The organism is Bradyrhizobium canariense, assembly GCF_900105125.1.
Taxonomy (GTDB): Bacteria; Pseudomonadota; Alphaproteobacteria; order Rhizobiales; family Xanthobacteraceae; genus Bradyrhizobium; species Bradyrhizobium canariense_A.
This window is the reverse complement of record NZ_LT629750.1, coordinates 5,901,258-6,015,566: the sequence shown is the minus strand read 5'-3', so window position 1 is coordinate 6,015,566 and position 114,309 is coordinate 5,901,258. Positions and strand designations below refer to the sequence as shown.

Sequence of the window (114,309 nt, the reverse complement as noted above, 5' to 3'; positions counted from 1 at the left end):
TTCGGCGGTGTCGATCATCGGCATGTAGACTTCGCCCTTGATCTTCAACAGTGCCGGATCCTGGGTGTGAAACTTGTTGGCGTGATCGTTCTGCACCAGGCTGATCGACTCGCCGCCGCCGCCGACCGCGATTTCGACGCCATCAAAGATCACCGAGCGCGCCGCGAGCGCAATCGCCTGCAGGCCCGAGGCGCATTGCCGGTCGATCGTGGTGCCGCCGACGGTCACGGGGAGGCCCGCGCGCAGCAGCGCCTTGCGGGCGATGTTGCCGCCGGTCGAGCCCTGTTGCAGCGCTGCGCCCATCACCACGTCTTCTATTTCCGCAGGATCGACCTTGGCGCGGGCGACGGCTTCGCCGATGGCGTGGCCGAGCAGGGTCGCGCCTTCGGTGGCGTTAAGCGCGCCGCGATAGGCCTTGCCGATCGGGGTGCGGGCGGTGGAAACGATTACGGCGTCGGTCATCAACGACCTCCTGTTGCGAGTTGTTGTTTGGGCTGTGCGGTTTGGTCTGAAGATTTCTGCTGGTTGCGCAGCTCGTGGCGCGACAGCTTGCCGACCGGCGTGCGCGGCAGCTCTTCGACGAAATCGAGCGCCGCGGGAAGCTCGTGCTTGCCGAGCTTGCCGGTGAGGAAAGCGCGCAGCTCTTCCAGCGTGAAAGCCTTGGCGCCAGCGCGCAATTTGACAAAAGCCTTGGCCGCCTCGCCGCGATATTCGTCTGATATGCCGATCACGATCACTTCCTGCACCGAAGGGTGGGTGTAGATCGCCTGCTCGATCATCTGCGGATAGACGTTAAAGCCGCCGGAGATGATCATGTCCTTCTTGCGGTCGACCAGATAGAAATAGCCGTCATTATCCATGTAGCCGATATCGCCGGTCAGGAAGCGATCGCCGACAAAGGCTTCCGCGGTCTCCACCGGCCGGTTCCAGTAACCCTTGGTGACGTTCGGACCGCGGATGCGGATTTCACCGACCTCGCCGACCGGCATGACCTGCTTCGGATCATCCAGCGAGACCACGTCCATCTCGATGCCCGGCAGCATCAGCCCGATCGAGCCCGGCTTGTCCGGGCCTTCCTGCGGGTGGCCGGTGCCGGGCGAGCAGGTCTCGGTCATGCCCCAGCCACTCTTGAGCTTCATGTTCACCTTGCGCTCGAAGATCCTCGCGACCTCGACCGGCAGCGGCGCGCCGCCCGATCCGCAGCTCACCAGCGACGACAGATCGCGGCTTTCGAGATCGGGCAGGCTTGCGATCGCAATCCACATCGTCGGCACGCCGGGGAATGCGGTCGCGCGCTTCACCTCGATGTCGCGCATCACGGCTTCGACATCGAAGCGCTGATGCAGCGAGATCAGATTGCCGCGCTGGATGCAGGACAGCAGGACCACCGTCAGCGCATAAATATGAAACAGCGGCAGCACGCAGATCACGCGCTCGACCGCGTTGCGCTCGGCGCGCGCCTTCTTGCCCCAGACATCGTAGATCGATACCGCGGAGGTCAGATTGCCGTGGCTGAGCATCGCGCCCTTCGGCAGGCCAGTGGTGCCGCCGGTATATTGCAGCAGCGCGACGTCGTCGGCGCTGATCTCGGGCCATCGCGCAGGTTTTGTCGCGCCATCGATGAATTGTTGGAAGGTGACGATCGCCGGATTGTCGGGAAGCTGTGTCTGCGGCGTGCCGACCTTGCCCCAGCGGTCGTCCTCGCACACGATCAGGCGATCGAGCAAACCCTTGTCGAGAAATTTCAACGCGGTCGGCAACAGCGCCGAGAGATTGCTGGTGACGAGCACCCGTGCGCCGGAATCCGAGAGCTTGTGCGACAGCGCGATCTCTCCATCGAGCGGGCTGAGGTGCACCACCCGCGCGCCGGCCTTCAGCGCGCCGAAGAAATTGGTGGGATGATCCGGCGTATTGCCGAGAAAAAGCGCGACCGAGCTGTTCTTGCTGTAGCCCGCACGCAGGAAGGCGGCCGCAGCCGTCTCGACCATCGCTTCCAACTCGGTGAAGCTGATCGGGCGATCGCGGAATTCGATCACCGGCCGCGCTGCATATTCAGCCGCCGCCTGCGATAACAGGTCGGGCAATGTTCCGCGCGCAATCGGATCGTTCCAGTGCACGCCTTCGGGATAGAACTGTTCGCCGGGATGGGTCATGCTTGGCCGTCATTCCGGGGCGCGAGCCCTTTGCGAGCGAACCCGGAATCTCGAGGTTCCGGGTCTGCGCCAAGTGGCGCATCCCGGAACGACACGTGGTAACTGCGGTGCCGCATCAGCCCGCTTTCGCCGTCTGCGCCAGCGATGCAAACGTCTTGCCTTCGGCCGCCAGCCGCTTGAGCAGCGGCGCGGGCTCGAGCGAAGGATCGTTGGTCTCCTTGGCGTAATACGACAACCGGTCGGCGATGTGCTTGAGGCCGACCTGGTCGGCATAGAACATCGGGCCGCCGCGATAGATCGGCCAGCCATAACCATAGAGCCAGATCACGTCGATGTCGCTCGGACGCGCCGCGATCTTCTCTTCGAGAATGCGGGCGCCCTCGTTGATCATCGGATACATCATGCGCTCGAGGATCTCGTCGTCGCTGACGACGCGGCGCTTGCGCCCCAGCCGCTGCAAGGTCTCGTCGATCAGCTTCTCGACTTCGGGATCGGGCAGCGGTGCGCGCGAACCCGCCTCGTATTTGTAGTAGCCCTTGCCGGTCTTCTGGCCGAAGCGCCCCGCTTCGCACAGCGCATCAGCGATTTCCGACTTGATGCCGCGATCCTTGCGCGAGCGCCAGCCGATATCGAGGCCGGCGAGATCGCCCATCGCGAACGGTCCCATCGGCATGCCGAATTTCGTCACGACGGCATCGACCTGCTGCGGCAATGCGCCTTCGAACAGCAGCTTCTCCGCCTGCTTGCCGCGCTGCGCCAGCATCCGGTTGCCGACAAAACCGTCGCAGACGCCGACCACCGCCGGCACTTTTGCAATTTTGCGCGCCACGGCGACCGCCGTGGTCAACGCGTCCGGCGCGGTCTTCTCCGCGCGCACGATCTCGCACAGCTTCATCACGTTGGCCGGGCTGAAGAAGTGCATGCCGAGCACGTCCTGCGGACGTTTTGTCACCTTCGCAATTTCATCGATGTTGAGGTAGGAGGTGTTGCTGGCAAGCACCGCGCCCGGCTTGGCGTATTTATCAAGCGCGGTGAACACTTCCTTCTTGATCGCCATGGTCTCGAACACGGCTTCAATGATCAGGTCAGCGTCTTTGACGTTCTCGAGCCCGACCACACCCGTGATCAGACCCATGCGCTTGGCCGGCGCATCCGCCGGAATACCGCCGCGGGCCGCGGTGGCCTCATAATTCTTCTGCATCACGCCCATGCCGCGCTTGAGCTGCTCTTCGCCGGTTTCGATCAGCGTCACCGGAATACCGGCATTGGCGAACGACATTGCGATACCGCCGCCCATGGTGCCGGCGCCGATGATGGCGACGCGCTCGACATTGCGCGGCTTGGTGCCCTCAGGTACGCCCGCGACCTTGGCCGCCTCGCGCTCGGAGAAGAAGGCGTAACGCTGCGCCTTCGACTGATCGCTCGCGACCAGCTTGAGGAAGCCTTCGCGTTCCTTCTTCAGCCCTTCGTCGAACGGCAGATCGATGGCGGCGCCCACTGCGTCGGCGGCAGCAAACGGCGCTTCGAGCCCGCGCGCCCTCTTGGTCATGGCGGCGACCGCGTTGGTGAAGATCGAGCGGTCGGCCTTCGCGGCCACGAGCTTGCTGTCGTCATCGCGCAATTTGCGCAACGGACGCTTCTCGGCCAGCACCTTGCGGGCAAAAGCCTCGCCGCCTGTGGCCGGTCCCTCGACGATTTCCTCGATCAAGCCGTTCTTGAGGGCTTCGGCGGCGGCAATCGGATCGCCGCCGACGATCATCTTGACCGCCAGTTCGGGCCCGACCGCGCGCGGCAAACGCTGCGTTCCGCCCGCACCCGGCAGCAGGCCGAGCTTCACTTCGGGCAAGCCCAGCTTTGCATCCTTGGTGGCGACGCGGAAATGGCAGGCGAGCGCGACCTCGAGACCACCGCCGAGCGCGGTGCCGTGGATAGCGGCCACGATCGGCTTCGAGCTGTTCTCCATTACGGTCAGCACTTCGTGCAGACCCGGAGGTTTTGGCGGTTTGCCGAATTCGGTGATGTCGGCGCCAGCGATGAAAGTACGGCCGGCGCAGGTCAGAACGATCGCCTTCACTTCCGGATCGGCGATCGCGCTCTTCATGCATTCCAGGATACCGCCGCGGACCGCGGCGCTCAGTGCATTGACCGGAGGGCTGTTGACGGTGACGATGGCAACAACGTCATGACGCTCGAGTTTGACCACTTCGCTCACGGCACTCTCCTTGGATACCCGTTTTTATCAATTTCGCACTGCGGAATTTAATTCCACATCTTGACAGCGAGGGTTATTTTGAAGCACGTCCGTTGTCAACGAGGTCCGCGCAGCTGAAGTCGATGAAACGTCCAGGCAAGAAAGTGGCGACCGATCGCAGCTTCGTTGTCGCGCTTTCCCGCGGTCTCGATGTATTGCGCGCATTCCAACCCAATGACGGGCTTCTTGGCAATCAAGAGATTGCGGCCCGTACGAAATTACCCAAGCCCACCGTTTCCCGGCTGACCTATACGCTGACCAAACTGGGATACCTTACACCTGTTCCGCGGTTCGAGAAATATCAGCTTGCGCCGTCGGCGATGGCGCTCGGCTATGCCGCGCTTGCCAATCTCGGCGTTCGTCATTTGTCTGAGCCGTTCCGCGAGGAAGTCATGCGCGAGACCGGCGGCGCCGTCGCCGTCGGCGGGCGCGACCGTCACAGCATGATTTACTTCGGGCAAAGCCGCAACGGGCTCACGCTGGGCGTTCAACTGGACGTCGGCTCGCGAATCCCGATCGCAACCACCGCGATGGGGCGGGCGTATATTTGGGCACTGCCTGATGACGAGCGTGCCTCTTTATTGCGCGACCTCCGCGACCATTATGGCAGCCGCTGGGCGCGAATGCGCGACGGCATCGAGCGCTCCGGCGAAACGGTGGCGCGATACGGCTTCACGATCTCGGCCGGCGAGTGGCAGGACGACGTTCATGCGGTCGGCGTAGCACTAAAGCTTAATGACGGAACGGGTCCTTATGCGTTTAACTGCGGCGCGCCTGCATTCCGTTTCACGGAAGATCGATTGCGCAGTGATATTGGACCTCGTCTCGTGGCGATGGTAAGGAACATAGAAGCGGCGTTAGGTGGTGTAACGATGCCGCAATCAAAAAAAGAAGAAGGCAAAAGGGTGAGACCAGGAGGGAAAGTTGCACGTGTGGTTGAGGGGATCAGATAGTCCGCGTCAATTTGACATGCGAACAGACTCGCGTGGTCAATCCCGTCTGATACAGGCGGGCGCAACGAAATGACGCAGGCACAGGTCGCGCGGGGACAATATCCCCTGCTCGCGGTTCGCGACGTCAGCGTCGTGTTCGGCGGCATTATCGCATTGAACGGCGTGTCCTTTGACATGCATCAAGGTCAGATCCTCGGCCTGATCGGGCCGAACGGAGCGGGCAAAACCACGCTGTTCAACTGCCTCAGCCGGCTCTACCAGCCGAGCGCCGGCGACATCCTGATGGAAGGCCAGAGCATCCTGTCGCGGCCACCGCACCGGATCGCCGAGATCGGCATCGGCCGCACCTTCCAGAACGTCGCATTGTTCGCCAACCTTTCGGTGCTCGACAACGTCCGCGTCGGCACCCATGCCCGTACCTCCAGCGACATCGTCAGCGACTCGTTGCGGTTGCCCTGGGTCCGCAACGGCGAAGCCAGGCTCAATAAGCGCGTTCATGAGATCCTCGGTTATCTCGACCTCGAAGACGTCGCCCATGTCACGGTTTCCGGTCTGCCGTTCGGTACCCAGAAGCGTGTGGAACTGGCGCGCGCCTTGGCCGCGGATCCGAAAATCCTGCTGCTCGACGAGCCGGCCGGCGGCCTTAACCATGAAGAAGTTTACGTGCTTGGCGATTTGATCCGCCGCATTCGCGACGAGCGCAAGATGACCGTGCTGCTTGTCGAACACCACATGGGCCTCGTGATGTCGATCGCCGACCACGTGGTGGCGCTCAATTTCGGCCGCAAGCTCGCCGAGGGAACGCCGGCCACGGTGCAATCCGATCCCGACGTCATCAAGGCCTATCTGGGGAGCAAGGACCAATGACGGCGATGCTCAACGTAAGGGACCTGCGCGCCTATTACGGCCAGGTGCAGGCGCTTCACGGCCTGGAATTCGGCCTTAACGAAGGAAGCCTGACCACCCTGCTCGGCGCCAACGGCGCCGGCAAGACCACGACCTTGCGCGCGATCTGCAACATGGTGCGCTCGACCGGATCGATCGAATTCGACGGCGCGCCTCTCACCGGCCGTTCGACCGAAAACATCGTTCGCCTGGGCATCGCCCATGTGCCGCAAGGCCGCGGCACGTTCACGACCATGACGGTGGAGGAGAATCTCCAGCTCGGCGCCATCACCCGCAAGGACAAGGCCGGTGTCGTGTCCGACATCGAGCGCATGTACGATCATTTTCCGGTTTTGAAGCAGCGGCATACCCAGCAGGCCGGCACGCTTTCGGGCGGTGAACAGCAGATGCTAGCGGTTGCTCGCGCACTGATGCTGCGCCCGAGGCTGATGTTGCTGGACGAGCCGTCATTCGGGCTCGCGCCGCTGATCGTACGCGACCTGTTCAAGATCCTCGGCAAGATCAATCGCGAGGACAAGGTCACCATTCTGGTGGTGGAGCAGAATGCGCAGCTGGCGCTGGAACTCGCCGACCAGGCCTATGTGATCGAGACCGGCCGCATCGTCATGTCCGGAAAAGCCACCGAGATCGCGAATAACGAAGACGTTCGTAAATCCTATCTTGGATATTGAGGAGCGCCGCCATGGAGCTTTTTACAAACCAGATCCTGGCTGGCATCGCCACCGGCGCGATCTATGCCTGCATGGCGCTCGCCGTCGTCATGATCTACCAGGCAATCGATCATCTCAATTTCGCCCAGGGCGAGATGGCGATGTTTTCGACATTCATCGCCTGGCAGCTGATGCAATGGGGGGTGCCGTACTGGGGAGCATTCCTGATCACGTTGGTATTCTCCTTCATCGGCGGCATCGCCATCGAGCGGTTGCTGTTCAAGCCGTTGGCGAAGGCGCCGATCCTGACCAACGTCGCCGGCTTTATCGCGCTGTTCTCGATCATCAACAGCTCGGCCGGCCTGATCTGGGACTTCACGATCAAGCAGTTTCCGACGCCGTTCGGCTCGTCGCCGTTTCTCGGCAGCCAGCTGGTCTCGACCCATCAGGCCGGCATGATCGGCGTGACGCTGCTGTTGCTGGTGCTGCTGTTCTTCTTTTTCCGCTTCACGCGGATCGGCCTTGCGATGCGCGCCGCCGCGTCGCTGCCGGAATCGGCCAGGCTCGTCGGCATCAACACCAGCTGGATGATTGCGCTCGGCTGGGGCATGGCGGCCGCGATCGGCTCCATCGCCGGCATGCTGATCGCGCCGGTGGTGTTTCTGGAGCCGAACATGATGGGTGGCGTGCTGATCTACGGATTCGCCGCCGCCGTTCTTGGCGGGCTCACAAGTCCGTTCGGTGCGGTCATTGGCGGCTTTCTTGTCGGCATCTTCGAAAATCTCGCCGGGACCTATATCCCCGGCGTCGGCAATGAATTGAAACTGCCGATCGCGCTGGCGCTTATCATCGTCGTATTGGTCGTCAAACCGGCGGGCCTGTTCGGCCGGGCCATCGTGAAGCGAGTTTGATCATGAGCGCAATCCAGGAAGTCGTCACCGAAGCGCCCGCCGTCGAGGCCGTTCCCAAGAGGGCCATGACGCTCGGCTACGGAACCTCATTGGCCGTGCTTGCATTGCTGATCATCATTCCGCTGTTCGTGAAGAACTTCATCATCTTCCAGCTGACGATGTTGCTGATCTATGCGCTCGCGGTGCTGGCGCTGAACATCCTGACCGGCGGCAGCGGGCAGTTTTCGCTGGGCCAGAGCGCATTCTACGCCGTCGGCGCCTATACCTCGGCGATCCTGATGGAAACCTTCAACGTCAACTACGCGCTGACGCTGCCGGTCGCCGGGGTGGTGTGCTTTGCGTTCGGTTTCCTGTTCGGCCAGCCGGCGCTCCGTCTGAGCGGCGTTTACCTCGCGCTCGCGACCTTCGCATTGGCAACCGCGATGCCGCAGCTATTGAAGCTCAACGTGTTCGAGCCCTGGACCGGCGGCGTGCAAGGCCTCGTTGTGACCAAGCCTGACGCGCCGTTCGGGCTGCCGATGTCCCAGGACATGTGGCTGTATTACTTCACGCTGGCGGTCACGATCGCGATCTATATTTTCTCCGTCAATCTGTTGAGGTCGCGCTCCGGCCGCGCCTTCATGGCGATCCGCGACAACGAGATCGCGGCCTCCGCCATGGGCATCGACGTTGCGCTCTACAAGACGCTGGCGTTCGGCGTCAGCGCTGGGATCACCGGTGTCGCCGGCGCGCTCGGCGCGATCGCCGTGCAGTTCGTCGCGCCCGACAGCTACACCATCACGCTGGCGATCGCGCTGTTTCTCGGCATGGTCGTCGGTGGCGTGGGATGGCTGCCCGGATCGATCGTGGGTTCGGCCTTCATCATCTTCGTGCCGAACATCGCGGAAGGAATCTCGAAAGGCCTTTCTGGCGCCGTGTTCGGCGTCCTCCTGTTCGTTGTCATCTTCCTGATGCCGCATGGCGCCAGACAGGTGGCAATGATGGCCCAGCAAGCGATCGGTAAATTCAAGAAAAACTGAGGAGAAACACCCATAATGCTTTCTAGACAGCAATTACGAACCGCCGCGTTCACCACGGCGGTCATCGCCTTTGCGGCCACCGGCAGCAGCGCATTCGCCCAGAAGAAATACGACACCGGCGCGACCGATACTGAAATCAAGATCGGCAATATCATGCCCTATAGCGGCCCGGCTTCGGCCTATGGCGTGATCGGCAAGATCGAAGAAGCCTACTTCAAGATGATCAATGAACAGGGCGGCATCAACGGCCGCAAGATCAATTTCATCAGCTATGACGACAGCTACAGCCCGCCAAAGGCGGTCGAGCAGGCGCGCAAGCTGGTGGAGAGCGACGAGGTTCTTCTGCTGTTCAGTCCGCTGGGAACACCGTCGAACTCGGCGATTCAGAAATATCTGAACTCCAAGAAAGTGCCGCAGCTTTTCGTCGCGACCGGCGCCACCAAATTCGGCGAGTACAAGGATTTTCCCTGGACCATGGGCTGGCAGCCGCCCTATCAGAGCGAGGGCCGGATCTATGCGAAATATCTCCTGAAGGAGAAGCCCGATGCCAAGGTCGCGGTCATATTTCAGAACGACGATTTCGGCAAGGACCTGCTGAAAGGCCTCAAGGACGGTCTCGGCGACAAGGCGTCGTCAATGATCGTGGCTGAAGAGAGCTATGAAGTTTCCGAGCCGACCATCGACTCCCATATCGTCAAGCTCAAATCGAGCGGCGCCGACGTCTACTTCAGCATGACCACGCCGAAGTTCTCCGCCCAGAGCATCAAGAAAGTCGCCGAGATCGGCTGGAAGCCGATGTACTTCCAGAGCAATGTCGGCGCTTCCGTCGGCTCCGTGCTGCAACCCGCAGGTTTTGAAAATGCCCAGGGCATTCTCTCCGCGGCTTATGCCAAGGACGGCGCGGATTCGCAGTGGGACAATGATGAGGGCATGAAGAAATTTTATGCCTTCCTCGCCAAATACGCCCCCGAGGCCAACAAGGCTGATGGATCGGTCGTGTTCGGCTACGGTCAGGCGCAGACCATGGTCCAGGTGTTGAAGCAGGCCGGCGACAATCTGACCCGCGAGAACATCATGAAGCAGGCCGCCAGCCTGAAGGACTTTGCGCCCGACACGCTGCTTCCCGGCGTGAAGATCAATACCAGCGCAACCGACTTCTATCCGATCGAGCAGCTTCAGATGATGCAGTTCAAAGGCCAGAAGTGGGACCTGTTCGGCCCCGTCATCAGCGGCGAGGTCGGCGGCTAGGTTTTGCCAGCCGAGAGAACCGATTAGGTCAGTCGATTTGACCCAAGTCTGTTCGACTAAATAACGCCCCTTGCGACCTCGTCGCAGGGGGTTTTTTGTTGCTGCCCAACGCCGGCAGGTATTCGATACGCGGAGGGGCCGCAAAGTGCTCTCAATAAAAAAATGACACATTCAACCGCGATCCAGGGAGATCAAGATGCCCGCTATCCATTGGCGATCGGGAGCCTTCACGGCTGCCCTCGCGATTCTTGTTGCGACCAGCAGCGCAGCGCTCGCGCAGAAGAAATACGATGTCGGCGCCACCGACACTGAAATCAAGATCGGCAACATCATGCCTTACAGCGGCCCGGCGTCCGCCTATGGCGTGATCGGCCGGACCGAAGCGGCCTATTTCAAGAAGATCAACGATGCCGGCGGCATCAACGGCCGCAAGATCAATTTCATCAGCTATGACGACGCCTATAGCCCGCCGAAGACCGTGGAGCAGGCGCGCAAGCTGGTGGAAAGCGACGAGGTGCTGCTGATCTTCAACTCGCTCGGCACGCCGCCGAATTCCGCCATCCAAAAATACATGAACTCGAAGAAAGTGCCGCAGCTCTTCGTCGCCACCGGCGCCACCAAATGGAATGATCCCAAGAACTTCCCATGGACCATGGGATGGCAGCCGAGCTACCAGAGCGAAACGCAGATCTACGCGAAGTACATCCTGAAGGAAAAGCCGAACGCCAAGATCGCGGTGCTCTATCAGAACGACGACTACGGCAAGGACTATCTGAAAGGGCTCAAAGACGGACTCGGTGCCAAGGCCGCCTCGATGATCGTCGCCGAGGAGAGCTATGAGACCACCGAACCTTCGGTCGATGGCCATATCGTCAAGCTGAAGTCGAGCGGCGCCGATATCTTCGTCAACATCACGACGCCGAAATTCGCGGCGCAGGCCATCAAGAAAATGGCCGAAATCGAGTGGAAGCCGCTGCATTTCCTCAACAACGTCTCGGCATCGGTCGCCACCGTCATCAAGCCGGCCGGTTTTGAAAATGCCCAGGACATCATTTCCGCGGCTTACCTGAAGGACGCCTCCGATCCGCAGTGGGACAATGATGCCGGCATGAAGCAGTTCTACGAGTTCATGGCGAAGGATTTCCCGGAAGGCAACAAGCAAGACCAGGGGACCGTGGTCGGCTTCGCCGTTTCGCAAACGCTGGTCCAGGTGCTGAAGCAGTGCGGCGATGACCTCACCCGCGAAAACATCATGAAGCAGGCGGCAAGCCTCAAGGATTTCCGGACCGGAGTGCTGCTGCCCGGCATCAAGATCAACACCAGCCCGACCGACTTCGCCCCGATTTCCTCGCTTCAACTGATGAGATTCAAGGGCGAGCGATGGAACCTGTTCGGCGACGTGATCGACGCGGATGTTGCCGGCTGACGCGGTTGTTCAGCCCGGCAGGCCCTGAAGGAGACGCGCGGCGGTGCCGCGTTCAGCCTTGCGGCTGACAGGGCCTCATCCTGAGGAGGCGCGAAAGCGCCGTCTCAAGCGATGAAGCCACTGCACTGGAAAAGCGCAGAGTCTGATTCAGATCCCTGAATCAGACTCTGCGGCCTTTTATCTGACCTTCGAAGCGGTTTTCCACCCTGCGGGATCGAGCACGAACAGGGGTTTTCTTTTGTGCCGATTGGATGGATAACCGGCATTCTCGTCACTCCATTTCAAATCCCGTGAAGCGATGACTGATAGACGCCCTCTCCTGCGCGCACTCTTCGATGCCGCCGTTGCCGCCGCCCACCCCGACGTCGTGCTCTCGGCGCATCTGCGCCCGGTGCCCAAGGGGCGGGTAATCTGCCTTGCCGCCGGCAAGGGCGCCGCCGCCATGGCCGTCGCCGCGGAACGTCATTATCTCGACGAACTCAAGCTCGAGCCCTCTCGCCTAGTGGGCATCGCGACCACCCGTCACGGTCACGGCCTACCGACACGGCGGATCAAGGTGGTCGAGGCCGGTCATCCCGTGCCTGACGAGGCCGGACTAAAGGGCGCGGAAGATACGTTGCGGCTAGCGCAGAGCGCCGAGGCCGATGACCTCTTGCTGGTGCTGCTGACGGGCGGCGGCTCCGCCAACTGGATCGCGCCGGTGGAGGGCATTACGTTCGCGCAGAAACAACAGGTGACGCGCGCGCTGCTGCGCTCGGGCGCGCCGATCGGCGAGGTCAACACCGTTCGCAAGCATTTGTCGCGCATCAAGGGCGGCCGGCTCGCGCGCGCCGGCCAGCGCGCCGAGATCGTGACGCTGGCGATATCCGACGTTCCCCGCGACGATCCATCCGCAATCGCATCGGGACCGACAGTGCCGGATCCGACCACGCTGGCGGATGCCCGCGCCCTCGTCGCGAAATACAACCTTGAAGTCGACGATGCTATCCGCCGCGCGCTCGACGACGCCAACAACGAAAGCTGCAAGCCCGGCGATCCCGCCTTTGCCCGCGCGCATTTCGAGCTGATCGCGCGGCCGAGGGCCTCGCTCGATGCCGCGATCAAGCTCGCAAAGGACGCCGGATACGACATCATCGATCTCGGCGCCGATCTCGAAGGCGAAGCGAGGGATGTTGCGGCCGATCATGCAAAGCTCGCGTTGCAGGCGCGCGCCGAGGGCAGGCGCGTCGCGATCCTGTCGGGCGGCGAGCTCACCGTGACCGTGCGCGGCAACGGGCGCGGCGGCCCCAACCAGGAATATGCGCTGGCGCTGGCCGGCCTTCTCAATCAGACACCAGGCATATCGGCGCTGGCGGCCGATACCGATGGCGCCGACGGCGGCGCGGGCAGCGCGACCGATCCAGCCGGCGCGATGATCGATCAGACCACTTTTACGAAAATGAAATCGCTGGGCCTCGATCCCAAGGCTTACCTCGACAACAACGACGCCACGGCGTTCTTTGCCGCAACCGGCGATCTCTTGTTGACCGGCCCGACGCTCACCAACGTCAATGACGTCAGGGTGATCCTGGTGGATTAGGCTTAGGTTCACTGTCATTCCGGGGCGCGCTTCAGCGCGAACTACGATGTGCGATTGCACATCGGAGAATCTCACGCCGCAACTTCTGGATTCCGGGTTCGATGCTTTGCATCGCCCCGGAATGACGAGAGGCTCTAAAACTCCCGAGCAATCGTGGCCAGCATCGCCAGCAGTGCGGCACGGTTGGCGGGGCCCAGCAATTCGTTGAGACGCGCTTCATGCTTGGTGGCGACGAGCTTCTTGGCGCGTGCCAGTACCGCGCGGCCCTTGTCGGTCAGCACAAGGATATGAGAGCGCCGATCATTGGTCGAGCGCATTCGCGCGCAGAGGTCGCGGCTCTCGAGGCCATCGAGCATCGCGACGAAATTCGGCCTGAGAATGCCGAGCGTATTGGCGATTTCGGTCTGATTGCGCCCGGGATTCTTGTCGAGCAGCAGCAGAACCGAGAACTGCGCCGGCGTCAGTTGCAGCGGCTCAACGCAGTGCAGGAAGTCCTCGAACACCTTCAACTGCGCGCGCTTGAGCGAATAGCCGAGCAGTTCGGACAATTCGCCCATCTGCAGCGCGGCGCCCTCAGTCGCGCCCTCGGCCTGTTCCTTGCGGGCGGCACGCGAGCCTTTGGGATCGACGGCGGTTTTGGAAACAGTCATCGCTCGGGGCTCGCAATCCCTGTAGATTGATATGGCCCCTCTGCAACGGATGCGGGCCTTGAGATTATAATCGATAATTGTTATCCATCATATCAAATACCGGCAGCATGTTTCAACTGCTGTTATCGGACCGTCGGGCAGCCACGCCGGCGCGCGATCGGCCCGGCGTCTGAGGGGGAGCGTCCGGTCTTGAACACGACGATCATGCTGTTCCTGGTGCAGGACGGCATTACCAACGGCGCGATCTATGCGTTGCTCGGCCTCGCGCTGGTGCTGGTGTTCGCCGTCACGCGCGTGATCCTGATTCCGCAAGGCGAGTTCGTCACCTATGGCGCGCTCACCTATGCCTCGCTGTCAGCGGGCCAGTTTCCGGGCACCGCGCGGCTGGCAGTGGCGATGGGCATCGTGGCGTTCTGCCTCGACATCTATGTCGGCCGCCGATCGTTGCACCGGCGGCTGGTCGGGCGCGCGCTCGTGGTCAACATCGTGCTGCCCTCGGTGATCTTTGCGCTGACGTACTGGTCGGCCGGGCACCAGAGCGGGATCGCGATCAACATCGCGCTGTCGCTGCTGATCGTCGCGGCGATCGGGCTGTTTCTCTATCGCATCGCGTTTCAGCCGATCGCACAAACGTCCGTGCTGGTGCTCCTGATCGCCTCGGTCGGCTGCCATCTCGCGATGCAGGGTTTTGGCCTGGTGTTTTTCGGCGCCGAAGGCCAGCGCGGGCCGCCGATTTCGACCGCGGCTTTCACCGTTGGCCCGCTGCGCTTCACCGGACAGAGCATCGCCGTCTATGTCATCACCGTTGCGTTCATGATCGGGCTTTGGCTGTTTTTCGGCCACACGCTGACCGGCAAGGCGTTGCGCGCCACCGCCGTCAATCGCCTGGGCGCGCGCCTGGTGGGGATCAGGACGACATTGGCGGGACAGATCGCATTCCTGATGGCTGCGCTGATTGGCGCGATTTCGGGGATCCTGATCGTGCCGATCACGACGCTGTATTACGACACCGGATTCCTGATCGGACTGAAAGGCTTCGTCGCCGGAATCATCGGCGGCCTCGTCAGCTATCCGCTGACCGCGATCGCAGCACTGCTGGTCGGCGTGGTCGAAGCCTTCTCCTCGTTCTTCGCCAGCAACTTCAAGGAAGTCATCGTCTTCACGCTGATCATTCCGGTTCTCGTGCTGCGATCGCTGGCGGCGCCAGCGGTCGAGGAAGAGAAGGATTGATCGCGATGCCGCAGCGGCTGCCAATCATGCTGTTTGCGCTGGTGATGGCGGTGATCCCGTTCATCCCGGGCATGCCGCCATTCTGGATCGTGCTGCTGGACAATATCGGGCTCTCCGCGCTGGTGGCGATGGGGCTCGTGCTGTTGACCGGCGTCGGCGGCCTCACCTCATTCGGCCAGGCGGCGTTTTGCGGCTTCGGCGCCTACACCACGGCGGTGCTCACCACCGCCTACGGCCTGTCGCCATGGCTGGCGCTGCCGCTTTCTCTTATTGTCAGCGGCCTCGCCGCAGTCGTACTCGGCCTCATCACGGTACGGCTATCCGGCCATTATCTGCCGCTCGGCACCATCGCCTGGGGCATCGGCCTGTTCTATCTGTTCAGCAAGCTCGAATTCCTCGGCCGCAATGACGGGATTTCCGGCGTTCCGCCTTTGTCGATCGGCTCGCTCAAAATGATCGATCCCGGAACGATCTACTTCGCGATCTGGATCGCGGTTCTGGTCAGCGCGCTGCTCACCATGAACCTTTTGGACTCGCGCACCGGCCGCGCCATTCGCGCGCTGCGCCGCGGCCACATCGCCGCCGAAGCCTTTGGCGTGCAGACGCCGCGCGCCAAGCTTCTGGTCTTCATCTATGCGGCGGTGCTGGCCGGTCTCTCCGGCTGGCTCTACGCGCATTTCGAGCGCGCCGTTAATCCGACGCCGTTCGGCGCGCAGGCTGGCATCGAATATCTGTTCGTCGCCGTCGTCGGCGGCGCCGGCTATGTCTGGGGCGGCGTGCTTGGCGCCGCCATCGTCGTCATCCTGAAAGAGATTCTGCAGAGCTACCTGCCCTATGTATTTCACGGCGAAGGTCAGCTCGAAACCATCGTGTTCGGCATCCTGCTGGTGACGCTGCTGCAGATCGCGCCGACCGGCGTGTGGCCCTGGCTGATGGCGCGCATCCCGTTAAAGCCGAACCGCAGGCGGCCGGATACGTCCCTGACCTTGCCGGCACGACCGCGAGCGGCGGAAACGCCTGGCGTGCTCCTGCAGATCGATCACGCGCGCAAGCAGTTCGGCGGTGTGGTCGCGGTCAACGATGTTTCCTTTGACGTGCAGACGCGCGAGATCGTCGCGCTGATCGGCCCCAACGGCGCCGGCAAAAGTACGACCTTCAATTTGGTCACCGGCGTGCTGACCTCATCGGGCGGCAGGATCTCGGTGCTCGGCAAGAACATCAATAACGCGCCGCCGCAGGAGGTGGTGAAGCTGGGCGTCGCCCGCACCTTCCAGCATGTCAAGCTGGTGCCTGATATGAGCGTGCTGGAGAATGTCGCGATCGGCGCCCATCTGCGCGGTCACGCCGGCGCCGTCGCCAGCATGTTGCGGCTTGATCGCGCCGATGAAGCGAAATTGCTGGCGGAGGCGGCGCGGCAGATCGAGCGCGTCGGGTTGAGCGAGCAGATCAACCAATTGGCGGGCAGCCTGTCGCTCGGCCAGCAGCGCATTGTCGAGATCGCCCGCGCGTTGTGCGTCGATCCGATGCTGCTGCTGCTCGACGAACCGGCCGCGGGATTGCGGCATATGGAGAAGCAGCAGCTCGCGGCGCTGCTGCGCCAGTTGCGCGATGGCGGCATGTCGGTGCTGCTGGTCGAGCATGACATGGGATTTGTGATGGATCTCGCCGACCGCATTGTCGTGCTCGATTTCGGTACCAAGATCGCCGAGGGCACGCCGGCCGCGATCAAGACCAATCCCGATGTGATCAAGGCCTACCTCGGAGCGGTGGCATGAGTACGTTGCTGAAGGTCACCGACGTTCACGTGGCCTATGGCAAGGTCGAGGCCGTGCGCGCGGTGTCGCTCGATGTCGCCGACAACGAGATCGTCACCATCATCGGCGCCAATGGCGCCGGCAAGACCACGCTGTTGAACGCCATCATGGGGATCCTGCCGCTCAAGGGCGCCGCCCACTTCGCAGGCCAGGACATGGCCCGGCTCGATATCGAGGATCGCGTCATGGCAGGCCTGAGCCTGGTGCCGGAGCATCGCGAATTGTTCTCGACCATGAACGTCGAGGACAATCTTCAGCTCGGCGCGTTCCGGCTGCCGAAGGCCGCCACGGCAAATGCCTTCGAGCGGGTCTACACGCTGTTCCCGCGGCTGAAGGAACGGCGCAAGCAATTGGCCGGCACATTATCCGGCGGCGAGCAGCAGATGCTGGCGATGGGCCGCGCCTTGATGGGCACGCCACGGCTGTTGATGCTGGACGAGCCGAGCCTCGGGCTGGCGCCGATCATCGTCGCGGATATTTTCCGCACCATCGGCGAATTGCGCGCCAGCGGCGTCTCGGTGCTGCTGGTCGAGCAGAACGCAAAGGCCGCCCTGCAGATCGCCGACCGCGCCTATGTGATGGAGCTCGGCGAATTCATCCTGAACGGATCGGCCAAGGAGATCGCGGCCAACCAACGCGTCGCCGCCAGCTATCTCGGCTTTCAGCACGAAGGCGCGAGTGCGGTTTGAAAACGTAGGGTGGGCAAAGGCGCTCTTCGCGCCGTGCCCACCGTTCTGGAAAAGATATAATTCAAGTGGTGGGCACGCTTCGCTTTGCCCACCCTACTATTTGCTACGCATCGCCCAACGCAGCCGACCCTCCCCCTTCAGGGGAGGGTAAGAAAAAGCCGGCCCCTCGATAAGAGGCCGGCTTCAATCACTGTCGCTCCGTCTGAGCGGTTATGTCCTTACTTCGCCGGAACGTATTTACCGTCCTTCACCGTGAGCAGGATGCGCGAGCGGTCGTCGAGACCGTAGCGATCCTTTTCGGTGAAATTATAGACGCCTTGGGTCGCCGCGATTTCATGCTCGCTCAGGAACGCCTCGCGAATGGCTTCGCGAAATTCCGGCGTGCCCGGCTTGGCCTTCTTCAACGCCACCGGGATCACGCGCTCGAGCACCTTGAAGGCGTCGTAGGAATGTCCGGCGAACTGGCTGCGGCTGTTGGGGCCGTATTTGGCCTCATAGGCGGTATCGAGCGCGAGGCCCGGCTTCTTGGTCAGCGCGCTGTCGGGCTGGTCTTCCGGATCCATCACCGGACCGGACGCCATGATGACGCCTTCGGCCGACTTACCGGCGATGCGGATGAAGTCCATGCTGGCGGCCCCGTGGGTCTGGTAGATCAGGCCCTTGTAACCGCGGTCGCGAAGCTCCTGCTGCGGCAATCCCGCCGCGGTGCCGGACGCACCGATCAGGATCGCGTCGGGATTGGCTGCGACCAGTTTCAGCACCTGTCCCGCAACGGACGTGTCGGGCCGCGCGAAGCGCTCCTCGTCGACGATGGTCATGCCCATCGGAACACCCTGGTTCTTGAGGTCGTTGAACCAGAGGTCACCATAGGAATCGGAATAGCCGATATAGCCCACGGTCTTGATGTTGTGCGCCTTCATGTGCTCGTACAGCACCTTGCCCATGATCGGCACCGGCTGCGGCATATCGACCGACCACTTGGCCCGCTCCGGCGTAATCGGAAACGGCGCCAGGCCGATATGGGGAATTCCCGCCTCGTTGGCGACGTTGGAGACGGCGATGCTCGGCGGAGTCGTCGATGAGCCCATGATGACGTCGGCCTTGGATTCCGTGACGAAACGGCGGGCATTGGTGGTGGCGTTGGTCGGATCGCCGCCGTCGTCCAGCACGATGACCTTGAGCGGCACGCCGCCGATCTCCTTGGCCACGAATTCCAGCGCGTTGCGCTCGGGAATGCCGAGCGCCGCAGCCGGGCCGGTGGTCGAGATCGAGATACCGATGGTGATTTCATTGCTCTGCGCGCGCGCGGGCAGGCCCGACAATGCGAGGGCCGCCGCGACCGCCGCGGCAGACAGGTAAACTTGCTTCATTCATTCCTCCCTTGGATCTTATTTTCTAAAAGCAAAATTCGGCTGGCAATTCAGCCCCCCTCTTTAGGCGATGTAGGTGGCTGAGTCAGCCCGGGAAAACGGCTCCCGCCTTGCGCTAACGCGGCCCCGCCGGTTCCGGATCATGCGTTAACCCTGCATGAACCTGGCAATGATTTCCGCCGGCACAGGCGCCGATTTCAGCCGCGCCGGATCATCCGGATGACGCCCGACCAGCACCCTTGTTTCGAACGCCTCGATCGCCAGCGCCTCGGCCTTGAACACCCTGTGGGTGACCTCGAAGCTTGAACGCTTGAAACTCTCGACCCGGCTTTCAATCGTAATCCAGTCGCCATGCGTGGAGGCGATATGAAATTTGGCCCGGGTATCCACCATGGGGATACCGACCAGGCCATATTTCCTGACGATGTCCTGCTTGGGGAAGCCGGCGGCCTCGAACATGATCGACGTCGAATCGTCGAACATCTCGAAATAACGCGGGTAATAGACGATGTTGGCGGGGTCGCAGTCACCCCACTGGATCTGCACATCGCGCCGGTGGACGAACATGCCTCTCCCCCTCTTCCCTTGCTAGCGCGGGTGGCTCCCTCTCCCACCCAACTCGGGTCTACCCGAGTTGGGCATTTTATATTGCCGAAGTCGGATATATCCGACTTAGATGGGAGAGGGAGTACGGTCTATCGATAGAGCGTAACCCCTCAACCGGCGCTTCGCGCCGACCTCTCCCCATGGGAGAGGTGGGAAGATCACGGCGCGCGCTAACTTCATATCGATCATCACGCTCAGCGCGGCGCCATGCGGAGTGACGCATCAAGCCGCACCACCTCGCCGTTCAGATAGGGATTGTCGATCATGTGCAGCGCCAGCGAGGCGAACTCGTCGGCATGGCCGAGCCGGCGCGGAAACGGAATCGCCGCGGCGAGGCTGTCCTGTGCTTCCTGCGGCAAATTGGCCAACAGCGGCGTCAGGAACAGGCCGGGCGCGATCGTCAGCACGCGAATGCCGAACTGCGCCAGCTCGCGCGCGATCGGCAACGTCATCCCGACAATGCCGCCCTTCGATGCCGAATAGGCCGATTGTCCGATCTGGCCATCATAGGCCGCGACCGACGCGGTACAGATGACGACGCCACGCTCGCCCGTCGACAGCGGCTCAAGTTTCGTCATCTCGGCGGTCGCCAGCCGGAGCATGTTGAAGGTGCCAATCAGATTGATCTCGATCACCTTTTCAAAATCAGCCAGCGGCATCGGACCGTCGCGACCGATCACCCGCTTGGCAACGCCAATGCCGGCGCAATTCACCAGCACGCGTGCCGGACCATGGGATTTCGAAGCCTGAGCCACGGCGGCTTCGGCTGACGCGGAATCGGCGACATCACAGACAACTGCAACGCCGCCGATTTCGGCGGCGACGGTTTCGGCGAGCTTGGCGTTGAGGTCGCACACGGCGACCTTGGCACCCTGCGCCGCAAGCCTGCGCGCGGTTGCGGCACCCAATCCCGAAGCGCCGCCGGTGACGATGGCGGCCTGATCCTTTAACTGCATGGCTCTCTCCTTCGATATACTTCTTCGATTAGCTAAAGCGTGATCACGTTGGCCGCCGGCGTCGGCGCGTATAAATCCTCGATCAGCCGGCCGCGATGTTCGAGCACGGCGCGCTGATTGATCGAGCCCTTGTCGGTGACTTCGCCGCGATCGATCGACAATGGCGTATCGATCAGGATCGCACGCGTAATCCGGTTCGAGGAACCGGTCGCTGTCGCCAGAAATTGGGTCAGCCGCTGCCGAAGCGCTTCGCGGATCTTTGCATCGGACGCCGCTGCCGCGATGTCGTCGGCGGCAAGCGCCGGATTGATGAGACGGCAACCGTCGAGATCGAGCACCACCAGCGCCGAGACCTCGTCGCGGTTGATGCCGGCGATCACCACATCACGCACCATCGGCGCGCAGGCCGCGACGAGGCGTGCCCGGAGCGGGCCGACACTGACCCAGGTGCCGCTGGCCAGCTTGAAATCCTCGGCAATGCGGCCATCGAAATCGAAGCCGGCGCTGAAATCATCCGCCACGGCGGGCTTGAGCGCGTCGCCGAACTTGTAGAAGCCTTCGTCGTCGAACGCGGCCGCGGTCAGTTCCGGCTGACGCCAATAACCCGGCGTGACGTTCGGCCCCTTGGCGCGAACCTCCCACTTGCCGTTGTTCGGAACAAGCTTGGCGTCGTTGCCCAGCACCGGAAGCCCGACGTGGCCGGAACGGCTGGTATCCGGCCGCACCGACATGAAGAATGGCGCGGTCTCGGTGGCGCCGAGGCCGGTGAGAACAGGCACGCGGTAGCCTTTTTCCTGCACCGCAAGCGCATCAAGGCTGTTCCAGACATGGGGCGACAACGCAGCTCCGCTGAAAAACATCGCATGCAGCCGATGGAAGAATTTTTCGCGCAACGCCTGATCGTCGCGCAGATAAGGCAGCAGCGATTCATAGCCTTTCGGCACATTGAAATAGACCGTCGGCGAAATCTCCCTCAGATTGCGCACGGTCTCCTCGATGCCGCCGGGCATCGGCTTGCCTTCGTCGAGATACATCGAGCCGCCATTGAACAGCGTCAGCCCGATATTGTGGTTGCCGCCAAAGGTATGGTTCCACGGCAGCCAGTCGACGATGACGGGCGGTTCGTCCTTCAGGAACGCCAGTGTCTCGCGCAGCATCACCTGATTGGCGCAGATCATCCGCTGGGTGTTGATCACAGCCTTCGGATTGCCGGTCGAGCCCGAGGTCAGCAGGAATTTTGCAATCGTGTCGGGACCGATCGCGTCATGCGCTGCATCAAGGCCGGGATGTTCCGGCGTCGCCAGGAGATCAGCCAGCATCGTCACGCGTCGGCCGGGCACCGCGCCGTGTGATGCCGCGATTTCGGTTTCATCGGGAACGTTGGCGGACAGCGCATCGGAGAATTTGCCGGCGTCGTCGGCAAATACCAGGCCCGGCGTCAGCAGCTTCATCAGGAAAGCGAGCTTGCCGTAATCCTTCGAAATCAAGGAATAGGCCGCCGAAACCGGACAGAATGGAATCCCCGCATAGAGCGCGCCGAACGCCACCAGCGCGTGGTCGATCGAATTACCGGAGAGAATGACAATCGGCCGCTCCGCCGACAGCCCGCGCGCCAGCAGTGCGGAGGCAATGTGCCGGGTCGAGGCCAGCAATTGCGCGTAGGTGATCTGGCGCCAGCCGCCGGCGCTGCGCTCGGCCATGAAGATGCGGTTTGGTCCGGCTTTGGCCCAATGATGCAGGCGATCGGTCAGCCGAACCGGATAGTCGCCGAGCGCGGCTTTAGGCCTGAGATAGATGGTGCCGTCGGCGCGCCGGTCGATTGACACGGCGGGATCGCCGAACGAGATCGCGCGCAGCGGATGAACCTTCGAAGCGCCCGCCAGCGCATCGCCCTTGCCGGCCGTGGCCGATATGTCGGGTTTTGCGCTCATGTCAGGTGGGCTTCACCTTGGCGGTCTTGCGGTCGAGGAACGCGCGTATCCTGAGCTTGGCTTCCTTGTCGCTCTGCGCGACGGTTGCCATCAACGATTCCATCAGCAATCCCGTCTGCGGGTTGGCTTCGGCGATCATCGGCAACGCCTGCAGCACGGCGAAATTCGTCAGCGGCGCGTTGCTCGCGACCTTGGCGGCAAGCTCCATCGCCTTGGGCAATGCGCCCCCTTCTTCGGTGAGGTATTGCGCGAAACCATAGGATGCACCTTCGGTCGCGGAATAGACCCGGCCAGTCAGCATCATGTCCGTCATCCTGGCGACGCCGATCAGCCGCGGCAGCCGCACCGATCCGCCGCCGCCGACGAATATACCACGCTGGCCTTCGGGCAGCGCGAAATAGGCCGACGGCTCGGCGACGCGGATATGCGCGGCGCAAGCCAGCTCCAGTCCTCCGCCGATCACCGCGCCCTTGAGCGCCGCGATGACGGGAACACGGCTATATTGAATCCGGTCGAACACCCGATGCCACATCTGCGAATGCCGCAGGCCTTCGGTCGCGTCCTGCTCGGTCAGTTCCGAAAGATCGAGGCCGGAGGAGAAATGATCGCCGATGCCATGAATGACGACAGCGCCGATGCCATCAGGAAGATTCGAGAAACAATCCTGGATCGCGAGGATGATGCCGTCGTTCAGCGCGTTGCGCTTGGCCGGACGGTTGAGGCCCACGGTCAGGACCGAGCCTGACGTCTCGATCTCGAGCAGCGCGGCCCGATCGGCGGTAGCGGCGTTTCCCATGGGCTTCATTATGTCCCGTTCAGAATAGTTATGTTTTATAACTATTGGAGCGGGAGTCAATGCTTCGTGTCGTCCCGGCGTGCGCCGGGACGACACGGGGTAGAGTTCGCCGCTCCTCTTACAGCACCTGATGCACGTCGATGACGACGCGGTCGGCATGGCGCGCGGCGGAGCCGACAAACAGGTTTTCCATCAGCCAGCGGTATTTTTCACTGCCGGTTTCGAACTTCGGCACGGTGCGGAAATAGATCAGTTTGGGATCGACAGGCTCGCCGCGTTTCAACTTCTGCAGCAGTTCGATCGGTCCAAAACGGATGCCCTTGTTTTCGACATAGACCACCGCGCCGTCATCGGTCTCGAACGCGTATTTCGCTTCGAGCTCGATCAGCTCGTTGGGACGAATGATCTGAAAGTCAGCGCCGAACGCACAGACCTTGCCGTTGATATCATCGCCTCTGACTTCGCCGCCGGTGATCGGAATGATGCGGCGGACACCGTGACCGATCTCGCCGGCCGACGTCACGGCGCCGATATGGGCGGTGATGGTGAAGACATATCTGGTCTGGAGAACAGGGGTCATTGAATTTGCCTCACCCGCTTTGGTTTGCTCCCCCTATCCCTGAAAGGGAGAGGTCGGAACGCGCGCTATCGGGTGGAAGTTTGCTCCCTGGAGAGAGACCCCCACCCCAACCCCCCCCTTTCAGGGGGAGGGGGCTGAAAAGCTATCCGATCATCCGTTGTGGCAACCAGGTCGCCAGCAACGGAAACAGTATCAAGATCACCAGCCGGATCAGGTCGGTCACCACGAACGGCAGCACGCCGACAAAGATTGTCGACATGTTGACGTCCTTGATGACGCTCTTGATCACGAACACGTTCATACCGACAGGCGGATGAATCAATCCAAGCTCGACGGTCATAACGATGACGATGCCGAACCAGATCGGATCGAAGCCGAGCGCCGTCACGACCGGAAATACGATCGGCACGGTCAGGATCACCATCGCCATCGCGTCCATCAGGCAGCCCAGCACCAGATACATCAACAGGATCAGGGCCAGCACGCCGTAAGGACCGATGCCAAGGCCGGTCAGAAATTCAGTCACGTTCTGCGGTGTCTGGGTGATGGTGAGGAAATAGCCGAAGCACAACGCGCCGATCAGCACGGTGAACACGGCCGCCGCCGTACGCGTCGCCTGCAGCAGCGATTGCAGGATGCCCTCCCTGGTCAGCTTGCCCCTGAGGATACCGATGATGAAGGCGCCGACGGCGCCAACCGCGCCAGCCTCGGTTGGAATGAAAAAGCCGCCATAGAGGCCGCCGATCACGAACACGAACAGCAGCAGCGGCGACCACACATCGCGCAGCGCCAGCAACCTTTCCTTCCATGATGCGGGAGGGCCGGCTGGCAAGAATCCCGGCCGTACGACACCGATGATGCCGATGGTGATCATGTGCATCACGATCGCCAGCAATCCCGGCACGATGCCGGCGATGAACAGCTTGCCGATATCCTGCTGGGTGATGATGCCGTAGACCGCAAGCACCGTCGACGGCGGCAACATTGCGCCAAGCGTGCCGCCCACCGCGATCACGCCGGTGGCAAAGGATTGCGGATAGCCGAAGCGCCGCATTTCCGGATAGGCCACCGCTGAGAACGTTGCCGCGGTCGCGACCGACGAGCCCGAGATCGCCGCAAAGCCGCCGCAGGCGGCGATGGTGGCGATGCCCAAGCCGCCTTTCCAGTGGCCGACAAAGGTGTTGGCGGCCCGAAACAGTTCGCGGCTGATGCCGGAGACCGACACGAACGCGCCCATCAGCAGGAACATCGGGATCACGCCGAAGGAATAATCCGTCACCGTGCGCATGGTGGTCTGACCGACCAGCTTCAGCGCCGGCGCAAAGCCGGTGAGATAACCAAAGCCGGTGATGCCGACGAGCCCCATCGCCATGCCGACGGGCACGCGCAGCAGCATCAGCGTGAACAGGCTGACAAAGCCGATCAAGGCAACGGCCTCGTTGCTCATCGCGGCCTACTCCGCCGTCTTGATTTTGGCGTCATGAATATCTTCGGGATGAAAGATCAGCCGCCAGGTCCGGATCGCGATCAGCAGCACCGCCGAGACGTCGCCGATCCATGACACCAGGAAGAACGGCCAGATCGGCACTTGCAGATCCATGGTGACGATATGCTCGGCGCGGGTGCTCACCACCTTGTCGAACAGCGTATAGGTCTGCACCGTCACCACGAACAACAGCACCAGGGTTGCGAACACGTCGATCCAGCGCTGGTATTTCGGCGTCGCATTGGCCCAGACCAGATCGACGGTGATGTGGGTGCCGCGATAGCTGGTGGCGGCGATGCCCCAGAAGATGAGAATGCCGAGCAGGAACTGGCCGAAATTATAGTAATCGGGAATCGTCACCGCGAAGAATTTTCGCATGAACACTGCGGTAAAGGTATTGAGCGCGACAATGCCGACAAAGAACGCCGCGATCCATTCGATGGAATCGATGAAGCGGTCCATGAAATTCTTGCGCACTGGCTCGGGCGGACCGGTGATGACGCCTTCTTGTGTGATTTCGGGATTGGCGGTCATGATGCTGACTAGTCGCTTCCAGAAAGCGTCATTCCGGGGCGCTCGCCCCGCGAGCGAACCCGGAATCCAGAGATGATTGGTGCGAGATTCCGGGTTCGCGCTGACGCGCGCCCCGGAATGACGGTGTTGCTAAATCCCCGCCTCGTATTTCTTCAGCGTCGCCTGTAGATCGGCATCGATCGCCACCGGATCGCCGCCGGCCTTCTTCACCGCTTCGGCCCAACTGTCGTGCAACGGCTTGACCGCCTTCTTCCACTCGGCGAGCTGGTCGGGCGTCAGCGGATAGACCTCGTGACCGGGCAAGGCCTTCATCTTGACGCGGCCATTGGCTTCGAACTCGGTCCAGGGATCGGTGACTTTCGAAGCCCATTCCGGCGTGCAGTGATCGTCAATCACCTTCTTCTGCGCGTCCGACATCGAATTATATTTGGCGAGGTTCATATTGTAGGTGAACACGGTGGTGTAGAGCGGCACGTCCATGTGATACTTGACGACCTTGTCGATGCCGAACAGGAAGATCGAGCCCCAGGGGAAGGTGATCTCGTCGGCGACGCCGCGCTCGATCGCGTCGCGCGATTCCGGCGCCGAGGCCTGCACATTGGTGCCGCCGAACATTTTCACCATTTCGCCGATCGTGCTCTGGGCGGGGCGCACCTTCACGCCCTTGAGATCCTCGGGCACCAGGATCTTCTTCTTGCCGTGCAACGCGCCGGGATCGTGAATGAAGGCGAAGCAGAGCTTGGTGTCCTTCATCTCGGTCGGCGCGTATTTGTGGTACCATTCGTTCAGCGCCAGCGTGCCCTTCTTGCCGTCGGAGAATACGAACGGAAGCTGACCCGCGGCCGCGATCGGGAAGCGGCCGGGCTGATAACCGGGATTGACGTAAGTGACGTCGGCGATGCCGTCGCGCGCCATGTCGTAATGATCGAACGCCTTGCCGAGCTGCTCGGAGGGGAACACGGACACCTTGATGGTGCCGCCCGACGCTTTCTCGATATCGGCGGCCCAGGCCTGCGTGGCCGGCACCAGGGGATGGGCCGGCGGTACCCACAGCGACACTTTCAAATTGACGGTCTTGTCCTGCGCGAACGCGGGTGTCACGCTGGCGGCCAACAGCAACGCCAAAAACGCTTTTCTCATCGGCATCGTCTCCCTCCCGAGATCGCCATTGAAAGGCTCTTTGCGCGCATTGTTATATGATATAATTATCATTGCAAGACTGCGCGGCAACGCGCGATGGCGGCCAAACCTACGATAGTCTGGGGAGCAAGTATTGCGGACGAAAGTAGCAATCATAGGCGCGGGACCAGCGGGACTGCTGCTCGGGCAGCTGCTTCACACCTATGGGGTCGACAACGTCGTTCTGGAGCGGCAGACGCCGGAATACGTGCTCGGCCGCATTCGCGCCGGACTGCTCGAGGAAGGCACCGTGGCGCTGCTCGATGAAGCAGGCGCGGGCAGCCGGGCGCATCACGAGGGACTGGTGCATCACGGCGTCGAATTGGCCTTTGGCGGCGCGCGCCATCGCATCGACATGCATGCCGCCACCGGCAAGACGATGATGATCTACGGCCAAACCGAAGTGACGCTCGACTTGATGAATGCGCGCAAGGCGGCCGGTCTCACCACGATCTATGAAGCTGCCGACGTCAAGCCGCACGATTTCGACACCGACCTTCCTCGTGTCACCTACGTCAAGGACGGCATCACCCACGAAATCGCCTGCGACTTCATTGCGGGCTGCGACGGATACCACGGCGTCAGCCGCGCCAGCGTATCCGCGTCGGCGATCCAGACCTTCGAGCGGGTTTATCCGTTCGGCTGGCTGGGGATTCTGTCGGAAACGCCGCCGGTCTCGCACGAATTGATCTACAACAACCATGCACGTGGCTTTGCGCTTTGCACGATGCGTTCGACGCACCGCAGCCGCTATTACGTGCAATGTCCGCTCGACGATCATATCGACCAGTGGCCGGACGATCGGTTCTGGGACGAGTTGAAGCGCCGGCTGGACCAGAAAGCGGTCGACGAACTCGTCACCGGGCCCTCGATCGAAAAGAGCATCGCGCCTTTGCGAAGTTTCGTCGCCGAGCCAATGCGGTTCGGGCGGATGTTCCTGGCCGGCGACGCCTCGCACATCGTGCCGCCAACCGGCGCCAAGGGGCTCAACCTCGCCGCCAGCGACGTGCACTATCTCTCGCACGCGTTCCGCGAATATTACGACGAGAAATCCTCCGCCGGGATCGATGCCTATTCCAGCACGGCGCTGACGCGGGTCTGGAAGGCGGTGCGCTTCTCGTGGTGGATGACCTCGATGCTGCACAAGTTCCCCGATCAGGGCGAATTCGGCGCGCGCATCCAGCTCGCCGAACTCGATTACCTCGTCAGCTCGAAAGCCGCATCGACATCGCTTTCGGAAAACTATGTCGGTTTGCCGCTTTGAACGTCATTTCGGGGAGCAAAGCGAACCCGGAATGACGTTGGAGACTGGATTGCTCCGTCGCGGAGCCTGTCATCGGGCGGCGCTGTGCGCCGACCCGGTGGCCCTCGCAAATGACGGGGCAGGCCCGATCTGCGGCGTTTCAAACAACCACCGAAATTCCGTTTAAAACTTTGTAGGCGATGCATTTCGCCTTCACTTCGCGTTAATGACGCCATGTATCGCCATCACCCGAGCCGCGCATGACCGTCACCGATATTCCTGAAGGCTTTGAGCGTCACTTTCGGCAGAGCCCGCTCACCGATCCCTGGGAACCGCTCTATTCGAAGCGGACAGACAAAGCCGTGATCATCGGCTTGAGACTGGCAAAACCCCACACCAATGGCCGCGGCTTGATTCATGGCGGGCTGATTGCCGCGCTCGCCGACAACGCGATGGGCCATAGCTGCGCGCAGCAATTGGGTGGAACGTCATCGCTGGTGACGATCAGCCTCGCAGTCGACTTCATCGGCACCGCGAAGGTCGGACAATGGCTTGCGGTCGAAAGCGACGTGATCCGGACCGGCAGCACGATCTGCTTCGCGCAAAGCCTGATCAAGGCCAACGATGTTACGATCGCGCGCGCCAATGGGACGTTTCGCGTGGTGCCGAAGATACCGCAGCTACAGCCTTAACCGAAATGCCAATCGCTGATCTCGATCACGAGATCGATGAACGTACGCACCTTGGCTGACAGCAGCCGCGACGTCGGGTAGACGATATGGATCGGCAATGCCGGCTGCTCGAATTTCGCCAGCACGATTTTGAGCCGCCCGCCCTTGATCGCGTCGGCCGCCTGATAGGCCATCACCCGCGTCAGGCCGCCGTCCTGCTCGGCATACTGGATCGCGGCGTCGGCGCTGTTGGTGACGAAACGCGGCGTGACGTTGACGCGAACCTCGCGCCCGTCCCTGACGAAGCGCCAGTCCGGCGGGATCGCCATGGCGCCAAACTGAATCGTCTGGTGCGAATTGATCGCCTCGGGCGTTTTCGGCTCGCCGTGTTCCTGGAGGTAGCCATTCGAGGCGACCACGATCCGACGCATCTCGCCGACCTGACGCGCGACCAGGCTGGAATCGGGAAGATGGCCGATCCTGACGGCGAGATCGACGCCGTCTTCGACAAGGTTGATCATGCGATCGGACAGCCGCAGTTCACCGGTCACCTCGGGATAGCGTTTCAGGTACGCCGACATCACCGGACTGACGTGAAGGCGCCCAAAACCCAGCGGCGCCGAGACCACCAGCCGTCCGCCCGGCCGGGTGCGTTCGCCCTCGGCCGAACCTTCGGCCTCCTCGACATCGGCAAGGATGCGCCTGACACGCTCCAGATAGCGCGTGCCGACGTCGGTCAGCGCGACCTTCCGCGTGGTCCGCTGCAACAGCCGGGCGCCGAGGCGATCTTCCAGCGCGGCGATCAGCCGCGTCACGCCTGAGGGCGACAGGCCGAGCTTGCGGGCCGCCGGCGCAAAACCCTTGACATCGGCCACCGCGACAAAAGCCTGCATGGCATCGATACGATCCATGGCATTATTTCATATATCGCAACAATGAAGTGTCAATCCGATCGATTGTGAAAATCTCAAAAAGATCCATTTTTGTGGGCGGGGGACACGGGCTCAGCGCCCCCGGGTGAATCAAGGATCCTCCGATGTCAGACGCTCACATCTATTCCAGCGACGTCGCCTTCACCCCGGCGGTGAAAGCGATCCAGGCGCGAAAAGGGTCGCGCGACGCCTACGCGCATGTCGAAGAGAATGGCGGCTGGCGCACCGAGGTCGACGAGAATCTCGCGGGCTTCCTGGCGCAGACCAACAGCTTCTACCTCGCCACCGCCAGCGCCGACGGCCAACCCTACATCCAGCATCGCGGCGGGCCGAAAGGTTTCATCAAGATTCTGGACAAGAGCACGCTGGCGTTCGCCGATTATAGCGGCAACCGCCAGTTCATCAGCCAGGGCAACCTCTCGGAAAATCCCAAGGCGCATATGTTCGTGATGGATTATGCCCATCGCCGCCGCGTCAAGATCTGGGGCGAGGCGCGCGTGGTCGATGACGATCCCGCACTGACGCGGTCGCTGATGCCGCAGGGCTACAGGGCACGGCCCGAGCAGGTGATCCTGTTCAAGATCACCGCGTGGGACACCAACTGCCCGCAGCACATCCCGCAGAAATTCGATGCCGGCGATGTCGCGGCTGCACTCGCTGTCCGCGATGGCCGCATCGCGGAACTGGAAGCGGAACTGGCCGCATTGAAGCGCCAGCCCGCTCCGGCGAACTAGATTTCAGGCAGCCTGTTGCAGCGGCGTCCAGGCGAAGTCGGGATAATATTGCAGCATCATCCGGTCGACATAGGCCGTGAGATTCTGGAATTGCTCGGCGCGTTCACGCAATTTGGAATCGAAGAACGGCGTCAGGATGCCGGCAATCGCGCCGAAGGCGGTGGCGTCGGTTCCGCAGGGGGTGTCGCCCATCAGGTATGGTTTCTCCGCGAGCTGGACTGACAGCGCAAACAATGATCGAACGGCAAGCTCAATGTCGTCATCCGGGGCGTGGCGGCCGAGGCCGCTCAAAAGATAGTTCTCGGCAACGCGGAATTGCGCATCCTCGCGAAGCTTCTCGCGGACATGCTCGGGCGCACCATCAAAGAAATGCGTCGGCCCCTTGGCGAAGTTGTCCGGATCGACCCAACGCGCGCCGACCAGCGCCCAATAGATGTGATGTTCGATCATCCGCTCGAACGCCCAGGTTTGCGCACGCTGTTGCAAATCCAGGCCCGCGTCGAAATCGAAGCCGTATTTGCGTTCGATATGAGCGCGAATAAAGGTCGAGTCGGCAATGCTGCGGCCATCATCGGCGATAAAGGGCAATTGCCCCTTGGGAGAGGCCGGAGGCATCGCCCGCTCCTTGCGATAGGCCAGACCCGCCATCTTCAACTGGACTTCGGTCTTGGTCACGAAAGGGCTGATTTCGGGCAGGCCGAAGCCTTGGCCAAAGCCGTAAAGGGTAATCATATTGGGCTCCTGATCTCGTGGAACGACGGCTGACGCTTACCTGCCCCCTGCTGCCACCATACTGTCAGCATCGGTGATCTCGGCCGCAAAACGCGCCCCCTGCCAGGCGCGACGCATGACGTTCCGGGCCCACAGGCTAAATTGCCTTTGCCCGAAAACGCAGGCGGCGCTGAGTGAATGCAAGGCCAGTGCTATAATCGCCCCGCGGACGTCGCCGGCGTCCCAGTTGAATGAGGTGAGACGCACCAATACAAAGGTCTGGGCGCGCCAGAGCGATCCGAAACCTTCCCGGACGGCCAACATGTGAAGATTCATCATGGACAAATTCCCTTCGTTTGAAGTGTTGTCCCGATATAGCCGCCACCTGCTGCCAACATGCTGTCAGCATCGACAGCGCCGCCGTGAAAAAAGAGACCTCCCATGAGACGCGCCGACCGGCTGTTTCAGATCATTCAGGTGCTCCGGCGTACCCGCAAGCCGCTGACGGCAGACGCCATCGCCGCCGAACTGGAGACCTCGAAGCGGACGATCTATCGCGACATCGCGACCCTGATCGGACAGCGGGTGCCGATCCGCGGCGAAGCCGGCATGGGCTATATCCTGGAGAAGGGATTCGACCTGCCGCCCTTGATGCTCACGCCCGACGAAATCGAAGCGGCGGTGCTCGGCGCGCAATGGGTCGCGGGCCACGCCGATCCGACATTGTCCCGCGCCGCTGACGACCTCATTGCGAAAATCGCCGACACCGTCCCCGAGCGGCTGCGACCGTTTGTGCTGGAGCCCGCCAGCCGCGCCCGGCCGGTCTGGCGCAGCGAACCTGACCGCATCGACATGGTGCGGACGCGCGCGCAAATTCACGAAGGAAGGAAGATCGCGCTGCGCTATCGCGACGAGCAAGGCCGTGACAGTGAACGCACGATCTGGCCGGTCGCGATCGGCTATCTCGAGGCGGTGCGGCTGCTGGCGGCATGGTGCGAACTGCGCAACGACTTTCGCAGCTTTCGAACCGACCGTGTCGTCGATGCGGACTATCTCGGCGAGAAATATCCGGAGCGGCGCGACGTGCTGCGCGCGAAATGGCGGCAAAGCCTGGTCTGGGAACGGCCGAGCGATACCTGACACATCTGCGTTGTTAGCTGGCCGATCCCGTCATTCCGCGCTACACGGTCCAGCATGGAAACAAGCGATCCAGCCTTTGATGCGGAAGCCCTCTGCCAGTCCTGCGGGGCGTGCTGCGCCTATTCGTCGAACTGGCCTCGCTTCACCACCGAGGATGATGCGGCGCTCGATCTGATCCCGGAACAGTTCGTCAACACGAAACTGTCGGGCATGCGCTGCGATGGCGAACGCTGCTGCGCCCTGTCAGGCCAGATCGGCGTCAAGACGGCTTGCGGGATTTATGCGGTGCGGCCCGAAGTCTGCCGCACCTGCATGCCCGGCGATCCCGAATGCGCGATGGCGCGGCGGCGCTACGGCTTGCCGGCGCTGGTCCGGTTTCCGGCTTCGTAGCAACCATCAAGTACGGTCGTCATTCGGGGGTGATGCAAAGCATCGAACTACGATGTGCAATTGCACATCGGAGAATCTCGAGATTCCGGATCGCCGCTCCGCGTCGTCCGGAATGACGGGAAAAAACTAAGACGGGACGGTCAAGCCGGAACGGCTTCCACGAAATATTCGTCGTCGGGTTCGTCCGCGAGCGGCGAGAAGGTGCTGAGCGGCTTGGTCGACAGCGTGATCGGTTTGCGATGGCCGGACGATGACGGGGCAGCGCGCGCGGTCGGTTCCCGGGACAGCGCGTACAACGCCGACCCGACACGTCCGCCGAGCTGAATCAATTCGCGCTCGCTGCAACTGGCCGCGATCGAAAGCGCCAGCGAGTACAGATGGCTTCTGCGATAGCAGAACAGCGCCAGCATGGCCCGGACGTCGGAAGAGACGCTCTCGACCAATCTAGCCAGGCCATGTTCGTTGGCGCGATACATTTCACCGAGCAATTCCTCTCGGACCGGGCAGAAATCGTTCTCGAAGGCTTCGCGACTTGAAAACATTGCAGTTCCCCCTGTCCGGGAAGATGCAGTGCAATGCTCTAACGAAAGGTTAACCACGGAGATCGGTAGTCACACGGGGTCCTTGCCAGTTTCGCGCGAATCGGAACCGCGACTCGCCGCCGTTTGGCACCGCGCACGATCCCAAAAATGCGGGAACCGGCTTCGGCGGGGATCATGACCACAGGGATCATGATCGAACGACGAGACAAGCGATGAGTCCGCCGCTAGAGCGAGTTCGCCTTCATCCACGCCGCGACCGCCTGGCCGATCGCCGGCCCGGAATCTTCCTGAATGAAGTGCGACCCCGGCACCGTCACTTCGGTCTGGTTGTTCCAGCCTCGGCAGAAATCCCGGACTGCACCGATCAGGATCGCACCGGGCTCGGCGTTGATGAACAGCTTTGGGAGGTCGTTTTGCGCCATCCATTGCGAATAATCCGCCGCGATCTGCACCACATCGGCCGGCTCACCCGCGATCGGAATCTGCCGCGGCCAGGTCAGCGTCGGCCAGCGGTCCTCGCGCTCGGAAAAAGGCCTGCGGTATTCCTCCATCTCGGCCTCGGTCAGTTTCCGCAATACCGACCCCGGCAACACCCGTTCCACGAACATGTTGCGGTCGAGGATCATCTGTTCGCCCTTGTCGGAGCGAAAACCCTGGAAAATAGGCGTCGCCGCCGCGCTCCATTCTTCCCAGCCGGCGACGGGCCGCACGATCGCTTCCATATAGGCGATGCCGCGAACGCGATCGCGGTGATGGTTGGCCCAGTCGAAACCCAGCGCCGAGCCCCAATCATGCACCACGAGCGCGATGGATTGCGTGGGACCGATCACCGCATCGATGAACGCGGCGAGATATTTACGGTGGGTCGTGAAGCGGTAAGTGTCGGCATCCGGATCGGGCAATTTGGCGGAATCGCCCATGCCGATCAGATCCGGTACGATCAGCCGGCCAAGCCCCTTCAGTTCAGGAATGACGTCGCGCCAGAGATAGGATGAGGTCGGGTTGCCGTGCAGCAACAAAACCGGCGCGCCCTCGCCGCGCTCGTGATAGGCCATGCGGGCGTCGAGCACATCGATGGTCTTTTTTGTCAGCACTTGTTCTGTCATTGATTTCGCGGCCTCCACGATTGAACCAACATGCCGCGCGATGGCGCTGGACGCAACTCAATGCCGCTTTCCTTTTCAATCTCCGACCTGCGCCAGTGTCCGGCGTTTTTCGACACCGTCGCGGACCGGATCTGGCAGGCGTGGTGGAAGGAAAGCGGTCATCCGCTCGACTATATTTCCGGCCGCCTGCGCGACAACATGAATGCGACCCCGATTCCATTCGCGCTGGTCGCGCATGACGGCGGAGCGTTTCTCGGTACCGCCTCGGTGATCGCATCCGATCTGGCGGAACGTCCACAATTCACGCCCTGGGTCGCAGCGGTGTGGGTCGAGCCGCAGGCGCGCGGCCATGGGATCGGCGCCGCGCTGGTCGATCGCGCCACGCGGGATTGCTTCGCGCTCGGGGTCCGCCGCGTCTATCTGTGCGCCCGGCCGCTGCGTTCAGGTTATTACGAGGGCTTGGACTGGGCTGTGGTCGAACGGGATATCGGACCACATCATATGAACGTGCTGATCCGGGACCGCAGTCCGCCCGGTTCTGATTGAATCAGAGCCGAGGCACCCATCTTTGCTTTGACGCGTTTCTCGAGACGAACCGGTATCCTCCTCGCGCAAAAACGCTGGACGCCAGCAGGATCAATTCGCCGCCATGAAAATCGACAGACCGAATCCGGTCAGATGGTGCAGCGCCTGATCGACCCCGATCAAGGTCCAGAACCACGGATGCTCCAGCGTGACGTCGAAGGTGGACGCACAAAACCCCTTGGCGCGATCGATGGTGATGTGAATGGCGAAATCGATCAAGGCGACGAACCAGAAGCGCGGCGCGATCGCCAGGATCAGCGCCATTGCAACCGCAAGATGTACCAGACAGTGCGCCAGCAGCGGCAGCGCCCATCCGGTTTTCTGATCCTTGCCGAGCGCCATCCAGGAGGTCTGCAGGACAAAATCGGCGATGACGTGCTTGAAGGTGAGAACGAGCATCCATCCGACCAGCGCACCTACCGGAACCGAGGATGACATTGCGGGAAACAACAAAGCTGACGCCCTTTGCTGGGACTGATCTGAAACGACAAGACGAGAACGAAGAACTACGGCGTCAGAACAACATCTTCTCAAACCGGATAATTCGACCGGCGGTGGTATTTATGACACCTCCCACGCCGGAATGCACCTCCGGTGCGCCCGAAAAACCGGGAGTGTGGCCCAACAGCGATAGCGGCGTGACGTCCTTCCACGGCTTCCCCGGGATATCGTTACCGATCAGCCTGATTTGCAATCAACCGGGAGCGGCATATCATCGCAGAATTATCGTTCTTTTTTAGATATTTGCGATCTCGCCTGGGCGATCCTGGCAGCCATTATGGCGGCGCAGCGTGCCCGCGTTCTGGAGATGGTGCCGTCGCGCAGACTAACCACCGCGCCTCGTGCGCGACGAGATCGGCCTTCGCGGCGATCACCTCAAGCGGCATGCGCACGACGACAATGTTGTGGTTGTCAAAACCGCGCAAAGCGCCTGAGGTATCCCGGCCCTAGGCCGGGGTGCTGGCGAGCTGCGCCTCGGACTGCGCCCGCGCCCTGATTTCCGCGATCCGGCGCTTGAGTGCGATCTGCCGCGGATCAGGCAGCACAGCGGCGCGTGCCTCGGCGATGGCGCCGGCAAGATCGGGCAGCGGCAACACGCCGTCGAAGGTCGGCTTGACGAGGCCGTCAATGATGGCATGCCAGTCGGCAAGACCCTGACGATAGACGTCGCCATACCCTTGAATCATCGTCGCGGTCTGAACGATTGCCGATGTGGCGGCCGGCTGCTTGAGGAGGCTGCGGTCGATCATATGCAGCCAGCGCTCGACCCAGACCCGCTCCTCGGCATAGCGCACCGAAAACAGCCGCCATCGCCGCAGGGCCGCTTCGATCTTCAGGCGGCGAATCCCCCAACGGTTAGCCGCGCTGTAACGGATCGAGACCGGGGCGTGGGTCCAGTTCATCCATTCGAGCACATCGAGTACCGGTTCGGCGGCCACGGCGGGAAGCGCCCCGATCAACTCATCGATCCGGAACTTTCGCCTGTCGCTGGTTGGCTGGACGTGCGTGGGATCGGCAACGATGTCGCATTCGGCAAGCTTTAATTGTGCGATCCGGATCGGATCCTCATAGCTCATGCGCGCGGCTATCAGCCGCGCAATTTCACAGAATATCGCGGCGTCGACGCCCGGCTTGCCGATGAAACGCCGCAACCGGTCCACATAGAGTTGCGCGTAGCTTGCGCCTTGATAGTCGACCAATCGATCGATGCCTTCGCTGACGGCCGGCGCTGCCCCATCGGGCAGTCCGTCGGGCGGTGATGGCGTCGTGCAGTCATCGTCGCCGATGATATCGGCGAACAGATAACGGATCGAGGAAAGAAAACCTGCCACGCCCGTGATCCCGGCTTCTCAGGCGGGCTTCGGCGCGGCGGCTGACGACATGGCCTGCTGCGCCAGCCGCTGCTCCAACGTCCCGATGTTCTGAAACAACCGGGCGCTCGCCAGACGAAGGAAGTAAAAGCCGAAGGCCGGATTCTGCACGTACAGTTCCTCCACCTTGCTGTAGCTGACGCTCAGGATGAGACCGGGTTCGACGCACTCCAGCGACTGGGTTCGCACGTTCGACGGCGACAGCATGCCAAGCTCGCCGACGATGGCGCCCACCGGCAGTTCGATGCCGGATTCAACCAGCTTGAACCGGCCGCTGACGATGTAGAGCATGTCCTCGGCCTTCTCATCCTTGTAGAACAGGATCTCGCCGGCGCTGCATTTGCGCTCGGTCATGAAGGGTTTTAACCAGTCCATCGACAAATCGCTGTTAACCGATCGCTTCACGTCGCGCACCAGTTGCAGCATCTGGTGCAGCCGATAGGAATTGAGCACGAGCAAAACGCAGTGCAGGAGGCCGGTCGGATAATTATGGCTCGGGATCGAAGACACGATCAGCACGATATTGGTGAGGATGCCGAACACCCGCAAAGGGATCATCGTCCGCATCGTGGTCGTCGCCACGACGAAAACGGAAGCGAACAGCGTCCCAGCGGTGCCGGCGTGCTCTGCGATATGTGAGGTATCCATCGGGGCCAACCAATTTTAAGGCAAAATAGCTTCGCGGATCGTATCCAGCGCGCCCGCTATCATAATGTTCGCGCCGGTTCTTGATATAAGGCGGAAAAGCGACGTTTTGTCGTGAATTCCCGGCAATATTGGCCAAAAGCAGCGCTTTGGCCCCTGCTTACGAGATCCTTACATGGCTCATCTTATTCCCGCGCCTTCATTCCAGAGAGCCTTTATTCCGAGCCGCCTTTAGTTCAAGCCGCCTTTAGTTCAAGCCCTGCGATAACTCTGTTTTCGGGCCGTCGTTGACGGCCTCCCCCCACCCGGGCACTTTGTCGGACCTGTCACGCCCGGCATGGCCGTATCAGACCTTTTTCACCGACAGACGCTGCCTTCCGATGACAAAGCCACTCGTTTCTCCAGCTCTGACGCAGTTTGTGGCCGCAACCAACGGCCGCAACATGACCCAGGCTGCCTATGTCGCGGTGATGACCGGCCTCGCGATGATGATTCTGCTGACCGTCGATCCCGCCTACAATGCGCTGCATCACTGGGTCGACGCGCTGCTATGGGCGTGTCTGGCGTTCTTCGTCTTCGAATGGGTGGTCCGTCTCCGCCAGGCCCGTTTGACGGACCGGGTATGGGACTATGTCCTATCCGTCCGGGGGCTGGTGGATGCCGCCGGCGCGCTCGCGGTGCCGCTGGCGCTGGCGTTCGGGGTGACCCCCAAGACCGCCTGGCTGCTCGGCATTCTCTGGCTCTTGAAAGTATTGCCGGGAATTCGGGGCCTGCGGCAGTTGCGCCGGGTGCTGGTGCAGGAATCCGGGCCGCTGCTGAGCGTGCTGGTGATCTTCCTGCTGGTGCTGTTCCTGGCTTCAGTTGCGGTCTATTTCCTGGAGCGCGACGTCCAGCCGGCGACCTTCGGCAACATTCCCGCGGCCTTGTGGTGGGCGGTCGCGACCCTGACCACGACCGGATATGGCGACGTGGTGCCGATCACACCGCTCGGCCGGCTGGTCGCGGCGTTTGTGATGATCTGCGGCCTCGGCGTGTTCGGCCTCTGGACCGGTATTCTCGCCACCGGCTTTGCCGCGGAGACCCGCCGCGACAATTTCCTCAAGACCTGGGAGTCCGTGAGCAAGGTGCCGTTCTTTGCCGCGCTTGGTCCGGCGGCGATCGCCGACGTCACCCACATGCTGCGCACCATGGACCTGCCGTCGCGCACCATGATCATCCGCAAGGGCCAGGCCGGCGACTGCATGTACTTCATTGCCGAAGGCGAGGTGGAGGTCGATTTGCCGGGCAAGAAGGTCAAGCTCGGCGAAGGCGCGTTCTTCGGCGAAATGGCGCTGCTCGGCAACAATTTGCGCTCGGCCAATATCGCCACGACGCGGGTATCCAAGCTCCTGGTACTTGATCTCGTCGACTTCCGCGTGTTGATGGCGCGGCATCCTGACCTTTCGCAAACCATCGATGCCGAAGCCAAACGGCGCGAACTGGAAAACCAATAAAATAATGGAGACAACCATGACCGAAGCGGCCGAGACCGCGAGCACGCCTGTCCTCGACATCAACGGCGCGCGCGCCACCATCCGCCTCAACCGTCCCAGGCATCTGAACCGGTTGCAGCCCGACGATCTCGAGGCGCTGCTGAAACTGTTCGACCGCATCGAAGCCGATCCGGCGATACGGGTGCTGGTTTTGACCGGAACCGGCCGCGCCTTTAGCGCGGGATATGACCTCAATTCGGTGGCCGAACGCGCGGTCAGCGCCACCGAACAGGAGAGCGGCGGGTCGGCGTTCGAAGTCGTCGTCAACCGGCTCGAGGATCTCGGCGTTCCCACGATCTGCCGGCTCAATGGCGGCGTTTATGGTGGCTCGACCGATCTGGCGCTGGCCTGCGATTTCCGCATTGGCATCGACACTTGCGAGATGTTCATGCCGGCCGCGCGGCTCGGGTTGCAATATTACAAGAGCGGGATCATGCGCTACGTGTCGCGGCTCGGCGTCGACAACGCCAAGAAACTGTTCCTGACCGCGCAGAAGATCGACGCCCCGGAAATGCTGCGGATCGGCTATCTCACCGCGATGGCGCCGGCTGAGACCTTCGACCAGGAAGTGGATCAGCTCGCCGCCATTCTCGCCGGCAACGCGCCGCTGGCGATGCGCGGCATGAAGCGCGCGATCAACGAATTCGCCCACGGCAAGCTCGACGAGGAAGCCGCCGACCGCCGCCATCGCGAGAGCATGCGCAGCGCCGAAATCAAGGAAGGCATCAAGGCGTTCGCGGAAAAGCGCCCGCCGAAGTTTTGACGGATTTGGGTCTTTTCGACCTCACCCTGAAACACCACTGCCTTTCGTCATGCCCTGCCTTGTGCCGGGCATCCACGTCTTGAAGGCACGCCGACTGGCAAGACATCGATGGCCGGGACGAGCCCGGCCATGACGAAATCGGTATTGTCTGTGCCCTATTCGTCGACGAACGTCGCGGTGTCCGCGACCCCGGCACGCGAGGTGCGGTAGCTGTTGACCTTGTGCGCGTTGTCGGCAAATCCAAATGAAATCCCGCACACCACGCGGCGGTCGTCGCCGAGATTGAAGTGGCGGTGGATCAGCCCGGAGTGGCGTGCCAGCGCCGCCTGCGGGATGGTGCCGAGACCGAGCGCTTGCGCTGCCAGCATGAAATTGCCGACATAGGCGCCGCAATCGATCGCGCCGTAAATCCCGAGCGCCTCGGTCGAGTGAATGATCGCGACATGCGGCGCGCCGAAGAAATTGTAGTTCTCCAGCGCCTGCTTGGCGTAAGCCGCCTTGTCGCCTCTGGGGATGCCGAGCGTGTTGTAAAGCTGGAAGCCGCTTTCGCGGCGGCGATCGAGATAAACGCCGAGATATTCGCGCGGGAATGTAAAGTCGCCCTGTTCCGGGCCGCCCGAGCTCGCTTCAGCATAAATCGCCCTGCGAAAACGCTCCTTGGCCGCGCCGCTCGCGATCAACACCTGCCACGGCTGGCTGTTGCACCATGACGCGGTACGCTGCGCCACTTTAAGAATGTGCTCGATGGTCTCGCGCGGCACCGGCTCTGGCAGGAATGCGCGGACGGAATAGCGCTCGTGCAACAGCTCTTCGAGCACGCCGATACGATCCTCGGTCGAATAACGCGTCTTCGGTTTCTTGACGGCTTCCTGCATCTTCAGCGCCCCTTGGTCGGGATCTTGTTGAACGGTACGTTCTTGTCGACACGGATATCGCCGGGCAAGCCCAGCACGCGCTCAGCGATGATGTTGCGCAGGATTTCATCGGTGCCGCCGGCGATCCGCATCGAGGGCGAACTCAACAGCATCTGCTGGAACTGGCCGCGCGCCACTTCATCGGAATCGCCGGTGAGAGCGCCGGCCGCGCCTTCCAGATCCATCGCATACATCGCAATATCCTGCAGCATCGAGCCCGCGACCAGCTTGCCGATCGAATTTTCCGGGCCCGGCCGGTCGCCCTTGGAAAGCGCCGAGATCGCACGGTAGCTGGTGTATTTCAAGCCGCTGGCCTTGACCGCCCAGCCCGCAAGCTTCGAGCGCGTGGCGCGGTCGTCGATCGCGGGCCCGTCCTCGGTCATCAGATTGGAGCAGAACTCGAATATTTCCGGAAAGCCGGTCGCGAGCCGCGCGCCGATCGACATGCGCTCGTTCATCAGCGTGGTCAGCGATACGTTCCAGCCGTCGCCGACCGCACCGAGACGCTGGTGATCGGGAATCACGACGTTGGTAAAATAGACCTCGTTGAATTCCTGCATGCCGTTGGCCTGCTTGATCGGCCGCACCTCCACGCCCGGGCTCTTCATATCGAGGAAGAACATCGTCAGTCCCTTGTGCTTCGGCACATTGGGATCGGTGCGGGTGATCAGCAGGCCATAGTCGGAGTAATGCGCCCCCGAGGTCCAGATCTTCTGGCCGTTGATGATCCAGTCGTCGCCCTTCTTCTCCGCGCGCGTGCGCAGGCCCGCGACATCCGATCCGCCGGCGGGTTCGGAGAACAACTGGCACCAGATCTGTTCGCCGGAAGCGAGCTTCGGCAGATAGTGACGTTTGTGTTCCTCGTTGCCAAAGGCCATCACGGTCGGCCCGCACATGCCCTCGCCGATCTGGAACGGCTGGGTCAGCTTGCCGTAGACGCCTTCTTCCTGCTGCCAGATCACGCGCTCGATCGGGGTGGCGCCGCGCCCGCCATATTCCTTCGGCCAGTGCAGACAGGCCCAGCCGCCTTCGGCCTTCTTCTTCTGCCAGGCCTTGCCGACCTCGACCATGTCGTGGTTCTGCAACCTGATCCGGCCAAGCGAGGACTTCGAGAGCTCCGCCTCAAGCTCCTTTGGCGCGTTGGCCGCGACCCATTGGCGGGCTTGCGCGCGGAACGCGGCTTCCTGCGGAGTGTCATCGAAATTCATGGCGAACCTCATGCTGCCTGTAGGGTGGGCCAAGCGAAGCGAGCCCACCACTTGATTACGACACGCGGTGGGCATCGCTGCGCGATGCCCACCCTACGAATAAGATCTATCTTCCCTTGGTCGGTATCTTGTTGAACGGCACGTCCTTGTCGACCCGGATATCGCCGGGCAGTCCGAGTACGCGCTCGGCGATGATATTGCGCATGATCTCGTCGGTGCCGCCTTCGACGCGGGTGCCAGGCGCGCGCAGCAGCATCGCCTGGAATTTTCCGGCGGCTTCCGCGTCCTCAGGCCCGCTCAAGACCCCGGCGGCGCCCTGCAAATCGAGCGCATAGGTCGCGACATCCTGGATCATCGATCCCGCCACCAGCTTGCCGATGGAATTTTCGGGTCCCGGACGTTCGCCTTTGGAAAGCGCCGAGATCGCGCGCATGCTGGTGTATTTCAGCCCGCTGGCGCGCACCGCCCAGTTGGCGAGCTTTGAGCGCACGCCGCGATCGTCGATCGCGAGCCCGTCCTCGAGCATCAGATTGCTGCAGAACTCGAACAATTCCGGAAAGCCGGTGGCAACGCCGGCGCCGATCGACATCCGCTCGTTCATCAGCGTGGTCAGCGATACGTTCCAGCCATCGTTGACCTCGCCCAGCCGCTGCGCGTCCGGAATTCTGACGTCGGTGAAATAGACCTCATTGAAGTCGGATTGCCCGCTGGCCTGCTTGATCGGCCTGACCTCGACGCCGGGGCTCTTCATGTCTAGGAAGAACATGGTGAGGCCCTTGTGCTTCGGCACATTGGGATCGGTCCGCGTCAGCAGGATGCCGTAGTCGGAATAATGCGCGCCTGAGGTCCAGATCTTCTGACCGTTGATGATCCAGTCATCCCCCTTCTTTTCCGCGCGCGTCCGTAGGCCTGCGACGTCGGAGCCGCCGGCCGGCTCCGAGAACAGCTGGCACCAGATATTCTCGCCTGACGCCAGCGGCGGCAGATATTTTCTTTTCTGCTCTTCGCCGGCAAACGCCATCATGGTCGGGCCGCACATGCCGTGGCCGATGATGAACATCGCGCTGAGCTTGCCGAAGGCGCCCTCTTCCTGCTGCCAGATCACGCGTTCGATCGGGGAAGCGCCACGGCCGCCATAGTCCTTCGGCCAGTGCAGGCAAGCCCAGCCGGCATCGGCTTTTTTCTTTTGCCAGGCTTTCGCGGCCTCGAGGATATTGGCGCCCTTGATCTGGGTGCGGCCGAGCGAGGATTTGCGCAACTCCTCCTCATATTGCTTCGGCGCGTTGGCCGCGATCCAGGCTTTTGCCTCGGCGCGGAACGCGGCTTCCTGCGGGGTGTCATCGAAATTCATGACCGCTCTTTCTTCCTGTCATTCCGGGGCGCGCGAAGCGCGAACCCGGAATGACGATTGTGGGGCTCAAGCCGCATTCCTTTTGCGCATCCGGTCGATCAGCTGATCTTCCCAATAAGAGAGAGAGCCGAGCCCCAGCGCCGCCGCGTTGGCGCGCCGATAATACATGTGGCAGTCGAACTCCCAGGTAAAACCCATGCCGCCGTGAACCTGGATATTGTTCTTGGAGCAATGCTGGAATGCCTGCGTGGCGCTGATGCGGGCCGAGGCTGCCGCTTCCGGCAATTCCGACGCGTTGGTCGAGAGCGCCCAGGCGCCGTAATAGCAATTGGAACGCGCCAGCGTCGCCGAGACATACATGTCGGCGAGTATATGCTTCACCGCCTGGAACGAGCCGATCGGACGGCCGAACGCGATACGGTCGAGCGCATAATCGCGGCCCATCTCCAGCGCGCGGTCGGCGCCGCCGACCTGTTCGAAGGCCATCAGCACCGCGGCGCGGTCGAGCACCTGGGACAAAATGCTCCAGCCGTCGCCGGCCGCACCGATCGGCTCGGCCTTGCAATTCCTGAACGTCAATTCGGCCTGGCCGCGGGTCGGATCGACATTGGTGAGTGTCTTGGCTTCGACGCCACCGGCCTTCATGTCGACCAGGAACAGCGAGATATCGGAATCGCGTCCGCTCGACCCCGTGCGTGCGGCGACAATGGCGAAATCGGCAATCGCCCCATCGGGCACCGGCTTCTTGACGCCGTTGAGCGTACCACCGGAAGCCGCGAGCTTGATTGCTTGCGGCGACGGATTGCCCTTGCCCTCGAACAACGCCAGCGTGCCGATCGCGGACCCCGATGCAATGGCCGGAAGCCATTTTCGCTTTTGCGCGTCGCTGCCCGCGAGCAGGATGGCTTCGGCAGCCAGATAAACCGTCGATGAAAACGGCACCGGCGCCAGCGCGCGGCCCATTTCCTCGGCGACGACGCAAAGTTCGAGATGGCCCGCACCGGCGCCGCCAAAAGCTTCCGGAATCGCGACACCGAGAAAGCCCATATCGGCGAGGCCTTTCCACAGCTCGCGGTCGTAGGGCTCCTTGCCGTCGAGCACCGCGCGCACCGCCTTGGGCGGGCATTTCTCGGTCAGAAATTTCCGCGCCTCGTCGCGCAGCTGCTTTTGATCGTCAGAGAAATCGAAATTCATGGCGGTTTACCTCTTATGGCTGTCGTTCCGGGGCACGTTGAAAACCCGAACTTCAGATGTGCGAGTGCACATCGGGGAATCTCGATGTAAGTAACCTCTGGATTCCGGATCGGTCCAAAGGTGGACCGTCCGGAATGACGGCGAGGCGGTTCATAGATTTATCGTTCCTCAATTCAAAATGATCACATCCTGGTCGGGCCGATCGGCATAGAGCCGCTCCACCAGCGCGGCGCGGCGCTCAAGCCCGGCGCGCTGATTGATGTAGCCTTTATCGGTAAGTTCGTTGCCGTCGATCGAGGCCGGCTCGACCATCAGCATCGCGCGCGCGATCCGCATGCTGCTGGCGCCTTCAGTTGATTGATTGTGCGCCTGCAAGCCCTGCTTCAGGCGGGCCAACACGTCAGGGTGTTTGACGACGTCCTCGTAGCTTGCGTCGGGATTGCCGATGATCTGGCGGCAGGCGTGGAGATTGGGCCAGGCCAGCAGTCCAACGAACGGGCGGTCTTGTCCGGCGACCAGCGCGTCCTGCACCACCGGTGTCGCCGCCGCGATGGCGTCGGTGCGCAGCGAGCCGACATGAACGAAGGTGCCGGTGGTGAGCTTGAAATCCTCCACCACGCGGCCGGCGAAGATGATGCCCTGCACGGGATCCTCGGGATCGACGAACACACCGGCGTCGCCGATGCAGTAAAATCCTTCCTCGTCGAACATGGTTTTGGTGAGATCGGGCCTGCCGAAATAGCCCGGCGTGACGTTGACCCCACGCAGACGCAGCTCATATTTCGAGCTGACGGGGACCATCTTCAACTCGACGCCGGGAAACGGCAGCCCGATCAGGCCGACCCGCTCGGTGTCCCAATAGGTCCCGGTCGAGGTCGGCGCGGTCTCGGTCGAGCCCCAGCCGGTATAGAACACGATGCGCTCGCCGGTGGCGCGCACCGCCAACGCCTGCATCCGCTCATAGAGATCATCCGGCAGCCTCGCACCGCCATAGGCCATCAGACCGAGATTTTTAAAGAAGCTGCGGCACAGCGCGTCGTCTTTTTCCATCGCGGCCGCCAGCGCGGCGTAGCCCGCGGGCACATTGGCGTAATAGGTCGGCGATACCTCGCGCAAGTTACGCAGCGTTTCGTCGATCATGCCGGGCATCGGCCGGCCATCGTCGATATAGAGCGTGCCGCCTTCGGTCAGCACCGGATTGAACAGCGCATTGCCGCCCATGGTGTGATTCCACGGCATCCAGTCGAGATAAGTAGACTGCGGCGCATTTGGATCGCGCGGCCGGACCTGCATCATCATCGCGGCATTGGCGCACATCATGCCTTGCGTGTTGATGACGGCCTTGGGCATTCCGGTCGACCCCGAGGTGAACAAAAGCTTGCCGACGGTATCCGGCGTAATCCTCGCGATCGACTCTTCGACATCCCTGGTGACTGGTGTGGCCGCAAGGTCGGCAAACGCGATGCTCCTGATGCCCTCGCATAGGCGCGCGACATGAACGACGGTAACGCCGGTGAGATCGATTGCCTTCAGCGCCTTCTCAAACGTCGGACCATCCTGCACCATCACCACGGCCGGCTTGATCAGATCGAACAGATATTTCAGTTTGACGTGATCCTGGCTCATCAGCGAGTAGGCCGGCGACACCGGCGCGGCCGGAAAGCGCGCCTGCATCGCCGCCTGCGTCATCAAGGCATGTTCGATCGAATTGCCTGAAAGGATCGCAACGGGACGGCCGGGCTCAAGCCCGAGATTGAGAATGCCTTGCGTCAGCGCATCCACGGTGCGCTTGGCCTCGCCGTAGGACAATTTTCGCCATTGCCGCTCGGGGCCCGCGCGTTGCGCGAGCCAGATCCGTTCCGGCCTTTCCCTGGCCCATTTCGCCAATGAGGCCGGAATATGCTTCTCATAGGGTTTGAGCGGAATCCGCGACTGCAGGATGATGACGCCGTCGGGCCGCCGTTCGACCGCGATATCACGCTCCAGCCATTCGATCTTGCGAAAGGCCGGCTTTGTCAGCACCGCGGCTGCATTCCCACTCATCTCGTTTCTCCCAAAGCTTCGGTCCTTTGCGGATCCTTGTTGTTATCGCCGGGTATAGACCGGCTTTCGTTTTTCCACCCGCGCGGTGGTCGTTACTGCGCCTTCTCCCCTTGTAGGAGCCGAAACGAGCGAAGCTCGCTCCTAGGGCATCGCCGGCGACAGCCTTGCATTCGATGCGGTGAGGGGTTGCCAACCGGATAGAACCCCTCACCCGTCTCGAATTCGCTACGCTCATTCGAGCCACCCTCTCCCACAAAGGGAGAGGGGAAAAGCAACTACCGCGGCGCCATGCGGATGGCGCCGTCGAGACGGATGGTCTCGCCGTTCAGCATCGGGTTCTCGACAATGTGCACCGCGAGGTTGCCGTATTCGGAGGCATCGCCAAGCCGCGCCGGATGCGGCACCTGCGCGCCGAGGCTTTTGCGGGCTTCCTCGTTCAGTCCCATCAACAGCGGCGTCAGGAACAGGCCGGGCGCGATGGTGTTGACGCGGATCTTCTGGCTGGCGAGATCGCGTGCCGCCGGCAAGGTCAGGCCCACCACGCCGCCTTTTGAGGCCGCATAGGCGATCTGTCCGATCTGGCCTTCATAGGCCGCGACGCTCGCGGTGTTGATGATGACGCCGCGCTCTTCGCCGATCGGCTCCGCCGTCACCAAGCGCTCGGCAAACAGCCGCAGCACGTTGAAGGTGCCGATCAGGTTGACGTTGATGATGCGCGCGAACTTGGCCAGCGGATAGACACCGTCCTTGCCGACGATGCGCTGCGAACCGCCGATGCCGGCGCAGTTCATCAGCACGCGTGCGACGCCGTGCGAGGACTCGGCTTTGGCGATTCCCGCCTTGACTTGCTCCTCGTTGGTGACATCGGCGTGGATGGCGACGCCTTTCACTTCCGCGGCGATCTTTTCGGCGTTCTCCATGCTCTGATCGAGCACGGCGATTTTCGCACCCTTGGCCGCCATGGCGCGGGCGGTGGCGGCACCAAGACCGGAGCCACCGCCGGTGATGAGAACGGCAACGTCTTTCAACTGCATGTTTAAGAACCTTTCCTTGGGCGTTTCTTCTCTAGACTTATTGGTTTTGAACCGAAGCGATCGTCATCCGGCCGCGGCGGCACCTTTTTCATTGTTCCTTGTCAGCATGCCGCCGCAGATCAAAGCCTCGATATGCTTGATGTATTGGCGGCAGACTTCATCTGTCACCGGCCCCACGCCGGTGGCGCGCGACATCGCGTGCCGTGCGAAAAACAGATGATCGCAGGCGCCGATCAGGCTGGTGTAGAACAGCACTGGATCGATGCGGCGAAACTCGCCGGCCTTGATGCCTTCGTTGAGCAGCCGGCGATGAAAATCCAGCAGCGGCGCAACAAAGAATTTCGACACTTCGTCGGCGGCTTCGGCGCTGGTTTCGTGCAGGAGATAGTGGATCAGCCGGTTCATGTAGGGGAACCGATGATAGGCGCGGATGATGCCGGCGATATGCAGCTTGAGCTTCGCGGTCGGCGTGATCGGCTGCGCCAGCAGATATTCGAGATTCGATACTTCCGTGGCGGCGTCGCGCGCGAGCAGCGCCAGCAGCAGGCCGTCCTTGTTGCCGAAATGATATTTGACGAGCGCAGCATTGACGCCGGACTTCTGCGCGATGTCGCTGAGTGAAATCTCGATCGAGGAACGCTCGATCATCAATTCGCTCGCCGCAACGATCAGTTTCTCGGCGGTGGCGTTTTTTCCACCCGGAAGCCTGGCCGGTACGCTGGTATTCAACTGTGATGCCATCACTCGCCTTCGCGGAAATAGGCGCGCAGATAAGCCGAAGCCGGAGCCGCACTCAAGAGTTAATTGATTGATTGACTAAATCGGTCGCCGCCACTTAAATCCGCCAACAATCAAAACGCCGACCCAAAACAATCAGGGAGAACAGAGATGGCCGAGGCATATATCGTCGCCGCCGCACGCACCGCAGGTGGCCGCAAGGGAGGCCGTCTCGCAGGCTGGCATCCGGCGGACCTCGCCGCTTCCGTGCTGGATTCGCTGGTCGAGCGCACCGGTGCCGACCCCGCGCAGATCGAAGACGTCATCATGGGCTGCGTGATGCAGGCCGGCGAGCAGTCCAACAACATCGCGCGCAACGCCATCATGGCTTCGAAACTGCCGGAGAGCGTGCCGGGCACCTCGATCGACCGGCAATGCGGATCGTCGCAGCAGGCGCTGCATTTTGCCGCGCAAGCCGTGATGTCGGGAACCATGGACATCGTGATTGCCGCCGGCGTCGAAGCCATGACGCGGGTGCCGATGGGTCTTGCTTCATCGCTGCCCGCAAAAAACGGTTTTGGCCACTACAAGAGCCCGAACATGGAGAAGCGCTATCCGAACATCCAGTTCAGCCAGTTCACCGGCGCGGAGATGATGGCGGAGAAATACGGCCTCTCCAAAGACGAACTCGACGAATACGCCTATGGCAGCCACCAGCGTGCGATCGCGGCGACCCAGGCCGGCAAGTTCAAGGACGAAATCATTCCGCTGCAGATCACCCGCGCCGATGGCTCGACCGATACCCACCACATCGACGAAGGCATCCGCTTCGACGCCAGCCTCGACGGCATCAAGGGCGTCAAGCTGATCGCCGAGAACGGCAAGCTCACCGCCGCCAGCGCCAGCCAGATCTGCGACGGCGCGTCGGGCGTGATGGTCGTCAACGAAAAGGGGCTGAAGTCGCTCGGCATCAAGCCGATGGCGCGGATCCATCACATGACCATGATGGGCGGCGATCCCGTAATCATGCTGGAAGCGCCGCTGCCTGCGACGCAGCGCGCGCTGAAGAAAGCCGGCATGTCGATCGACGACATCGACCTGTTCGAGGTCAACGAGGCCTTTGCCTCGGTGCCGACGGCGTGGCTGAAAACCACCGGCGCCGACCCCACAAGGCTCAACGTCAATGGCGGCGCGATTGCACTCGGCCATCCCCTTGGCGGCTCCGGCACCAAGCTGATGACCACGCTGGTAAACGCGCTCAAGCAGCGCAACAAGCGCTACGGCCTGCAGACCATGTGCGAAGGTGGCGGCATGGCCAACGTGACGATCGTCGAAAGACTGTAAGCGCAGCAACGACAAATGGTGTCGTCCCGGCAAAAGCCGGGACCCATAATCACAAATGTTCGTGGTGGACCCGGCTGGTGAGCTAGCTCGTTCCAACAGTTTAAATTGGTAGTTATGGGTCCCCACGCCCCGTGCGCAATGGCGCACCAGGCGGGGACGACGAACTAATGTGCCTGAGGAAACGTCTGTGACCCACCCTTCCATCCACGCCCGGACCAAGCCGGACAAGATCGCCTATCAGATGGCGGGCAGCGGCAAGGCGATCACCTATCGCGAGCTCGATGAATTATCGAACCAGGGCGCGCATCTGTTCCGTGCGCTCGGCCTCAAAGCCGGCGATCACATCGCGTTCCTGATCGAGAACCGGCTGGCGTTCATGGAAATCTGCTGGGCGGCGCAGCGCAGCGGGCTGTATTACACCGCGATCAGCCGCTATCTGACCCAGGACGAGATCGCCTACATCGTCAAAGACTGCGGCGCCAAGGTGGTGATCACCTCGCCGAAATGCGCCGGGCAGATCAAGGGCCTCGTCACCGGCGCACCCGGCGAACCCTTGTTCTTCATGCTCGACGAGCCGCTGCCGGGCTTCCGCTCCTGGGATAGGGAAGCCATTGCGCAGCTGACCACGCCGATCGCGGACGAGGTCGCCGGCTATGACATGCTGTATTCGTCGGGCACGACCGGCCGCCCCAAAGGCATCAAGCGGCAGTCCGAAAACAATCCGATCACCTTGCCGAACCCGTTCTTGCGGGTTCTCTGCGCCGACATGTGCGGCATGAATGCCGACAGTATCTATCTGTCGCCGGCGCCGCTCTATCATGCGGCTCCGCTGCGCTTCAACATGATGGCGATCGTGCTCGGCGGCACGTCCGTGATCATGGAATCCTTCGACGCCGAAGAATTTCTGAAGCTGGTCGAAAAGCACGGGATCACCCAGTCGCAACTGGTGCCGACCATGTTCGTGCGCATGCTGAAGCTGCCTGATGAAGTGCGGATGCGCTACGACGTGTCCTCGCTGAAGGGCGCGATCCACGCCGCCGCGCCCTGCCCGATCGACGTCAAAGCAAAGATGATCGAATGGTGGGGGCCGATCCTGATCGAGTATTATGCGGGCTCGGAAGGCAACGGCGTCACGGTATCGACCTCGCAGCAATGGCTAGATCATCGCGGCACCGTCGGCCGCGCCGTGGTCGGCAAGGTCAAGATAGCAAACGAGAACGATGAGGAAGTACCTGCGGGCCAGATCGGCACGGTGTATTTCGCCGACGCGCCGGTGTTTTCCTATCACAACGATCCCGACAAGACCAAGCGCGCCTACAACACCAAAGGCTGGTCGACGCTCGGCGACGTCGGCTATCTCGACGACGAAGGATTTCTCTACCTGACCGATCGCAAGTCCTACATGATCATCTCCGGCGGCGTGAACATCTATCCGCAGGAGACCGAGGATGTGCTGATCACCCATCCCGGCGTCGCCGACGTCGCAGTGTTCGGCGTGCCGAACGAGGAGATGGGCGAAGAGGTCAAGGCCGTGGTGCAGCCGCACGACATGGCGCGGGCCGGCAAGGAGCTGGAGGCCGAGTTGATGGTGTTCTGCCGAAAACATCTGTCGCCGATCAAATGCCCGCGCAGCATCGACTTCGAGGCCGAACTGCCGCGCACGCCAACCGGCAAGCTGGTGAAGCGGCACTTGCGCGACCGCTATTGGCCGAAGACGGCGGTGAAGGGGTAGGCGCAAGCGATCGAGCACATTCCGTCATGCCCGGGCTTGTCCCGGGCATCCACGTCTTTACAACGTTGCAGCCAGCAAGACGTGGATGGCCGGGATAAACCCGGCCATGACGATGAAGGTGCCCCATGAACACCACCAGCGACCTTCCCGACATCCCTCTCCCGCCAACCATCCGCTCGCGCTACGTCGAGAACGTCAACGGCCTGCGGATGCATGTGCTCGAGGCCGGCTTCGAGACGCGCGGCCGGCCTTGCATATTGCTGCTGCATGGCTTTCCCGAACTTGCCTTCAGCTGGCGCAAGGTGATGCCGGCGCTCGCGCAAGCCGGCTATCACGTGATCGCGCCGGACCAGCGCGGCTATGGCCGCACCACCGGCTGGGATGCGAATTACGATGGCGACCTGAATTCGTTCCGGCTGCTTAACCTCGTGCGCGACGCGCTCGGCCTGGTCTCGGCCTTCGGTTACCGGCATGTCGATGCCGTGGTCGGACATGATTTCGGCAGCTCGGTTGCCGCCTGGTGCGCGCTGGTGCGGCCCGATGTGTTTTGGTCGGTCGCGCTGATGAGCGCGCCATTCGCCGGGCCGCCCGCGCTGCCATTCGACACCGCGGATGCGCCCCCAAAACCCAAGCCTGAAGATCCCGTGCATCGCGAGTTGGCGGCGCTGCCGCGTCCGCGCAAGCATTATCAGTGGTACTACTCCACGCGCGAGGCCAACGCCGACATGCAGCACGCGCCGCAAGGCGTGCATGATTTCCTGCGCGCCTATTATCATCACAAGAGCGCCGACTGGAAAGACAACAAGCCTTATCCGCTGAAGTCATGGTCCGCGGGTGAACTCGCGAAGTTGCCGACCTACTACGTGATGGATCTTGCCAAGGACATGGCCGCAACCGTTGCGGAGCAAATGCCATCGGCCGCCGAGATCGCCGCGAACCAATGGCTGCCTGACCGTGAGCTTGCCTTCTACAGCGCCGAGTACCAACGCAACGGTTTCCAGGGCGGGCTGCAATGGTACCGCTGCGGCACATCAGGCGCATTCATTCCCGAACTCCAGACCTGGTCGGGCCGCAGCATCGATGTCCCGTCATGCTTCATCTCCGGCAAACAGGATTGGGGCATCTATCAACGCCCCGGCGTGTTCGAAACGATGCAGACCACCGCCTGCACCAAGATGATCGGCTGTCATCTGATCGAGGGCGCCGGGCACTGGGTACAGCAGGAACAACCCGCCGAAGTAAGCCGGCTGCTGCTCGAATTTCTGCAACAAGCGCAGACCAAGGGCGCTTCGATTTGACGTGGCGACGGCAGGTGTCTATAACCAATTTAGAATCATTCTAAATTGAGAAAAAGGCTCCTGTCGTGAAGAATTTCGCCGATCTGACCGAGCGGGAAGTGCTGGCGGTCGCAATTTCCTCGGAGGAGGAAGACAGCCGCATCTACATGACCTTTGCCGAGGATTTGGCCGAACGGTATCCGGATTCGGCCAAGATCTTCGAGGAGATGGCCGAGGAGGAAAGAGGCCATCGTCACCAGCTGCTGGAACTCTATGAACAGCGTTTCGGCCCGCATTTACCCCCGATCCGCCGGGACAATGTCCGGGGCTTTTTGCGCCGCCGCCCGATCTGGCTGACCAAGAACCTGTCGCTCGACACCATCCGCAAGGAAGTGGGCACGATGGAGTTCGAGGCCGAGCGGTTTTACGTCAAGGCCGCCGAACAAGCCGAGGATGTCGGCGTTCGCCGGTTGCTCGGCGATCTCGCGGAAGCGGAAAAAGACCACGAAAAACTGGCGGCGCAGTTGACTGACCAGATCCTCAGTCCGGACGTTCGCGCCGACGAGGAGAAAACCCGCCGGCGCATCTTCGTGCTGCAATATGTGCAGCCGGGCCTCGCCGGATTGATGGACGGCTCGGTATCGACGCTGGCGCCGCTGTTCGCGGCGGCGTTCGCAACCCATCAGAACTGGCCGACGTTTCTGGTGGGACTGGCCGCCTCGATCGGCGCCGGCATCAGCATGGGTTTTGCGGAAGCGTTGTCCGACGACGGATCATTGACCGGGCGTGGTTCGCCCTGGCTGCGCGGCGCGGCCAGCGGCGTGATGACGGCGCTTGGCGGCCTCGGGCACTCCCTGCCCTATCTCGTCCCTGACTCATGGGCGAATGCGTTCTGGATCGCGACCGCGATCGCGGGCGTCGTCGTGTTCTTCGAGTTGTGGGCCATCGCCTTTATCCGCTCGCGATATATGGACACGCCGTTCCTGCAAGCGGTGTTTCAGATCGTGCTCGGCGGCGTCATCGTGCTGGCTGTCGGTATTCTCATTGGAGCGGCGTAGGCCGGTCACGTCTTCGCAATGGTTACATCCATGTGACAATGCCGGAATCCACACGCGCGGATGATTAGAGCATTTCTAGATGCAAGCTGGCTTCGATCTGCTGAAACGTCACGGCTTCTGGCTTAAGAGAAACGCGCCTTCCGACTTAAGAGAAATCATGACCGATCGTTTGCAATACGGGACCACCGCCAAGGTGTTCCACTGGCTCATTGTGGCGCTTTTACTGGTGCAATATCCGTTGGGCTGGCTGATGCCGGATATCCACCGCGGCATGAAACCCGGCGACGCCATGACCTACCATATCTCGATTGGCATCGTCATTCTCGCGCTCATCGTCTTGCGGCTTGTGTGGCGGCTGACGCATCCGGTGGCGCCGGAAAGCTCGCTGCCGCCGTGGCAACGGCTGGGTTCGGAAGCCGTGCACTGGCTGCTCTATCTCCTGGTGCTGGCCACGACCATCAGCGGCTGGCTGTTCGCATCGTTTCGCGGCTGGTCGATCTCGTTCTTTTTCCTGACGCCGCTGCCAATGCTGGCTTCCGAAAGTTCAACCGCCATTCGCGCGATCAATCACTGGCATCAGAAGTTTGAATGGGCGCTGCTGATACTGATCGGGCTTCACGTGGTGGCGGCGCTGGCCCATCTTTTCGTCTACCGCAGCCGCGTCATGCAGCGGATGCTGCCGGGATAGCCACCCTCACCCTTCGGCGATACCTGCAATTCCCGGCACCGCCTTGCAGCGGGTGGCGGAACTGAGCATCATTGGTACAGGTACAAAAACAATGGCAGGAGAAACGCCTTGGCGAAATCGCAATGGAGCTTCAAGACCGCGACCGAACTGTCGGCAGCGCTGGCGGCAAAGAAGGTCTCCGCCGTCGAACTGGCGCAGGACGTGATCGGCCGCATCGAGCGTCACGACGGCAAGATCAATGCGATTTGCGCCCGTGATTTCACCCGCGGCCTTGATGCGGCCCGCGCTGCCGACGCTGCGCTTGCACGCGGCGAGAACAAGCCGCTGCTCGGCATCCCCCTGACCGTGAAGGAATCCTACAATGTCGGCGGACTTCCCACGACATGGGGCATTCCGGCGCAGAAGAACTTCGTGCCGCTGGAAGACGCGCTGTCGATCTCTCGGGTGAAGGACGCCGGCGGCGTCATCCTCGGCAAGACCAACGTCCCGCTCGGGCTCGGCGACTGGCAGAGCTACAACGAGATCTACGGCACCACCAACAATCCGTTCGACCTCGGCCGCACGCCCGGCGGTTCCTCCGGCGGATCGTCGGCGGCGCTGGCTGCGGGTTACGGGCCGCTCTCGCTGGGCTCCGATATCGGCGGCTCGCTGCGGGTTCCCGCGTTTCATTGCGGCGTCTATGCCCACAAGCCGACCTTCGCGCTGGTGCCGTCGCGCGGCCATACGCCGCCACCGTTGCCGCCGCTGCCGTTCGACCGCGATCTCTCGGTGATCGGTCCGATGGCGCGCTCGGCCGCGGACCTCTCCTTGCTGCTCGACGTGATCGCAGGGCCGGACCCGCTGGAAGCCGGCAAGGCGTACCGGCTGGCGCTGCCGCCGCCGCGTCACAGCGAGATGAAGCCATTTCGGGTGCTGCTGATCGACACCGATCCTGTGATGCCGACCTCCAAGGCCGTGCGCGCGGCGATCAACAAGCTTGCCGCTGATCTCGGCAAGGCAGGCGTGACAGTCACCCGCGAGAGCCCGCTGCTGCCCGACTTCGCCGCCTCGACACGGCTTTACATGCGGATGCTGATGTCATTCCTCGCCGCATCATTTGCGCCGGAGGTCTATGCCGGCGCGCAGGCTGCAGCCGCCAAGCTCGCGCCAGACGATATGAGCCTTGGGGCGGAACGCCTGCGCGGCATCACGCTTGGCCATCGCGACTGGCTGATGGCGGATGGCGGACGCGCGCGGCTGCGGGCGCAATGGCGCGAGCTGTTCAAGACTTTCGACGCGGTGATTTGTCCCGTGATGCCGACGCCGGCCTATCCGCATGATCATTCGCCGGAGCAGGAAGCGCGCCGGATCAATATCGACGGCAAGGATTATGTTTATCCCGACCAGTTGGCGTGGCCCGGCATCGCGACGCTGCCGGGCCTGCCGGCAACCGCGATACCGATCGGCCTTTCACCGGACGGCTTGCCGGTCGGCGTGCAGATTGTCGGCCCGTGGCTGGAAGACCGTACGCCGTTGAAACTGGCGGAACTGATCGAACGCGAATTCGGCGGCTTCGTCCCGCCGCCGATGTTCGATGATTAGTTAATCGACGTCATTCCGGGGCGCGCAAAGCGCGAACCCGGAATCCAGAGGTTGTTTAACGAGATTCCGGGTTCGCATCTTCGATGCGACCCGGAATGACGAACCAACTTCGCCCGACGATGGGCGATCAATTCTCAAGCATCAAACATGATCACGCTGCGCACGGTCTTGCCGGCTTTCATGTTGGCAAAACCTTCGTTGATCTCGGACAGTTTCAGCTTGGCCGAGATCCAGTCCTCCAGATGCAGCTTGCCGCGCATGTAGAATTCGACCAGCCGCGGCATGTCGACGCGAAAATGGTTCGAGCCCATCGACGAACCCTGGATCTTGCGTTCGCGCAGGAAGTCGAAGCCGTGCAGCTCGATCTTCTGGCCGAACGGGATCATGCCGACGATGGTCGCGGTGCCGCCGGGCGCCAGCATCGCAAAGGCCTGCTCCGCGGTCTCCTTGCGGCCCAGCACCTCGAACGAATGATGCACGCCGCCATTGGTGAGATCGCGCACCTGCTGCACCACATCGCCGTTGCGGGGATCGACCACATCGGTGGCGCCGAGCTTTGTCGCCAGTTGAAGTTTGGCCGGATTGGTGTCGACCGCGATGATGCGGCCGGCGCCCGCGATCTCGGCACCGTTGATCGCGGCCATGCCGACGCCACCGCAGCCGATCACCACGACATTCTCGCCCGGCGCGACCTTGGCGGTGTTCACCACCGCGCCAAAGCCGGTGATGACGCCGCAGCCGATCAGCGCCGCCAGATCGAGCGGCATGTCCTTGCGGATTTTGACGATGGCGTTTTCGTGCACCAGCATCTGCTCGGCAAAGGATGACAGATTGAGGAACTGGTTGAGCTTTTCCGACCGTGCCCAGGACAGCCGGTTGGACTGGCCGGGCAGCATCTTCACGGTGGTGTCGGTGCACAGCACCGTGCGGCCCGTGGTGCAATTGTCGCAGGTGCCGCAGAACACTGACAGACATGTGACGACGTGATCGCCGGGCTTCACGTAATTGACGTCGGAGCCGACCTTCTCGACGACACCGGCGGACTCATGGCCCAGCACCGCCGGCAGCGGATGCGGATAAAGCCCTTCCATGAAATGCAGGTCGGAGTGACAGAGGCCCGCGACCGACGTGCGGATCAGGACCTCGCGTGGACCGGGGTTCGGCACGCTGACATCCTCGATCACCAAGGGCTTGTTGACTTCATGCAGAACGGCGGCCTTCATCGGTGTTTCCTCTTTTTTGTTGTTCGTATTTAAGAACGCGAAAAGTGCGCTCCCTCTCCCACCCAACTCGGGTTTACCCGAGTTGGGCACCCGAACTTGTCGAAGTCGGATAAATCCGACTTCGATGGGAGAGGGTCGGGGTGAGGGGTCACGGTCTATCGATAGGCCGTAACCCCTCACCCGGATCGCATCTGTCGATGCGATCCGACCTCTCCCACAAGGGGAGAGGTGGTACCGAGTCCGCGGCATTCTTATTCCGGTCCATCGTCCAAGCCTACGCCGCCGAAATCAATTCGCCAACCTCGGCCATGCCGACGTCGCGGTCGCCGAGCAGATGGCCTGTCATCGCCCGCTGCGCTGCATTTTCCGTGAGCCGGAACGGATCGCCCGCCTGTAACCGGTGATCGATGACCATGCGCGATAGCAGCAGCCGTCGTGCATCGCCGCGCATCGCGTGAATGCGTCCGCCCTCCCAGGCCAGCGCAACCGCGCTTGCGACATGGTAAAGCAGGCTGGTGGCACGCCTTGCCTCGGCTTCATTGTCGGTGCGGCTGGCCACCTCGCGGGCAAAGCCGACCGCGCGGTCGGTCAATCCGCGCAAGCGGTCGCGCCAGGCCTGCGGCACATTGGCGCTGTCGTCGAGGCGGGCATGCAGATCCGCTGACAGCGCGGCATCGGCGCCGTGGCGGCCGACCGCCCGCTTCAGCGCATCGATCGCCACGATATTGCCGGTACCTTCCCAGATCGAGCCGAGATGCGCGTCACGCAACAACCGCGCGGTGGCGAATTCCTCGATGTAACCGATGCCGCCACGCATTTCCAACGCGTCGCCGCAGACCTTGCGCGCATCGCGGGTGGCGCGGAATTTCAACGTCGGCGTCAGGATGCGCAACAGCGCCGCTGCATCCTGGCTGCCAGCCTCGGCGCGGTCGAGCGCGTCGGCGGTGAGGAAGCTCATCGACAACGCCTGCTCGGTAGCGAGCATGATCTTCATCAATTGCCGCCGCGCCAGCGGCATATCGATGATGCGTTGGCCGAACACCACACGATTTTTGGCGACCGTCATCGCATCATGGTGTGCGCGGCGCATCAGCGCGGTCGATTTGACGCCGTTGGAGAGCCGCGACGAGTTGACCATTTCGGCCATCTGCACAAAGCCACGGTCGAGCCGGCCGACCGCATACGCGATCGCGCCTTCCAGCTTGATCTCACCCGAGGCCATCGAACGGGTACCGAGCTTGTCCTTGAGGCGAACGATCCGGTAGTGATTTTGCGAACCGTCTTCGAGCCGGCGCGGCATCAGGAACAGGCCAACGCCGCGCGTGCCGCCTTCGGCGCCTTGCGGCCGCGCCAGCAGCATCACCACTTCAGCATCCGCATTGGAGCAGAACCACTTCTCGCCATATAACCGCCAGTGATCGCCTTCCTGCACCGCTGACGTCGTCAGCTTGCCGACGTCGGAGCCGCCTTCCTTCTCGGTCATGAACTGGCCGCCTTGGGTCAGCTTGCTCATGTCGGTCTGGGTCAGGCCGTCGAGATATCTGGCTTTCAGCGCCTCGCTGCCGAAATTCGCCAGCAACTTGGCGCAGCCGTCGGTGACGTTGATCGGACAGCCCAGGCCGAACTCGGCCTGATTGAACAAAAACGTAAAGGCGTGCTTGGCCACCACGGGATATTTGTCTGGCCAGCCCAGAATGCCCTTGCGGACCGACATCGCATGGATGCCGAATTCACCGAACGCGGCGCGCTCGAGCTCCCGATAGGCCGGATGATACTCGATCCACTGCACGTCGCGCCCGAACTTGTCGCGCTGATGCAGTTCCGGCACATGGCGGTCAGCCAGGCGCGCGCATTCGTCGAGATGGCCGCCGGCGAGCCCGCCCAGGCGGTCGAGATGTGGCTCGATATGACGAAACAGCCGGTCGGGCAGATGAAGACGAAGCAGATCCGTCAGCGCGGGATCCGCGCGATAGAAATTCATTCCCGACGTATCCGGCGCGAGCAAGCCGGGCTGGGCGGCCGGGAGTGTTCCTTCGGCGTGTTTATTTAGCTGATGCATTTTACAACCCTTGTTCGTTCCGCCCGGTCCGACGATTATTGTATTGAGGAGAATGCCGCTCCCGACCATTGAATGATATAGATCATTCTCCAGATAAAGCAGGCGCTAGAGCCGTCGAAGCATCATCGGAGAATTACCCATGGCTGGCGGCTATCGCATCTTCGGCGCCGAGATGTCGCCCTACTCGGTCAAGGTCCGCTCCTATTTTCGCTACAAAGCCATCCCGCATCAATGGATTTTACGGAATGCGGCAAGCCAGGCGGACTATGAGAAGTACGCCAGAATGCCGATCATTCCGCTGGTCATTACGCCCGACGGCGCTGGCATCCAGGATTCCACGCCGATCATCGACCAGCTGGAAAGACTCTATCCGGAGCCGTCGATCCATCCCAATGATCCCATCACGCGCTTCATTTCCGCACTGATCGAGGAGTTCGGCGACGAATGGGGCAACAAATGGATGTTTCATTACCGCTGGGCGCGCGATGTCGACCAGATGAGTTCGGCGGGACGTATCGCGCGCATGCGCAGCCCGCACGCGAGCGAACAGGAGCACGCGGCGTTCACAACGCAAGTGCGGACCCGCATGGTGGAGCGGCTCTGGTTCGTCGGCTCGAACGCCGTGACCGCGCCGCAGATCGAGGTCGGCTTTCTCGCGATGCTCGGTCTATTGGACCATCATCTCGCCAGCCGACCCTATCTGTTCGGCGGACGGCCCGCATTCGGCGACTTCGGGCTTTGGGGGCAGATCTACGAAATGTGGACCGACCCCACCGCGGGCGCGATCATCGGCGGCGGCACGCCGCATGTGCTCGACTGGATCCAGCGCATGCTGTGGCCGAAGGCGGAAGGCGCGTTTGAGGACTGGTCCGCGCTGGCGCCGACCCTGATGCCGATCCTGACCGAACAGGTCGGAAAGCAGTTCATGCCGTGGACATCGGCCAACGAAAAAGCCCTGAACGCGAAGCAGGAAGAGTTCAGCGTCGCGCTCGGCGACAAGCTCTGGATCCAGAAGCCGCAGAAATATCACGCGCGATCGCTCGCGATGCTGCGCGCCAAATACGCTGAAATCGCCGACAAGGCCGCCCTCGATCCAGTTCTGGAAACGGCCGGATGCCTTGCCGCCTTGCGCGGCTAAACGTTGTCAAGAAGAAGGAAACCACCCATGGATGTTCCCAAATATAAAACCGCTTTGATCGTCGGCGCCGGTGAAGGCCTGAGCGCTTCGCTGGCGCGGCTGTTTGCACGCGAAGGCATTCGTGTCGCGCTGGCGGCGCGCGGGATCGAAAAGCTCGGTGCGCTTTGCAGCGAGACCGGCGCGAAGGCATTCGCCTGCAACGCGACCGACGCCGATGAGGTCGAACGCCTGTTCGGCCTGGTCGAGCGCGAAATCGGCACGCCGGATCTCGTCGTCTACAACGCCAGTGGACGGGCGCGTGGCGCGTTCGTCGAGCTGGTGCCGTCGGATGTCGCGCAGGCGATTGCGGTCAGCGCGTTCGGCGGCTTTCTGGTGGCGCAGCAGGCGGTGAAGCGGATGCTGCCCAGCAAACGCGGTGCGATCCTGTTCACCGGCGCCTCCGCCAGCGTCAAGGGCTATGCGCAATCCGCGCCGTTCGCGATGGGCAAGTTCGCGCTGCGCGGCCTGGCGCAGAGCATGGCGCGCGAATTGTCGCCGCAGGGGATTCACGTCGCGCATTTCGTCATCGACGGCGGCATTCGCAGCGCCGCGCGCACCGAGACCCCCGACCGGCCGGATTCGATGCTTGATCCCGACGCGATTGCGGCCAGCTACTGGAGCGTGCTGCAACAGCCGCGTAGCGCCTGGACATGGGAACTGGAACTGCGGCCATGGGTGGAGAAGTTTTAGAGACACCAAGGTCATGCCGGGATAGTGCGTTAGCACCGGACCTCAGATGTGCAATGACACATCGGGGAATCCTTGGATTCCGGGTCGATGCTTCGCATCGCCCCGGAATGACGGCGAATGAAATGGGAATTCGACATGACCACCGAGACCGCGATCGATACCGGCACCGATGAACTCCTGTGCGTGATCCGCGACCGCGTCGCGGTCATCACGCTGAACCGGCCGGAAGTCCGCAACGCGATGTCGGATCATCTGACGCCGGCGTTGCGCGCCATGATCAAGACCTGCGGCGAGAATCCTGAGGTCGGCGTGCTCCTGATTACAGGCGCCGGCACCGCCTTCTGCGCCGGCGGCAACGTCAAGGGCATGGGCGCCCACCGCGACCAGAAGAAACTCGACATGTCCTATGACGAGAAGGTCGCCGATTTGCAGGAGCGGCAGCGGCTCTTGACCGGCGCGCTGATCTCGGTGCGCAAGCCGACGATTGCCGCACTGCCGGGTCCCGCCGTGGGGGCCGGCCTCGCGCTAGCGATGGCCTGCGACATCCGCATCGCGGCACAATCGGCGTTCGTTTCGACCGGTTATCTGCGGGTCGGATTGAGCGGCGATTACGGCATTGCATGGCTGCTGACGCGGCTGGTCGGAACATCGCGGGCGCGCGAATTGATGTTCACCGCTGACAAGGTCGACGCCACGAGATGCGAGGCGATCGGCCTCGTCAACCGCGTGGTGCCGGACGACAAGCTTCAGGCGGAAGCTTTTGCGCTCGCCAAATCGATGGCCGAAGGCCCGACGCTCGCGTTGCGCTACATGAAGGACAATCTCGACGAAGCCCTGCTGTTCGATTACGCCACCGCGCGCGATCATGAGGCCGAACGCCTGACCCGCTTGACGACGACGGCGGATCATCGCGAGGCGGTGCAGGCCTTCATCGAAAAGCGCAAGCCGGTGTTCAGGGGAAGCTAGGCTAATTCGCCATGGTCTTGGCGAAATCGACAAAGGCACGCAGCGCCGCCGGAAGCTGGCGGCGGCTTGGATAATACAGAAAGAAACCGGGATAGGCCGGACACCAGTCGGCCAGCACGCGGACCAGCTTGCGCCTGGCGATCAGTTTTTCCACCTGCGCCTCGAACACAAAGGCAAGGCCGGTGCCGTCCAACGCCGCATCGACCATCAGATCCTGATCATTCAGCGTCAGCGGTCCCTCGACATCGATATCGACTTCGATGCCGCCGCGCTCGAACTCCCAGCGATAGAAGGCGCCGCTTGAGAAGCGAAAGCGGATGCACGGCATGCCCCTGAGGTCATGCGGCGTGACCGGCGGCTGGTGTTGCCTGAAATAAGCTGGCGATCCGACCACCGCGAAACGATGCCGCGGTCCGATCGGCACCGCGATCATGTCGGCGGCAATGGTCTCGCCGAACCGGACACCGGCGTCGAAGCCGGCCGACACCATGTCGATCAGCGCGTCATTGATGGATATCTCGGCATTGATATCCGGAAAGCTTTTGAGAAAACGCGTCACGATCGGCAGCAGCACCAGTTGCGCCGACTGCCGTGCGGCGTTGAAGCGCAGCGTACCGGCCGGCTTGCCTCGAAAATTATTGAGATCCTCCAGCGCGTCGTCGATGTCCTGAAACGCCGGGCTGATGCGTGCGAACAACCGCTGCCCTGCTTCCGTCAGTGCGACGCTGCGGGTCGTTCGATTGACCAGCCGCAGATCGAGACGCGTCTCGATGTTGCGCAAGGCGTGACTGAGCGCCGACGCCGATACGCCGAGCTCGGTCGCCGCGGCACGAAAGCTGCGATGCCGGGCGATGGCCAGAAAGGTCGCAAGATCAGAAGGATCGATCCGCATTGATGAATTTTACTCACTAGCTCATGGATTATATAGCGGATTATCTCAGCTATGGCGAACCGCTATTTGTGGCCCATCAGCCCAGGCAAGCCGCCTGGGCCAGCGAGAAAAGGGCAACAACATGCGCGTCTGGTTCATCACAGGAGCTTCCCGAGGTTTCGGCGCCCTGATCGCCGAGGCTGCATTGGCCGCCGGTGATGCGGTGGTCGCCACCGCCCGGGATCCCTCAACCGTCACCGCCCGGCTCGGCTCACATCAGCGGCTGCTGGCGACCCGGCTCGACGTCACCAGCGAGACGGAGGCGCACGAGGCCGTCGGTCAGGCGATCAGGCAATTCGGCCGCATCGATATCCTCATCAACAATGCGGGCTACGGCCTGTTGGGCGCGATCGAGGAAGCCAGCGCCGCGGAAACCGCCAAACTGTTCGGCACCAATGTTTTTGGCCTGCTCGGCGTCACCCGCGCGGTGCTGCCGCATATGCGCCGGCAACGCGCGGGGCACATCATCAATCTCTCGTCGGTCGGTGGCTACGCCGGCTATCCCGGCTGGGGCGTGTATGGCGCGACGAAATTCGCGGTCGAGGGCATCAGCGAGGCGCTGGCCGGCGAAGTGGCGCCGCTCGGCATCCACGTGACAGTCGTCGAGCCCGGATTTTTTCGCACTGATTTCCTTGATGAGACCTCGTTGGCCCGCACCGCCCAACACATCGACGATTACAGCGAGACCGTCGGCAAGACCCGCGCCCATGCCGCCGACGTCAACCACGGCCAGCGCGGCGATCCGCGCAAACTCGCCAAGGCCTTCATTGCGCTTGTGAACGCGAAGAATCCGCCGCTGCGGTTGCCGCTTGGCAGCGACACGGTCGAACGTATCGAACGCAAGAACGCCCATGTCGCGCAGGAACTCGCGGCCTGGCGGAAGATCGCAACATCGACCGACTGGACCGAGGGGACGGCGTGATGCTGTTGCAATCGATCATCGACTGCGGCGCATTGGTCCGGCCGCTATGGATTTCGGTCAGGGCGCGACTGGTACTCGGCAAATGCAAGCAGCGGCGACGGCCGCTGGATTCTTGAACAGAGATCGCTGAAAGAAAAAGCCCGGTTCAGGTTGAACCGGGCTTAGTTTTGTCAACCCGCGAGAGGAACTGTCGCGAGATGGCGGGAGGCAGCGGCAAGGCGCCAACTGGCGCAGGGAATATCTTTCGGCGCGATATCGATATGCTTCTCGAAGCGCACCAGCTTCCAATCATCGGAATTGGGCGCAAAGGAATAGCCGGATTTGCGCGCAAGCCCGATCATGGCGTCATTGGAGCGCAGCGTATCGCCGACCAGCCGCTCGGCGCCGAACGCGGCAGCGCGGCATTCGAGATTTTTCAGCAGTGCTGCACCGATGCCCTGGCCCTGCCAACGGTCATCGATCGACAGGCCGAACTCCAGGCTCTCCGTGCCGGCATGGAACGCATAGCGGGCTTCGCCGACGATGGTTTCGAAACCGTCGATTTTCATGGTCGCAACGACGCTGAATTCGTCGCGCTCGCCGACATGGATGAAATGATCGAGCACGTTTTGCGGCAGTTCGCTCATCGCGCCGAGGAAGCGGTTGTAGCGAGAGCGGGTCGAAAGCGAGCGAAAATAGTTCTGCAATTCCTCGGCGTCGCGCGGCTCGATAAAGCGCACCGTCACCGCGCTGCCGTTGCGCGAGCGCAGGACGTCGGAATATTGCTTCAGATCGTCAAAACGCAGAGCAATCATCGCACGCTCCCGCAAATTCAAAAGAGATTGGTTGGCGTCCCCCTGTCGAGGCGACGCCAACCAGGCTGCATCATGCCCGCCAGAACGGTTTTTCAGCCTCAAGCACAATGTCGCTTCGGGAAATGCCGACATCATGCAGGTCGCGATCGGTCCACTGGGCCAGTTCACGCCGGCTGCGCTGTCGCTCGCGCCAAACGTGAAAGGTTTCGCCGAGCTGGGCGAAAACCCCAGAACCATGATTATTTATCATCTCCTGGTGTGAATAAATGGACATCTCAATCTCCTAAAGCTAACTTGTTAAGGCCAATATCTGCGCTATGTGGACTTTCCACAAACGACACTTTGTACCGCTTTAGATGACAAAAAATCATGCATGAATTTTTGGTCAAATGACAGCCAGACTGCCCTCCCTGAATGGGCTGCGCGCGTTTGAGGCGGCGGCCCGGCACCTCAGCTTCACCAATGCGGCGACCGAGCTGAACGTCACGCAGACCGCGATCAGTCATCAGATCCGGCGGCTCGAGGAAGAACTGGGGATTCGCCTGTTCGTCCGGCAAAACCGCGCGCTGGCGCTGACGCCGGAAGCCCGCGATTATCTTCCCGGTGTCCGCGCGGCCTTTAACGATCTGCGGCTCGCCACCGACCGGCTGCTGCGCAAGGACAATGAACATGTGCTGACAGTGTCCACGCTGGCGTCGCTGGCGGCCAAGTGGCTGCTGCCGCGGCTTTCCGCATTTCAGGAGGCGCATCCGGGCATCGACGTCCGCATCACGACGTCGTCCAATCTGGTCGATTTCAAAAGCGGCGACGTCGATGCTGCGATCCGCTATGGCCGTGGCCATTGGCCGGGCCTGCGCGCCGACTGGCTGATGGCCGACGAAATGTTTCCGGTCTGCAGTCCGGCATTGCTCTCCGGAGACAAACCGCTGCGGTGCCCGGAAGATCTGGCCCATTATACGCTGCTGCACACCAGCGCCGGCTATAACGACGACTGGCGGTTGTGGCTCACCGCGGCAGGGCTGCCGGCGAATATCTCAAAACACCCCGGGCTGACCTTTGACCTGCTGCTGGTAACCGTCCAGGCCGCGATCGACGGGCTCGGGGTGGCGATGGGACGGACGTCTTACGTCGAGGCCGACATCGCCAGCGGCCGGCTGGTGGTTCCGTTCAAGATCACGCTGCCGACGGATGCCGGCTTTTATCTGGTCTCGCCCGAGGCGAGGGCTGACTCACCCAAGCTCTCGGCGTTCCGGCAATGGCTGAGCACCTCGCTGCAGAACAAAACCTGAAAAATATCGGCGTGCGGCGCGATATCCGATTTAACTAGCGATTTCCGGTTGGTCGCGCCGCACCGGCATGGCAGATTGCCCTTCAAGAGCAATTGTCGGCTGGCGAAAAACCTTTCCGCACCGGCCATTTCGAAAACGGGGAGAATTCGCCATGCCGCCAATATCCACATCCCAGCCGCCGGTGATCAAGTCGCGGATCGGCGCCATCCTGCGCGCGACCAGCGGCAATTTCCTCGAGCAGTTCGATTTCTTCCTGTTCGGATTTTACGCGCAGGATATCGCAAAGGCGTTCTTCCCCGCCCAGAACGAGACCGCGGCCCTGCTCAATGCGTATGGTGTGTTCTGGCTCGGCGCGCTGATGCGTCCGGTCGGCGCAATCGTACTGGGCGCCTATATCGATCGTATCGGCCGCCGCCAGGGGCTGATCGTGACGCTCGCGCTCATGGCGGTTGGTACCGTGGCGATCACCTTCTGCCCCACTTACGCATCCATCGGCATCGCCGCGACGATCATCGTCTTGATCGGCCGGTTGATACAGGGGTTCTCCGCCGGCGTCGAACTGGGCGGCGTCTCTGTTTATCTTGCCGAGATAGCGACGCCTGGCAATCGCGGCTTTTACACCTCGTTCCAGTCTTCGAGTCAGCAGGTCGCGATCTTTGTCGCGGCAATCATCGGCTTTATCCTGAGAGAAAGCGTCCCCGCTGACACCTTCCTGGATTCAGTGGGCGGAATCGCCAAATGGCGCATCCCGTTCTTTGTCGGCTGCCTCATTATCCCGGTCATTTTCATGTTGCGGCGATCGCTTGAGGAAACGCCGGCTTTCCTGGCCATGAAGAAACATCCGACCGCGAGCGAGGTGTTTGCTTCGGCGATCGCGAACTGGCGCATTGTCGTTCTCGGCATGATGATCGCTGTGCTGACCACGACGACCTTTTACTTCATCACGGTGTATGCACCCGGTTTCGGCAAGCAGCTCAATCTCTCGCCGACGGGGACATTGCTCGTGACTCTGCTCGTTGCAATCACGAATTTCATCTGGAATCCGGTTGGTGGCGCGGTTTCCGACCGGATCGGCCGCAAGCCCGTGCTGCTAACGATTGCAGGCTTGGCGCTCGTGACTGCTTACCCAGCGCTTTCCTGGCTCGCGGCAGAGCCCACACTCGGAAAGCTGCTGGCAGTCCAGATGATGTTCTCGTTCTACTTCGGCGTCTACAGCGGCACGATGCTGGGATGCCTGGTCGAGATCGTGCCGGCACATGTCCGTACCACCTGTTTCTCGATAGCGTTCGCATTGGCTGCAGGCATATTCGGCACGGCCACCCCCTTTGTATCGACCAAACTGATCGAAATGACGCACCAGGACAAGGCCTCGCCTGCGTACTGGCTGATGTTCGGCGCGGCTCTCGGCATCATCGCGACGCTCACCGTGTATCGCGGTGGCCGGACCATCGAGACGCGCGAAGCCGTCACCGCCTGATCCCTCGAAACCGCCGGGCAGGCACGCGCCTGCCCGGTTTTGATTTCCATGCAAACAAGATAAACAACACCGCATGGTCGATTTAACCCGAAGATTTGATGTGCTGGTGATTGGCGGCGGCAACGCCGCGCTATGCGCCGCGATCAGCGCGCGGCGCGCCGGCGCCTCCGTGCTGGTGCTGGAAGGCGCCCCGAAATTCTACCGGGGCGGCAACACCCGCCATACCCGCAACATGCGCTGCGCCCATGACGCGGCCACCGACATCCTCACCGGGCCCTATACCGAGCAGGAATTCTGGGACGACCTGTTGCGCCTGACCGGTGGGCAGACCGACGAAGAGCTCGCAAAGTTCATGATCCGGGAGTCCAAGGACATCCTGAACTGGGTCGTCGAACAGGGCGTGCGCTGGCAGCCGTCGCTGGGCGGCACGCTGAGCCTCGGGCGGACCAACTCGTTTTTCCTTGGCGGCGGCCGGGCGATGCTGAACGCGCTCTATCTCACCGCCGAGCAACTCGGCGTCGATATCCTCTACGACGCCGAAGTCACTGATCTGCGAATCGAAGACGGCATGTTCCTGTCTGCGATGCTGAAGCAGCCGATCGATGGCACCGCGGAAGTGCGCGCCTCGACCTTGGTTGCGGCCGCCGGCGGCTTCGAGGCCAATATCGAATGGTTGAAGGAGTATTGGGGTGAGGCCGCCGACAATTTCCTGATCCGGGGCACGCCTTACAACCGCGGCGCCATCCTCAAGATGCTGCTGGCCAAGGGCGTGCAGGAGATCGGCGACCCCACGCAATGCCACGCGGTCGCGATCGACGCGCGCGCGCCGAAATTCGACGGTGGCATCATTACCCGGCATGACTCCGTGGTGTTCGGCATTGTCGTCAACAAGCATGCGCAGCGTTTCTACGACGAGGGCGAGGACATCTGGCCGAAGCGCTATGCGATCTGGGGACGCCTGGTTGCCGCGCAGCCGGATCAGATCGCCTACATCATTTTCGACTCGACGGTGCTGAACAGCTTCATGCCGACGCTGTTTCCCCCGATCAAGGCCGACTCGATTGCGGAACTTGCGGGAAAATTCGAGCTCGATCCGGCCACCCTGGAAAAGACCATCACCGACTTCAATGCCGCGGTGCAGCCCGGCACCTTCGATCACACCATCCTTGATGACTGCCGCACCGAAGGATTGACGCCGCCGAAGACCCATTGGGCGCGAAAGATCGAGACGCCGCCGTATTATGCCTATCCGGTGCGGCCCGGCATCACCTTCACCTATCTCGGCACCCGCGTGAACAAGCAGTCCCGCATCCTGATGAAGGACGGCAAGCCTTCGGCCAACATGTTCGCCGCCGGCGAGATCATGGCCGGCAATGTGCTGGGCAAAGGTTACGCGGCCGGAATCGGAATGACCATCGGCAGCGTGTTCGGACGGATCGCGGGACGGGAAGCGGCGCAAAATGCACGGAACTAAAATCCTTGAGGAAGCCGACCGCCTGATGACGGTCTGCAACTCCTGCCGCTATTGCGAAGGTCTCTGCGCTGTTTTCCCGGCGATGGAAATGCGCCGCTCGTTCTCCGACGGCGACCTCAATTATCTTGCCAATCTCTGCCACGCCTGCGGCGCCTGCTACACCGACTGCCAGTTCTCGCCGCCGCATGAGTACAACGTCAACGTTCCGCAAACGCTGGCGATCGCTCGCGCCGACTCCTACGCCGCCTATGCATGGCCGCGGGCGTTTTCGGGCCTGTTCGCGCGCAACGGACTCGCGATCAGCATCATTGCGGCCCTAAGCGTTGCCGCATTCATTTTCGGCTTTGCCGCGCTCAACGACCCGCAGGTTCTGTACGGAATCCACACCGGACCGGGCGCGTTCTACAAACTGATGCCACACAACACGATGGCGGCGCTGTTCGGCGCGGCGTTCCTGTACGCGATATTGGCGCTGGTCATGAGCGTGCGCGCCTTTTGGCACGATATCGGCGAACCCGTGGGTATGAAGATGGACGCGGGATCGCTGTGGCAGGCGATGCGGGATGCCGGCGAGCTGCGCTACCTCGATGGCGGTGGCGTTGGCTGCTTCAACGAAGACGACCGCCCGACCGACCGGCGCAAGATCTATCACCACCTCACCTTCTACGGCTTCCTGCTGTGCTTCGCCGCGACCTGCGTCGGCACGCTCTACCATTATCTGCTGGCGCGCGAGGCGCCCTATGCGTGGTGGGATTTGCCGGTTGTGCTCGGCACGCTCGGTGGCATCGGTTTGTTGATCGGGCCGATCGGATTGCTCGCGGAAAAATCGAAGCGTGATCCGGTGCTGGTCGATCAGGCCCGCACCGGCATGGACACCGCTTTCATTGTCATGCTGTTCATGACCGGCCTGACAGGTATCGCGCTATTGCTGTGGCGCGACACCGCGGCGATGGGGCCACTATTGGCGCTGCATCTCGGCGTGGTGTTCGCGCTGTTCATCACCATGCCCTACAGCAAGTTCGTCCACGGCATCTACCGCTATGTCGCGCTGGTGCGCTATGCGCGGGAACGGCGGATGATGGGGCATCCGGTTTAGTACCGTCATTGCGAGCCAACGGGTCGCGCGAATGCGCGCCCGATGACAGGCTTCGCGAAGCAATCCAGTGCCCGAAAACGAAGACTGGATTGCTTCCGCCTTCGCTAAAAGCTACGGCGGACAGGTCGTCGCTTCGCTCCTCGCAATGACGAGGCTTCTTGCAAGTAGCCCAACCGACACAACTGCCGTCATTCCGGGGCACGCGGCCGCGCGAACCTCAGATGTGCAATTGCACATCGGGGAATCTTGAGGTTACGTCTTCCAGATTCCGGGTTCGCGCTTATGCGCGCCCCGGAATGACGGTGTAATCTACAAATCCACCACCACGTAGTCGCTTTCCACGGACACCGCGACGGTCTCGGCCACGTAAGGCCCTTTCACCACGCTCGAACCCGGCTCGACATTGACGGGATAGGCTTTGACCCGGAAACGCTTGGGGTCGCAATAGGACTGGCCGGTCCGGATGTCGAACTCCCAGCCGTGCCAGGGGCAGCGGATGATTTCGCCGAGCTTGGTGTACTCGATCTCGCCGGGATCGGATGATTGCGCGAGCCCGATCAACGGCCCTTCGCACAACGCCGCGCCCTGATGCGGGCAGCGGTTCATCAGGCCGAAAAACTCGCCCTTGATGTTGAAGACCGCGATCGGCCGTTCTTCGATGGTGAGGAATTTGCGCGTGCCCGGCGGCAATTCAGCCACCGCCGCGATGACGTGACGGGCCATGTTATTTTTTTCGCCTGATCTCCGGGCAAACGCTTCGCGTTTGTCCCGAGGAAAACCGGTTCCCACTTTTTCGGATCATGCGAGCCCGTACAGCTTCTTTGCATTGCCGAGATAGAACGCTTCGCGGTTGGCGTCGCTGACCCCCGGCGGCAGCACCCGCGATGGCTCGTCATAATCCCAGTGCGGATAGTCGGTCGCGAACAGCAGTTTGTCCCAGCCGACCCAGTCGATCACGTCAAACAGATGATCGCGCCTTTCGGGATCTTCCATCGGCTGCGTGGTCCAATAGATGTGGTCGCGGATATATTCCGACGGCGGCCGCTTCACATGCGGCACCTCGCTGCGCAGCCGCTCCCAGTTCTTGTCCAGCCGCCACGACAGCGACGGCGCCCAGCCGAAGCCGGCTTCGATCATCACCATCTTGAGCGTCGGGTGCCGCTCGAACACGCCTTCCAGCACGAGGCTGGCGAGCGCCGTCTGCTGGCATTGCGAATGGCCGACCATTTCCTCGATGTAGAAGCTCGGCCAGCCGGATGCCGTGATCGGGTTGCCGCCGAAGCCGAAGGCGTGGATGCCGATCGGAAGCCCGGCCTCCTCGGCCGCCTCATAGATCGGCCAGTAGCGGCGCTGGCCCAGCGGCTCGACATTGCGGCTGAGCAGCAGCACCTGCACGAAATTCTTGTCGCCGGCGCGCTTGCGAATCTCGGCAGCCGCTGCGGGGCCATCCTCATTAGCTACCACGACCGAGCCCCTCAGCCGGCTGTCCTTGCTGGTCCACTCTGCAATCTGCCAATCGTTGACGGCGGTGGCCAGCGCCGCGCTCAAATCCTGGTTGCGAATGCCCTGCCCTGTCTGGAGCGGACACAGCACGCCCAGCGCGACATTGTTCGGGTCGAGGTGCTGTTGCTGCATGAACGACAGCGACGAGCCCTGCTGGCCACCCTCCGGCGGATAGGCATCGCGACGCGACGCATTCGGCTGCGCCTTCGGATAGGGCGGGCCTTCCATCATGCCCTGATAGGGATGCTTGCCATAGGTTTCGAGATGGTCGTGCCAGCGCGTGGCCATATAGGGATAGAGATCCTTCAGACTCTTCCGCGCCGGATGGATGTCGCAATCGGCAATCGCGGTTTTGACACCGGTGGAGGCACCCGGTTCGGCGCCGGGGCGGAACTGCATGTTCATGGTGTCGTCTCCTCTAGATTCCGATCCAGCTTCGCCGAATTGAACTCGCCAATCTCATTTGTTTGGGCATGATCTTCTCCGAAAACCGGATGCCACTTTTCGGGATCATGCCCTGGCCGACTGCTTCAGGCGGCTGTAGGTCGCGTATGGATTGTCGATCATGATCTTGCGTACGAGATCGGCCGAAATCCCTTCGGGCAACGCCTGGTCGCCATCGAATTGCCAGTGCGGATAGTCCGTTGAGAATAGGAGCAATTCGTCCGACTGCATATGGTCAAACAGCCGATTTAATGTCTGGGGATCCGGCGGCGCATCGATCGGCTGCAGCGAGAACCGGATGTTGCTACGCACAATTTCCAGCGGCGCGCGATCCACCCACGGCGTTTCCATGCGGATGCCACGCCAGAATTTATGCAGTCGCCACAGATAGGATGGCAGCCAAGTGAAGCCGGACTCCAGCATCACCATTTTCAGGTTCGGATGCCGCGCGAAAACGCCCTCGACGATCAGGCTGGTCAATTGCGTCTGGAACGCCTGCGCCTGGGCGACATAATCCTCGATGTGATAGGAGCCCCAGCCGACCGAGCTGGGCGGGTTGTGATAATTGCTGCCGGCATGGATGCCGATCGGCAGGCCGTGCCGCTCGGCGGCGGCATAGATCGGCCAATAGGCGCGCTTGCCGAGCGGCATGTCCCCCATGACCAGCATCAGCACCTGAACGAAACGCTTGTCGGCAGCGCAACGCTCGATCTCGGCAACCGACTTCTCGATGCTCTGGACCGGGATAACGATCGAGCCGCGCAAGCGACTATCCTTGTCGAGCCACTCCTTGACCAGCCAGTCGTTCAGCGCGCGGCAGAACGCATCCGCCATATCCTCGCTGAACACCATCTGCACGCCATACAGCGGGTTGCAGATGCCGTAGCTCACCGCGAAGGGATCGAGCGCTTGCGCCTGCATATCGGCAAGGCTGGACCCCGGCTTGCCTTTTGACGGCCGCCAGTCCGGCCGCGAGATGATCGGCGAATTGGCCGGATAGGATTGCGACACCAGGTCGACCATCCCTCGGGTCGTGACCTGGTCGCGCCAGTAATCGTTGAGATAGGGCAACAGGCTGGTCAGATGAGGAACGGCGGGATGCAGATCGCAATCTACGCCTCCCGCGATCGGCGATGTCATGACAAATTCCTCGGCAAGTTTCCTCTGCTCCGCGCGGTATTCCATCACGGCATGTTGTAGGCCGCACCGCTTGGTTCTTGAGCCGCATTCAAGCAGGGTCGGCCGCGGCCCGCAACTCGGCAAACGGGCCATCGCGTGCTAGGAAACCTTAAAAATTGGGGCGGGAGATTTTGATGTTGCGGATTGGAATTGCGGCTGTTGCCACCATGATGCTGCTGAACGGCGCTGCCGTCGCGCAGCAACAGCCGTCAGCGGCACCGCCGCCGCCTGATTTCTCCAAGGTCGAGATCAAGACCACCGATCTCGGCGACAACATGTACATGCTGGAAGGCCAGGGCGGAAATATCACCGTGGCGGTCGCCAAGGACGGCATTATCATGGTCGACGGCGAGTTCGCGCCGCTGCATGACAAGATCAAGGCGGCGATCTCGGCGGTTTCCAACGAGCCGATCAAATATCTGATCAACACACACTTTCACGGCGACCACACCGGCGGCAACGAGCCGTTCGCCAAGGATGGCGTCACCATCGTCGCCGACGTCAACGTCAAGAACCGGCTGGCTGCCGGCACCACCAACGGCCTCACCGGCGCCAAGACGCCGGCCGCGCCACAGGGCGCGCTGCCCGCGAAAACCTACACTGGCGCATATCACATCAGGCTGCGGGGCCGCGTCGCCGACCTCAAGCATATCGCCAACGCGCATACCGACGGCGACACCTATGTCTGGTTCAAGACCGCCAACGTGCTGTCGACCGGCGATACCTTCACCAATGGCCGTTACCCCAATATCGATTTCGCCAATGGCGGCAATATCAAGGGCATGATCGCGGCGGCCAGCAGCTATCTCAAATTCGTCAACGACAAGACCCGGATCGTGCCGGGCCACGGGCCGCTCGCCGACAAGGCCGCGCTCGCGGAATATTTGAAGATGCTGACGACCGCGCGCGACCGGATGGCGAAGCTGGTCAAGGACGGCAAGAGCGAAGACGACGTGGTGGCGGCAAAACCGTTCGCCGATCTCGATGCGAAATGGGCGCCGACGGAGCTTGCCAGCAAGAATTTCATCCGCGTCGTCTATCATTCGCTCGCCGAAAAAAAAGACGGCAAGAATGACAGCAAGAAAGGCGCGTGATGAAAGAGCTGGTTGCGATCGCCGAACAAATCGCCGCGCGGCTGATCGAACGGCGGCAGACCATTGCGGTTGCGGAATCCTCGACCGGCGGTTTGATCTCGGCGGCGCTGCTGGCGGTGCCCGGGGCGTCCGCCTATTTCCTTGGCGGAGCGGTGGTCTATACCCGCGATGCCCGGCGCATTCTGATGGACATTCCCGACGATGCGATGAAGGGAAGCCGTTCGGCGTCGGAGCCCTACGCGAAATTGCTGGCAACGCAAATCCGCCAGCGCTTCTCCACGGATTGGGGCCTGTCCGAGACCGGCGCCACCGGGCCTACCGGCAACCGTTACGGCGATAACGCCGGCCACAGCTGCATGGGCATTGCGGGCGTTGAGCAGTCTGCGATGACGCTGGAGACCGGCAGCAGCGACCGGCTCGGCAACATGCATGTGTTTGCGAGCACCGCGCTGAATTTCCTGCTGCAGAACTTGTCGCGGTGAATTTTTGATTCGCCGCCTATTATTGTCGTCCTGGCGAAAGCCGGGACCCATACGCCGCGGCCCTTCGGGATGGCACGAAGTGAGAGCCTATCTTTCAACTACAATGGCTGGATGGTTATGTCGCAACCCCGACCTCACCTCTCGCGGAACGCGCGCATCAGCTGATCGTGCAGCGGCTTGATGAGGTAGGACAGCATGGTGCGATCGCCGGTCTGGACAAAGGCCTCCACCGGCATCCCGGGTATCAGCTTGGCCTCGCCAAGACGGGCCACCTCTTCCGGCGGCATCGAGACGCGGATCGTGTAATAGGCCTGTCCGGTGCGCTGATCGGTGGTGACATCTGGCGAAACGCGGGTGACGACGCCGTTCAGTTCCGGCGTCGTGCGCTGGTTGAAGGCCGACAGCCGCAGCAAGGTCTTTTCGCCGATCTGCAGTTTATCGATATCCTGCGGATTGACCTTGGCTTCGACCTGGAGGTCATCGGCCTGCGGAACGATCATCATGATGGCGTCGCCGGCGGTAATCACGCCGCCCACGGTATGAACCGTCGATTGCTCGACCATGCCGTCCTGCGGGGCGCGGATATCGACGCGCCGCAACTGGTCTTCGGCCGTCACCTTGCGTTCGATATATTCGCCGATCTTGTCGTTGGTCTCGCGTAAGTCCTTGGAGACATCGCTGACCATATCCTTGTCGACCTGGATGATCTGCAATTCGGTTTCGGTGATCTTGCCCTTGGCCTGCGCCTTCGATGAGATGTATTGCGCCCGCTCTCCGGACAGCCGGGCTCCATCGCGCTCGAGTGTGGTCAGGCGCGTCAGCTGCACCAGATGCTGGTCGTAGAGCGAGCGAACCCCGACCAGTTCCTTGTCCACCAGCGCGATTTCCTGGTCTTTGGCCTGCTCCTGCGCGGTAAGACCGGCGATTTCCTCATTCAGCTGCGTGATCCGCTCGTGCAATTGCGCCTTCTGTCCGGTCCGGCCCGTGGTGCGGACTTCGAACAATTTGGCTTCGCTCGCCATCACGCTCTTGACGTCGGGATCATTGGCGCGGTCACGCAGCGAGGCGGGAAATACCACCTTGTCGAGACCCTGCTGCTCGGCCTCGAGCCGCGCGGCTCTCGCCCACAGGCCATCGAGATTCTTGGTGACGATTGCAAGGTTAGCCTTGGTGACGGTGTCATCGAGCCGCACGACGATATCGCCGGCCTTGACGATATCGCCATCATGCGCACGCAACTCACCGACGACGCCTCCGGTCGGATGCTGGACTTTCTTGACACTGGATTCGACGACGATCGATCCCGGCGCAATCAGCGCGCCGGAGATCTCGGCCGTCGACGCCCAACCGCCAAGGCCGCCGGCGAGAAGCACGACCACGGTCAGTCCGACCATCAAATGCAGCCGTATCGACGATCGTGCGCCCTGTGTTTCGCTGCCGCTCATGGTTTGGCAACCCCGCCCTCGGATACGATCTTGATCGGCGTCGGCGGATTAACCCGCTGCAACACCTGCCCGAGCACCGTTTCCTTCGGCCCGAAGGCGTGCATGCGGCCTTCCCTCAGCACCAGAAGCTGATCGACCGCCTCGATGCCGACCGGCCGATGCGCCACGATCACCACGATGGCGCCGCGCTCGCGCGCCGCACGAACCGCCCGCGTCAGCGCCTCATCGCCCTCGGTATCGAGATTGGAGTTCGGCTCATCGAGGACGATCAGGAACGGATCGCCATACAGCGCCCTCGCCAGCGCCACGCGTTGCGCCTGGCCGGCGGAAAGCGAAGTCCCCTGTTCGCCGACCTGGGTATCGTAGCCGTCGCGCATCTTGATGATGATCTGATGCACGCCCGCTTCCTTTGCGGCCGCAATGATCTTTTCCGAATTGGCTTCGGGATCGAAACGGGAAATATTCTGGGCGACGGTACCGGCAAACAGTTCGACATCCTGCGGCAGATAGCCGATGTGAGCGCCGAGAACATCCGACGACCACTGGTCGAGCGCTGCGCCGTCGAGCCGAACCTTGCCGCGAAATGGCTGCCACACACCGACCAGCGCACGCACCAACGACGACTTTCCCGATCCGCTCGGCCCGATCACGCCCAATGCACTTCCAGCCTCGAGCGCGAAGGTGACGTCCTGGACGATGATCTTCTGATCGCCCGGCGGCACCATGCTGATGCCTTCGACCGAAAGGCGGCTCGACGGGTTCTGCAGCAGCATTTGCCCGGTCCGCTCAGGCATCTTCTCGAGCAACAGGTTCAGACGATGCCAGCTCTGGCGCGCGGCGACGAAGCCTTTCCAGTGCGCGATCGCCAGATCGACCGGGGCCAGTGCGCGTGCGCTCAGGATCGAGCCCGCGATGATGATACCTGCGGTCGCTTCCTGGTGGATCACCAGATAGGCGCCGACGGCAAGCACCGCCGATTGCAGGGTCATGCGCAGCACTTTGGCAATCGCGCCGAGACCGCCGGCAATGTCGCTGGCGCGCTGATTGCCCGCCAGATAATTCTGGTTGGCTTCGACCCAGCGGTTGGTCAGCCGCCCGGACATTCCCATCGCAATCAGCACCTCGGCGTTTCGCCGGCTGGTGGCGGCAAGGTCGTTGCGGCGCGCCGCCAGTCCTGTCGCCTCGCGCGCCGGCGCGCGCGACATGTATTCGGTGACAAGGGTAAGGCTGACGAGAATGATGGCGCCGACCAGCGCCGTCAGGCCGATCATGACATGGAAGGTGAAACAGATCGCCAGATAGAACGGCAGCCAGGGCAGATCGAAGAAGGCGCCCGGCCCCATGCTAGAGAGAAACGAGCGCACGGCATCCAAATCCCGTAATGGCTGAAGTCCGTCATTGCGTCCGCCGACGGTCAACGGCATCCGCACGATGGTCTCGAACACCCGGCGATTGAGCGATTCATCGAGCGCGGTCCCGACGCGACCGAGGATCCGTCCGCGGATCAGATCGAGGATGCCCTGGAAGAAGTACATTCCGCCGGCGAGGATCGCCAAACCGATCAGTGTCGGTACGCTCCGGCTCGGCAGCACCCGGTCGTAGACTTCCAGCATGAACAGCGAGCCGGTCAGATAGAGCACATTGATCATGCAGCTCATGATGCCGACGCCGATGAAGGCGTTGCGACAAGTGCGCAGCGCGTCACCGAGTTCGGAGCGCCGGACCGCGGGAGCGGCTGCCATCAATCAAATCTCTTAAATGAAATACGAGAACCGCATTTTACCGATGTTTCCGCCTACCGTCCATTTAAGTCGCATTAACCTAAATGGGGCAGCCGGCTCACCGGCAGAACCGGTTTATTCGGGGCGCCGCGGAGGAACCGAATCGGCGCCGAATGACTTGTCCTCCCACCTTAACGGATACTGGGAGACATCATGATTCGCCGTTTTATCGGAATTGCCGCCTTAGCTGCCACCGTGGCGCTTCCCGTCGTCGCGCAAGCCCAGGGGGTTCCCGGTGGAGTTGAGCGAGGCTCAAGAGAAGGCGAGCGCGCGGCGGGTCCCGTCGGCGCGGTGGTCGGCGGCGTCGTTGGTGGTGTGGTTGGTGGCGTCACCGGAGTTCTGGGCGTCGATCAGCGCCCGCGCTTTCACAGCTATGTCGTCGAGCAGCGCCGGCCCTCCTATCATTATGGCGAGGACGTGCGGGTCGGCGCCGTCCTTCCTGAAGCAGGCGTCACCTATTATGACGTGCCGCAGGAATATGGCGTCCATGACTATCGCTACACGGTCGTGAACGACCGCACGGTTCTGGTCGATCCGCGCACCCACCGGATTGTCGAGATCGTCGAATAAGCGATTTCGACGCCGCTAATAAGCAATAAGTAAGGGGCCGTCTCTCGGGACGGCCCCTTCGTTTGCAGCGTTCTGATCGAAATGTCTGGCGCGGCGAACGTTTATGGCGTCACGTCAGAAACGGCCGCCGGTTCGAATCAGCCGGACGATCAGCAACAGCAGAATGGCGCCGATCGCGGAATCGATGATCTCGCGCACCAGCCCGACGCCGAGCTGAATGCCAAGCTTCGGAAACAGCCAACTGGCGACAAAGGCGCCGGCGATGCCGACAATGATATCGCCGATAATTCCAAAGCCGGTACCCCGAACGATCTTTCCGGCGAGCCAGCCCGCAATCAAGCCAACGAATAAAATAACGAGAAGGCCTTCACTGGACAGTCGCATCAAAAACCCCCCTGTTTGCAGCGTGTCATATCGCCGCGCTGCATTCGAATCTACCCACAATTATATGACGTGACGACCCCAATCCCGCTAATTTTAGTTAGATCGCGAGCGCCCTCCACAATGGTGGCGTGGCCATTTTCAATGAAGGCGAAACTTTGACGCAGCAACAGCGTTATCCAAGCATGACTCAACCGGATACTTGGTATGTGGCCTTTGGGCCAAGCAAAATGGCGGGCGACGGCGCAAAAGGCGCGGCCCGCTCAACCCGGACATTCAAATCGGAAGTCGATGCCAAGCTGTTCGCCATGCAGATCCTGGCCAAGGGCTGGACCGCGAGCGCCGGCACGCTCAATCCGCATCAGCCCAAGCGCATTGTCGGTGCTTCCGAGATCGAACGCTGGGCCGACCCGGGCCTCGGCGCTTGACTTCAGATACGGCTAGGTCGCGGCGACCGCGACGCCAGCGTTTTCAGCCAGGATGCATCTGGCGTGCCTGCCCGGCCCTATCTGCACATCGGGCGGCAGCGCTTCGATGCAGCGCGCTTGCGCAAAACCGCAACGGGGGGCGAAGGCGCAACTGACCGGCGCCTGGTCGAGCGACGGCGGCGTCCCCGGAATGGTTTCCAGGCGCTGACCTCTCTTGGCGCCGTGCACGGTAGAGGCCAGCAACCCCTGCGCATAGGGATGGACCGGCGAACGCACGATCTGGCTGAGCGTGCCCTGTTCGACGATCTGGCCCGCATACATCACGGCGACACGATCGCAGATCTCGATCGCAACACCGATATCGTGGGTGACAAAGATGACGGACATCCCGAATTCGCGTTGCAGCTCGCGCAGCAACAGCAGGATCTGGATCTGCACGGTGGCGTCCAGCGCCGTCGTCGGCTCGTCCGCCAACAGGATTTTCGGCTTGCAGGCCAGCGCCAGCGCGATCATCGCGCGCTGCCGCATGCCGCCGGACATCTCATGCGGATAGGCATCGAGCCGGCGTTTGGCGGAGGGAATGCGCACCACCTCCAGCATTTCGAGCGCGCGCGCCACGGCCTCGGTTTGGCTTTTGCCTTCGTGACGCATCACGGTTTCGGCGATCTGCTGGCCGATGGTGTAAACCGGATCAAGCGCCAGCGCCGGCTCCTGAAAGATCATCGACACGGTCCGGCCGCGAAACGCCGAAAGCTGTTCGTCATCCAGCGCCAGCACGTCGCGTCCGAGGACCTGAACCTGCCCTGAAATCTGCGTCCGCTTTCTCGGCAACAACCGCATCAACGCGCGCAAGGTGACGCTCTTGCCCGAACCGGACTCGCCGAGCAGGCCGAGCACTTCCCCCTCGCCGAGCGAAAGGCTCAGATCGTTCACGGCATGAACGGTACGCTCGCCGGTGAAGCGAATGCTGAGATTGCGGATGTCGACAAGCTGGTTCATGCGAGCTTCGGCACCCGGTCGTGGAAATCGGTCGCGCGCTGGAACGCGGCGCCAATTTGCAACAGCGTGGCCTCATCGAAGGAACGGCCGATCAACTGCATCCCGACCGGAAGGCCGCTGCGGGTAAAGCCGGAGGGAAGCGCCAGCGACGGCAGGCCGAGATAATTGACCGGCCGCGTAAAGCGCGTCAGCCGCTGGATCACGGCTTCGGCGCCAGGACCGCCGCCGACGTCGCTTTCGGCAATGGTGGGAGCCGCGACCGGCGACACCGGCGCGATCACGGCATCGACACCAGCAACCGCGGCATTGTGCGCGGACAATGCCGGCCCGCGCCAGCGCATCGCTTCCAGATAGGTGATCGCGGGGATAGCAAGCCCGTTCTGCAAGCGCATCAGAACCTGCGGACCGTAATCCTGCGGCCGCTCGATCAGCCAGCGTTTGTGAAACGCCGCGGCCTCGACCGCGAGAACGAGCTGGCTTGCCGAAGAGAGCTGGCGCTGATCCGGCAATTCGACCCGAACGATCTCGGCGCCCTCGCGCTTGAACACGGCAATGCTCTCGTCAAGGACCCGCGCGACCTCGGAATCGAGATCGTCGACATAAAACGCCGCGGGTACGCCGATGCGCAATCCTTTCAGCGAACCTTTCGTCGCCGCCATGTAGTCCGGCACAGGCACGGTGACGGCCGTCGGATCTTCCGGATCGGCGCCAGCCATCTGGCCCATCAGCAGCGCGCAATCTTCCGCGCTGCGCGCCAGCGGGCCGACCGTATCGAGCGATTGCGACAACGGCATCGCGCCGGCGCGGCTGACCCGGCCGACGGTCGTCTTCAATCCGGTCACGCCGCAGAAATGCGCGGGCATCCGGACCGAGCCGCCGGTGTCCGATCCCAGCGCCGCAAAGGTCAGTCTCGCTGCGACCGCGGAGCCAGATCCCGACGACGAGCCGCCGGTGATGTGATCGACATTCCAGGGATTGTGCACGGGGCCGAAATGCGAATTGTGCCCGGTCGGTCCGTAGGCGAATTCGGCCATCTGCAACGACCCAAGGCGAACCGTACCGGCGTCCTTGATGCGCTGCAGCGCCGTCGAGGTCGTGGTGGCGACGAAATCACGCCGGATCTTCGAACCACAGGTCACCACCTTGCCCGCGTCGTAATACATGTCCTTGTGCGCCAGCGGCACGCCGTGCAGAACGCCTTTGACATTGCCTTTTGCCAGCGCCGTGTCGGCTTCATCGGCCGCCGCGAGCGCAGCCTCAGCCTCGATCGCGATGAACGCGTTGAGACGAGGCTGCCACTGACCGATTCGATTCAGACAGGACTGCGTTACTTCGCGCGAGGAAAAGCGCTTTTCGGCGATCGCCTTTGCGATCGAGGTGAGCGACATCAGGGCCGGTTCAGCGCTCATTTCGAAACCTTCGCAATTTGCGCCAGAACAAAACTGGCAGGCTCGAGATCGAACGGCAGCGTGCCCGATATCGGCGCAAAGCCCTCAAATGCAGGACCGATCGAATTGGACATCCGCGTGGCAACCTCGGCGGTCACGGGTACGCCGGCGACATCCGCCACCACCTTGATCTCTTTAGAACTGGGTCTTGTCATGGAGTATTCGATCCTTTTGCCGGCGCGCGGCTGTGACCTGAACCTGGAATGGCCATGTAGCATGCCGCTTGATGACCCATTGTATCGAGCGCGGTGAGTTTTGGTGCAGCATTTGCGCAGAGCGGCTCCGCAAACGGACAACGGGTGTGAAACCGGCAGCCCGCGGGCGGATCGATCGGATTAGGCGGATCGCCCGTGATCGGCGGCGTTTCGGTCCTGTGGTCCGGATCGGACGATGGCATCGCCGCCAGCAGCGCCCGCGTATAGGGATGCGCCGGCGCGTCCCACACCCGATCGACCGGACCGAGTTCGACCACTTCGCCGAGATACATCACCAGCACACGGTCTGAAATATAGCGGACGACATTGAGATCATGGCTGATGAAGAGATAGGTCAGTCCGAATTCGCGCTTGAGATCGACCAGGAGATTGAGCACCTGGGCTTCGACCGATTTGTCCAGCGCCGATACGGCCTCGTCGAGGATCACGAGCCGCGGTGACAACGCCAGTGCGCGGGCGATGTTGACGCGCTGCCGCTGGCCGCCGGAAACCTCGTGCGGATAGCGGTTGGCAAAGACTTCCGGTCGTAGGCCCACTTTGCCGAGCAGTTCGCGCGCTAGTGCGCGGGCGGGGGCGTCCGCCATGCCATGGACCTTGGGGCCGAAGGCGATCGATTGTTCGATGGTCAGGCGCGGGTTGAGCGAGGCATAACTGTCCTGAAACACCATCTGCATGCCGCGGCGAAGTTCGCGCAGCGACAGAGCGCGCCCGACCGTCATGCCATCATAGATGATATCGCCGGCGTCGCGCTTCATCAGGTGCATCAAGAGCCGCGCGGTGGTCGACTTGCCGCAGCCGGACTCGCCGACGATTCCGACCGTTTCGCCCTTGGCGATCGAAAACGACACGTCATCCACCGCCCGCACCGTTTTGCGCGCGCTGAACAGATCGCCGCGCACCGGAAAGTGCTTGGTCAATCCGTTGACCTGCAACAGCGGCTGCGCCGCGCCGCCGCGATCCTCGACCGGCTCCAGCATATCGACGGGTAGGCTCGTTTCGTTCATGGCATCAGTTCCGGATATCCATGGCGCTGCGCATGCCGTCGCTGAGCAGGTTGAAACAGATCGACACCGCAAAGATCATGACGCCAGGCAGTGCCGCCACCCACGGATTGACATAGATCGCGGTGCGCAGCGTATTGAGCATCAAGCCCCATTCCGGCTCGGGTGGCTTGGTGCCGAGGCCGAGAAATGACAGGCCGGCGGCCAGGATCATCGACACCGAGATCAGACCGGTTGAGTAGACAAAGATCGGCCCCAGCACATTGCCGAGCATATGCACGCGCATGATGGTGAAGGGGCCGGCGCCGGAGGCGCGCGCGGCTTCGACGAAATCCATATTGCGCACGCCGGTGGTGACGCTTTCGGCGACGCGGGTGATCTGCGGCACGAATACGATCGTCAGCGAGACGATGGAGTTGACGATGCCAGCCCCAAGCGCGCCCGAAATCGCGATCGCCAGCAGCACCGAAGGAAAGGCGTAAAACACGTCCACCGTACGCATGATCGCGGTGTTGATCTTGCCGCCGACATAGCCGGCGACAAGGCCAAGCGACGTCCCGATCAGGAACGCCAAAATCACCGGAAGAATGCCGATAATCAGTGACAGCCGCCCGCCATAGACCAGCCGCGCCAGCATATCGCGGCCGAGTTCATCGGTGCCGAGCGGATAACCGGCCGTGCCGATATGGCGAAGCCGACGGATCATCGACCCCTGATAGGGATCGGCGAGCCCAAGCCACGGCGCCAGCAGCGCGGAAACAAAAATGACCAGCAGAATGATGGCACAGGCCATGCTGACCTTGTCGCGCCGGATGCGGCGGCCCACCGTCGTCCAGTAACCGCGCGCCTTGTCGGCGGGAGCGGCTTGCAGGGCAGCATCTGTGATCGCGCTCATGAATCGATCCTCACCGGCTCAGCTCCGTTTGATCCGAGGATCGATCGAGGCCTGCACGATATCGACGATGAGATTGAGGAACACGAAGAACAATGCCAGCACCAGGATCGTGCCTTGCAGCAACGGAAGATCGCGCTGGAAGATCGCGGAATTGAGCAGCAGTCCCGAGCCCGGCCAGGAGAACACGGTTTCGATCAGGATCGAGCCGCCCAGCATGTAGCCCAATTGCAGGCCCATCACCGCGAGCGCCGTCGGCGCGGCGTTCTTGATGACGTGACGGAACACATGGGTTTCACGCAGGCCCTTGGCACGCAAGGCTTCGACAAAATCCTGGCTCAATATATCGCCGGTCAACGCGCGGACGGTGCGCGTGACGATCCCCATCGGAATCACCGACGTCGTGATCGCGGGCAGGATCAGATAGCGGATATGATCCCAATCCCAGCCCCAGGCACTGGAGCCGCCGGGGCCGGCGCCGACGGCCGGAAGCCAGTTGAGCTCGACCGAGAAGATGATCACGAGCACCATGCCGAGCCAGTAATGCGGCACGGAAACGCCGGCGATCGCGATCGAGGTTGCGACCTTGTCGATCCAGGTGTCGCGGAAATACCCCGCGATCAGGCCGAAGAACAATCCGAGCGTGAAGCCGATGATGGCCGCCGCGATCGCCAGCGTCACGGTATTGCCGACCGCGCGCATGACTTCGTTCAGCACCGGGCGTCCGGTCGCGATCGAATGACCGAGATCGCCATTGACCGCCTTCCAGAGCCAAAGACCGAACTGGATCGGCAACGGACGATCGAAGCCGTAAGCGGCGCGCAATTGATTCGCGAGTTCCTGCGACGCATCGGCCGGCAGGATCGCGACCAAGGGATCGCCAGGCGTGATGTGCACCAGCATGAAGCACACCAGCGCCACGCTGATGACGATCGGGATCACATAGACGATACGCCGGGCGATGTAGACGAGCACGGATTCACCTTGGTTCAGTCAGCACGAATTACTCGCGAACGATTTCGAACGGCCAGGGCCGCAACCCTCTCATTCGTCATGCCCGGCCTTGTGCCGGGCATCCACGTCTTTCTTGCTTGCGGTCAGACATCAAGACGTGGATGGCCGGGTCAAGCCCGGCCATGACGAAGAAAGTTCATCCTCATCAATCACGGCGTCATGCTGACCGGCGAGAAGTCGACGAACCAGCTCTTCGGCTGCACGAAGCCCTTGATCTTCGGGCTCATGGCGCGGGGGCCGACGTCATGGGCCACATACAGGAAGTCCGCGTCATCGACGGACGCCGCATGCAACTCGGCGAGGGCTTCGTCCCGCTTGGCCGGATCGAAGGTTTGACGCGCCTTCTTCACCAGCGCATCGAATTGGGGATTATTGATATAGCCCCAATTATTCGACACCGGCGGCGCCATTCCAGATTGCAGGAAACGCACCATGGCGAAGAACGGATCCATTGCCGCGTAGGTCACGTTGGTGGCGTTCGCGCCGTTGGCCGAGGGGTCCTTGGCACCGCGCCGCCAGTTGGTGAACAGCGTATTCCATTCGATGACGTCGAGCTGAACGTCGAAATAGCATTCGGCCAGCGCCTGCTGCAGATATTCGTTCATCGGCAGCGGCATCATCTGTCCGGATCCCGACGCCGAGGTCTGGACCTTGACCGACAACCTCTTGTTGGGGCCGTATCCCGCTTCCTGCATCAGCTTCTGCGCGGCCGCCTTGTCATATTTGATCTCGAAGGTCGGCTTGCCGCGCCAGGGATGGCCGGGCTCGAAAGTGCCAGTCGCCGGCACCATCAAGCCGGCGAGCAAGCCGTCCTTCAGGCCCTCGCGATCGACGCACAGATTGGCGGCCTTGCGAACGCGGATGTCGTTCCATGGCGAGCCCTCGACGCGCGAGAATTGCCACGGCCAGACATGCGGCTCCTCATTGCTATATATCTTGAAGCCGCGCTGCTTGATCTCGGCGACGGCATCCGGTGCGGGCGCCTCGATCCAGTCGACCTGGCCGGACAGCAAGGCCGCGGTGCGGGCGTTGGCCTCCGGCATCGGCAGCAGCAGCATCTTGTCGACCTTGGGGATGCGCGCCTTGTCCCAGTAGTTCTCGTTCCTGACCAGTTCCAGCCGCTCGCGCGGCGTGAAGCTCGACATTTTCCACGGGCCGGTGCCGGACGCGTCGCGCGCGAAGGCCGCCCAGGCGGCTTGCGATTTTGCCTTGGCGTCCGCGCCTTGCGCGACGTCGAATAGTTTCTGCCATTTCGCCGGGCTCGCCATGAACAGATTGGTGAGGTTGATGGGCAGGAAGCTGTCCGGCTCCGTGGTGGTCAGTTCCACCGTCAGATCGTCGATCTTGCGGGCCGAGGCCAAAGTCGGCATCCGCGACGCTGTCACGCCGACCTGACTGGGATCGAACTGCGGTGCATCCTGCCTGAGCACCTTGTCGACATTCCAGACCACGGCGTCGGCATTGAACGGCGAGCCATCGTGGAAGGTGACACCCGGACGAAGCTTGAACACCCATTTCGTCTTGTCGGTCGCATCCACGGCCCACTCGGTCGCGAGCCCTGGAATCATGACGCTTGGTTTATCGGCGGACGACAGGTCCCACATCGTCAGCGCGTCATACATCGTCAGTCCGGTGAAACGGTTGCCCTCAAATCCCTGATCGGGCTGCCCCAGCGTGCGCGGAATATCGGCCGCGGTCATGCCGATGCGCAGAATGGTTTCGGCGCCGGCACCGCGCGGCAACCCCGCCATCGCGGCAATCGCCAGCATGGCAACGGCCGCCGCCGCCCGGCGTTTTCCAGATTTCTCGATAAGCATCACGCAAATCCCCTCTCAACTTTCGGTGACTATTTCTTATGCAATCGTATGCAACCGCTGTGCCAAGGCCTGGAACAGCTCGGGAAATTGTCATTGCCGCCGTAACGCTTTGTCGCAGGCGGGGGAGAAAGAAACAGCACTGCCTATTCTGGCATCAACCTTGCAAGTTCAGCTCCGAGAAATCGTTCAATGGAGCTTAGTTGATGCGCGTCCGAAATTCGATGCTTCTGGCCGTTCTGGCCATGGCCCTGTCAGCTTTTTCGGCGCGCGCCGAACAGGTGGTCCGCTACGGCATTTCGATGGCGGATATTCCGCTCACGACGGGGCAGCCCGATCGCGGCGCGGGCGCCTATCAATTCACGGGATATACGATCTACGATCCGCTGGTTTCCTGGGAAATGGATATCTCGGATCGGCCGGGCAAACTCGTGCCGGGCCTCGCCACCGAGTGGAAAGTCGACGACAACGACAAGACCAAATGGCGATTTACGCTGCGCAAGGGCGTCAAGTTCCACGACGGCAGCGATTTCAACGCCGATGCGGTGATCTGGAACCTCGACAAGGTTCTCAACGACAAGGCGCCGCAATTCGACAAGCGCCAGAGCGCGCAGGTGAAGACGCGCCTGCCTTCGGTGGCGAGCTACGCCAAGATCGACGACTTCACCGTCGAGATCACGACCAAGACCGTCGATTCGTTCTTCCCGTATCAGATGCTGTGGTTTCTGGTCTCCAGCCCCGCGCAATACGAAAAACTCGGCAGGGATTGGGACAAATTCGCAAGCCAGCCTTCGGGCACCGGGCCGTTCAAACTAACCAAGCTGGTGCCGCATGAATTGGCCGAGCTATCGAAGAATGCGGATTACTGGGACAAGAAGCGGATTCCGAAAGTCGACAAGCTGGTCCTGATTCCGATGCCGGAAGCGCTCACGCGAACCAATGCGCTACTGGCCGGGCAAGTCGACCTGATCGAAACGCCGGCGCCTGATGCCGTGCCGCAATTGAAATCCGCCGGGATGCGGATCGTCGACAACATCACCCCGCATGTGTGGAATTATCACCTCAGCGTGCTGCCAGGCTCGCCGTGGACCGACATCCGCCTGCGCAAGGCGCTCAACCTCGCCATCGACCGCGATGCCGTGGTGGCATTGATGAACGGCCTGGCCAAACCCGCCAAAGGCCAGGTCGATCCGTCGAGCCCCTGGTTCGGCAAGCCGACCTTCGACATCAAATACGACCTTGCGGAAGCCAAGAAGCTGGTCGCGGAAGCCGGCTATTCCAAGGAAAAGCCGCTGAAGACGACCTTCATCATCGCGCAAGGCGGCACCGGACAGATGCTGTCGCTGCCGATGAACGAATTCCTGCAACAGAGCTTCAAGGAGATCGGCATCGACATCGACTTCAAGGTCGTCGAACTCGAGACGCTCTACACGGCCTGGCGAAAGGGTGCGGCCGATCCGAGCAACGCCGGCATCACCGCCAACAACATCGCCTATGTGACCTCCGACCCGCTCTACGCCATCGTGCGGTTCTTCGCCTCCGATCAGGTCGCGCCGGTCGGCGTCAACTGGGGCGGTTACAAGAATCCGAAAGTCGATGCGTTGATCAATGAGGCCAAGCAGACCTTCGATCCCGCCAAACAGGACGACCTGATCGCGCAGGCCCACGCGCTGATCGTCGACGATGCGGCGCTGGTGTGGGTGGTGCACGACACCAATCCGCATGCGCTATCGCCCAGGGTCAAGCAGTTCGTGCAGGCGCAGCACTGGTTCCAGGATCTGACGACGATTAGCGTGGAGTGAGGACCGGCGACCTACGTTGTCATTGCCGGGCTTGACCCGGCAATCCATCCGCTTTGCATCAAAGTCGTTTTTCATGATGGATGCGCGGGTCAAGCCCGCGCATGACAAATCGGGCGAGGTTGCGCTATTTCGTCAGCAGCGCGAACGCGCCGTTCCAGTCCGCCGGAGGCGGGTCCTTCTGATAGCTGCGGATTCGCGCTTCATAGAGATGATAGAGCAACTCAAGCGAACGCGCGTCGTCGGTGCGACGGCCGCGTTCGATCACGGCGAGCGCGCCTTCCCAGTCACGGCTGCGATAACATGCCAGCATCTCGATAGTGAGGTTGCGCAGCCGCTGGAATCGGCCGGACTGCGCGGTGTCCTCGCGTCCGGCGATGGCATAGATGACCTCGGGCTCTTTCTTGCCCTTGACCATGATAAAATCGAGTTCGAGAATCGCGAACTTGTCCTTGACGGCAAGCGCGGTTCTCGAGCCGACGATGATCGGGAAGCCATATTCCTTGGATTGCCCTTCGAGGCGTGACGCCAGATTGACGCTGTCGCCGAGCACCGAATAATCGAAGCGCAGGTCGGACCCCATATTGCCGACAACGCAGGTTCCGGTGTTCAGCCCGACGCCGACGTTGAGCGGAATGTAGACGTGGCCACCCTCTTGCGCCTCGAGCTCGCGCTGCTTGTTGAGCGTATCGATCCGATCCAGCATGTCGACGGCGGCTTCGCATGCGTTAAGCTGATGCTGCTTGTCATCCAGCGGCGCATTCCAGAACGCCATGATCGCGTCGCCCATATATTTGTCGATGGTGCCTTTGCGCGCGAGGATCGCATTGGTCAAAGGCGTCAGAAAACGGTTCATCAGCGCGGTGAGGCCCTGCGGATCATGCTTGTAGGACTCCGAGATGGTGGTGAAGCCGCGGACGTCAGAGAACATGATGGTCATCTCGCGCTCTTCGCCGCCAAGCACGAGTTTTTCCGGCGACTGGGCGAGCTGCTCGACCAGCGCGGGCGACAGATACTGGCCGAACGCCGAGCGAATCTGCCGCCGCTGCGCCTGCTCTCTTACAAAGCTGGAAAAGATGAGCGTCAGATAGATCGCGGTCGTCGACAGCAGCGGATAGGTGAAATCGATCAGCAGGCGCTGCTCTGTGTAATAATACCAGGACGCTCCGATCAACAGCGTCGCTAGCAGCGCGCCGACCGCAACGAGGGTGACCGGGCCGAACATCGGCGCGAACGCGATCACCAGAAGTCCGAGCACCAGGGCGGTGCATAATTCGATGACAATGCCGTAATTCGGTTGCGACAGCAGTTCGCCGGTCAGCGCGCTCTCGAGCACCTGCGCGTGAACCTCGACGCCGGGCATCACAGGGTCGATCGGCGTGGTCTTGTTGTCGTTCAGTCCTACCGCGGAGGTCCCGATCAGCACCAGTTTCCGCGCGATCATTTCCGGCGCGACGCGGCCTTCAAGCACGTCAATGGCCGAGACATAGATCGAAGGATCGTAATGCGCGAAATGAACCCAAAGCTGACCGTTACGGTCGGTCGGCACTTGAAAACCCTTGACACCGACGCTCTTGATTCCGGCCTCATCGGATTTGACCAGGATAGTGTCGGATCCCGTCACCACCCGCAACATTTCGAAACTCAGCGACGGCATGGTTTCGCCCTGCGCCTGCATGATCATCGGCACCCGCCGGACGATGCCGTCGCGCTCGGTCCGGATCGTCAGCAGGGCGCGACCGGCGGCTGCGGTTTCCAGCACCGGCGTGTTGCGCAGCAAGCCGGCGAATTTGAACATGAACTGTTGCGGCTCGGGGCCGAGCATTGCCAGCCCCGTTACCGGAAGCGTGACTTCGGGCTTCGGCATCACGTCGGGCAATCCGGACTCGCCCAGCACCACCCGTGAACGCTTGATCGCATCCGCGAAAACCTGATCGTTGCTTGGCAATGCGCGCAACTTTTCTCTGGTTTCTTCGTCGAGGTTGCGGATCGCATCAGCGGCCGCATCGGGATTGAGCCGGTCAGGCTCCGCGAAAATGACGTCGAAGGCGATCGCGGCGGCGCCGAGTTTCGTCAGATTGTCGACCAGATCCGCCATCCGCGTTCGTGGCCAAGGCCATTGACCCAGTTTCGCCAGGCTCTTTTCATCGATGTTGATGATGGTGACCGGCCTTGCGGTCTTCACGCGAGGCTCTATGAGCTGGAAGGTGTCGAAGGTTCTGACACGAAGTTCCTGGATCGGCGCCGGGTCGGCGACGCGCAGCGCGACAAAGCCGATCAGCAGCGCCAGGCACACCAGCCGGGCATAGCCGAACTTCCGCGCGAACCAGCGTCGCCATACCCTTAGTCGTTTCATGGTGTCTGGATATCAGGTTTGCACTTACCAGGCATCCGATTTTGGCGACTTCGCCGCACGGTGAAGGACGGCCGCGGCTAAACCAGGTGGAAGTCGTTTGGGTGCGCCTGGATTTGCGCGAGGGTCACGCCACTTAGCGTAATCGTGTCGTGAGCCGCGTCCGTGATGACGGTGTCGTGGCCTGAATTAGCCGATTGTGCGCTGGAGAGAATCGCCGACACGCTCGCGAACAAGGTCTGACTGATATCGATGGTATCTTTATTGACGTCGAAATCACCAATCGTGGCGCTGTGGAAGTTCGCGTTGAACACGAAGGTATCCTGGCCGCCACCGCCGAAAATCTTTACCCCGCCGCCGACGTTGACGAAGGTGTCGTTTTGCGGCGTTCCGGTAACAACCGATGCTCCGGTCCCGACAATGGTGACAGTCAACGGCTGGTCGCCGGTAACGACGTGGCCATCGGTGACTTGCGCGTCGAAAGTGAGGGTCAGCTTATCCCCCGGCTCGAGGAAGTCGAAATTGGCATTGGCGGGATTGTAGGTCCAATCCAGCACTTCCGAACCGCCGTTCGATGTGACGCTATCGAACGTCACCGCTTTGGAATCAATCAGCGCCGACAGATCCACATTCGGCGGCAAGGTCGTTGAACCATTATATTCGGCAACGGCGTCGCCGGTTACCGACGCCGTAAGCGTATCGCCGATGTCGGCGTCGCTGACGGTCAGCGTGCCGGTGATCGGGCCAGGCAGGTGGTTGTGGGAATCCGAAACATATCCGGCGGAAATATTGTCAATCTCGAAAGCGTTTGAACTGCCGCTTGCCAGCACGACCTTGTTGAACGGACCGAGATCGGAAAATTCCACGTAGCCGTTCGACGAAAACGAGCCTTGGTTGCCGTTAGCAAGGAGCGGCGCGACATCAGCGCCTGTGTAGGAAGCGACCAGCGTGTTTCCGTCATAAAATTGGATCGTATTGAACGAATCGGCCGATCCCCAGTCCAGCCCGAACTCGTTCTGCAGGCTTGCAAATGTGATGGTCTCCGACCCGTGTGCGCCGATACTCAGATAGTTCGTGGTATCTGCGTGACCCGGCGAAGGCCCAACGAACGGAGCCGCCGTGACCGAGGACGAGCCGTGCACGATACCTGCGTCGCCCGATGCGACAAACGTCGCGTCGAGAGCGGCGCTGGTGAAATTGCCATGGCCAAAACCATTGTTCGATGCCGAGCCGGCAGAAAGACTGTCGAACGTCTCAGTAGGCAACCCGAGCGAGTTCGTGGTTACGCCTGTTCCCAGAACAATCGGCGATTTTGCCAGGATGAAAGTCTGTACCGACGGATTGGTCTCGCTCACGATCGTGGGGACGTCATTCGCCCCGTTGATCGTGATCGTAACACTCGCCTTGTCGGTGCCTCCCTCATGGTCGTTAAGGGTGATGGTCGAAGTCACCGTCGCGGTCTGCCCCGCGCCAAGAAAATCCAACGCGCTATCGGTGATCGAGTAGGTCCAGTCGATCGCGCCGTTATTGGTGTTGCCTGTCTCTGTCAGCACAAGCGCATGCTCAAGCGCGGAAAGTTCGCTGGGCGTCAGCGACGAGGAAAGATCGGTGTGATTGGCGGACGTCAACGTCACGCTCTGCGCGGTAATTGTCGCCGTCGGCCGGTCGGTCAGATCGACGTCCGTGAAGTGAATGATGCCGCCCGCAGGCGACGAGGAATCCGATGCCGACGATCCCGTGGTATTGGCGAGTTCCGTCACGGTAGCGGTTTGCGTCGTGTCCGCCGGCGTGAAGGCCGGCGCATCGTCAGCGGCATTCAGCGTGACCAGCGTGCCGCCGTTTCCGTCGGACGAACCTGCGAAATGCGCGTTACGGTAGTCGCCGACCAGCGTCATGCTGATCGAATGCGTGCCGTCGGTAATGGTCAGAACGCCGCCGGTATTGTTGGCATTGCTGACATAGGTTCCCGTCGTGTCCGGACCGTAACCAATGGTCTGCAGATCCAGTTGATCGGTGGCCGACAGACCGACGATATTGCCGCCGAAGCTGGAGCCGTCGATCTTCAGTTCGGCCTTGCTGCCGTCGAAAACGACATTTTGCGTGTCCGACCCATTAAGTTCGAACTGCCCGCCGCCGTCGATCTGAACCGACCCGCTGCCTGTGATGGAGCCGGCAAGCTTCAGCGTGCTGCCGTCCAGAACTTCGATCGTCCCATTATTCGCAACGCTGGTATTGGTCAGGGTAACACCGCCGTCACCAACCTGAACAAGCGCGTGCGTTCCGACCGTTACAGCCCCGCCGCTGACAGTGACACCAGACAGCGCCAGCTTGTCATTGCTGTCGACATGGATGGTACTGCCGGTTGCGACATTGGTGAACGACGTGCCGGCGACCGTCACGTCGTCCAGCGTCAGCGTTTGACCGCTTTCAATCGTCACGTCGCCATGGTTCAGGCTGGCGTTGTTGATCGTGCTGGAGCCGGTGATGTCGATATCGCCGGCGACAATGTGGCTCGAGACGGTGCTGTAGTCGTTGATGGTGCCGCCGTTGATGGTGGCGCCGTTGAGCGTCAGCTTATCGCCGCCATCGACCTGGATGACGGCGCCGGTCGCGGAATCGTCGAAGCTCGTATAGCTCACCGTGACGTTGTCGAGCGTCAGCACCTGTCCACCCTCGACCGTCACATGACCGTGGTTCAGGCCGGCGTCGCTGATCTTGCTGGAGCCGGTAATGTCGATGAGGCCGGAAACGATGTTTCCCGGTTCGCCGCTGTAGTCGTTGATTGTGCCGCCATCGATAGTCACGTTGTAGAGCGTCAGCGTGTCGCCGCCATCAACCCGGATAATGGCGCCGGTCGCGGTGTCGCTAAAGCTGGTATAGTTGACCGTGACGCCGTCCAATATCAGCGTCTTGCCCGCGTCGATCGTAACGTGACCGCCGGTCACATCGGCGCTGTCGATCGAACTGTCGCCGGTGACATGGACCATGCCGTTATCGGCGATCGTTCCGCCGGTAATGGTGGCGTCGTTCAGCGCCAGGGTGCCGGTGCTGTCGACCGTGATGGTGCCTTTGTTGGCCACCGTCGTGCCGGCGGCGAGCAGGAGCAGGCTGGCGGCGAACACTTCGATCGAATTGTCGTTGGTGACGCTCTCTTTGTTCAGCGCCGCGCCGCCCGAGGTCTTGACCGCGAGGGTGCCGACGGATCCCACCGTCAGCGCGCCGCCCATAACGATCGTACCGTCGTCGAGAACCAATGAGGTCGCGATCGGAGACGCGTCGCTGTCGACCTGAATGGTGCCGGGACCGGTGATGGTGACACCGTCAAGTGTCGCTCCCGATGAACTTTCAATTTCGACCGTACCGGAATTTTCAAGCGTCCCGCCAACGAGCGCAACGCCGCCCTGCAGCACCAGCGTCTGCCCGGCATCGACGACCACCGTGCCGTTATTGGTAACCGTGCCGCCGGTTATTGTGGTGCCGTCCAGCGTCAGCGTCTGGCTCTTGTCGACCGTGAGCTGGGTATTGCCCAGCGTGTCGTTCTCGATGCTCGACGAGCCGGTGATTTCAACGGTGCCGGCATTGCTGATTGCGCCGCCGCTCAGCGCGACATCGTTCAGCTTAAGCACCTGGGTCGCGTTGACATTGACGGTGCCGCTGTCGGTGATGCTGCTTCCCGTCACCGTGGTGCCATCGAGCGTCAGCATCTGGCCGCTCTCGATCGTCACCTGCCCTTTGTTCAGGCTGGCGTTACTGATCGTGCTCGAGCCGGTGACGTCGATGTCTCCGGCGACAATGCTGCCCGAGACGGTACTGTAATCGTTGATGGTACCACCGTCGATGGTGGCACCATTGAGCGTCAGCGTGCCGGTGCCGTCGATCGCAATCGTGCCGCCGGCATTGCTAACCGCGGTGAGCTGATCGAGGGTCAGCGCTCCAAGAGCCAGAACTTCTATGGTGCCGGTGTTGGTGACGAGCTCGTTGTCCAGCGCGTTGCCCGTGCCGCTGAAATCGATCACTCCGGAATTGCCAAGCGTGCCGTTCTTCAGCACGGCCGTGCCGGTGAGGTCGATGATGCCGTTGGCCTTGTTGGTGACGGTGCCGCTCGTGACCGTCACGTCGTTCAACGTCAGCGTCGCCGTATCGTCGACCGTGATCGTGCCGCCAGAGTTAGCAACGATCGTGCTCTGGTCGATGACCAGTGTGCCGCCCTCCAGAACCTCAAGCGCCGCATTGCCCGACAGGTTCTCATTGTGCAGCGCGTTGCCGGTACCGGAAACGTTGAGTTGGCCGAAATTGTAAAGCCAACCGTTCTTGAACACAGCGCTTCCGGTGAGGTCGATGGTGCCGCCGGGGTCGTTATAGACGACGCCGGTATTGATGGTTGCATCGTTCAGCGTCAGCGTCCCGGCATCGACCTCCAAGGAATGGGGATCAGTAACCGTGGAGCCCTGATCGATGGTCAGCGCGCCACCGGGAAGAATTTCCAGGCCACCGCCGCCAGTGACAGTCTCGTTGTGAAGCGCGTTGTCGATGCCAGAGACGAGGATATAGTTGAAATTTTGCAGCGAACCGTTTTTCAGCACGCCGGCGCCCGTGAGCTTGATAGCACCGGAGTTCAGGATCGAGCCGCCATCGATCGTCGCATCGTTCACCGTCAATTCGCCGATGCCGGTGGCGCCATCATCGAGGCCGATGACGCCGGTGTTGGTAACCGTCGACCCCTGGTCGATGGTCAGCGCTGCACCCGGATCCACCGTGATCCGACCGGAGTTGGCAATATCGACCTCAACATTGAGCGTGCCGCCGGATATCTCGATCGTCCCCGTGACGGTATTCGAAATCGTGCTGTGGTCTTTGAAGTCGCCGCCCTGGTGCAGGTTGATGGTGCCGGAATTCTGCAGCACGCTTTGGTCCAGCACTTCCATCAGGCCGCCGACGCTGATGGTCCCGGAATTGTGGGCGATCGAGTCAGCGCTCATACTGAACGCGCCGCCGATCGTCAGCGTGCTCTCATTGATCAACTCCGGGGCAGATGTCCCCAAGTCGTTCATGGTCACGCTCTCGGCCACGGCTGGAGCGTCGATCGTGACCGGAAAAGAGGGCGTTAGCCCGAACTGCTGATCGGTGATGATGATGACGTCGTCACTGGCTGATGGGACCGCCCCCGTGCTCCAGTCCGACGGATTGCTCCACAGCCCGCCCGACGGCGCACCATCCGCAGTCTTCGCGACCCAGACCACACCCTGCCCGATCGTGACCGTGATGTCCTGCGTGGCGGTTGCACCCTGCGAGTCCGTCACCGTCACGGCATAGGTGATCGTCAGCGTTTCGCCCACGGGGATGAAGTCTTCGAGAGAGGCCGGCAGGTCCGCCAGACTCCAGTTGATCGTCCCGGCACCGCTATCGGTGCTGTCAGTCGCGATCGACGCGGAAAGCGCAGACTCAAGGATGTTCAGCGGCGTCGATGGCAGGGTCACAGCGCTGCCGTCCAGCGCCGTCTCTACCACCGCGACCGAGACCTTGTGGGTATCGGTAAGATCTGGATCGGAAAACGTCATCTTTCCCGATGTCGGCCCCGTCGCGACCAGGTCGCCGCCGGGAGCGCCAGCGCCACCGTTAAACCCGATCGTATGCGGCACGCTCGACGTAATGACCGGAACATCGTTGGTGCCGGTGATCGTGATCGTGATCGGCACCGTGGTTACCTGGATGTCCGGGCTATAATTGTTGCTGACCCGGATCAGGTAGGTCAGCGTCAAGGTCTCCCCGGCGCCAAGGAAATCAAACGCCTTGTCTGAAATGCTGTAGGTCCAGGTCGCGGTACCCTGGTTGGTATTGCCCGAATCCTGGCTGACGGTGATGGCCGCCTCGATCGCGGTGAGCTGCTGCTTCGACAGAAGCGATGTGACGTCCTGGTGTTGAGTGGTCTGGTAGGAGACAGCGTCGAACGCCGCTGTGGCGGTGGGACGGTCACTGACGTTGAGATCGGAAAAGCTGATCTTGCCGGACACCGTATCCAGGGCATTATCGCCGGTCACGCCAATGCGCTCGGCCTCCGCGCCGCCATGCGCCGAGACGGTCGGCGCAATCGGAATATGCTGGATCTGAGTCGCCGGTCCGGAGTTGGACTGCACAGGACTGTTTGCATTGTTCTCCGCAAAGATGATCGGCGTGAGGTTCGGCACGTTCACAAATTTGAACGGCGTGAACACCAGCGGAACGATCGAATCGGTGAAGTGATCGAACGATTTGGTGTTCGGGTTGGTGTTGTCAGTAAACTTGAGCGTGAAAACGTCGGTGATGAGCTTTTGCAGCTCTGGCGACAATCCGCTCGACGAGTAGCTGACGCTACCCTGGCTGATGTTCACCTGATGCCCGGCCTCGTTGACCGTTGCGATCGGAGCCAGCGTTGTCTTGTCGAACAGGATGTAGGAACCGGTGTGCCCGTCCGGCTCGACCAGAACCTGGAATTTCGCGTCCGGGACACCGGTCTGGCCGGGAATATCGAAGTCAATCTGGACCAGCACCGCGGTGCCGCGGATGCCCATGGTCGCAACCGGCGTGTCGACTTTCATGTCGCCGTGTTTTGCGGTCTCGCCGGCGACAAAGGAGATGGTGCCCTGCACCAGGCTGAGCAGCGAGGAATTGTTCGACCCGTTGGGGTCATAGATCATCTCGTTGACCACCATCCTCGCATTCGAGGCGAGGCCGAACACGGTGCCGTCAACGAAGGTAACGCCGAGCGTCGAGTCGGATCCGGACTGAAGCACGTCGCCCTTGTCGACGTTGTCCCCCGAATTCAGGATGATCGAGACGCCGTTGCGGATCGCGGTCGCGTTGCCGGTCAGCTTGGTGACATGGCCGACAACGACGGCGGCGGCGGCGCTGCCATCGGCCTGGGCATATTCGACGTGGCCGGTCAGCGCGTTGACGATGTCGCCGGTGAGATGGGCGCCATCGGGCGATGCCAGCGGAGCATGCTTCTCGCCCTTGAAGTAATCGTGCAGGACCAGTTCGCGGTCGTCGTTGGAAAGGATCAGGTCGACGCCGGAACGCTTGAAGTCGGCGCCGAACAGCAAATGAGCGTCCGGGACGATGATGGCGTCCACGGGAACATGGGTAGAAAGCGAATTGACGTGGAAATGCGCAACGTCATGCGCACCCGCGCCGCCAACGGGCAGCACTCCGTCGAATTTGCTAGCGAAATTCAAAAGCCCCACCGCAAATGGTTAATATTTATAAAATTTCTTCAGTCTAAGTTCTGCATATCATTAGGGATTGCGCGGCGAAACCATCTGCTGCTCGTGTAAAGGCAGTGCAGTTTGATTAGGCAACGCCACCGAGGTAAAACTAAGCTGTCAAACTCTCCCAAGAAGAAGTATTCGATGCCAAGTATGCCAATAAAATTCCTTTAGTACGATGCAAGTCTAAGCTATCGAAAGTAGCTCCATGTATATAGCCTGGAAACAATACCTAGACGATTTCTAACCTGCATTTTCTTGCAGAATATTGCATCAGTTCGACAATTTAAACTGTAGTTCCGGTAGCGAAAACGACTACTGCTGTAAATTAGCCATATCCGGCGGAATTTGTCGCAAATACGCCCCAAACACGCTGCCGACCCTCCTAGGAAAACTTGTACCCCCGAAGGTTGAGTCTGTAAAATTTTCTGCAAACTGGCGATATGGATTTTAGCCTGTTTTGCTGTTTCTGCCCCCGGAACGCTCCCGTTAAGCGCAATAAAAGCCTCCCCCCGCATCCTGCTCTCGAAAGATCCGGCCACGCGCGGGCTAATGGCCTCGCCGATGTCCGGACACGGGGTGTCAGATGGGGATTTTCGGCCGGGTGCACGCGTGGCGTGCCGCCATATTTGTGATGAGCTTGGCCTGGTTCGCGCCGGTAGCGGACGTCCATGCGGGGACACTGCTGTCGCCGGGATCTGCGGCGCTGGTCCGGAGCTCCGCCGAGCCGTTCGGGCTGTTTGCAGCGGTCCTGACCTACGGCGGGCTGCGGGAAAAATGGCTTGATGTCGAGCGCAAGCTCGATGACGAGCGGGTGCAGCTGGCGCTGTGCGACGGAGACCGCGACCGCTGCGTCTCCCCGGCTGCGCTGCAGCTGCTCGCCATCGTCGACAATGCGCGAGCGCGGGAGGGACGCGCCCGTCTCGGCGAACTCAATCGCGCGATCAACCTCGCGATCCGGCCGATGAGCGATCTGGCTCAATACGGCCAAATCGATGTGTGGAGTTCACCGCTCGTCACATTCGCGCATGGCGCCGGAGATTGCGAAGACTATGCAATCGCAAAATTCGTCGCGTTGCGCTTGGCCGGCATCGCGGCCGATGACCTGCGCATCGTGGTGCTACGCGACACCGTCAGCGGCGACGACCACGCCGTCACCGCCGCGCGGCAGGATGGGCGTTGGCTGATGCTGGACAACCGCCGCATGGCGATGATCGAGGACGCCTATATGCGCAACACCCAGCCATTGTTCGTCATCGATCAGCATGGCGTCATGCAGTATGCCGATAGACCAGTGCTGGCCGACCTACGTGCCTCGAGCCCGGCGCCGCTGGTGGCGCTGAATTTCACGAACTAGCCCACCCTCGCCTCATCTTCTCAGGAGCGCGCTGGGCCCGGCCCGGCGAACGCCGTGGCCGCACGCAATTCCGGCGATCATGGGGCGGCAGTCATGCTCGCGCGCTAAAGTAGTCATTCCGTAGCTTTCGATTTCCCCGCGCGCCACGCGATGATAGTCTCTCGCGCAATGGTCCGATAAACCGGGAGGGTTCGATGGCTTTGAGCGCCGGAAGTGAAGTTGCAAGCGGCCGACGCGGTGAGCCGATCGACGTGATTCCGACCGGAGCCGCGCTGGGCGCGGAGGTGCGCGGTATCGATCTCAGAGATCTCGACGCATCGCAGTTCGCGGCGATCGAGCGCGCCTGGCATGACCATCAGGTCATTTTGGTGCGTGGCCAGACGCTCAACGATCAGGACCTGATCACGTTCAGCCGCCGTTTCGGCGATCTCGACTGGGCGCCGGTCCAGGAAACCGGCAGACGCTTCGTCGAAGGACTGCCTGAAATCTACATCGTTTCAAACGTGACCGTGAACGGTCAGCCGATCGGCAGCCTCGGCTCCGGTGAAGCCGTCTGGCATACCGACATGTCGTATCTCGATGTGCCGCCAATGGCGAGCATGCTTTATTCTCTCGAGGTGCCGCCTGCCGGCGGCAACACCTCGTTCTGCAGCATGTACGCGGTCTACGAAACGCTGCCGGACGAATTGAAACGCAAAATTGCCAACCTGAAGATCAAGCACGACGGCACCTATAACAGCGGCGGTTATCTGCGCCAGGGCGTCACCGCGACCGACGATCCACGAACGTCGCCGGGCGCGGTACATCCGCTGGTCTGCACCCACCCCGACACTGGACGGCGGATGCTTTATCTTGGCCGCCGGCGCAATTCGTATCTCTTGGGGCTCGAACTCGCGGAGTCCGAGGCGCTATTGAACCAGTTGTGGGATTTCGTCGCGCGCCCCGAATTCGCCTGGGAGCACGTCTGGCGGGTCGGTGATCTCGTGCTGTGGGACAACCGCTGCACCATGCACCGACGCGACCCGTTTGATGACTCGGCCCGGCGCGTCATGCATCGTACACAGATCAAGGGCAACGCGGCGCCGGTCTGATGCGCCGGTTCGGCGCCTCCAATACGGTCCTGCTGATCATCTGCCTCATGTACCTGATCCTCTATGTGGATCGGGTCAACATCTCGACGGCGGCGCCGCTGATCAGGGCAGACCTTGACTTAAGCAACACCCAGCTCGGCCTGGCCTTTTCGGCGTTCGCCTATCCCTATGCGCTGTTCCAGCTGATCGGCGGCTATTTCGGCGACAAATTCGGCGCACGCCTGACGTTGTTCGTCAGCGGCCTCATGGTATGCGCGGCAACAGCGGCAACTGGCGCCGTCGGTGGACTTGCGAGCCTGTTCGCCGCGCGGCTCGCACTTGGGATTGGCGAAGGCGCGACCTTTCCGACCGCGACGCGCGCGATGGCGACTTGGGTGCCGGAAGGTCGCTGGGGTTTCGCCCAAGGCATCACGCACTCGTCGGCGCGGATCGGCAATGCGGTGACGCCGCCGCTGATTGCTGTGCTGGTCGGGCTGGTGTCGTGGCGCGGAGCGTTCGTGCTTCTCGCGCTTTTGAGCCTGATCTGGGTGGTGGTCTGGTTGCGGTATTTTCGCGACGTACCGACATCGCCGCCACTGAGCGCCGAGGAGCTTGCGACGCTTCCTGTGCGCAGCCGAAGCGGTGCGGCCGAGGCAGTGCCGTGGTTGAAACTGTTTCGCCGCATGCTGCCGGTCACCGCCGTCGATTTTTGTTACGGCTGGACGCTATGGCTGTTCCTGAGCTGGATACCGTCGTTCTTCTTCCAGAACTACCAGCAGAACCTGATGCAATCGGCATTCTATTCGGCCGGGGTCTTCCTTGCCGGCGTGATCGGCGACACCCTGGGTGGCGTGGTGAGCGACCGGATTCTGCATCGGACCGGCAATCGAACCGCGGCGCGGCGCAACGTCATCGTCGCCGGCATGCTCGGCGGCTTTCTGTTCCTGATTCCGGTGATGCTGGTTCACGACGTCAACATCGCCGCGATCTCGCTCGCCGCGGCGTTCTTTTCGGTCGAGCTGGTGGTGGCGCCGATCTGGGCGGTTCCGATGGACATTGCGCCAAAATACTCGGGATCCGCGAGCGGCATGATGAATTTCGGCTTCGGCGTGGCCGGCATCATTTCGCCGCTGGTCTTTGGCTTCTTGATCGATCGGACCGGAAGCTGGACCTTGCCGTTCGCCGGCTCCATTTGTCTGTTGTTGCTCGGTGCCGGACTGGCGTTTCGCATGCATCCGGACCGGCCGTTCGAGGCGGGCCCGAAGGCGTAACTTTCTGACCAGTGTCACATCAGGTCATTCGCTGCATCCGCAACTAAATGGTTGGCGCTGAAAACCAGAGTTTGAGCTTGAGACCCGGTGAATTATCAAGCATTTCGATCTGCGCGCCATGGAGGCGCGCGACGGCAGCGACCAGGCTGAGCCCGAGACCGTTTCCCGGCTTGTAGCGACTGTGTTCGAGCCGGTAAAAGCGCCTGAACACATGCGCGCGTTCGTCTGCGGGAACGCCGGGTCCGTCATCGGCGATTGAAATGACCGACCTGCCATCGATGCTCTCGTTGGCAATGATGACTTGCCCTCCGGCGCGGCCATGCTTGATCGCATTGTCCACGAGGTTGGCTATGGCATCAAAGATCAGGTCACGGTCGCCGGTCACCAGCACCTCGCGATCGCCGACAACCATCAGACGCGTCCCGTCCTGTTCGGCCGCCGCATCGTACAACTCGGCAACCTCACTGGCGATTTCGACCAGATTCACGGTGCGGAACGCGCTCCTTCGAGCCTGGGTCTCGATTTGCGCAATCCGCGTGATTGACGAGAATATCCGCAACACAGCATCGAGGTCGGCGATCGTATCGTCAATCAGCGCTTGATCATCCTCGGTAACGCGCCGGCTGTGATAGGCCTTCTCCAGCCGTCCGCGCATTCGCGTCAGCGGCGTCCGCAGGTCGTGCGCAATATTGTCGCTCGCCTGCTTGACTTCGCCCATCAACGTTTCAATGCGGTCCAGCATCAGGTTCAGGTTCTCCGCGACGCGATCCCATTCGTCATTAGTGCCGCGGAGCGGGATACGCTTGTCGAGGCCGCTGAGCATGATGGCCCGGCTGGTCGCGTTGATCGATTCAATTCGCCCCACGGTCCGGCGCGTCACCAGGATGCTCGCGGCTCCCGCCAGCACGAATATCAATGCCACGCCCGAGATCACGGCTGTCTTGATCTGATCGGTAAAGCTATCGAGGTCACTGATATCCCGCCCCACCAGCAGACGATCGCCGCTCGGAAATGTTTCGAGCATTGCCCGCAGCAGCGGTCGGTTTGTCGCGTTGGACGACGGCTCCGGGGCGCGAAACTCTGTCCATCCCCTGGCCGCCATGGCCGTCGGTGGCCATGCCTTGAGGTTGCCGCTGAGAACGACCATTGAAGGATCGACGAGGACATACACGTTGTCTGCAAAACTTTTGTCGGCCATGCGTCGCTGAATCAGGGCAATCAGCCCGTCGCGCCCGTTCCGCTCGTAAGCGCCTTGCAGGCTCAAATACTCGGCCATGATTGCACGATCCGATCGGCTGCGCACATAGGACGAGGTGGACAGGTAGACGTAGCTGAAAATGATCGACACAATTACGCCGAAGGTCCCGATCGCGATCAGCGCCAGCTTGAAAGTCGATGACGTTAGGGTTTTAGTCAGGAGCACGGAGACGGTACCCGATACCACGAACCGTATGGATCAGCGGATAGGCCTGCTGGCCGTCGACTTTGCGACGCACGCGACCGACATAGACATCGATGATATTTGTTGAGGGATCGAAATGAAGATCCCAGACGTGCTGCAACAACATTGCCCGGGATACGATGCGGCCTTCGTTGCGCACCAAATACTCGAGGAGCTGGAATTCCCGGGGAAACAGCGAAATGTTCTTGCCGCGCCGGCTCGCCGTCCGCGACACCAGGTCGATTGCGAGGTCGCCGACACGCAAGACGGTCTCTTTGACAACGGTGTCACTGCGTCGGCCAAGCGCCTCGACGCGCGCCAACAGCTCGATGAAAGAAAAAGGCTTGACCAGATAGTCATCACCCCCGGCACGCAAGCCACGCACCCGATCGTCGATTTCTCCGAGCGCGCTGACGATCAGGACAGGTGCGGCGACGCCACCGTCTCGCAATTGACGCATGACCGTGATGCCATCGATATCCGGAAGCATGCGGTCGATCGTGATCACGGCATAATCGCTGGCGACGCCGCGGCTGAGCGCCTCGTTGCCGCTGGCGGCCAGATCCACCTGGTAACCGTTGGCCGTGAGCGACTCGACGAGCTGGCCGGCGGTCTCCAGGTCGTCCTCCACAACCAGAATACGGCGGTGACCTCCTGTCATGGTCCTCCGTCTCCGAACAACTGGTCAAAGGCCGAATTCACTTCGGTGTATATATGTCAGAAACCAACTCATCCGTAATCTAAAGGTTGCGTGAAGAGACTCGCACCATGGGGTGTGATGGTCGCCACCGCTAGCTGATCCAGCTTGCATCGGCCGGGAATGCTGCGGTTGCGACCATCACGAGGTCTGGATCCTTGCTCGCAAAACTCCGCCGACGCGATGGGACCCGGCACAAAACACCAACGCGTCGGCGTCGCTCCAGCAGCTCGCCAGATCATATGATCGCGGCATCAGGCGATGCGCTCAGGCAGTGTCAGTAGTAGCCGTAGTCGCCGCAGACATCGACCCACTGCAGTCCATATGGCGTCCACACCCTGCTCCAGCAGCTGTCGTAGGCAGCATAGGCAAAGGGCGCACCAATGAACGCAAAGCGGTTGAAGCGATGATGGAAGAAGCGGTGATCTCGGAACGCGAACCTCGAAAACCGGGGCGAGAATCCAGCATGTGCAAAAGGCGCACCGGCGAAACGGCCGTCGCTGAAATGCCTGCCTCCGTCGAAGGCTCCGAAACGCGCACCTCCACCCACGGCTGCAAAGCGCGCGCCTCCGCCCATAGCTGCAAAGTGCGCGCCTCCGCCCATGCCGCCAAAGTGCATCCCTCCGCCCATGCCACCACCGTGCATCCCACCTCCCATGCCGCCGCCACCATGCATGCCGCCACCACCACCTCCGCCGTGAAAGGCGAGCGCCGGTGACGCAAGAACAAGCGCCGTACCGAGCGCACCCGCGGCGAGGCAATTAAGGAGCTTGTTGCTCATCTCATTTCTCCTGGTTGAATTGCAGCGACGGATACCGTCGCGAGAAGAAGACGATCAGGAGACCCAAAGGGTCCAATGATTTCAAATGACAAATGTGACAGTTTCTGACGCGAAAGTTAGTTTTGACTTGCAAAGCCCGATCACGTCGCAGCGCCGTCTACACCAAGCCGTGTGCTCCATAACACCCGTCGGCGTTGTACCTCGGCTGTTACCCGAGAGCGGATTTTTCACAGGGAAGCGGTACGTCCCCTTCGTGCCATCCGACGCAGACGTTTGATGATTCTGCCCACGACCGCGATACCACCGCTACGCCACCCGCCCGATGTGGGTGGGATTTGCGGTCCTCGATTCACCGCGTTGAAAGTTCTCTGGTTCATGGTCCGCTTCGAAAACCTGAAACCTGGATTGTCCCGACACGATGAATCCCGCCGAACAACCATCCGCACTGCAGGTGCGAGGGTTAACAAAGCGTTTTGACCGCCCCGCGGTCGACGCGCTCGATCTCACCGTCCGCCCCGGCGAGTTCTATGCGCTGCTCGGGCCCAACGGTGCCGGCAAGACCACGACGCTGCGCATGGTCGCCGGCCTGCTGCGGCCCGATGCCGGTTCGGTGTCCGTGCTCGGGATCGACGCGTTGGCCGATCCCATCGCCGCCAAGCAGATCACGGCATGGGTGTCGGACGAGCCGATGATCTATGACAAGCTGACCCCGCTCGAATACCTCGCTTTCGTCGCCGGCCTCTGGGGCATCGATCCCAAGATCTCCGAATCATCCGCACACGATCTCTTGGTCTCGCTCGGGCTCGAGCCGCATCTGCACGAACGTTGCGAAGGATTTTCCAAGGGCATGCGCCAGAAAGTGGCGCTGGCCGGTGCTCTGGTGCACGAGCCGCGGCTGATCATTCTGGACGAGCCGCTCACCGGCCTCGACGCGCTCTCCGCCCGTCACGTCAAGGGGTTGCTTGGCGATCGCGTACGCTCTGGGTGCACCGTGATCATGACCACGCATATCCTTGAAGTGGCCGAACGCATGGCCGACCGGATCGGCGTCATCGCCTCGGGACGGCTTGTTGCCGAGGGCACGCTTGCCGAGTTGCGCCAGCAGAATGGTCGGAACGACACCAGCCTCGAGGACATGTTCATCGCGCTGGTCGAGGTCGAGGCCGCCGCCGCATGAGCTCCGCCGCGGCCCTGACCTGGTTTGCCCGGCACGAAATCCGGCTGGCATGGCGCGAATGGCTCGCGATGATGACCGGCGGCCGGCGCAAGCGGAACCGCGCCGTCATCGGACTGATCGTCTTTGCCGTCGTCATGCACCTGCCGGCCTATGCGGTGATCGGCCGATTTGCCAATTTGCGGATGCCGCTCGACAAATCCTCCCTGATCGTCATGTCGGCGACCATCTTCCTGGCGTGGGCCCTGATGCTGTCGCAGGCGATCGAGTCGGTAACGCGGGTATTCTATGCGCGCGCCGATCTCGATCTGATCATGTCGTCGCCGGCCTCGCTGACCAATGTGTTCTCGGTTCGCATCGCCGCGATCGCGCTGTCCGTCGTCGGCATGGCGCTGGTGCTGTCGACGCCTTTCGTCGACGTTCTCGTGATCGGCGGCGGTATCAGATGGTTTTCGGCCTATGGCGTCGTCATCGCCATCGGCGTCTCGGCTGCGGCGGTTGCGATCGCGGTCACGGTCGCGCTGTTTCGCTTGATCGGCCCGAGCCGGACCCGGCTGGTCGCCCAGATCCTCGCGGCGATTATCGGCGCCGGTTTTGTCATCGCGCTGCAAATCGCCGCGATCCTGTCTTACGGCACGCTGTCACGGTTCGCGATTCTGACCTCGGACGCAACTGCGGCCTTTGCGCCCGGCGTCGACAGCATCGTCTGGTGGCCGGCGCGCGCCGCGCTCGGCGACGGCGAAGTGCTGCTGCTTCTGATGGCTGGCGGCCTTACGCTGCTCGGCGTCGTGATGGCGCTGTTCTCAAACCAGTTTGCCGACACGGCGGTCCGCGTGTCCGCGCACGCGATGCCGACCAACCGCAGCTCGCGCACGTCAGGCTTTCGCACCGGCTCCCGGCAACAGGCGCTGCGCCGGAAGGAATTCATGCTGCTGCGGCGCGATCCGTGGCTGGTGTCGCAGACCCTGATGCAGCTATTGTACCTGGTGCCGCCGGCGCTGATGCTGTGGCGAAGTTTCTCCGACAGTTCGACAGCCATTGTGCTGATCACGCCTGTCATCGTCATGGCGGCGGGCCAGCTCGCGGGCGGTCTCGCATGGCTGACGATATCGGGCGAGGACGCCGCCGATCTGGTCGCGACCGCGCCGTTGCCGTCCTCACGCGTGACCCGCGCCAAGATCGAGGTGGTGCTGATCGCGATCGGCGCGATATTTGCGCCACTGGTTGCGGCGCTGGTATTCGCCTCGCCGCTACAGGCCGCGGTCACCGCTACAGGCGTCGCGATCGCGACGGTGTCGGCCACCGCCATTCAGCTTTGGTTCCGCGTGCAGGCCAAGCGCAGCCAGTTTCGCCGCCGCCAGACCTCGTCGCGGCTTGCGACTTTCGCCGAAGCCTTTGCATCGATCGGATGGGCCGCGACCGCGGCGCTGGCGCTTGCCATCCCGATCGCCGCCCTGATCACGGGAGCGATGACTGCGGGCATCATGGCCGCGACCTGGAAGATCAGCCCGCGGCGCGCGTGATCGGCAGGCGCCCCGTCCTATCCCTTCACCAACTCCATCACCGCCGCGGCAAACGCCTCAGGTTCTTCCTGCGGCAAATTATGTCCCGCACGCGGGATAACGCGATGAACACGGTGCCCCGTGAATTTCGGCGCACTCGCGCTGCCGTCGGTCACGACGGCCACGCCATCGCCGGCGCCATCCAGCGTGATGGTGGGCACGGTGATCGGGGGCAGCGCCGCCAATTTGCGCTGCAGCTCGGCATATTGCGGATCACCCTCGGCAAGGCCGTAGCGATGGCGGTAGCTGTGGATCACGACGTCGACATAGTCGGGGTTGTCGTGGGCCACCGCCGTCCGCTCGAAACAGGCCTCGTCGAACTGCCAGTTTGGCGACCATTGCTGCCACAAGATCCTGGCGATGCCCCGCCGGTTAGCGGCCAGCCCTGCCCGACCCCGTTCGAGCTGGAAATAATATTGGTACCAGAGCGGCACCTCGCGCTCCGGCCGCGCCGGCACCATGGCCTTGGCGATGTCCTGGATCAGATAGCTATTCACCGATACCAGCCCGACGCAGCGCTCCGGCCACAGCGCCGCGCCGATGCAGGCCGCGCGGCCGCCCCAATCATAGCCCGCGAACACCGCGCGTTCGATGCGAAGCGCATCCATCAGCGCCATCATGTCGGCCCCGACCGCGGCCTGCTCTCCCGAGCGTGGCGTGGCCGCATCGCGGAATTTCGTCGGCCCGTAGCCGCGCAGATAGGGGACGACGACGCGGCAGCCCTGTACGGCGAGCTGAGGCGCGACGTCCACAAAGGAATGGATATCATACGGGAAGCCATGCATCAGCATCACGACCGGTCCATCCGCGGGTCCGGCTTCGTAATAGGCGATGTTGAGAACGCCGGCATCGACATGACGCAATGGTTCCAGCCGATGTATCGAGGAAGCGCGGGTAACCGTTGGCGTCAATTCCATCACTGCAACTCCTGACCGGCCGAGCCGAGAATAAAGCGATACTGACGGTCTATTGATCGAGACACGATAGTTCGCTGCGGCATTCGGCGATACAATACCATCTCCAGCGTTATCGGGGACGGGCCCTTTCATTTATGCTGCGATCGTTTTCCGCCATCCTCGCCTTGCTGGGTTCCCTGATCGCGCCGGCTATCGCCCAGGAAGCTCCGCGCAGCGAATGCCTGGCGATATCAGATGCCGGTCCGCGCGCTACGCCGGTCAGCCTTCGCCACGCTGCGGCCGGGACAGACGAAGTGGCGATTACCTACGCGGGCCATTCGACCTATTTTATCGACACGCCCGGGGGCGTGCGGATCGCGACCGATTACAGCGGCGCGTACCAGATCGGCCGCCTGCCCGACGTCGTCACCATGAACCGCGCCCACAGCACGCATTACACGCTGTTTCCCGATCCCCGCATTCCCCATGTGCTGCATGGCTGGCGCGACGACGGGCAGCCTGCACGCATCGCCGAACGGATCGGTGACGTGTACATCCGCAACGTGACGACGGACATCCGCCGCTATTTCGGCGACGATTCCAACGCCGAGATGATCAAGGACGGCAATTCGATCTTCATCTTCGAAGTCGCCGGCCTCTGCATCGGTCATCTCGGACATTTGCATCACGCGCTCGATGACAGCCATTTTGCGGCGATCGGCCGGCTCGACATCCTGATGGTGCCAATCGACGGCACCTATACCATGTCGCTGGACGGAATTGCCGATATCACGCGGCGCCTGCGCGCCTCCATCGTGCTGCCGATGCACCGCTTCGCGACGCCGCTCGATGAATTCATGCGCCGGATCGGCCAGCAATTCGCGATCGATGTCCGCACCGAGCGGACTTTACGGATTTCGCGGGACTTGCTGCCGGACACGCCAACGGTCATTATTCTAGACGGCGTTTGATCCTCCACGCGAGCCGAACAGCCCCGACAAAACAAAAAACAGGGAGTGACGATCCATGGTTTCCGGCAATGCCGCCTCATCAAAGAGCGGCCTCTACGCGGATCCGCGCGAAGACTGGCTCGCGCTGCACACGGAAGAAATTATCGATCCCCAGCGTCCGATCGTCGATCCCCATCATCATTTGTGGGATCGCGGCGGCCAACGCTACCTGATCGAGGAGATCACCGACGACATCGCCTCGGGTCACAATATTATCGCCACCGTTTACGTCGATTGCCGTTCGATGTATCGCGCCGGCGGACCGGAAGCTTTCCGTCCCGTCGGCGAAGTGGAGTTCGCCAATGGCGTCGCCGCGATGAGCGCGAGCGGCGGCTATGGCAAGGCTGCGGTCTGCGCCGGCATCGTCAGCCATGTCAATCTCCTGCTGGGCGAGGCCGCGCGCCCGGTTCTTGAAGCCGAGATCGCCGCCGGCAATGGCCGTTTCCGCGGCATCCGGCATTCCTCGCCCTGGGATGCCGATCCCGACGTCGCCGGCATGTACGCGACGCGGCCAAAAGGCCTGCTGCTCGATTCCACCTTTCGCAAGGGATTTGCCTGTCTTGCGCCGCTCGGCCTGAGCTTCGACGCCTGGCTGTTTCATCCGCAGATCGGCGAGCTCACCGATCTCGCCCGCGCCTTCCCGGATACCAAAATCGTGCTCGATCACTGCGGCGGCCCGATCGGCGTCGGCAGTTATGCCAACCGGCGCGACGAGATTTTCCCGGTGTGGAGAGCATCGATCCAGGAAATTGCAAAATGCCCGAACGTCGTCGTCAAGCTCGGCGGGCTGGCGATGCGGCTATTGGGCTATGATTTTCACGAGCGTCCAATGCCTCCCTCGTCGGAACAAGCTGCAGTCGCGTGGCGCCCCTATATCGAGACCTGCATCGAGGCCTTCGGTCCCGGACGCGGCATGTTCGAAAGCAACTTTCCGCCGGACAAGGGCCAGTGCAGCTATCAGGTGATCTTCAACGCATTCAAGCGCATCGCCGCGCAATACTCCGAAGCCGAAAAGACGGCGCTGTTCTCGAAGACGGCGACGGATTTCTACCGGCTGAAACTCGGCTGATTGCTGACGCTATCTTTGGGCTGCTTCGGCCGACAGCGTCGCATGGCGCGATAACCAAGGGGTCGGCGCCAGGCGCCGCCCACCGCGCCGAATATCTTCAGGACGAACCCATCAGGCTCGCGGCCTGGCGTTCGTCGGCCGGCAACAGGATCTTCCTGAGCTTCAGGAACACCCGCAGCGCAAAGCCGAGCCAGACCGGCTGGGTCTTGCGGCAGAACGCTAGCTTTCGGACGCGGCCCTCGACATGCCATCTGGCGTGCGCGCCATCCTTGAAGAAGATGACATCGCCCGCAACATAGCGGGTCGGCGGCATGGTATCGTTTTCAAGGACGATCGAGCCTTCCAGGATCAATACTGTCTCGTCGAAATCATAGTACCAGTTGAAGCGGCCCTCGCTGCATTCCCAGACCATCGTTGACGCCAGCCCGTCCGCGCTTTGCGACAGGACGCACCATTGCGCGACCGGATTGCCCTCGATGATCCAGGACGGTTCGATCGGCCGTGGTGTGAGGTTGACGGCAAGGTTGGTCGTTTCAATCAATGCGCGCGACATCAGGAACCTCAGGCGAATGGATTCAAAATCGCTTTTTATTCAAAGGGATATAGGCAAGCGAAATCGCGGGCATAATTAAGGCCAACCTTTTAAGCTTTCCTTACGGCCATCGATTCAATGCCAGCGATCAGGCGTCGACACCCTCAATCCGCCGATCTATCAAGGATGAATTCAACGCATTCGCCACTTGCAACAATGGCTGCGTCATTTCAGGAAATAGCATGACCGCAACTCGACAAGGCGATGCAGTTCTGGCCGGCGTGAAGGCTTTTTGCATCAAGGATTTTCGTCTGGAGAGCGGCGTGGTGATGCCGGCCGTGACCATCGCCTATCGAACGTTGGGCGCGCTCGCGACGAACCGCGACAACGCCGTGCTGATCACGCACGGCAACACCAGCGGTCCACAGATGATCGACCCCGATGGATCGACCGGCGAAGGAAGCTGGAAGGATCTCGTCGGTCCGGGCAAACCGGTCGATACCAACCGTTTCTTCGTCATCTGCCCGAACATGCTGGGATCCTCGTACGGATCGACCAACGCCGCGAGCATCGACCCGGCAACGGGCAGGCCCTACGGGCCGCGATTTCCCGATATCACCGTGAGCGACATCGTTGCCACGCAACGCGCGCTGCTCGGCCATTTCGGTATCGACCGGCTGGTTGCGATCGTCGGCCCGTCCTATGGCGGGTTTCAGGCCTTTCAGTGGGCCGTCAACTACCCCGGCATGATGAAGGGAATTGCCGCTGTCGTCACGTCTCCCGTCGTGCCGCGTGAGCGATCCGCCGGCAACATCGAACGCCTGCTCACCACGCTCTCCAAGGATCCGAACTGGAATGGCGGCGACTATTATGATCGCGGCGGCGTGTTCGAGACCATGATTCAAATCCGTTCAGCGACGCTCAAGACCTATGGCATCGAAGCTCGCCTGAGAAGCACGATGCCGGACGCCGAACAAATCGAGGCCGCGATCCGCGATGAGGCTGCGCGATGGGCGCGAGGGTTCGATGCAAACTCGCTGATCATTCTTGCCAGGGCGCTGCGCGGCTTCGACGTGACGCCACGGTTCGGCGATATCAAGGCAAAGGTCTTGTACGTGCTGTCCCGAACCGACCGGCTGTTTCCTCCGGAGCTCGCGCCCGGCGTCATGCAGGCGCTGCAAAACGCCGGCGTCGAGGCCGACTATTTCCTGCTCGACAGCGAGTATGGTCATTCGGCTTCCGGTATCGACGCCCCTAAATGGGCGCCGCGGCTGCGCCTGTTCATGGAGCAGCTGAGCCAGTCACAGGGCTAGCTCGCCGCCCGATGCCGACGCTTCATCCCTGCTCTGCGACGATGTCCGCCGGCCAAAAAATGCGACGCGGTTCGCTTCCGTCGATTTGGCCGTGGCGCGGATGCGAAGCAGGTCCTTGCGGGATACCAGGCCAACCAGCCGTTGCGTGTCGCGTTCGACGATCGGCACGCGGCCGATATCGGCCAGCACCATGCGATCGGCCAGATGGGAAACCGGCTCGTCGGGATAGCCGACGGTAAGCGAACGGTCCGAAACGCGGTCGAACAGGCTTTCGCCCTCGTGCGGGCTTTCCGCCCGCCACCGCAACACGTCGGCGCGCGCGACCATGCCTGCGACCTGAGCGTCGGCATCGATCAGCGGATAGGATTTGTGCCGCCGCGCCTCGCTGGAGAAAAACGATACGGCTTCGTCGATCGGCATGGCCGCCGGCAGCGTATCGACATTGCGCACCATTACTTCGCTGACACGCAAGAGTTCGAACGGGTCGATACTGTATTCCCGAACCACGTGCTGGCCGCGCCGGGCGATCTTCTCGGTCAGAATCGATCGTTTCAACAGCAGCACGGTCAAGGCATAGGCCGCGCTGGTCGCGATCAGCAGCGGGCCGATCAGGGCAAAATCGCCGGTCAGTTCAGCCGCGAACAGGATCGCCGTCAGCGGCGAGCGCATGGTGCCGCCCATCATCGCGGCCATGCCGATCAACGCCCATACGCCGTGATCGCCCGGAAGCAACTGGCCTTCGAGCCAGCCGGCGCAGCCGCCGAAGATCAGCAGCGGCGCCAGCACGCCGCCGGATGTTCCGGAGGCCAGCGCGATGATCCAGATCGCCGACTTGACCAGAAGGATCAACACGACCGCCGACAGCACGATGTGATCGTTGAGGAGATCGCCGATGATGTCGTAACCGACGCCGAGTGCGCGGGGCTCGATGAGACCGCCCAGTCCAACCGCAAGCCCGCCGATCGCGGGCCACCACATCCAGTGCAGCGGGATATGGCCGAACAGATCTTCCATCTTGTAGAGCAGACCGGTCAGCAGGCCGGACTGCAGCCCTGCCACGACGCCGACGCCGATACAGGCAAACAGTCCCCACCAGGGCAGATCGAGGTGCCCGGCAAAGGGGAACAACGCGCCGCTGCCGATCAACAGCGGCCGCAAGGCGGAAGAGACAACGCAGGCGCCGATCACCGGGATCAGACTGCGTGGTTTCCATTCAAACAGCAGCAGCTCGACGGCGAGCAGAACGGCGGCGACGGGCGTGCCAAAGATAGCGGTCATGCCGGCGGACGCGCCGGCGACCAGCAGCGTCTTGCGTTCCGCCGCGCTCATGCTGAAGCACTGCGCGAACAGCGAGCCGATAGCGCCGCCTGTCATGATGATCGGACCCTCGGCGCCGAACGGGCCACCGCTGCCGATCGAGATCGCGGATGACAGCGGTTTGAGGATCGCGACCTTCGGCTGCATCCGGCTGCCGCCGATCAGGATCGCTTCGATCGCTTCGGGGATGCCGTGTCCCCTGATCTTCTCCGAGCCGAAACGGGCCATCAGTCCGATGACAAGGCCGCCGAGTGCCGGGGCTGCGACCATCCACGCGTCCGGTTTGACGGCTGCGAGAGAAAGGCTCTGCACGCTGAATGTGTGCAGCCATACCAGATTGGTGGTCAGCGCAATCACGCGCAGCAGCAGCCAGGCTGCCACGGCGCCGCCGGCGCCCACGACCACGGCCATCGCGACCAGCATGAGGACACGCCGATCGGTCGTGAAATCGCCGAGCCGCGGCAAGGAATTGGCGGAAGCAGAACGAACCATCGTGATCTTTCGACGGGAGGGAGTGTGTGGCGGGGGGATGTGCGCCGTTCAGCCCAGGCGGACGTTAACGGCCAAAACGTAACTATATCGTGACACGATATAAATCAATGAACAAAAAGGTATGCTTTGCAGCATACCGGAAATGACGAAAGCGCTGACTTCATCGAGGCGCACTTGCCGGGGCAGCGGCTACGTGGCTCTCCAGGCGGAGCGTCGATCTGTT

Annotated in this window: 100 protein-coding genes and 1 pseudogene (1 of these 101 cut by a window edge); 47 read left to right on the top strand and 54 right to left on the bottom strand. The window is 61.8% G+C overall.

Features of this window, described 5'->3' with window-relative positions; translation table 11 throughout:
• The 3 genes from BLV09_RS28435 to BLV09_RS28425 all read right to left on the bottom strand — a co-directional run.
• Positions 1 to 462 carry the 5' portion of an acetyl-CoA C-acyltransferase gene (locus BLV09_RS28435; protein ID WP_146689771.1) on the bottom strand. 726 nt of this gene lie to the left of the window's left edge, so the window shows 462 of its 1,188 coding nt (coding positions 1-462); the start codon lies at positions 460 to 462; the stop codon falls past the left edge of the window.
• A complete protein-coding gene (pimA, locus tag BLV09_RS28430) occupies positions 462 to 2,153 on the bottom strand; it encodes a dicarboxylate--CoA ligase PimA (protein WP_146689770.1) in 1,692 nt (563 codons plus the stop codon). The genes BLV09_RS28435 and pimA overlap by 1 nt, the downstream gene beginning before the upstream one ends.
• Positions 2,154 to 2,268: 115 nt before the next feature.
• A complete protein-coding gene (locus BLV09_RS28425; protein WP_146689769.1) occupies positions 2,269 to 4,365 on the bottom strand; it encodes a 3-hydroxyacyl-CoA dehydrogenase NAD-binding domain-containing protein in 2,097 nt (698 codons plus the stop codon).
• Between the two features lie 122 nt (positions 4,366 to 4,487).
• Here BLV09_RS28425 and BLV09_RS28420 point away from each other — a divergent pair, with 122 nt between their 5' ends.
• The 8 genes from BLV09_RS28420 (at position 4,488) to BLV09_RS28385 (ending at position 13,096) form a co-directional block, all read left to right on the top strand.
• Positions 4,488 to 5,357: an IclR family transcriptional regulator gene (locus tag BLV09_RS28420; RefSeq protein ID WP_100385521.1), complete on the top strand. Its 870-nt coding sequence runs from the start codon at positions 4,488 to 4,490 to the stop codon at positions 5,355 to 5,357.
• A gap of 69 nt (positions 5,358 to 5,426) precedes the next feature.
• The gene (locus BLV09_RS28415) at positions 5,427 to 6,224 is read left to right on the top strand and encodes an ABC transporter ATP-binding protein (RefSeq protein ID WP_146689768.1); all 798 of its coding nucleotides are present in this window, start codon (positions 5,427 to 5,429) and stop codon (positions 6,222 to 6,224) included.
• Entirely contained in the window at positions 6,221 to 6,934 is a 714-nt protein-coding gene (locus tag BLV09_RS28410) for an ABC transporter ATP-binding protein (RefSeq protein WP_100385519.1), read from the top strand. The genes BLV09_RS28415 and BLV09_RS28410 overlap by 4 nt, the downstream gene beginning before the upstream one ends.
• Before the next feature lie 11 nt (positions 6,935 to 6,945).
• A complete protein-coding gene (locus BLV09_RS28405; protein WP_100385518.1) occupies positions 6,946 to 7,824 on the top strand; it encodes a branched-chain amino acid ABC transporter permease in 879 nt (292 codons plus the stop codon).
• A 2-nt stretch (positions 7,825 to 7,826) separates the two neighbouring features.
• Positions 7,827 to 8,843, top strand: a complete 1,017-nt coding sequence (locus BLV09_RS28400; protein WP_100385517.1) for a branched-chain amino acid ABC transporter permease — start codon at positions 7,827 to 7,829, stop codon at positions 8,841 to 8,843.
• Between the two features lie 15 nt (positions 8,844 to 8,858).
• Complete coding sequence (locus BLV09_RS28395) at positions 8,859 to 10,091, top strand: ABC transporter substrate-binding protein (protein WP_146689767.1); 1,233 nt, start codon at positions 8,859 to 8,861, stop codon at positions 10,089 to 10,091.
• A gap of 196 nt (positions 10,092 to 10,287) precedes the next feature.
• Positions 10,288 to 11,517 carry an ABC transporter substrate-binding protein gene (locus BLV09_RS28390; protein WP_146689766.1) on the top strand — a complete coding sequence of 410 codons (1,230 nt, stop codon included), beginning with the start codon at positions 10,288 to 10,290 and terminating at the stop codon, positions 11,515 to 11,517.
• 298 nt (positions 11,518 to 11,815) lie between these two features.
• Positions 11,816 to 13,096, top strand: a complete 1,281-nt coding sequence (locus BLV09_RS28385; protein WP_146689765.1) for a glycerate kinase type-2 family protein — start codon at positions 11,816 to 11,818, stop codon at positions 13,094 to 13,096.
• A 134-nt stretch (positions 13,097 to 13,230) separates the two neighbouring features.
• Here BLV09_RS28385 and BLV09_RS28380 read toward each other — a convergent pair whose 3' ends face one another.
• On the bottom strand, positions 13,231 to 13,746 hold the full coding sequence (locus BLV09_RS28380) for a MarR family winged helix-turn-helix transcriptional regulator (protein WP_146689764.1): 516 nt from the start codon (positions 13,744 to 13,746) through the stop codon (positions 13,231 to 13,233).
• Between the two features lie 189 nt (positions 13,747 to 13,935).
• Between BLV09_RS28380 and BLV09_RS28375 the strand changes: the two genes are divergently transcribed.
• The 3 genes from BLV09_RS28375 to BLV09_RS28365 are packed head-to-tail and all read left to right on the top strand — an operon-like array spanning position 13,936 to position 17,479.
• Positions 13,936 to 14,976 carry a branched-chain amino acid ABC transporter permease gene (locus BLV09_RS28375; RefSeq protein WP_167558903.1) on the top strand — a complete coding sequence of 347 codons (1,041 nt, stop codon included), beginning with the start codon at positions 13,936 to 13,938 and terminating at the stop codon, positions 14,974 to 14,976.
• 5 nt (positions 14,977 to 14,981) lie between these two features.
• Positions 14,982 to 16,751, top strand: coding sequence for a branched-chain amino acid ABC transporter ATP-binding protein/permease (locus tag BLV09_RS28370; protein WP_146689763.1), 1,770 nt, complete (start codon positions 14,982 to 14,984; stop codon positions 16,749 to 16,751).
• Positions 16,748 to 17,479, top strand: a complete 732-nt coding sequence (locus BLV09_RS28365) for an ABC transporter ATP-binding protein (RefSeq protein WP_146689762.1) — start codon at positions 16,748 to 16,750, stop codon at positions 17,477 to 17,479. Before BLV09_RS28370 ends, BLV09_RS28365 begins: the two co-directional genes overlap by 4 nt.
• Before the next feature lie 218 nt (positions 17,480 to 17,697).
• Here BLV09_RS28365 and BLV09_RS28360 read toward each other — a convergent pair whose 3' ends face one another.
• The 9 genes from BLV09_RS28360 to BLV09_RS28320 form a co-directional block, all read right to left on the bottom strand.
• On the bottom strand, positions 17,698 to 18,849 hold the full coding sequence (locus BLV09_RS28360; protein ID WP_100385511.1) for an ABC transporter substrate-binding protein: 1,152 nt from the start codon (positions 18,847 to 18,849) through the stop codon (positions 17,698 to 17,700).
• A gap of 147 nt (positions 18,850 to 18,996) precedes the next feature.
• Positions 18,997 to 19,416, bottom strand: coding sequence for an acyl-CoA thioesterase (locus BLV09_RS28355; protein ID WP_100385510.1), 420 nt, complete (start codon positions 19,414 to 19,416; stop codon positions 18,997 to 18,999).
• A 233-nt stretch (positions 19,417 to 19,649) separates the two neighbouring features.
• Positions 19,650 to 20,411: an SDR family NAD(P)-dependent oxidoreductase gene (locus tag BLV09_RS28350; RefSeq protein ID WP_146689761.1), complete on the bottom strand. Its 762-nt coding sequence runs from the start codon at positions 20,409 to 20,411 to the stop codon at positions 19,650 to 19,652.
• 32 nt (positions 20,412 to 20,443) lie between these two features.
• A complete protein-coding gene (locus tag BLV09_RS28345) occupies positions 20,444 to 22,342 on the bottom strand; it encodes a feruloyl-CoA synthase (protein ID WP_100385508.1) in 1,899 nt (632 codons plus the stop codon).
• A 1-nt stretch (position 22,343) separates the two neighbouring features.
• Positions 22,344 to 23,138, bottom strand: a complete 795-nt coding sequence (locus tag BLV09_RS28340; protein ID WP_146691335.1) for a crotonase/enoyl-CoA hydratase family protein — start codon at positions 23,136 to 23,138, stop codon at positions 22,344 to 22,346.
• A gap of 118 nt (positions 23,139 to 23,256) precedes the next feature.
• The gene (locus BLV09_RS28335; RefSeq protein ID WP_146689760.1) at positions 23,257 to 23,718 is read right to left on the bottom strand and encodes a DUF3237 domain-containing protein; all 462 of its coding nucleotides are present in this window, start codon (positions 23,716 to 23,718) and stop codon (positions 23,257 to 23,259) included.
• Positions 23,719 to 23,860: 142 nt separating this feature from the next.
• Positions 23,861 to 25,165 carry a TRAP transporter large permease gene (locus BLV09_RS28330; protein ID WP_146689759.1) on the bottom strand — a complete coding sequence of 435 codons (1,305 nt, stop codon included), beginning with the start codon at positions 25,163 to 25,165 and terminating at the stop codon, positions 23,861 to 23,863.
• 6 nt (positions 25,166 to 25,171) lie between these two features.
• On the bottom strand, positions 25,172 to 25,681 hold the full coding sequence (locus BLV09_RS28325; protein ID WP_167559104.1) for a TRAP transporter small permease: 510 nt from the start codon (positions 25,679 to 25,681) through the stop codon (positions 25,172 to 25,174).
• 186 nt (positions 25,682 to 25,867) lie between these two features.
• Entirely contained in the window at positions 25,868 to 26,878 is a 1,011-nt protein-coding gene (locus BLV09_RS28320) for a TRAP transporter substrate-binding protein (RefSeq protein WP_146691334.1), read from the bottom strand.
• Positions 26,879 to 27,011: 133 nt separating this feature from the next.
• On the opposite strand from BLV09_RS28320, the gene pobA reads away from it, so the two are divergent.
• Positions 27,012 to 28,181: a 4-hydroxybenzoate 3-monooxygenase gene (gene pobA / locus BLV09_RS28315; RefSeq protein WP_146689757.1), complete on the top strand. Its 1,170-nt coding sequence runs from the start codon at positions 27,012 to 27,014 to the stop codon at positions 28,179 to 28,181.
• Positions 28,182 to 28,420: 239 nt separating this feature from the next.
• Positions 28,421 to 28,852: a PaaI family thioesterase gene (locus BLV09_RS28310; protein WP_146689756.1), complete on the top strand. Its 432-nt coding sequence runs from the start codon at positions 28,421 to 28,423 to the stop codon at positions 28,850 to 28,852.
• On the opposite strand, the gene BLV09_RS28305 is transcribed toward BLV09_RS28310, so the two are convergent.
• Entirely contained in the window at positions 28,849 to 29,742 is an 894-nt protein-coding gene (locus BLV09_RS28305; protein ID WP_146689755.1) for a LysR family transcriptional regulator, read from the bottom strand. The genes BLV09_RS28310 and BLV09_RS28305 overlap by 4 nt on opposite strands.
• Before the next feature lie 125 nt (positions 29,743 to 29,867).
• Here BLV09_RS28305 and BLV09_RS28300 point away from each other — a divergent pair, with 125 nt between their 5' ends.
• Positions 29,868 to 30,497, top strand: coding sequence for a pyridoxamine 5'-phosphate oxidase family protein (locus BLV09_RS28300; RefSeq protein ID WP_146689754.1), 630 nt, complete (start codon positions 29,868 to 29,870; stop codon positions 30,495 to 30,497).
• Positions 30,498 to 30,500: 3 nt separating this feature from the next.
• Here BLV09_RS28300 and BLV09_RS28295 read toward each other — a convergent pair whose 3' ends face one another.
• Together BLV09_RS28295 and BLV09_RS28290 are read right to left on the bottom strand one after the other, a co-directional pair.
• Entirely contained in the window at positions 30,501 to 31,229 is a 729-nt protein-coding gene (locus tag BLV09_RS28295) for a glutathione S-transferase family protein (protein ID WP_146689753.1), read from the bottom strand.
• Positions 31,230 to 31,265: 36 nt separating this feature from the next.
• Positions 31,266 to 31,547: a hypothetical protein gene (locus BLV09_RS28290; RefSeq protein WP_146689752.1), complete on the bottom strand. Its 282-nt coding sequence runs from the start codon at positions 31,545 to 31,547 to the stop codon at positions 31,266 to 31,268.
• Positions 31,548 to 31,649: 102 nt separating this feature from the next.
• On the opposite strand from BLV09_RS28290, the gene BLV09_RS28285 reads away from it, so the two are divergent.
• Together BLV09_RS28285 and BLV09_RS28280 are read left to right on the top strand one after the other, a co-directional pair.
• Entirely contained in the window at positions 31,650 to 32,348 is a 699-nt protein-coding gene (locus BLV09_RS28285) for a helix-turn-helix transcriptional regulator (protein WP_146689751.1), read from the top strand.
• 54 nt (positions 32,349 to 32,402) lie between these two features.
• Entirely contained in the window at positions 32,403 to 32,738 is a 336-nt protein-coding gene (locus tag BLV09_RS28280; protein WP_100385496.1) for a YkgJ family cysteine cluster protein, read from the top strand.
• Between the two features lie 140 nt (positions 32,739 to 32,878).
• On the opposite strand, the gene BLV09_RS28275 is transcribed toward BLV09_RS28280, so the two are convergent.
• Both BLV09_RS28275 and BLV09_RS28270 read right to left on the bottom strand, forming a co-directional pair.
• Positions 32,879 to 33,280 carry a hypothetical protein gene (locus tag BLV09_RS28275; RefSeq protein ID WP_146689750.1) on the bottom strand — a complete coding sequence of 134 codons (402 nt, stop codon included), beginning with the start codon at positions 33,278 to 33,280 and terminating at the stop codon, positions 32,879 to 32,881.
• A gap of 224 nt (positions 33,281 to 33,504) precedes the next feature.
• Positions 33,505 to 34,386, bottom strand: coding sequence for a haloalkane dehalogenase (locus tag BLV09_RS28270; protein WP_146689749.1), 882 nt, complete (start codon positions 34,384 to 34,386; stop codon positions 33,505 to 33,507).
• A 60-nt stretch (positions 34,387 to 34,446) separates the two neighbouring features.
• On the opposite strand from BLV09_RS28270, the gene BLV09_RS28265 reads away from it, so the two are divergent.
• On the top strand, positions 34,447 to 34,932 hold the full coding sequence (locus tag BLV09_RS28265; RefSeq protein ID WP_146689748.1) for a GNAT family N-acetyltransferase: 486 nt from the start codon (positions 34,447 to 34,449) through the stop codon (positions 34,930 to 34,932).
• Positions 34,933 to 35,022: 90 nt separating this feature from the next.
• Here BLV09_RS28265 and BLV09_RS28260 read toward each other — a convergent pair whose 3' ends face one another.
• Positions 35,023 to 35,370, bottom strand: a complete 348-nt coding sequence (locus tag BLV09_RS28260; RefSeq protein ID WP_174556617.1) for a DUF3307 domain-containing protein — start codon at positions 35,368 to 35,370, stop codon at positions 35,023 to 35,025.
• 32 nt (positions 35,371 to 35,402) lie between these two features.
• On the opposite strand from BLV09_RS28260, the gene BLV09_RS28255 reads away from it, so the two are divergent.
• Positions 35,403 to 35,711, top strand: a complete 309-nt coding sequence (locus BLV09_RS28255; RefSeq protein ID WP_146689746.1) for a hypothetical protein — start codon at positions 35,403 to 35,405, stop codon at positions 35,709 to 35,711.
• Positions 35,712 to 35,918: 207 nt separating this feature from the next.
• Here BLV09_RS28255 and BLV09_RS28250 read toward each other — a convergent pair whose 3' ends face one another.
• Both BLV09_RS28250 and BLV09_RS28245 read right to left on the bottom strand, forming a co-directional pair.
• On the bottom strand, positions 35,919 to 36,803 hold the full coding sequence (locus tag BLV09_RS28250) for a DUF6537 domain-containing protein (RefSeq protein WP_146689745.1): 885 nt from the start codon (positions 36,801 to 36,803) through the stop codon (positions 35,919 to 35,921).
• A gap of 18 nt (positions 36,804 to 36,821) precedes the next feature.
• A complete protein-coding gene (locus BLV09_RS28245) occupies positions 36,822 to 37,490 on the bottom strand; it encodes a Crp/Fnr family transcriptional regulator (protein WP_146689744.1) in 669 nt (222 codons plus the stop codon).
• 377 nt (positions 37,491 to 37,867) lie between these two features.
• On the opposite strand from BLV09_RS28245, the gene BLV09_RS28240 reads away from it, so the two are divergent.
• Entirely contained in the window at positions 37,868 to 38,980 is a 1,113-nt protein-coding gene (locus BLV09_RS28240; protein WP_100385490.1) for a cyclic nucleotide-gated ion channel, read from the top strand.
• A gap of 16 nt (positions 38,981 to 38,996) precedes the next feature.
• Positions 38,997 to 39,782 carry an enoyl-CoA hydratase/isomerase family protein gene (locus BLV09_RS28235; RefSeq protein ID WP_146689743.1) on the top strand — a complete coding sequence of 262 codons (786 nt, stop codon included), beginning with the start codon at positions 38,997 to 38,999 and terminating at the stop codon, positions 39,780 to 39,782.
• A 155-nt stretch (positions 39,783 to 39,937) separates the two neighbouring features.
• Here the strand turns inward: BLV09_RS28235 and BLV09_RS28230 are convergent, their stop codons facing one another.
• The 7 genes from BLV09_RS28230 to BLV09_RS28200 all read right to left on the bottom strand — a co-directional run bounded on the left by BLV09_RS28230 (position 39,938) and on the right by BLV09_RS28200 (position 48,267).
• Positions 39,938 to 40,657 carry a nitroreductase gene (locus BLV09_RS28230; protein ID WP_146689742.1) on the bottom strand — a complete coding sequence of 240 codons (720 nt, stop codon included), beginning with the start codon at positions 40,655 to 40,657 and terminating at the stop codon, positions 39,938 to 39,940.
• A gap of 2 nt (positions 40,658 to 40,659) precedes the next feature.
• Positions 40,660 to 41,904 (bottom strand): acyl-CoA dehydrogenase, encoded by a 1,245-nt coding sequence (locus tag BLV09_RS28225; RefSeq protein WP_146689741.1) that lies wholly within the window; start codon positions 41,902 to 41,904, stop codon positions 40,660 to 40,662.
• Positions 41,905 to 42,010: 106 nt separating this feature from the next.
• Positions 42,011 to 43,255: an acyl-CoA dehydrogenase gene (locus tag BLV09_RS28220; RefSeq protein ID WP_146689740.1), complete on the bottom strand. Its 1,245-nt coding sequence runs from the start codon at positions 43,253 to 43,255 to the stop codon at positions 42,011 to 42,013.
• 66 nt (positions 43,256 to 43,321) lie between these two features.
• Positions 43,322 to 44,449: an acyl-CoA dehydrogenase family protein gene (locus tag BLV09_RS28215; RefSeq protein WP_146689739.1), complete on the bottom strand. Its 1,128-nt coding sequence runs from the start codon at positions 44,447 to 44,449 to the stop codon at positions 43,322 to 43,324.
• A gap of 168 nt (positions 44,450 to 44,617) precedes the next feature.
• The gene (locus BLV09_RS28210) at positions 44,618 to 46,492 is read right to left on the bottom strand and encodes an AMP-binding protein (RefSeq protein ID WP_146689738.1); all 1,875 of its coding nucleotides are present in this window, start codon (positions 46,490 to 46,492) and stop codon (positions 44,618 to 44,620) included.
• A 275-nt stretch (positions 46,493 to 46,767) separates the two neighbouring features.
• Positions 46,768 to 47,526 carry an SDR family NAD(P)-dependent oxidoreductase gene (locus BLV09_RS28205; RefSeq protein WP_100385484.1) on the bottom strand — a complete coding sequence of 253 codons (759 nt, stop codon included), beginning with the start codon at positions 47,524 to 47,526 and terminating at the stop codon, positions 46,768 to 46,770.
• 63 nt (positions 47,527 to 47,589) lie between these two features.
• Entirely contained in the window at positions 47,590 to 48,267 is a 678-nt protein-coding gene (locus BLV09_RS28200; protein ID WP_100385483.1) for a TetR family transcriptional regulator, read from the bottom strand.
• 147 nt (positions 48,268 to 48,414) lie between these two features.
• Here BLV09_RS28200 and BLV09_RS28195 point away from each other — a divergent pair, with 147 nt between their 5' ends.
• The 6 genes from BLV09_RS28195 (at position 48,415) to BLV09_RS28170 (ending at position 55,923) form a co-directional block, all read left to right on the top strand.
• Complete coding sequence (locus BLV09_RS28195; RefSeq protein ID WP_146689737.1) at positions 48,415 to 49,587, top strand: acetyl-CoA C-acetyltransferase; 1,173 nt, start codon at positions 48,415 to 48,417, stop codon at positions 49,585 to 49,587.
• 187 nt (positions 49,588 to 49,774) lie between these two features.
• Entirely contained in the window at positions 49,775 to 51,319 is a 1,545-nt protein-coding gene (locus tag BLV09_RS28190) for an acyl-CoA synthetase (RefSeq protein WP_100385482.1), read from the top strand.
• A 125-nt stretch (positions 51,320 to 51,444) separates the two neighbouring features.
• Positions 51,445 to 52,617, top strand: coding sequence for an alpha/beta hydrolase (locus BLV09_RS28185; protein ID WP_146689736.1), 1,173 nt, complete (start codon positions 51,445 to 51,447; stop codon positions 52,615 to 52,617).
• 65 nt (positions 52,618 to 52,682) lie between these two features.
• The gene (mbfA, locus tag BLV09_RS28180; RefSeq protein WP_100385480.1) at positions 52,683 to 53,654 is read left to right on the top strand and encodes an iron exporter MbfA; all 972 of its coding nucleotides are present in this window, start codon (positions 52,683 to 52,685) and stop codon (positions 53,652 to 53,654) included.
• Positions 53,655 to 53,811: 157 nt separating this feature from the next.
• Positions 53,812 to 54,342, top strand: coding sequence for a cytochrome b (locus BLV09_RS28175; protein ID WP_100387415.1), 531 nt, complete (start codon positions 53,812 to 53,814; stop codon positions 54,340 to 54,342).
• Positions 54,343 to 54,450: 108 nt separating this feature from the next.
• Positions 54,451 to 55,923: an amidase gene (locus tag BLV09_RS28170; RefSeq protein ID WP_146689735.1), complete on the top strand. Its 1,473-nt coding sequence runs from the start codon at positions 54,451 to 54,453 to the stop codon at positions 55,921 to 55,923.
• A 134-nt stretch (positions 55,924 to 56,057) separates the two neighbouring features.
• On the opposite strand, the gene BLV09_RS28165 is transcribed toward BLV09_RS28170, so the two are convergent.
• Together BLV09_RS28165 and BLV09_RS28160 are read right to left on the bottom strand one after the other, a co-directional pair.
• On the bottom strand, positions 56,058 to 57,146 hold the full coding sequence (locus BLV09_RS28165) for a Zn-dependent alcohol dehydrogenase (RefSeq protein WP_146689734.1): 1,089 nt from the start codon (positions 57,144 to 57,146) through the stop codon (positions 56,058 to 56,060).
• Positions 57,147 to 57,420: 274 nt separating this feature from the next.
• Positions 57,421 to 59,205 (bottom strand): acyl-CoA dehydrogenase family protein, encoded by a 1,785-nt coding sequence (locus BLV09_RS28160; RefSeq protein WP_146689733.1) that lies wholly within the window; start codon positions 59,203 to 59,205, stop codon positions 57,421 to 57,423.
• A 139-nt stretch (positions 59,206 to 59,344) separates the two neighbouring features.
• Between BLV09_RS28160 and BLV09_RS28155 the strand changes: the two genes are divergently transcribed.
• The 3 genes from BLV09_RS28155 to BLV09_RS28145 all read left to right on the top strand — a co-directional run bounded on the left by BLV09_RS28155 (position 59,345) and on the right by BLV09_RS28145 (position 62,038).
• Positions 59,345 to 60,343 carry a glutathione S-transferase family protein gene (locus BLV09_RS28155; RefSeq protein WP_146689732.1) on the top strand — a complete coding sequence of 333 codons (999 nt, stop codon included), beginning with the start codon at positions 59,345 to 59,347 and terminating at the stop codon, positions 60,341 to 60,343.
• A gap of 27 nt (positions 60,344 to 60,370) precedes the next feature.
• The gene (locus BLV09_RS28150) at positions 60,371 to 61,072 is read left to right on the top strand and encodes an SDR family NAD(P)-dependent oxidoreductase (RefSeq protein ID WP_146689731.1); all 702 of its coding nucleotides are present in this window, start codon (positions 60,371 to 60,373) and stop codon (positions 61,070 to 61,072) included.
• A gap of 135 nt (positions 61,073 to 61,207) precedes the next feature.
• The gene (locus BLV09_RS28145; RefSeq protein WP_100385475.1) at positions 61,208 to 62,038 is read left to right on the top strand and encodes an enoyl-CoA hydratase; all 831 of its coding nucleotides are present in this window, start codon (positions 61,208 to 61,210) and stop codon (positions 62,036 to 62,038) included.
• 1 nt (position 62,039) lies between these two features.
• On the opposite strand, the gene BLV09_RS28140 is transcribed toward BLV09_RS28145, so the two are convergent.
• Positions 62,040 to 62,930, bottom strand: a complete 891-nt coding sequence (locus BLV09_RS28140) for a LysR family transcriptional regulator (RefSeq protein ID WP_146689730.1) — start codon at positions 62,928 to 62,930, stop codon at positions 62,040 to 62,042.
• Between the two features lie 121 nt (positions 62,931 to 63,051).
• On the opposite strand from BLV09_RS28140, the gene BLV09_RS28135 reads away from it, so the two are divergent.
• Complete coding sequence (locus BLV09_RS28135; protein ID WP_146689729.1) at positions 63,052 to 63,891, top strand: oxidoreductase; 840 nt, start codon at positions 63,052 to 63,054, stop codon at positions 63,889 to 63,891.
• A gap of 170 nt (positions 63,892 to 64,061) precedes the next feature.
• On the opposite strand, the gene BLV09_RS28130 is transcribed toward BLV09_RS28135, so the two are convergent.
• Positions 64,062 to 64,685 (bottom strand): GNAT family N-acetyltransferase, encoded by a 624-nt coding sequence (locus BLV09_RS28130; protein ID WP_146689728.1) that lies wholly within the window; start codon positions 64,683 to 64,685, stop codon positions 64,062 to 64,064.
• 70 nt (positions 64,686 to 64,755) lie between these two features.
• The gene (locus BLV09_RS28125) at positions 64,756 to 64,959 is read right to left on the bottom strand and encodes a DUF1127 domain-containing protein (protein WP_167558901.1); all 204 of its coding nucleotides are present in this window, start codon (positions 64,957 to 64,959) and stop codon (positions 64,756 to 64,758) included.
• Positions 64,960 to 65,074: 115 nt separating this feature from the next.
• Here BLV09_RS28125 and BLV09_RS28120 point away from each other — a divergent pair, with 115 nt between their 5' ends.
• From BLV09_RS28120 to tcuB, 4 genes are all read left to right on the top strand, one after another.
• Positions 65,075 to 65,974: a transcriptional regulator GcvA gene (locus BLV09_RS28120; RefSeq protein WP_100385471.1), complete on the top strand. Its 900-nt coding sequence runs from the start codon at positions 65,075 to 65,077 to the stop codon at positions 65,972 to 65,974.
• 151 nt (positions 65,975 to 66,125) lie between these two features.
• Positions 66,126 to 67,451, top strand: a complete 1,326-nt coding sequence (locus tag BLV09_RS28115) for an MFS transporter (RefSeq protein ID WP_100385470.1) — start codon at positions 66,126 to 66,128, stop codon at positions 67,449 to 67,451.
• A gap of 73 nt (positions 67,452 to 67,524) precedes the next feature.
• Entirely contained in the window at positions 67,525 to 68,925 is a 1,401-nt protein-coding gene (tcuA, locus tag BLV09_RS28110) for an FAD-dependent tricarballylate dehydrogenase TcuA (RefSeq protein ID WP_146689727.1), read from the top strand.
• Entirely contained in the window at positions 68,912 to 70,021 is a 1,110-nt protein-coding gene (gene tcuB / locus BLV09_RS28105; protein WP_146689726.1) for a tricarballylate utilization 4Fe-4S protein TcuB, read from the top strand. The genes tcuA and tcuB overlap by 14 nt, the downstream gene beginning before the upstream one ends.
• Before the next feature lie 309 nt (positions 70,022 to 70,330).
• On the opposite strand, the gene BLV09_RS28100 is transcribed toward tcuB, so the two are convergent.
• The 3 genes from BLV09_RS28100 to BLV09_RS28090 all read right to left on the bottom strand — a co-directional run bounded on the left by BLV09_RS28100 (position 70,331) and on the right by BLV09_RS28090 (position 73,108).
• Positions 70,331 to 70,744 (bottom strand): Rieske (2Fe-2S) protein, encoded by a 414-nt coding sequence (locus BLV09_RS28100; RefSeq protein ID WP_146689725.1) that lies wholly within the window; start codon positions 70,742 to 70,744, stop codon positions 70,331 to 70,333.
• A gap of 75 nt (positions 70,745 to 70,819) precedes the next feature.
• The gene (locus tag BLV09_RS28095; RefSeq protein WP_146689724.1) at positions 70,820 to 71,929 is read right to left on the bottom strand and encodes an amidohydrolase family protein; all 1,110 of its coding nucleotides are present in this window, start codon (positions 71,927 to 71,929) and stop codon (positions 70,820 to 70,822) included.
• Positions 71,930 to 72,034: 105 nt separating this feature from the next.
• Positions 72,035 to 73,108, bottom strand: coding sequence for an amidohydrolase family protein (locus BLV09_RS28090; RefSeq protein WP_146689723.1), 1,074 nt, complete (start codon positions 73,106 to 73,108; stop codon positions 72,035 to 72,037).
• Positions 73,109 to 73,281: 173 nt separating this feature from the next.
• On the opposite strand from BLV09_RS28090, the gene BLV09_RS28085 reads away from it, so the two are divergent.
• Both BLV09_RS28085 and BLV09_RS28080 read left to right on the top strand, forming a co-directional pair.
• Positions 73,282 to 74,241: an MBL fold metallo-hydrolase gene (locus tag BLV09_RS28085; protein ID WP_146689722.1), complete on the top strand. Its 960-nt coding sequence runs from the start codon at positions 73,282 to 73,284 to the stop codon at positions 74,239 to 74,241.
• Positions 74,241 to 74,723, top strand: coding sequence for a CinA family protein (locus BLV09_RS28080; RefSeq protein ID WP_146689721.1), 483 nt, complete (start codon positions 74,241 to 74,243; stop codon positions 74,721 to 74,723). Before BLV09_RS28085 ends, BLV09_RS28080 begins: the two co-directional genes overlap by 1 nt.
• Before the next feature lie 134 nt (positions 74,724 to 74,857).
• On the opposite strand, the gene BLV09_RS28075 is transcribed toward BLV09_RS28080, so the two are convergent.
• Both BLV09_RS28075 and BLV09_RS28070 read right to left on the bottom strand, forming a co-directional pair.
• Positions 74,858 to 76,168, bottom strand: coding sequence for an HlyD family type I secretion periplasmic adaptor subunit (locus tag BLV09_RS28075; RefSeq protein ID WP_146689720.1), 1,311 nt, complete (start codon positions 76,166 to 76,168; stop codon positions 74,858 to 74,860).
• A complete protein-coding gene (locus BLV09_RS28070; protein WP_146689719.1) occupies positions 76,165 to 77,910 on the bottom strand; it encodes a type I secretion system permease/ATPase in 1,746 nt (581 codons plus the stop codon). The genes BLV09_RS28075 and BLV09_RS28070 overlap by 4 nt, the downstream gene beginning before the upstream one ends.
• A gap of 192 nt (positions 77,911 to 78,102) precedes the next feature.
• Between BLV09_RS28070 and BLV09_RS28065 the strand changes: the two genes are divergently transcribed.
• Positions 78,103 to 78,519, top strand: a complete 417-nt coding sequence (locus tag BLV09_RS28065) for a DUF1236 domain-containing protein (protein ID WP_100385461.1) — start codon at positions 78,103 to 78,105, stop codon at positions 78,517 to 78,519.
• A gap of 114 nt (positions 78,520 to 78,633) precedes the next feature.
• Here BLV09_RS28065 and BLV09_RS28060 read toward each other — a convergent pair whose 3' ends face one another.
• The gene (locus BLV09_RS28060; protein ID WP_100387411.1) at positions 78,634 to 78,903 is read right to left on the bottom strand and encodes a GlsB/YeaQ/YmgE family stress response membrane protein; all 270 of its coding nucleotides are present in this window, start codon (positions 78,901 to 78,903) and stop codon (positions 78,634 to 78,636) included.
• Between the two features lie 227 nt (positions 78,904 to 79,130).
• Between BLV09_RS28060 and BLV09_RS28055 the strand changes: the two genes are divergently transcribed.
• The gene (locus BLV09_RS28055; protein ID WP_146689718.1) at positions 79,131 to 79,328 is read left to right on the top strand and encodes a hypothetical protein; all 198 of its coding nucleotides are present in this window, start codon (positions 79,131 to 79,133) and stop codon (positions 79,326 to 79,328) included.
• Between the two features lie 12 nt (positions 79,329 to 79,340).
• Here the strand turns inward: BLV09_RS28055 and BLV09_RS28050 are convergent, their stop codons facing one another.
• The 7 genes from BLV09_RS28050 to BLV09_RS28020 form a co-directional block, all read right to left on the bottom strand.
• Positions 79,341 to 80,327 (bottom strand): ABC transporter ATP-binding protein, encoded by a 987-nt coding sequence (locus BLV09_RS28050; protein WP_146689717.1) that lies wholly within the window; start codon positions 80,325 to 80,327, stop codon positions 79,341 to 79,343.
• Positions 80,324 to 81,736 (bottom strand): amidase, encoded by a 1,413-nt coding sequence (locus tag BLV09_RS28045; RefSeq protein WP_100385458.1) that lies wholly within the window; start codon positions 81,734 to 81,736, stop codon positions 80,324 to 80,326. Before BLV09_RS28045 ends, BLV09_RS28050 begins: the two co-directional genes overlap by 4 nt.
• Positions 81,733 to 81,930 (bottom strand): hypothetical protein, encoded by a 198-nt coding sequence (locus tag BLV09_RS28040; protein WP_100385457.1) that lies wholly within the window; start codon positions 81,928 to 81,930, stop codon positions 81,733 to 81,735. The genes BLV09_RS28045 and BLV09_RS28040 overlap by 4 nt, the downstream gene beginning before the upstream one ends.
• On the bottom strand, positions 81,927 to 82,994 hold the full coding sequence (locus BLV09_RS28035; RefSeq protein WP_167558900.1) for an ABC transporter ATP-binding protein: 1,068 nt from the start codon (positions 82,992 to 82,994) through the stop codon (positions 81,927 to 81,929). Before BLV09_RS28035 ends, BLV09_RS28040 begins: the two co-directional genes overlap by 4 nt.
• 4 nt (positions 82,995 to 82,998) lie before the next feature.
• Complete coding sequence (locus tag BLV09_RS28030; RefSeq protein WP_100385456.1) at positions 82,999 to 83,886, bottom strand: ABC transporter permease; 888 nt, start codon at positions 83,884 to 83,886, stop codon at positions 82,999 to 83,001.
• 18 nt (positions 83,887 to 83,904) lie between these two features.
• A complete protein-coding gene (locus BLV09_RS28025) occupies positions 83,905 to 84,858 on the bottom strand; it encodes an ABC transporter permease (protein WP_100385455.1) in 954 nt (317 codons plus the stop codon).
• Between the two features lie 188 nt (positions 84,859 to 85,046).
• Positions 85,047 to 86,714 carry an ABC transporter substrate-binding protein gene (locus BLV09_RS28020; protein WP_100385454.1) on the bottom strand — a complete coding sequence of 556 codons (1,668 nt, stop codon included), beginning with the start codon at positions 86,712 to 86,714 and terminating at the stop codon, positions 85,047 to 85,049.
• A gap of 203 nt (positions 86,715 to 86,917) precedes the next feature.
• Here BLV09_RS28020 and BLV09_RS28015 point away from each other — a divergent pair, with 203 nt between their 5' ends.
• A complete protein-coding gene (locus BLV09_RS28015; RefSeq protein WP_146689716.1) occupies positions 86,918 to 88,513 on the top strand; it encodes an ABC transporter substrate-binding protein in 1,596 nt (531 codons plus the stop codon).
• Between the two features lie 124 nt (positions 88,514 to 88,637).
• On the opposite strand, the gene BLV09_RS28010 is transcribed toward BLV09_RS28015, so the two are convergent.
• Positions 88,638 to 90,866: a CHASE2 domain-containing protein gene (locus BLV09_RS28010; RefSeq protein ID WP_146689715.1), complete on the bottom strand. Its 2,229-nt coding sequence runs from the start codon at positions 90,864 to 90,866 to the stop codon at positions 88,638 to 88,640.
• Between the two features lie 77 nt (positions 90,867 to 90,943).
• Positions 90,944 to 98,074 (bottom strand): Npun_F0296 family exosortase-dependent surface protein, encoded by a 7,131-nt coding sequence (locus tag BLV09_RS28005; protein ID WP_167558899.1) that lies wholly within the window; start codon positions 98,072 to 98,074, stop codon positions 90,944 to 90,946.
• 616 nt (positions 98,075 to 98,690) lie between these two features.
• Between BLV09_RS28005 and BLV09_RS28000 the strand changes: the two genes are divergently transcribed.
• From BLV09_RS28000 to BLV09_RS27990, 3 genes are all read left to right on the top strand, one after another.
• Positions 98,691 to 99,461, top strand: coding sequence for a transglutaminase-like cysteine peptidase (locus tag BLV09_RS28000; RefSeq protein WP_167558898.1), 771 nt, complete (start codon positions 98,691 to 98,693; stop codon positions 99,459 to 99,461).
• Positions 99,462 to 99,655: 194 nt separating this feature from the next.
• On the top strand, positions 99,656 to 100,552 hold the full coding sequence (locus BLV09_RS27995) for a TauD/TfdA dioxygenase family protein (RefSeq protein WP_146689713.1): 897 nt from the start codon (positions 99,656 to 99,658) through the stop codon (positions 100,550 to 100,552).
• Positions 100,549 to 101,802: an MFS transporter gene (locus BLV09_RS27990; protein ID WP_433994449.1), complete on the top strand. Its 1,254-nt coding sequence runs from the start codon at positions 100,549 to 100,551 to the stop codon at positions 101,800 to 101,802. Before BLV09_RS27995 ends, BLV09_RS27990 begins: the two co-directional genes overlap by 4 nt.
• Before the next feature lie 43 nt (positions 101,803 to 101,845).
• Here BLV09_RS27990 and BLV09_RS27985 read toward each other — a convergent pair.
• The 3 genes and pseudogenes from BLV09_RS27985 to BLV09_RS37765 form a co-directional block, all read right to left on the bottom strand.
• Positions 101,846 to 102,781, bottom strand: a pseudogene (locus tag BLV09_RS27985) (sensor histidine kinase); the annotation flags it as partial.
• Between the two features lie 430 nt (positions 102,782 to 103,211).
• Complete coding sequence (locus BLV09_RS27980; RefSeq protein WP_146689711.1) at positions 103,212 to 103,904, bottom strand: response regulator transcription factor; 693 nt, start codon at positions 103,902 to 103,904, stop codon at positions 103,212 to 103,214.
• Between the two features lie 313 nt (positions 103,905 to 104,217).
• Positions 104,218 to 104,721: a hypothetical protein gene (locus BLV09_RS37765; RefSeq protein ID WP_197684986.1), complete on the bottom strand. Its 504-nt coding sequence runs from the start codon at positions 104,719 to 104,721 to the stop codon at positions 104,218 to 104,220.
• A gap of 418 nt (positions 104,722 to 105,139) precedes the next feature.
• On the opposite strand from BLV09_RS37765, the gene BLV09_RS27970 reads away from it, so the two are divergent.
• Together BLV09_RS27970 and BLV09_RS27965 are read left to right on the top strand one after the other, a co-directional pair.
• The gene (locus BLV09_RS27970; RefSeq protein WP_146689710.1) at positions 105,140 to 105,898 is read left to right on the top strand and encodes an ABC transporter ATP-binding protein; all 759 of its coding nucleotides are present in this window, start codon (positions 105,140 to 105,142) and stop codon (positions 105,896 to 105,898) included.
• Positions 105,895 to 107,418 carry a permease gene (locus BLV09_RS27965; RefSeq protein ID WP_146689709.1) on the top strand — a complete coding sequence of 508 codons (1,524 nt, stop codon included), beginning with the start codon at positions 105,895 to 105,897 and terminating at the stop codon, positions 107,416 to 107,418. The genes BLV09_RS27970 and BLV09_RS27965 overlap by 4 nt, the downstream gene beginning before the upstream one ends.
• A 17-nt stretch (positions 107,419 to 107,435) precedes the next feature.
• Here the strand turns inward: BLV09_RS27965 and BLV09_RS27960 are convergent, their stop codons facing one another.
• A complete protein-coding gene (locus BLV09_RS27960; RefSeq protein WP_174556573.1) occupies positions 107,436 to 108,374 on the bottom strand; it encodes an alpha/beta fold hydrolase in 939 nt (312 codons plus the stop codon).
• A gap of 134 nt (positions 108,375 to 108,508) precedes the next feature.
• Between BLV09_RS27960 and BLV09_RS27955 the strand changes: the two genes are divergently transcribed.
• Together BLV09_RS27955 and BLV09_RS27950 are read left to right on the top strand one after the other, a co-directional pair.
• Complete coding sequence (locus BLV09_RS27955; protein WP_146689708.1) at positions 108,509 to 109,324, top strand: MBL fold metallo-hydrolase; 816 nt, start codon at positions 108,509 to 108,511, stop codon at positions 109,322 to 109,324.
• A gap of 55 nt (positions 109,325 to 109,379) precedes the next feature.
• The gene (locus BLV09_RS27950) at positions 109,380 to 110,432 is read left to right on the top strand and encodes an amidohydrolase family protein (RefSeq protein ID WP_146689707.1); all 1,053 of its coding nucleotides are present in this window, start codon (positions 109,380 to 109,382) and stop codon (positions 110,430 to 110,432) included.
• Between the two features lie 97 nt (positions 110,433 to 110,529).
• Here BLV09_RS27950 and BLV09_RS27945 read toward each other — a convergent pair whose 3' ends face one another.
• Positions 110,530 to 110,985: a cupin domain-containing protein gene (locus BLV09_RS27945; RefSeq protein ID WP_146689706.1), complete on the bottom strand. Its 456-nt coding sequence runs from the start codon at positions 110,983 to 110,985 to the stop codon at positions 110,530 to 110,532.
• A gap of 221 nt (positions 110,986 to 111,206) precedes the next feature.
• Between BLV09_RS27945 and BLV09_RS27940 the strand changes: the two genes are divergently transcribed.
• A complete protein-coding gene (locus BLV09_RS27940; RefSeq protein ID WP_146689705.1) occupies positions 111,207 to 112,277 on the top strand; it encodes an alpha/beta fold hydrolase in 1,071 nt (356 codons plus the stop codon).
• On the opposite strand, the gene BLV09_RS27935 is transcribed toward BLV09_RS27940, so the two are convergent.
• Positions 112,266 to 114,086, bottom strand: coding sequence for a chloride channel protein (locus BLV09_RS27935; protein ID WP_146689704.1), 1,821 nt, complete (start codon positions 114,084 to 114,086; stop codon positions 112,266 to 112,268). The two genes, BLV09_RS27940 and BLV09_RS27935, sit on opposite strands and share 12 nt — an antisense overlap.
• Positions 114,087 to 114,309: the final 223 nt, after the last annotated feature.

What these genes read in the sequence shown, in the direction of transcription:
- pimA (WP_146689770.1), bottom strand. Translation starts at nt 2,153, where the DNA reads ATGACCCATCCCGGCGAACAGTTCTATCCCGAAGGCGTGCACTGGAAC.
- BLV09_RS28420 (WP_100385521.1), top strand. Translation starts at nt 4,488, where the DNA reads ATGAAACGTCCAGGCAAGAAAGTGGCGACCGATCGCAGCTTCGTTGTC.
- BLV09_RS28415 (WP_146689768.1), top strand. Translation starts at nt 5,427, where the DNA reads ATGACGCAGGCACAGGTCGCGCGGGGACAATATCCCCTGCTCGCGGTT.
- BLV09_RS28410 (WP_100385519.1), top strand. Translation starts at nt 6,221, where the DNA reads ATGACGGCGATGCTCAACGTAAGGGACCTGCGCGCCTATTACGGCCAG.
- BLV09_RS28405 (WP_100385518.1), top strand. Translation starts at nt 6,946, where the DNA reads ATGGAGCTTTTTACAAACCAGATCCTGGCTGGCATCGCCACCGGCGCG.
- BLV09_RS28400 (WP_100385517.1), top strand. Translation starts at nt 7,827, where the DNA reads ATGAGCGCAATCCAGGAAGTCGTCACCGAAGCGCCCGCCGTCGAGGCC.
- BLV09_RS28395 (WP_146689767.1), top strand. Translation starts at nt 8,859, where the DNA reads ATGCTTTCTAGACAGCAATTACGAACCGCCGCGTTCACCACGGCGGTC.
- BLV09_RS28390 (WP_146689766.1), top strand. Translation starts at nt 10,288, where the DNA reads ATGCCCGCTATCCATTGGCGATCGGGAGCCTTCACGGCTGCCCTCGCG.
- BLV09_RS28385 (WP_146689765.1), top strand. Translation starts at nt 11,816, where the DNA reads ATGACTGATAGACGCCCTCTCCTGCGCGCACTCTTCGATGCCGCCGTT.
- BLV09_RS28380 (WP_146689764.1), bottom strand. Translation starts at nt 13,746, where the DNA reads ATGACTGTTTCCAAAACCGCCGTCGATCCCAAAGGCTCGCGTGCCGCC.
- BLV09_RS28370 (WP_146689763.1), top strand. Translation starts at nt 14,982, where the DNA reads ATGCCGCAGCGGCTGCCAATCATGCTGTTTGCGCTGGTGATGGCGGTG.
- BLV09_RS28365 (WP_146689762.1), top strand. Translation starts at nt 16,748, where the DNA reads ATGAGTACGTTGCTGAAGGTCACCGACGTTCACGTGGCCTATGGCAAG.
- BLV09_RS28360 (WP_100385511.1), bottom strand. Translation starts at nt 18,849, where the DNA reads ATGAAGCAAGTTTACCTGTCTGCCGCGGCGGTCGCGGCGGCCCTCGCA.
- BLV09_RS28355 (WP_100385510.1), bottom strand. Translation starts at nt 19,416, where the DNA reads ATGTTCGTCCACCGGCGCGATGTGCAGATCCAGTGGGGTGACTGCGAC.
- BLV09_RS28350 (WP_146689761.1), bottom strand. Translation starts at nt 20,411, where the DNA reads ATGCAGTTAAAGGATCAGGCCGCCATCGTCACCGGCGGCGCTTCGGGA.
- BLV09_RS28345 (WP_100385508.1), bottom strand. Translation starts at nt 22,342, where the DNA reads ATGAGCGCAAAACCCGACATATCGGCCACGGCCGGCAAGGGCGATGCG.
- BLV09_RS28340 (WP_146691335.1), bottom strand. Translation starts at nt 23,138, where the DNA reads ATGGGAAACGCCGCTACCGCCGATCGGGCCGCGCTGCTCGAGATCGAG.
- BLV09_RS28335 (WP_146689760.1), bottom strand. Translation starts at nt 23,718, where the DNA reads ATGACCCCTGTTCTCCAGACCAGATATGTCTTCACCATCACCGCCCAT.
- BLV09_RS28330 (WP_146689759.1), bottom strand. Translation starts at nt 25,165, where the DNA reads ATGAGCAACGAGGCCGTTGCCTTGATCGGCTTTGTCAGCCTGTTCACG.
- BLV09_RS28320 (WP_146691334.1), bottom strand. Translation starts at nt 26,878, where the DNA reads ATGAGAAAAGCGTTTTTGGCGTTGCTGTTGGCCGCCAGCGTGACACCC.
- BLV09_RS28310 (WP_146689756.1), top strand. Translation starts at nt 28,421, where the DNA reads ATGACCGTCACCGATATTCCTGAAGGCTTTGAGCGTCACTTTCGGCAG.
- BLV09_RS28305 (WP_146689755.1), bottom strand. Translation starts at nt 29,742, where the DNA reads ATGGATCGTATCGATGCCATGCAGGCTTTTGTCGCGGTGGCCGATGTC.
- BLV09_RS28300 (WP_146689754.1), top strand. Translation starts at nt 29,868, where the DNA reads ATGTCAGACGCTCACATCTATTCCAGCGACGTCGCCTTCACCCCGGCG.
- BLV09_RS28295 (WP_146689753.1), bottom strand. Translation starts at nt 31,229, where the DNA reads ATGATTACCCTTTACGGCTTTGGCCAAGGCTTCGGCCTGCCCGAAATC.
- BLV09_RS28290 (WP_146689752.1), bottom strand. Translation starts at nt 31,547, where the DNA reads ATGATGAATCTTCACATGTTGGCCGTCCGGGAAGGTTTCGGATCGCTC.
- BLV09_RS28285 (WP_146689751.1), top strand. Translation starts at nt 31,650, where the DNA reads ATGAGACGCGCCGACCGGCTGTTTCAGATCATTCAGGTGCTCCGGCGT.
- BLV09_RS28280 (WP_100385496.1), top strand. Translation starts at nt 32,403, where the DNA reads ATGGAAACAAGCGATCCAGCCTTTGATGCGGAAGCCCTCTGCCAGTCC.
- BLV09_RS28275 (WP_146689750.1), bottom strand. Translation starts at nt 33,280, where the DNA reads ATGTTTTCAAGTCGCGAAGCCTTCGAGAACGATTTCTGCCCGGTCCGA.
- BLV09_RS28270 (WP_146689749.1), bottom strand. Translation starts at nt 34,386, where the DNA reads ATGACAGAACAAGTGCTGACAAAAAAGACCATCGATGTGCTCGACGCC.
- BLV09_RS28265 (WP_146689748.1), top strand. Translation starts at nt 34,447, where the DNA reads ATGCCGCTTTCCTTTTCAATCTCCGACCTGCGCCAGTGTCCGGCGTTT.
- BLV09_RS28260 (WP_174556617.1), bottom strand. Translation starts at nt 35,370, where the DNA reads ATGCTCGTTCTCACCTTCAAGCACGTCATCGCCGATTTTGTCCTGCAG.
- BLV09_RS28255 (WP_146689746.1), top strand. Translation starts at nt 35,403, where the DNA reads ATGACATTGCGGGAAACAACAAAGCTGACGCCCTTTGCTGGGACTGAT.
- BLV09_RS28245 (WP_146689744.1), bottom strand. Translation starts at nt 37,490, where the DNA reads ATGGATACCTCACATATCGCAGAGCACGCCGGCACCGCTGGGACGCTG.
- BLV09_RS28240 (WP_100385490.1), top strand. Translation starts at nt 37,868, where the DNA reads ATGACAAAGCCACTCGTTTCTCCAGCTCTGACGCAGTTTGTGGCCGCA.
- BLV09_RS28235 (WP_146689743.1), top strand. Translation starts at nt 38,997, where the DNA reads ATGACCGAAGCGGCCGAGACCGCGAGCACGCCTGTCCTCGACATCAAC.
- BLV09_RS28230 (WP_146689742.1), bottom strand. Translation starts at nt 40,657, where the DNA reads ATGCAGGAAGCCGTCAAGAAACCGAAGACGCGTTATTCGACCGAGGAT.
- BLV09_RS28225 (WP_146689741.1), bottom strand. Translation starts at nt 41,904, where the DNA reads ATGAATTTCGATGACACTCCGCAGGAAGCCGCGTTCCGCGCGCAAGCC.
- BLV09_RS28220 (WP_146689740.1), bottom strand. Translation starts at nt 43,255, where the DNA reads ATGAATTTCGATGACACCCCGCAGGAAGCCGCGTTCCGCGCCGAGGCA.
- BLV09_RS28215 (WP_146689739.1), bottom strand. Translation starts at nt 44,449, where the DNA reads ATGAATTTCGATTTCTCTGACGATCAAAAGCAGCTGCGCGACGAGGCG.
- BLV09_RS28210 (WP_146689738.1), bottom strand. Translation starts at nt 46,492, where the DNA reads ATGAGTGGGAATGCAGCCGCGGTGCTGACAAAGCCGGCCTTTCGCAAG.
- BLV09_RS28205 (WP_100385484.1), bottom strand. Translation starts at nt 47,526, where the DNA reads ATGCAGTTGAAAGACGTTGCCGTTCTCATCACCGGCGGTGGCTCCGGT.
- BLV09_RS28200 (WP_100385483.1), bottom strand. Translation starts at nt 48,267, where the DNA reads ATGGCATCACAGTTGAATACCAGCGTACCGGCCAGGCTTCCGGGTGGA.
- BLV09_RS28195 (WP_146689737.1), top strand. Translation starts at nt 48,415, where the DNA reads ATGGCCGAGGCATATATCGTCGCCGCCGCACGCACCGCAGGTGGCCGC.
- BLV09_RS28185 (WP_146689736.1), top strand. Translation starts at nt 51,445, where the DNA reads ATGAACACCACCAGCGACCTTCCCGACATCCCTCTCCCGCCAACCATC.
- BLV09_RS28175 (WP_100387415.1), top strand. Translation starts at nt 53,812, where the DNA reads ATGACCGATCGTTTGCAATACGGGACCACCGCCAAGGTGTTCCACTGG.
- BLV09_RS28165 (WP_146689734.1), bottom strand. Translation starts at nt 57,146, where the DNA reads ATGAAGGCCGCCGTTCTGCATGAAGTCAACAAGCCCTTGGTGATCGAG.
- BLV09_RS28160 (WP_146689733.1), bottom strand. Translation starts at nt 59,205, where the DNA reads ATGCATCAGCTAAATAAACACGCCGAAGGAACACTCCCGGCCGCCCAG.
- BLV09_RS28155 (WP_146689732.1), top strand. Translation starts at nt 59,345, where the DNA reads ATGGCTGGCGGCTATCGCATCTTCGGCGCCGAGATGTCGCCCTACTCG.
- BLV09_RS28150 (WP_146689731.1), top strand. Translation starts at nt 60,371, where the DNA reads ATGGATGTTCCCAAATATAAAACCGCTTTGATCGTCGGCGCCGGTGAA.
- BLV09_RS28145 (WP_100385475.1), top strand. Translation starts at nt 61,208, where the DNA reads ATGACCACCGAGACCGCGATCGATACCGGCACCGATGAACTCCTGTGC.
- BLV09_RS28140 (WP_146689730.1), bottom strand. Translation starts at nt 62,930, where the DNA reads ATGCGGATCGATCCTTCTGATCTTGCGACCTTTCTGGCCATCGCCCGG.
- BLV09_RS28135 (WP_146689729.1), top strand. Translation starts at nt 63,052, where the DNA reads ATGCGCGTCTGGTTCATCACAGGAGCTTCCCGAGGTTTCGGCGCCCTG.
- BLV09_RS28130 (WP_146689728.1), bottom strand. Translation starts at nt 64,685, where the DNA reads ATGATTGCTCTGCGTTTTGACGATCTGAAGCAATATTCCGACGTCCTG.
- BLV09_RS28125 (WP_167558901.1), bottom strand. Translation starts at nt 64,959, where the DNA reads ATGTCCATTTATTCACACCAGGAGATGATAAATAATCATGGTTCTGGG.
- BLV09_RS28120 (WP_100385471.1), top strand. Translation starts at nt 65,075, where the DNA reads ATGACAGCCAGACTGCCCTCCCTGAATGGGCTGCGCGCGTTTGAGGCG.
- BLV09_RS28115 (WP_100385470.1), top strand. Translation starts at nt 66,126, where the DNA reads ATGCCGCCAATATCCACATCCCAGCCGCCGGTGATCAAGTCGCGGATC.
- tcuA (WP_146689727.1), top strand. Translation starts at nt 67,525, where the DNA reads ATGGTCGATTTAACCCGAAGATTTGATGTGCTGGTGATTGGCGGCGGC.
- tcuB (WP_146689726.1), top strand. Translation starts at nt 68,912, where the DNA reads ATGCACGGAACTAAAATCCTTGAGGAAGCCGACCGCCTGATGACGGTC.
- BLV09_RS28100 (WP_146689725.1), bottom strand. Translation starts at nt 70,744, where the DNA reads ATGGCCCGTCACGTCATCGCGGCGGTGGCTGAATTGCCGCCGGGCACG.
- BLV09_RS28095 (WP_146689724.1), bottom strand. Translation starts at nt 71,929, where the DNA reads ATGAACATGCAGTTCCGCCCCGGCGCCGAACCGGGTGCCTCCACCGGT.
- BLV09_RS28090 (WP_146689723.1), bottom strand. Translation starts at nt 73,108, where the DNA reads ATGACATCGCCGATCGCGGGAGGCGTAGATTGCGATCTGCATCCCGCC.
- BLV09_RS28085 (WP_146689722.1), top strand. Translation starts at nt 73,282, where the DNA reads ATGTTGCGGATTGGAATTGCGGCTGTTGCCACCATGATGCTGCTGAAC.
- BLV09_RS28080 (WP_146689721.1), top strand. Translation starts at nt 74,241, where the DNA reads ATGAAAGAGCTGGTTGCGATCGCCGAACAAATCGCCGCGCGGCTGATC.
- BLV09_RS28075 (WP_146689720.1), bottom strand. Translation starts at nt 76,168, where the DNA reads ATGAGCGGCAGCGAAACACAGGGCGCACGATCGTCGATACGGCTGCAT.
- BLV09_RS28070 (WP_146689719.1), bottom strand. Translation starts at nt 77,910, where the DNA reads ATGGCAGCCGCTCCCGCGGTCCGGCGCTCCGAACTCGGTGACGCGCTG.
- BLV09_RS28065 (WP_100385461.1), top strand. Translation starts at nt 78,103, where the DNA reads ATGATTCGCCGTTTTATCGGAATTGCCGCCTTAGCTGCCACCGTGGCG.
- BLV09_RS28060 (WP_100387411.1), bottom strand. Translation starts at nt 78,903, where the DNA reads ATGCGACTGTCCAGTGAAGGCCTTCTCGTTATTTTATTCGTTGGCTTG.
- BLV09_RS28055 (WP_146689718.1), top strand. Translation starts at nt 79,131, where the DNA reads ATGGCGGGCGACGGCGCAAAAGGCGCGGCCCGCTCAACCCGGACATTC.
- BLV09_RS28050 (WP_146689717.1), bottom strand. Translation starts at nt 80,327, where the DNA reads ATGAACCAGCTTGTCGACATCCGCAATCTCAGCATTCGCTTCACCGGC.
- BLV09_RS28045 (WP_100385458.1), bottom strand. Translation starts at nt 81,736, where the DNA reads ATGAGCGCTGAACCGGCCCTGATGTCGCTCACCTCGATCGCAAAGGCG.
- BLV09_RS28040 (WP_100385457.1), bottom strand. Translation starts at nt 81,930, where the DNA reads ATGACAAGACCCAGTTCTAAAGAGATCAAGGTGGTGGCGGATGTCGCC.
- BLV09_RS28035 (WP_167558900.1), bottom strand. Translation starts at nt 82,994, where the DNA reads ATGAACGAAACGAGCCTACCCGTCGATATGCTGGAGCCGGTCGAGGAT.
- BLV09_RS28030 (WP_100385456.1), bottom strand. Translation starts at nt 83,886, where the DNA reads ATGAGCGCGATCACAGATGCTGCCCTGCAAGCCGCTCCCGCCGACAAG.
- BLV09_RS28020 (WP_100385454.1), bottom strand. Translation starts at nt 86,714, where the DNA reads ATGCTTATCGAGAAATCTGGAAAACGCCGGGCGGCGGCGGCCGTTGCC.
- BLV09_RS28015 (WP_146689716.1), top strand. Translation starts at nt 86,918, where the DNA reads ATGCGCGTCCGAAATTCGATGCTTCTGGCCGTTCTGGCCATGGCCCTG.
- BLV09_RS28010 (WP_146689715.1), bottom strand. Translation starts at nt 90,866, where the DNA reads ATGAAACGACTAAGGGTATGGCGACGCTGGTTCGCGCGGAAGTTCGGC.
- BLV09_RS28000 (WP_167558898.1), top strand. Translation starts at nt 98,691, where the DNA reads ATGGGGATTTTCGGCCGGGTGCACGCGTGGCGTGCCGCCATATTTGTG.
- BLV09_RS27995 (WP_146689713.1), top strand. Translation starts at nt 99,656, where the DNA reads ATGGCTTTGAGCGCCGGAAGTGAAGTTGCAAGCGGCCGACGCGGTGAG.
- BLV09_RS27980 (WP_146689711.1), bottom strand. Translation starts at nt 103,904, where the DNA reads ATGACAGGAGGTCACCGCCGTATTCTGGTTGTGGAGGACGACCTGGAG.
- BLV09_RS37765 (WP_197684986.1), bottom strand. Translation starts at nt 104,721, where the DNA reads ATGAGCAACAAGCTCCTTAATTGCCTCGCCGCGGGTGCGCTCGGTACG.
- BLV09_RS27970 (WP_146689710.1), top strand. Translation starts at nt 105,140, where the DNA reads ATGAATCCCGCCGAACAACCATCCGCACTGCAGGTGCGAGGGTTAACA.
- BLV09_RS27965 (WP_146689709.1), top strand. Translation starts at nt 105,895, where the DNA reads ATGAGCTCCGCCGCGGCCCTGACCTGGTTTGCCCGGCACGAAATCCGG.
- BLV09_RS27960 (WP_174556573.1), bottom strand. Translation starts at nt 108,374, where the DNA reads ATGGAATTGACGCCAACGGTTACCCGCGCTTCCTCGATACATCGGCTG.
- BLV09_RS27955 (WP_146689708.1), top strand. Translation starts at nt 108,509, where the DNA reads ATGCTGCGATCGTTTTCCGCCATCCTCGCCTTGCTGGGTTCCCTGATC.
- BLV09_RS27950 (WP_146689707.1), top strand. Translation starts at nt 109,380, where the DNA reads ATGGTTTCCGGCAATGCCGCCTCATCAAAGAGCGGCCTCTACGCGGAT.
- BLV09_RS27945 (WP_146689706.1), bottom strand. Translation starts at nt 110,985, where the DNA reads ATGTCGCGCGCATTGATTGAAACGACCAACCTTGCCGTCAACCTCACA.
- BLV09_RS27940 (WP_146689705.1), top strand. Translation starts at nt 111,207, where the DNA reads ATGACCGCAACTCGACAAGGCGATGCAGTTCTGGCCGGCGTGAAGGCT.
- BLV09_RS27935 (WP_146689704.1), bottom strand. Translation starts at nt 114,086, where the DNA reads ATGGTTCGTTCTGCTTCCGCCAATTCCTTGCCGCGGCTCGGCGATTTC.